We start from the raw sequence: 110,468 nt of genomic DNA on the forward strand, positions 1-110,468 counted from the left end.
CATGCCCTATGTGCTACGCAACCTGGCGCGCGGCCCGGAAACCGAAGCGCCGATCGCCGCCGAATAGGCAGCGGTTCGCCGAGATGAAGAAAGGGCCGGCGGAGCGATCCGCCGGCCCTTTTGCTTTGCCGATAGACGGTGGGTCAGTTGGCGCTGACGACCACCAGCTTGCGGTTGACGAACTCCTTGATGCCGACATCGCCCAGTTCGCGGCCGAAGCCCGAGCGTTTGACGCCGCCGAACGGCAGTTCGGGCATGGAGGTCGTGGTGGTGTTGATGAAGACCATGCCGGTCTCGATCCGTGACGCCAGGTTGCGGGCGCGGGCCGTGTCACCCGAGAAGATCGAACCGCCCAGGCCGAAGCGGGAATCATTGGCCAGGGCCACCACGGCGTCATCGTCCTCGACCACGAAGACCTGAGCCACGGGGCCGAAGAACTCCTGATAGAAGGCCGGGTTGCCGCGAGCGACGTCGGTCAGGACGGTGGGTTCGTAGAAGAAGCCGGTGCGGTCGGCCGGCTTGCCGCCGATGACGGCCTTGGCGCCGTGCTTGACCGCCTCTTCGACCTGTTTTGTCAGGGTCTTCAGCGCGTCTTCGGACGACAGCGGGCCCAGGACCGTGGCCTCGTCCAGCGGGTCGCCCATGACGGCGCTCTTCATGCCTTCGACGAAGCCGGTGGTGAAGGCGTCGGCGACCGACTTCTGGACGATGAAGCGTTTGGAGCCGGTGCAGACCTGTCCTGCGTTGGACAGCCGCCCCTCGACGCCCGCCGCGATGGCCTTTTCGATGTCGGCGTCGTCCAGCACCACGAAGACGTCGCTGCCGCCCAGTTCCAGCGTGGACTTCTTCAGCATTTCCGATGCGCGGGCCGAGACCTTGGCGCCGGCGCCCTCCGACCCGGTCAGGGCCACGCCCTGGATGCGGTCGTCGCCGATCAGTTCGGCGACCTTGTCCGAGGAGATGTAGAGGTTGGCGACGCAGCCTTCCGGCGCGCCGGCTTCACGCACCAGTTCGGCGAAACGGGCGGCGCAGCGCGGCACGATGCCGGCGTGTTTGTAGAGCACCGGATTGCCGACCGCGATGGCGGGGGCGACGACTCGGATCAGCTGATAGATGGGAAAGTTCCACGGCTCGACCGCCAGCAGCACGCCGACGGGATGAAACTCGACCCAGGCCTCGCCCAACTCGCTGTCGATCTTCTGGGGTTTGAGGAAGTCGGCGGCCTTCTCGGCATAGTAGGCGGCGATGCCGGCGCACAGGTCGATCTCGCCCTGCCCCTGGGCCAGGGGCTTGCCCATCTCCTCGGCGATGGTGCGGGCCAGGCTGTCGCGGTTCTCGGTCAGCAGGGCCGACAGGGATTTCAGCACGGCGAGGCGTGACTGGATGTCGCCTTGGGACCAGTCGGAGCGGAAGACGGCGTCGGCCTTGGCCAAGGCCGCCTCGACGGCGTCGTCCGAGTGTTCGGCGTATTCCTCGACCATCTGTTCGGTGAAGGGATTGAGGGTGCGATAGGCCATGCGGCGTCCTGAAGCTTCGGTCGGACGCCCGGGGCGGCGCCGATCCGTTGTCAGAAAGCCAACGCCTGCTGGGCGGGGGCGGTTGCCCTCGCCCCGACGCAAGATCTCTCAGTCCGCGTCGCTGAACGGCGGCGGCAGCTGACCGGACTTGAAGATGATGGTCGGCTCCTCATCGTAATCGCCCATTTCGGTGTCGGCCGAGACGGCGAAGGCGACGACGCCCAGACGCAAGGGCGCCAGGCGTTCGGCCTTGCGGCGCGCCTCTTCGGCGTCCTTGCAGCCGACCTGCGGTTCGGCGCGGAGAGCCTTGCCCCGGCCCTGGACATAGGCCTGGACGATATAGACGGTTTCGGTTGCCATGCGCTTCCCAAGCGGCCTGTTCGGCGTTCACGTCAACAGGGTCGGTCGCGTTTCAGTCTAGTTTCAGGGCCTCGGCCAGCAGCCGGGCCTCGGCGGCGCGGCTGGAGCCTGCGCGCCAGGCGACGACGATCTCGCGGTGGGGCGGGGCGCCGTCGGCCTGGTTCTCGAAGGCGCGGATGGCGACGGAGGGGTTGTCGGCGAGGCCCGCCTGCACCGCCATCTTCGGCAGGAAGGAGACCCCCAGGCCCGACCCGACCATCTGGACCAGGGTGTGCAGGCTGGTGGCGGCGAAGACGTCGTCGCCGCGCGGCGCCTCGATGTCCAGGGCCGCCAGGGCATGGTCGCGCAGGCAATGGCCGTCTTCCAGCAGGATCAGGTCCTCGGCCCGCAGCGAGCCGGGACGGATCGGGCCGGGTGCGGCCAGGGCATGGTCGTGGGGGGCGGCGGCCATGATCTCGTCGTCGCCGATGCGGGCGTGGGCGATGCCGGGCGCGTCATAGGGCAGGGCGATAACGGCGGCGTCGATCTGGCCCGCCTTCAGGGCGGCGATCAGGCGGGGCGTCAGGTCCTCGCGGATGAACAGTTTCAGGCTGGGATAGGCGGCCTTCAGCGACGGCAGCTTGGCCGGCAGCAGGAAGGGGGCGACGGTCGGGATGACGCCCAGCCGGAACCGGCCCGACAACAGGCGGCCGGCGTTCTTGGCCGCCTCGACCAGATCCTCGGTGCGGGCCAAAACGTCCTCGGCCCGGCGCACGGCCTCGACCCCGACGGCGGTCATGATGACGGCGCCGCGCGTCCGTTCGACCACGGGCGCGCCCAGGATGCGCTCCAGCTCCTGCACCCCGGCGCTGAGGGCGGGCTGGCTGACGTGGGCGGCCTCGGCGGCGCGCGAGAAGCTGCCGTGTTCGGCCAAGAGCTTGAGATACTGGAGCTGTCGCAGGGTGGGGAGCATGGGTGTGAGATAGGCTTGTCCTATGCCGACGCCAAGGATAATCGATTGGCCTTATTCGTTTGACCCGTGTCGAATGACCTCGTCATCTACAGGGCTATCGAGACCGGCCCTCAAGTCGCGCGAAATCAGCAGGAAACATCACCATGACCGACGAAGCCAAATGCCCCTTCTCCGGCCGGACGACCGAATCCGTCGCGGGCGGCGGGGTGCAGAACCGCGACTGGTGGCCGGGACAGCTGCGTACCGACCTGCTGAACCAGCATTCGAACCGCTCCGACCCGCTGGGCGAGGGGTTCAGCTATCGCGAGGCCTTTTCCAAGCTGGACTATGAGGCGCTGAAGGCCGACCTGCGCGCTCTGATGACGGACTCGCAGGACTGGTGGCCGGCGGACTTCGGGCATTATGGGCCGCAGTTCGTCCGCATGGCCTGGCACAGCGCCGGCACCTATCGCGTCGGCGACGGTCGTGGCGGCGGCGGGCGGGGCCAGCAGCGGTTCGCGCCGCTGAACTCCTGGCCCGACAACGTCAATATCGATAAGTCGCGCCGCCTGTTGTGGCCGATCAAGCAGAAATACGGCCAGGCCATCTCCTGGGCGGACCTGCTGATCCTGACCGGAAACGTGGCGCTGGAGACGATGGGCTTCCGCACCTTCGGGTTCGCCGGTGGTCGCGAGGATGTCTGGGAGCCGGATCAGGACGTCTATTGGGGTCGCGAGACGACCTGGCTGGGCGGCGACGAACGCTATGCCCACGGCTCGCACGGGGTGGTGAAGCCGGGCGACGAGGCTGTGCTGGTCAGCGATGACGACGCGGACGGCGACGAACATTCGCGCGATCTGGAAAACCCGCTGGCGGCCGTGCAGATGGGTCTGATCTACGTCAACCCGGAAGGGCCGGACGGCAATCCCGATCCGATCGCGGCGGCGCGCGACATCCGCGACACCTTCGCGCGGATGGCGATGGACGACGAGGAGACGGTCGCCCTGATCGCGGGCGGCCACACCTTCGGCAAGACCCACGGCGCCGGCCCGGCCGATCATGTCGGGGCCGAGCCCGAGGCGGACGGCCTGGAGGCGCAAGGCCTGGGCTGGGCCTCCAGCTTTGGCTCCGGCAAGGCCGGGGACGCGATCACCAGCGGACTGGAAGTCACCTGGACCCAGACGCCGGCCCAGTGGAGCAACTTCTTCTTCGAGAACCTGTTCGGCTTCGAATGGGAGCTGGAGAAGTCGCCGGCCGGGGCGCACCAGTGGGTGGCCAAGGATGCGGGCAAGATCATTCCCGACGCCCACGATCCGTCCAAGAAGAAGCGGCCGACCATGCTGACGACCGATCTGTCGCTGCGGTTCGACCCGGCCTACGAGGCGATCTCGCGGCGCTTCCTGCACAATCCGCAGGCCTTCGCCGAGGCCTTCGCGCGGGCCTGGTTCAAGCTGACCCACCGCGACCTGGGGCCGCGCTCGCGCTACGTCGGGCCGGAAGTCCCGCGCGAAGTGCTGATCTGGCAGGATCCCGTGCCGGAGGTGGATCACCCGCTGATCGATGCGACGGATGCGGCGGTCCTGAAAGCCAAGGTGCTGGACGCAGGCCTGAGCGTGTCGGAACTGGTCGGCACGGCCTGGGCTTCGGCCTCGACCTTCCGGGGCGGGGACAAGCGGGGCGGGGCCAATGGGGCGCGCATCCGCCTGGCGCCGCAGAAGGACTGGGCCGCCAACCAGCCCGAGCAGCTGGACCGGGTGCTGAAGACGCTGGAGCGGATCCAGTTCGAGTTCAACCAGGGCCAGACAGGCGGCAAGAAGGTCTCCCTGGCCGACCTGATCGTGCTGGCCGGCAATGCGGGTGTCGAGCAGGCGGCCAAGGCGGCCGGGCATGAGGCCAGCGTGCGGTTCACTCCGGGCCGGACGGACGCCAGCCAGGCGCAGACGGATGTGGAATCCTTCTCCTATCTGGAGCCGGTCGCCGATGGGTTCCGCAACTTCCAGAAGGCCCGCTATGCGGTTCCGGCCGAGGCCCTGCTGATCGATCAGGCGCAGCGGCTGACGTTGACGGCGCCGGAGATGACGGTGCTGATCGGGGGCTTGCGGGCCATCAACATCAATGTCGGCGGGGCGACGCACGGCGTGCTGACCGAGCGGCCGGGCGTGCTGTCCAACGATGTCTTCGTCAACCTGCTGGACATGGACGTGAAGTGGACGGCGACCTCTGACGCCAAGGATGTGTTCGAAGGGCGCGACCGCAAGACGGGCGAGGCCAAGTGGACGGGCACGCGCGTCGATCTGGTGTTCGGCTCCAACGCCGTGCTGCGCGCCCTGGCCGAGGTCTATGCCGGGTCGGACGCGCAAGGAAAGTTCGTGTCGGACTTCGTGGCGGCCTGGACCAAGGTGACCGAGCTGGACCGGTTCGACCTGCACGGTTGAGCCTGAGCCAGAACTGAAAGCAAGGGGCCGGACGCCGCCACGGCGTCCGGCCCTTTCGCTGTTCTAGCGCAGCTTGATCTCGAACAGTTGGGGCCAGCGTTTGCCGGTGACGAACAGGCGCTTGCCGGTCGCGTCCCAGGCGATGCCGTTCAGGACGTCGTCGTTGGGGTCCAGGCCGATGTCCTTGGGGACCAGGGCGGTGAGGTCGATGAAGGCCTTCACCACCCCGGTTTCGGGGTCGATGCGGGCGATGCGGTTGTCCTGCCAGATGTTGGCGAAGACCTCGCTGTCGATCCATTCCAGCTCGTTGATCTGCGTCAGGGGCCGGCCGTTAGCGGTGACGGAGACGCGGCCGGTTTCGGCGAGCGTCTCGGGATCGAGAAAGCGCAACTGGTCGGTGCCGTCGCTCATGATCAGGCGACGGCCGTCGGTGGTCAGGGCCCAGCCCTCGCCCGGATAGGAGAAGCCGCCCAGGGGCGAGAAGTCGTCCAGCTTCCAGATGAAACCGATGTGGTTGCGCCAGGTCAGGCTGTAGAGCTTGCCGTTCAGCGTGGTCATGCCCTCGCCGAAATAGACGGTCGGCAGGTCGCGTTGACGCAGCACCTCCCCGGTCTCCAGGTCCACCTTGCGGATGAAGGACGGATAGAGGCCGGTGCTCTCGTAAAGGGAACCGTCGTGGAAGAAGAGGCCCTCGGTGAAGGCCCCCGTGTCGTGCGGATAGGCCCGCACGACCTCCCAGGACTGGACCGGAACCTCGGCCCGGACGGGCAGTGACACGCCTGTCGCCAGCAGCAGGCCGGCGATCAGACCGGCGAGGCGGGGCGACAGGCGGGTCATGAGCCTCAGCCTCGCTCTGCGGCGGCTTCGGCCTCGGCTTTCTGGGCGCGGACCTCGGCGGCGTTCGCCTCGCTGCGGGCCCGTTCGGCCTGTTCCTTCTTGGTGGCGCCGCGACGACCCATCATGTTCAGGGCCTCCACGCCGGCCGAGAAGGCCATGGCCGCATAGATGTAGCCCTTGGGCACGTAGTAGCCGAAACCGTCGGCGATCAGCACCATGCCGATCATCAAGAGGAAGCCGAGCGCCAGCATGACCACGCTGGGGTTCTTGTTGATGAAGTTGGCCAGCGGGTCGGCGGCCAGCAGCATCACGGTCACGGCGACCAGGACGGCGACGACCATGATCGGCAGGTGTTCGGTCATGCCGACGGCGGTCAGGATCGAGTCGATCGAGAAGACGATGTCCAGCAGTATGATCTGGAAGATCGCGGCGCCCGCGTTCATGATCATGACGTCCTTCTTGTCGAGGACGGCGTCGCTGGGCGTGGGATCGACGGTGTGGTGGATTTCCTTGGTGGCCTTCCAGACCAGGAACAGGCCGCCCGCGATCAGGATCAGATCCTTCCACGAGAATTCATTGCCCATGACGGTGAAGACGGGCTGAACCAGGCCGACCAGCCAGGCGATGATCGACAGCAGGGCCAGGCGCATGATCAGGGCCAGGCCGATGCCGAGGCGACGGACCTTCTGGCGCTGATGCTCGGGCAGCTTGTTCGAAAGGATGGAGATGAAGATCAGGTTGTCGATACCAAGCACGACCTCCATCACGATGAGGGTCACCAATGCGGCCCAGGCGGCCGGATCGGAGAGCAGAGGGGTGATGCTGTCGAGCATTGGGGTTCCTGATGGGAGATAAAGCTTGAGCGGAAAGCGCTAGGGCCGACGCAGGTTCCGATCAAGCGACAGGGTGCGGCGTCATGGTCGCACCCCTCTGTCATTCTGCGACGGAAAAACGGCATGCGGAAGCGTCTTCGCGGCGTTTGGCCTGCGAAGTTGGTGGAGGGCTGGGCGGAGCGCCGGGCCTTCGCCCGGAGTGTGATTAGAGATTACCGTTTCGACGAAGGGTGTGACGCTCCGCGCGGTTGGTTGGCCTGCAAGCTCGGGGCGTCGAGCGGTGGCGGTCTTATCGCCTAACCCCATAAGCCTGCGACGGGTCGGCGGGGTCTGCGAAACCCCGTCCCGAGTGCGATCGAGTATCCCCCTCGACCCTCCGACACCGCTCCATGAGTCGATGTCAGTGCGGGCCGTTCCAGACCCGCTCCCGTTCCATCCGCTCCCGCCGCCGCAAGGTCGCAGGCCAAGCGAGCCCTCCGGGCGACGGGACGGGTGTATTATGGGGCGGTTTGACCCCGTGGGCAGGAGAATGGGGACATAAATCGGCAAGCGGTTGGATTCGTTAGGAATGGACCAGCGGCATTGTGATGGCTGGAGCGTGTTTCTCCCTCCCCTTCATGGGGAGGGGCGGCGAAGCGAAGCGCAGCCGGGGTGGGGGGGCGTTTGAAGCATTGCGCCCGTCCTTACGGCCCCACCCGGATCGCTGCGCGATCGTCCCTCCCCATGAAGGGGAGGGAGAGGCGTCTGTGGGACTTTGAAGAGTCCCTCCACCGCCCCCTGCGGCATCGACGCGCCTTCACGCAATGTTGCGAGCGGCGAAACCCCGTGCTATCAGGCGCCCGGCTTGAAGGGGGCGTATTCACGGATACGGCCTCTGTCGTGCTTTCCGTAAGCATTTCAAGCTTTTGACCGTTGCGAGCCTCGCAGTCGGTCGCGACCCTGACACAACGACCTCGGACCCTAATCAGTGGCTGATGATTTCAGAACGACGGAAGTCGGCGATCGCTACGCACAGGCGCTGTTTGACCTGGCGCTGGAAACCGGCCGCATGGACGCCGTGCGCGCCGATCTGAAGTCGCTGAAGGCGGCCTGGATCGAGAGCGCCGACCTGCGTCGTCTGGCCGCCTCGCCCGTCATCAGCGCCGACGATCAGGCCAAGGGTCTGGTCGCCATCGCCGCCAAGGCCAAGTTCGAACAGACCACGTCCAACTTCCTGGGTCTGCTGGCCCAGAACCATCGCGCCAAGGACCTGCCGGCTGTCATCGCCGGCTTCGAAGCCCGTTACGCCAAACACGCCGGCGTCGTCGCCGCCGAGGTCGTCTCGGCCCAGGCGCTGGACGCCAAACAGGTCGCCGCCATCACCGCCGCCCTGTCCAAGAGCCTGGGCAAGGCGCCGGAACTGACCGCGCGCGTCGATCCGTCGATCCTGGGCGGCCTGAAGATCAAGGTCGGCTCGAAACTGTTCGACGCCTCGCTGAAGACCAAGCTCGACCAGATGAAGTTCGCACTGAAACGAGCGTAGTCTCGTTTCAGAAACAAGAAAGCAGCGCGCGTAAGCCCGCTCCCGCCACCAAGAATGCGCGCCTGAACGGCGCACCCGCAGAAGACTGAAGAACAGAGAGCCCGTCATGGACATCCGCGCCGCTGAAATCTCGGCCATCCTCAAGTCGCAGATCGCCAACTTCGGCGTCGAAGCCGACGTTTCCGACGTCGGCAGCGTGCTGTCGGTCGGCGACGGCATCGCCCGCATCCACGGTCTGGACAATGTCCAGGCCGGCGAAATGGTCGAGTTCACCAAGGCCGGCGTCAAGGGTATGGCCCTGAACCTGGAACGCGACAATGTGGGCGCCGTGATCTTCGGCGCCGACGCCCAGATCGCCGAGGGCGACGACGTGCGCCGCCTGGGCGAGATCGTGGACGTGCCGGTCGGCCGTGGCCTGCTGGGCCGCGTCGTCAACCCGCTGGGCGAGCCGATCGACGGCAAGGGTCCGATCGAGTTCACCGAGCGTCGCCGCGTCGACGTCAAGGCGCCGGGCATCATTCCGCGCAAGTCGGTTCACGAGCCGATGCAGACCGGCCTGAAGGCCATCGACACCCTGATCCCCGTCGGCCGCGGCCAGCGCGAGCTGATCATCGGCGACCGTCAGGTCGGCAAGACCGCCGTCGCCGTCGACGCCATCCTGAACCAGAAGAACGTCAACAAGGCTGGTGACGAGGCGGGCGACGAGAGCGCCAAGCTCTACTGCATCTACGTCGCCATCGGCCAGAAGCGCTCGACCGTCGCCCAAATCGTCAAGACCCTCGAAGAGGCCGGCGCGCTGGAATACACCATCGTCGTCGCCGCCACGGCTTCGGAACCGGCCCCGCTGCAGTTCCTGGCGCCGTTCGCCGGCACCGCCATGGGCGAGTTCTTCCGCGACAACGGCATGCACGCCCTGATCGTCTATGACGATCTGTCGAAACAGGCTGTGGCCTATCGCCAGATGTCCCTGCTGCTGCGCCGCCCGCCGGGCCGTGAAGCCTATCCGGGCGACGTCTTCTACCTGCACAGCCGCCTGCTGGAGCGTTCGGCCAAGCTGAACGAGGATTACGGCTCGGGCTCGCTGACGGCGTTGCCGATCATCGAAACCCAGGCCAACGACGTGTCGGCCTACATCCCCACCAACGTGATCTCGATCACCGATGGCCAGATCTTCCTGGAATCGGACCTGTTCTATCAGGGCATCCGCCCGGCCGTGAACGTCGGCATCTCGGTGTCGCGCGTCGGCTCCTCGGCCCAGACCAAGGCGATGAAGAAGGTCGCCGGCACCATCAAGGGCGAGCTGGCCCAGTATCGCGAGATGGCCGCCTTCGCCAAGTTCGGCTCGGACCTGGACGCCTCGACCCAGAAGCTGCTGGCGCGCGGCGCCCGCCTGACCGAGCTGCTGAAGCAGCCGCAATATTCGCCGCTGGCGATGGAAGAGCAGGTCGTCTCGGTCTATGCCGGCACGCGCGGCTATATCGACGGCATCGCCGTGGGCGATGTGGGCCGTTTCGAGAAGGAACTGCTGGCGCGCATCCACGCGAACCACGCCTCGCTGCTGGACGGAATCCGCACCAAGAAGGACCTGACCTCGGACCTCGAAGCCGAGCTGAAGGACATCCTGGCCGCCTTCGTCAAGACCTTCGCCTGAACCCCGCCGGTAGTTAGAGGAAGAGCAACGCCGGATGGCCAGCCTCAAGGAAATGCGCAATCGGATCGGAAGCGTCAAAGCGACGCAGAAGATCACGAAAGCCATGCAGATGGTCGCCGCGGCCAAGCTGAAACGCGCCCAGGATCAGGCCGAGAGCGCCCGACCCTATGCGCAGAAGATGGCCTCGGTCATCGCCAACCTGGCCGCCGGCGTCTCGGGCGCCGACGCGCCCAGGCTGTTGGCCGGCACGGGTCAGGACCAGCGTCACCTGATCGTGGTGGCGACGGCGGACAAGGGTCTGGCGGGCGGTTTCTCGACCAACGTCATCCGCGCCGCCCGCGAGCGGATCAACAGCCTGATCGCCAACGGCAAGGATGTGAAGATCATCGCCGTCGGCAAGAAGTCGCGCGACCAGCTGACGCGTCTGTACGGCGCCAAGGTGATCCATACCTTCGAACTGAGCGAGCACAAGACCATCGGCCTGCCTTCGGCCCAGCCGGTCGCCGAGATGATCGCCACGGCGTTCGAGGACGGTCAGGCCGACGTGGTCACTCTGTTCTACAGCCAGTTCAAGTCGGTGATCCAACAGGTTCCGACCGGCAAGCAGCTGATCCCCGCCGTGGTCGAGGGCGACGCCCAGCCCATCGACCTGAACGGCGCGGTCTATGAATACGAACCCTCGGAAGAGGAAATCCTTGAGACCCTGCTGCCCCGCAACCTGACGACCCAGATCCTGGCCGCTCTGTACGAGAACCAGGCGGGCTTCTTCGGGTCGCAGATGGCGGCGATGGACAACGCCACGCGCAACGCCGGCGACCTCATCAACGCCCTGACGCTGCAGTACAACCGCAAGCGCCAAGCCCAGATCACCACCGAACTGATCGAGATCATCGCCGGCGCCGAAGCCCTCTGATCCCGACCGAACAGACATTCCGATACGGACCCCAGCCATGACCGACACCGTCGCCAGAAAACCCGCCGCCCCGAAGGCAGTCGCCAAGAAGCCCGCCGTCAAGAAGGCGCCCGCCGCCGCGACCGCGCCCGGCTCCATCGTCGCCACCGGCAAGATCGCCCAGGTCATCGGCGCCGTCGTCGACGTCGAGTTCACCGGCCACCTGCCGGCGATCCTGAACGCCCTGAACACCCAGAACGTCGACCAGAAGACGGGCGAGCCCTTCACCCTGGTGCTGGAAGTCGCCCAGCACCTCGGCGAGAACATGGTCCGCACCATCGCCATGGACACGACCGAAGGCCTGACGCGCGGTCAGCCCGTGATCGACACCGGCTCCTCGATCCAGACACCGGTCGGACCGGGCGTGCTGGGCCGCATCATGAACGTCGTCGGTCAGCCGATCGACGAAGCCGGCCCGATCCAGACCACGCAATACCGTCCGATCCACCGCGAGGCGCCGACCTTCGAAGAGCAGACCAACTCGTCGGAAATCCTGGTCACGGGCATCAAGGTGATCGACCTGATCTGCCCCTACACCAAGGGCGGCAAGACGGGCCTGTTCGGCGGCGCCGGCGTCGGCAAGACCGTCACCATGCAGGAACTGATCAACAACATCGCCAAGGCGTACGGCGGTTATTCGGTTCTGGCCGGTGTGGGTGAGCGTACCCGCGAAGGCAACGACCTGTATCACGAGATGATCGAGTCCAACGTGAACGTGGACCCGGCCAAGAACGGCGGCTCGACCGAAGGCTCCAAATGCGCCCTGGTCTATGGCCAGATGAACGAGCCTCCCGGAGCCCGCGCCCGCGTCGCCCTGACCGGCCTGGCCCAGGCCGAGTATTTCCGCGACGAAGAAGGCAAGGACGTCCTGCTGTTCGTCGACAACATCTTCCGCTTCACCCAGGCCGGTTCGGAAGTGTCGGCTCTGCTGGGCCGCATCCCGTCGGCCGTGGGTTATCAGCCGACGCTGGCCACCGAGATGGGCAACCTGCAAGAGCGCATCACCTCGACCAAGAAGGGCTCGATCACCTCGGTCCAGGCCATCTACGTCCCGGCCGATGACCCCACCGACCCGGCCCCGGCCGCGTCCTTCGCCCACCTGGACGCGACGACCATGCTGTCGCGCGACATCGCCGCCCAGGCCATCTTCCCCGCCGTCGATCCGCTGGACTCGACCTCGCGGATCATGGACCCGCTGGTCATCGGCGAAGAGCACTACCAGGTCGCCCGTTCGGTCCAGGAAGTGCTGCAGCAGTACAAGGGCCTGAAGGACATCATCGCCATCCTGGGCATGGACGAGCTGTCGGAAGAGGACAAGCTGGTCGTCTCGCGCGCCCGCAAGATCCAGCGCTTCCTGTCGCAGCCCTTCTTCGTGGCCGAGCAGTTCACCAATGCGCCGGGCAAGTTCGTCGAACTGGCCGACACGATCCGCTCGTTCAAGGGCATCGTCGCCGGTGACTACGACCACCTGCCGGAAGCCGCCTTCTACATGGTCGGCGCCATCGAAGAGGCCGTCGCCAAGGCCGAGAAGATGGCGTCGGAAGCCTGATGCTGAACAGCTCACCAGTTTTGAGGATCGAGGATTGCGTCAATCAGACGTGCCCCTGGTCCGGCAAGCCGGTGAGCGCCGACTCGCTCACGCTCTATCGTCAAAAGGTCGTGGGCTTCTGCAATCCGGGGTGTCGCGACAAGTTCGCGACCGCCCAGAGCGCTTTTGATGCGGCGCTCGATCAATCCAAAGGCGCCTGATCATGGCCGGCAAGCTGAACTTCTCTCTCGTCTCGCCGGAACGCGAGGTCTTCTCGGGCCTCGTGGACCAGGTCGATGCACCCGGCGTCGAGGGCGACTTCGGCGTTCTGCCGGACCATGCGCCCTTCATGACCGCCCTGCGCGAAGGTTTGGTGACCGTCTATAACAACGGCACCAAGACCCAGTACGACGTCCACGGCGGCTTCGCCGACGTCAACGGCGAAGGCCTGACCATCCTGGCCGAACAGGCGACCGAGGTCGTCGCGGGCTGATACGGTCGAAGGATCGAACGATTTGAGGCCTCCCGTTTCGGCGGGAGGCCTTTTTCGTGGGCGGCGGTCGCGCTAGGACTAGGCCATGACCGATCCCATCGACATCCAAGGCGTCTGCGCACCCGGCTATGAGGCCGTGCGCGAGGCGTTCGCCGCCAACTTCACCGAGGCGCCCGAGGGGCTGAACGAGCAGGCGGCGCGGTTCAGCGTCCTGGTCGAGGGTGAGGCGGTCGTCGATCTGTGGGCGGGCCATGCGGATACGGCCAAGACGACGCCGTTCACCGACACGACCCTGACCTCGGTCTTCTCGACCGGCAAGGCGATGATGGCGATCCTGATGGCGACGGCGGTCGAGGCGGGGCAGATCGATTATGACCAGACGGTCGCGTCGCTGTGGCCTGAGTTCGGCGCGGCGGGCAAGGCGGACGTAACCGTGGCCCAGTTGATGAGCCATCAGGCTGGGCTTCCTGGTTTCTCCGAGGCGGTCGATCCGACGATCTGGTTCGACGTGCCGGCCGTGCTGGCGCGGCTGGCGGCCCAGGCGCCGATGTGGGCGCCGGGGACGGCCTCGGGCTATCACCCCGTCACGGTCGGCTATCTGGCCAATGAGGTGTTCCGCCGTGCGACGGGGCGGACCATGGGCCAGACGTTGCGCCAGGACTTCCCTGATCTCGATCTGTGGATCGGCTTGCCGGAGAGCGAACACAGGCGGGTGGCGCAGATGCGCAAGCCCACGGCGGCGCCCAGCCTGGGCGTGGTCGATCCGATCAAACAGGCGGCCTTCCTGGATCGCGGCTCGGCGCCCGGCGGGCGGGGCTCGGCGGCGTGGCGCGAGATGGAGATCCCGTCGGCCAACCTGCACGGCACGGCCCTGGGGCTGGCGCGGATGCTGGGCGTGGTCGCCAATGGCGGAGCCTTGGACGGCCGGTCGGTGCTGTCGGCAGGGACGCTGGAGCAGTTGACGCGAGAACGCATCCACGGGCCGGACAAGGTGCTGCCGTTCGAGATCAGCTGGGCGGCGGGACTGATGCGCAACGACGGGCTGAAGGTGTTCGGGCCGGACGAAGCCTTCGGCCATTATGGCTGGGGCGGGTCTATGGCCATGGCCGATCCGTCGCGCCGGCTGTCGGCGGCCTATGTGATGACGCGGCAGTCGCCGCACCTGATCGGCGACCCCAGGCCCAAACGCTTGCTGGAGGCGCTGTACGGGGCGCTCTAGACCGTTTCCGACAGAGAGACGGCGCGCTTGGCGGCGCGCGAGCGATTGAGCGCGCCCAGGGCGAAGACGCCGGCGCCGGCCCAGATGAAGACGAACGAGACGATGCGCAGCGGCGTCAGGGCCTCGCCCGTCAGGACGCCGCAGGCGAACTGGAGCGTGGGCGCCAGGAACTGGATGAAGCCGACGGTGGACAGGGGCAGACGCCGCGCCGACCAGGCGAACAGCACCAGAGGGATCACCGTCGCCGGCCCGTTGACCAGGGCCCAGGCCAGGCCCGAGGGCGAGGAAAAGCCTGTCGCCTGGCCCTGGATCGTCAGCCAGGCCAGGAAGACCGCGCCGATGGGCAGAAGGACCAGACATTCGACGAACAGGCCGGTCTGGGCCGAGGCGGGCACGCGCTTTCGGATCACCGCATAGGCGCAGAAGGTGACGGCCAGGGTCAGGCCGATGATCGGCACATGGCCCAGGGCGATGGTCTGGATCACGACCCCGATGGCGGCCAGACCGATGGCGACGGCGCTCCAGCGGTCGATCTTCTCGCGGAACAGCACGGCGCCCGCCGCCATGTTGAGCAGGGGATTGATATAGTAGCCGAGGCTGGCCTCCAGCGTCGCGTGATGCGTGGTGGCGAAGACGTAGAGGCTCCAGTTCGTGCCGATCAGCAGGGCCGAAAGGGCCAGCCAGGCCAGGGTGCGCGGCGTGGCCAAGACCTTGCGCGCCTCGCCCCACTGACCCGCCAGCAGCAGGACGAGGCCGGCGACGAAGACCGACCAGACGGCCCGGTGGGCCAGGATTTCGGGCGCGCCGAAGCCATGCGACGCCATCGCCATGAACAGCAGCGGCAACAGGCCCCACAGGGTGTAACAGGCGATGGCCGTGCCCACCGCGCGGGGGTCGTTGGGGGTGGGGGAGGTCATTGGCGCATGTCCTTTCACCCCCTGCCGTCATCCTCGGGCTTGACCCGAGGATCGGACGCGGCGGGCGCCTATGCGTCGCTCGTTCGCACCAGCGGCTGAACATCCGGTCCTCGGGTCAAGCCCGAGGATGACGGAGCGGAGGATCAGACCGTGATCGAACGATATCCCGACGACGACTTGATCACGCCCGTCTCGTCCAGCAGCTGGGCGATCTGGATGGCGTTCAGGGCGGCGCCCTTGCGCAAATTGTCGGACACGACCCACAGGTTAAGGCCGTTCTCGACGGTCGGATCCTTGCGGATGCGGCTGACGTAAACAGCGTGTTCGCCGGCGGCGTCGACGGGGGTGATGTAGCCGTCGTGCTCCTGCTTATCGATCACCAGCACGCCGGGCGCCTCGCGCAGGATGGCGCGAGCTTCGTCCGGGGCGAGGGCGCGCTCTAACTCGACGTTGACGGCCTCGGAGTGGCCGACGAAGACCGGCACGCGCACGCAGGTGACGGTGACCTTGATGTCCGGGTCCAGCATCTTGTGCGTCTCGTCCGACATCTTCTGCTCTTCGTCGGTCGAGCCGTCCTCAAGGAAGGAACCGATGTAAGGGATGACGTTGAAGGCGATCTGTTTGGGGAACTTCTTGGGACGCGCGTCGCCCAGGCCGTAGATGGCCTTGGTCTGGTTCCACAGCTCGTCCATGCCTTCCTTGCCGGCCCCGGACACCGACTGATAGGTCGAGACCACGACCCGCTTGATCTTGGCCGCATCGTGCAGCGGCTTGAGCGCCGTCACCAGCTGGATTGTCGAGCAGTTGGGGTTGGCGATGATGTTCTTCTTGGTCGCGTCCTTGATAGCGTCAGGGTTGACCTCCGGCACGATCAGCGGCACGTCCGGGTCCTTGCGGAAGGCCGAGGAGTTGTCGATCACGATGGGGCCGGCCTTGCCGATCTTCTCGGACCAAGCGCGCGAGACCTCGCCGCCGGCGGACATCAGGACGATATCGACGGTCGAGAAGTCGAACTGCTCGATGTCCTGGCATTTGATGGTCTTGTCGCCGAAAGAGACCTCGACCCCCTTGGACTTGCGCGAGGCGATAGCGTGGATGGCGTCGACGGGGAATTCGACCTCTTCCAGAATGTTCAGCATTTCGCGGCCCACATTGCCCGTGGCTCCGACGATGGCGACGCGATAACCCATGATGCTTGGTCCTTCGGACGCGCTACGCTCGGCTCAGCGGAGCCTCGCTACTTGAGCGCATTTTGGTGTGGTGGTTGGGGACTGCAATTAGGCGTTCGCAGCCGCGAAGCAATCGCTTTTCGGTTCGGGGAACTTTAAGCAAGGCCGCATGACCTCCCGCATTCGCAACGCCTACGATATCCGAGTGGAAGAGGGGGTGCTGACGCCCGATCCGGCCCAAGCGGGGGTGATCACGGCGCTGGAGCGGCTGGAGGTCGATCTGGCCAGGCGCGGCCTGTTCGGCAAGGCGCCGGAGGTGCGGGGCGTCTACCTCTACGGGCCTCCGGGACGCGGCAAATCAATGTTGATGGACCTGTTCTATTCGGCGACGCCCGAGCCGCGAAAGACGCGCGCCCATTTCCACGCCTTCATGGCCCGCATCCACGACCTGGTGAAACAGTGGCGCGAGGGGGATGCAAAGACCCGGAAAGCCGTGTTCGGAACCCACAAGGGCGACGACCCGATCCCGCCGATCGCCAGGCTGATCGCTTCGGAAGCCCGGCTGCTGTGTTTCGACGAGCTGCAGGTGACGGATATCGCCGACGCCATGATCCTGGGCCGGCTGTTCGAGGCCCTGTTCGAGGACCGGGTGGTGCTGGCCATCACCTCGAACCGCGCGCCCGAGAATCTGTACAAGAACGGCATCAATCGCCAGCTGTTCGTCCCCTTCATCGACATCATCAGCGAGCGTTGCGCGGTGGTGGAAATGGCCGGAGCGCGCGACTGGCGGCTGGACCGGATGACCTCGGCCCAGGTGTGGCACACGCCCGACGACCGCGCGGGGTTCGAGGATTTGTGGCGCGAACTGAAGGGCGGCGAGCCCGAGGAGCCGGCGCACCTGACCGTGCTTGGCCGCGACGTGGTGGTGGAATGCACCGTCGGATCTATGGCGCGGGCGACGTTCGCGGAGCTGTGCAGCAAGCCCTTGGGGCCGCAGGACTATCTGGCCATCGCCCAGCGGTTCCATACCCTGTTCCTGGAAGACGTGCCGATCCTGAGCTCGGCCAACCACCACGAGGCGCGGCGTCTGGTGACGCTGGTGGACGCGCTCTACGAAGCCAAGACCAAGCTGATCGTGCTGGCGGCGGCCAAGCCGGAGGCCCTCTATACCGAGGGTGTGGGGGCGTTCGAGTTCGAGCGCACCGTGTCGCGCTTCAACGAGATGCAGAGCAAGGACTGGCTGGCGCACGTCCGCGACTGACGGCTAGGGTGGGGGCTGACTTTCGGAGTGTCTCCATGCGCCGCCTCGCCCTCGCCGCCGCCCTTGCATTGACCGTATCGCCCACGACGGCGGGGGCGGCCTTGGCCCAAACGGCGCCGGCGACGGCCAGTCGCGGTCTGACGCCCGCCGAGGTCGGGACCTGGATCACCGGGCTGGGCGGCCGCGTCGGGCCGGTGCAGACCGAGAATGGCCTGACCTTCTTCACCGTGACCAATGCGGGCCTGACCTGGGCGGTCTTCTTCTACGGCTGCGAGGCGGGCGTCTGCGGCGAGGTTCAGTTCAGCGCCGTCGTGCCGGGCGCCGGCGCGACGCTGGACAAGGTCAACGCCTGGAACCGCGACAACCGCTATCTGAAGGCCTTCCACACCTCAGCCGAAACTCCGACTGCGACGGTGCAATACGATGTCGTCGTGCTGTCGGGCGGGGGCGTGGCGCAACTGACGGACCCGCTGGCGGTCTGGCTGCAACTGCTGCCGAAGTTCGCCGGCGAGATGGGGTATGTCGCGCCGCAATGACCTCCCTCTCCCGATGGGAGAGGGCTTGAGCACACGGCGGCGATAGCCGTCGTCTTGTGCGAAAGGGTGAGGGGCGGGTCGTGCGATTTGGCCCACCGGCCGACCCTCATCCGGCCCTGCGGGCCACCTTCTCCCAATGAGAGAAGGGAAAACAAAAAAGGCCGCGGATTGCTCCGCGGCCCTTTCCCTACAGATCAAAGCGCTCAAGCAGCGCGGCTCCGCGAGCCGTGCGATAGCGCCCTTCGCTGGCCCTTAGGCCAGCGAGGAATCAATGTCCTTGCAGGCCTGCAGCAGGCCCTGGACCGAGGCGACGGACTTTTCGAACATCGCCTTTTCTTCGTCGTTGGTGGTGAACTCGATCACCTTCTCGACGCCGTTGGCGCCGATCAGGGCGGGGACGCCGACGTAGAGGTCCGACAGGCCGTATTCGCCCGACAGCCAGACGGCGCAGGGCAGGACGCGCTTCTGGTCCAGCAGGTAGGACTTGGCCATGGCGATGGCCGATTCGGCCGGGGCGTAGAAGGCCGACCCGGTCTTCAGCAGGGCCACGATCTCGCCGCCGCCCTTGCGGGTACGGTCGACGATGGCGTCCAGATCGGCTTGCGACAGCAGGCCGGCGGCGACGGCGTCGGGCAGAGGGAGCCCCCCAACCGTGGAATGCCGCACCATCGGCACCATGTCGTCGCCGTGACCGCCGAGGGTCCAGGCGTGGATGTCCTGAACCGAGACGCCGGTCTTCTCGGCCAGGAAGTAGGCGAAGCGCGCCGAGTCGAGCACGCCGGCCATGCCGACGACCTTCTCCTTGGGCAGGCCCGAGAACTTCTGCAGGGCCCAGACCATGGCGTCGAGCGGGTTGGTGATGCAGATGACGAAGGCGTTGGGGGCGTGGGCCTTGATGCCTTCGCCGACGGCCTTCATGACCTTCAGGTTGATGCCGATCAGGTCGTCGCGGCTCATGCCCGGCTTGCGCGGCACGCCGGCGGTGACGATGCAGACGTCGGCGCCCGCGATATCGGCATAGTCGTTGGCGCCCTTCAGGACCACGTCCTGGCCGAAGACGGCCGAGGCCTCGGCGATGTCGAGGGCTTTGCCTTGCGGCGTGCCTTCGGCGATGTCGAACAGGATCACGTCGCCCAGGGCTTCGCGCGCGGCCACGTGGGCCAGGGTTCCGCCGATCATGCCGGCGCCGATAAGGGCGATCTTCGCGCGAGCCATGGATGTCTCCGTTTATTGCGTGTGCGAAATGGGGATTAATCGTGCGGGCGGTCTAGACCCCTCAAGCGGCTGTCGCAAGAACCTCGCTTTACGGCCTTGGTCGGGGCTGCGAAGGTCTGGTCCCAACCGGAGGATTTCGATGCGCCCTTCATTGACCCTGGCCCTGCTGCTGGCCGCCGTTGCGACGCCTGCTCTCGCCCAGACCCCGCCCGCCACCATCGGCGACCGCTATATTCCCGCGCCCTGGTGGATGCGCGATCCGGTGATCGCCTCGGTCGGCCAGGTGCGGGTCGAGATCCAGGCCAACCGCGCCTTCGTCTCCGCCAGCTTCCAGTCGGTGGACCGCAGCGTAACGGAGGCTTCGCGCGCCGCCGCCGACCAGGTGCGGGCGCTGAGCCAGTCTCTGTCGGCCTATGGGGCGGACAAGGTGCGGGTCGAGACCAGCGTCACCACCCGGCCTCTGTATGACCAGTATCGCGACGAGAACGGGGTGATGCGCGACAACACCCGCGCCGACCGTGTGGCCCGGTATCAGGCCGACGCCTCGGTCAGCGTGACGGTGCGCAACGTGGCCCTGATCGAGCGGGTCTATGCAACGATCGTAGCCTCGCGCCCGACGTCGATCGGCCAGGTCAACTTCAACCTGGAGCCGGAGAACAGCTGGAAGGCCAATCTTCAGGCCGAGGCGATGAAGGATGCGCGGCGGCGGGCCGAGGCGGCGGCGACCAATGCGGGCGCGACCCTGGGCCGGGTCAAGATCATCGATCCGTCAGGGCGGGTGTGTCAGACGGACGTGCTGGCGGGCTGGCCCTCCTATGCCGCCGGAGGCCAGGCGACGACGGTGGACGACATCGTGGTGACGGGATCGCGGGTGAGCGCAGAGGCGGCCTTTGCACCGCCCCCGCCGCCGCCCGCACCGATCTCTGGCGGCGGCGGACCCAGCGAAACGGACATAGAGGCGGCGCGGCTGGCGCTGCAACCGCCGTTGCAGATCCTGACCGACAGCGCCTGCGTCATCTACGGGCTGAACTGATGGGGTTTGAGGTGGCGCCGGCCTTCGAGACCGGATCGCTCGCCGCCGCCGAATGGCCGCTGTGCCATGTGCGGCTTCAGGACGACGCGCGGTTTCCCTGGCTGATCCTGATCCCCCGCGTCGAGGGGGTGGTGGAGCTGGAAGACCTGAGCGTCGAGCAGCGTACGATGCTGATGGAGGAGGCGGTGCGGGCCGGGGCGCTGGTGCGACAGCTGGGCGCTGTAGAGAAGCTGAACGTCGGCGCCATCGGCAATGTGACGGCGCAACTGCATGTTCATGTGGTCGGGCGCCGTCGCTACGACGGCCTGTGGCCTGATCCGGTATGGGGGCGAGGGCCGAGTGTTCCGTATGCAGACGATGAGCGGGCGCGACTGCTGGGAGTGATCGCGGACGACGAGGGCGCGGGTCTGTAAAAATCCTGCCTGATCCCAACCCCTTCACCCTCGGGACAAGCCCTAGGGTGACGGATTAAAGCGTTGGAACTCAGATAATATCCAGCGGCACCGCGTGGTTCGGCGCACGGAACGCCTCGTCCAACCGTTCCAGGTCTTCCAGGTCGAACTGGATTTCCAGGGCGTCGGCGTTGGCCTCGACGTGTTCGACCGAACTGGCCTTGGGGATGGCGATGACGCCGTCGTGGCGCAGGACGGCGGCGAGCGCGACTTGGGCCGGGCTGGCCGAATGGCGATTGGCGATGTCGCGGATCAGCGGCTGTTCCAGCAGTTCGCCGCGTCCCAGGGGCGAATAGGCCATCATCGGCATGTCGCGCGCCTGCATCCACGGCAGGAGGTCGAACTCCACTCCGCGCGAGGCCAGATTGTAGAGCAACTGATTGGCGGCGCAGTCCTCACCCCCCTCGATCTCCATCAGCTGTTCCATGGCGCGAAGGTCCAGGTTGGATACGCCCCAGCGGGCGATCATCCCCTCGTCGACCAGGTCGCGGAAAGCCTCGACGGTCTCTTCCAGCGGGACGTTGCCTTCCCAGTGCAGAAGGTAGAGATCCAGCCGTTCGACGCCGAGCCGTTCCAGCGACTTCTCGCAGGCCAGCATCATCTTCATCTCCGAGGCGTTCTCGGGCCGGACCTTGGAGACCAGGAAGACCTCGTCGCGGCGGTCGGCGATGACCTCCCCCACCAGTCGCTCGGACCGGCCGTCGCCATAGAGTTCGGCCGTGTCGATCAGGGTCATGCCCAGGTCGATGCCGCGGGCCAGGGCCTGCTGCTCCTCGTCGCGCCAGGCCGGGTCGTCGCCCAGCTCCCAGGTGCCTTGGCCGAGGGCGGGAACGGTCGTACCGTCCGCAAAGGTGACGAGGCGGGTCATGTCCGTCCTGACGAAGATTAAGCGGCCAAGACCGCGAAAGAGGGTGGAATGCGAACGCGGCTTATCAAGACCGACGGCCTGGTCCAACAGGTTCTGGACGCCGGGTTCGAAGACCAGAACGCGCCGCTGGTCCTGCTGATCCACGGCTTTCCCGAACTGAGCATCAGCTGGAGGGCCCAGGTCGAGGCCTTGTCCCAGGCAGGATACCACGTCGCAGCCCCCGACATGAGGGGTTATGGCGGAACCGAGAAGCCGGTGGGGGTGGAAGCCTATTCCATCCTGCATCTGGTCGGGGACATGGTCGATCTGGTGCGCGCGCTGGGCAAGCCGTCCTGCGTCGTCGTGGGTCACGACTGGGGCGCGCCGGTGGCCTGGCATTGCGCCCTGCTGCGGCCCGATGTCTTCACGGCGGTGGCGGGTCTGTCGGTGCCGTTCCAGCCGCGCCGACCGAAGGGACCGCCAACCGTCGCCATGGCTGCGATCTCGAAACGAGCGGGGCTAGGCGATCTCTACATCAGCCGGTTCCAGGCGCCGGACGCGCATCTGGCGCTGGACGCCGATCCGGCGACGGCCTTGAGGAAACTCTTCTACGCCTATGACGGGGCGACCCCGGCGCCTAGGAAATCGACCGGCTTCATGTCCGAGGGCGTGGACTTGCTCGACACCATCGACGACGCGGCGACCTTGCCGCCGTGGATGAGCGCGGATCATTTCGACGACTATGTGCAGGCCTTCTCGGACGGCGGGTTCGACGCGCCGCTGAACTGGTATCGCGCGATGGATCTGAACTGGTCGCTGACGGCCTTCGTGCAGGACCAGAAGATCACGCCGCCGGCGCTGTTCATCGTCGGTGAGGACGATCCGGTGCGCCATTATGCCGGGGGGCATGAGGCGGGGCTGAAGGACTGGGCGCCGGGGCTGACCCGGTCGGTGGTCGTGCCGGGGGCGGGGCACTGGATCCAGCAGGAGCGGGCGGATGAGGTGAACGCTCTGCTGCTGGAGTTTTTGGCCGGGCTTTAAAAAGGCGTTCCTTCTCCCGTTGGGAGAAGGTGGCCCGAAGGGCCGGATGAGGGGCGGGCGGTGGGCCTAGTCGCACGATCCGACCCTCACCCTTTCGCACGAGAACGACGGCTATCGCCGCCGTGTGCTCAAGCCCTCTCCCAACGGGAGAGGGTGTGTTAGGCCGCCATCGCCATCTGCTCGCGCGCCTCGGCGACGATTTCCAGGCTGTGGATGCGGGCGGCATTGTCGAACATCATGCCGGTGACCATCAGCTCGTCCACGCCGGTCAGGACGATGAAGTCGGCGAGCTGGCGCTTGATGGTCTCTGGCCCGCCGACGGCGGAATAGAGCAGTCGCCCCTTGGCGCCCTCGATCTGTTGCCGCGTCAGGACGGTGGCGATGTCATCGACGGGCGGGGGCAGTTTGCCGGGCTTGCCGGTCGAGAGGCGGGCGAAGCTCTGCTGCATCGAGGTGGACAGGCGCACGCCTTCCTCGTCGGTGTCGGCGGCGAAGACGTTGATCGCGGCCATGGCGTGGGGCTTGGCCAGGCGGTCCGAGGGGGTGAAGCTGCGGCGATAAAGGGCCAGAGCCTCAAGCAGCAGTTCGGGGGCGAAATGGCTGGCGAAGGCGTAGGGCAGGCCTAGCTGGCCGGCCAGCTGGGCGCTGAACAGGCTGGAGCCCAACAGCCAGACCGGCACCCGCAGGCCGGCGCCGGGCACAGCGCGGACCGGCTGGTTCTCGGACGCCGGTTCGAACCACTGGATCAGTTCGACCACGTCGCGCGGGAATTGGTCGGCGCCTTCGAAATAGCGACGCAGCGCACGGGCGGTGGCGCCGTCCGTGCCGGGCGCGCGGCCCAGGCCGACGTCGATCCGGCCGGGGAACAGGGTCTCCAGCGTGCCGAACTGTTCGGCGACGACCAGAGGGGCGTGATTGGGCAGCATGATGCCGCCGGAGCCGACGCGGATACGCTGCGTCCCCGCAGCCACATGGCCGATGACGATGGAGGTTGCGGCGCTGGCGATGCCGGGCATGTTGTGGTGCTCGGCCAGCCAGAACCGCTCGTAGCCGAGACGGTCGGCGGCCTGGGACAGGGCCAGGGTTTCGTCCAGGCCACGGCGGGCGTCGCCGCCTTCGACGATGGGAGAGAGGTCGAGAACTGAGAACGGGATCATGACGCCTAGATCGGGGCTGTGCGCCGGGGTTCAAGGGCGCGGGGTGCGGAACCGCAACCGGGTCGGGCGCTTTAAGACTCAAATCCTCACTAAGGAGACCTGCGCCATGACGGACATTGATGCTGCCAAGCCCGACCGCGAGTGCGACGATGCGCGCGAGGCCGCCGACATGGGCGAGAAGCCCGATCTGGGCCACAAGGCGGACACGCTGATCGACGCCCTGGACGGCAGCGATTCGGGGTCTGACACGCGCGCCGGATCGCTACGTGGCGGATCGGCCTCGGGATCCGACGACGATCCCGATTCGCGCGAGATCAACGAGACCTTGGCGGAAGAGGGACGCGAGTCGGCCGACCCGGATTCGCCGTCAGACGCAGACCCAGACGCCGTCGAGGGATCGGGGCGTCGTTTCGATGGTTCCGGCGGTGATCCGGCGGAAGGCGCGCGCGTCGACTGACGACGGCGCCTTGCTGCCGCCGCACGCATGCGCCACGGTGGCGCTTCGACCAAATAGGTCCAGGGACGATCTTTCGATGACGCTTCGTTGGGCGGCAGCCGCCGCCGTGGTTCTGTTCTGTATCGCCGGATGCGACCGCACGGCCAAGCCGGCCGACGCGAAACAGGCGCCAGATGCGGGCGCGCCTGCGGCGGTCGCGGAGGCGCCGACGCCGGATCGTGTTGCACCCTCAGACGACGCGCCTGTTGCGGCCGCGCCTGCGATGGACGGCGCGCCGGCTTTCGCTGCGATTTATCCAAACTCTCAGATCGATGGACAGCCGCTGCTGGCCGGCGGCGCAGGCGGTCTGGTGACCTTCACCACCGACGCCTCGCCCGATCAGGTCGTGGCCTTCTATCGCGAGCGGGCGGAAGCTGCGGGCCTGCGCTCCGTCACCGGCATGAACCAGGGCGAGGCGCGGGCCTATGGCGCGGCGGGCGATCAGGCGAACGGGCCGTCGCTGCAGGTCGTGGCGGCGCCGACGGATGCGGGCGAGACTTCGGTCCAGTTGGGCTGGAGCGCAGGCCAGTGAGGTCGGTCGCCGCCCTGGGCGCGGCGACGGCGATATTGCTGGTCGTCGGCTGCGCCGGCGCCCCGAAACCAGTCGTGACGACGCCGACAGAAGGTTTTTTGGCGCCGGGCTTAATGTCGCGGCTAGCCGAGGCTGTTCCGCCGCCCCCGACGGTCGGGTCGGCCCAGGATCTGGCGGACAAGGCGGCGTCGGCGCGCTATGTCGCGCTGGAAGACAGTGATCGCTGGCTGCTGGCGACCTCCCATGCGGAACTGCGTCCGCCCCTGGCCCTGCAACATTTCGACTGCGCCCTGGGCGTGCGGCTCGGGTCCGCAGAAACACCGGCGCTGGATCGCCTGATGGCGCGGGTCTTCCATGATGCGAACAGCGTGGCGGAACGGGTCAAGGCGCGAGCGGCGCGGCCTCGGCCCATCGGCGACGATCCCAACCGGCGCGCCTGTCAGGTCGTGAACGAGGTCGCGCGAAACAGCGCCTCCTATCCCTCCGGCAGCGCCGCCGTCGGTGCGGCCTATGGCGAGGCCTTCGCCGCGCTGGAGCCGGATCGGGCCGAGGCTGTTCGGCGGATCGGTCATCAGATCGGCGTCAGCCGGCTGGTCTGCGCCATGCATTATCCGACCGATGTGTCTGTGGGCGAAGAGATCGGCCGGGCCGTCGCGGTCGAGGCCGTGCAGACGCCGGCCTTCCAGGCGGATGTGGCGGCGGCGCGAGCGGAACTGGGGGCCGCGCGTCGCAGCGGCCTGACCAACCCCGGCTGCGCGGCCGAACGCGCGGCCCTGGCGACCGTCCTGCCCTGACATGGCGCTATGGCTCGCCCTGGCCGCCCTGGCTTTTCAGGCGGCGCCCGCCGAACGGCCCTGCACGGCGCAGGAAATCCGCGACCTGACGACGCCGTCGGACCAGCCCTATCGCCTGTTGTGTCGGGCCGAACTGTCGGGCGTCGACGTTCGCCGTCGCGTCCTGATCGAGGGGGGCGAGGCGTCGGGCGCGTCGCTCGACTGTGGCGGGGGCGCCGTCCGCGCGCCGGGCCAGGCGACGACTGCTGCGCCGACTGTCGCCGTCTGGTCCCGGCAGGAGGGAGGCCAGTGGTTGCGGCCGGTCGATGTCACAGTGCGCAACTGCACTGTCGTCGGCAATGTGCGGATCTGGGGCATGGGGGCGGGCGGGTCGATGCGCGACCTTCTGGCCTCGTCGCGCACCGCGGGCCATACGCAGGCGGCCCAGTCGGCGGCGCCGATCCGCGTCATGCTGGACCGGGTGCGGTTCGAGGGCGTGGGGACCATTCCCCTCTATGTCGGGCCGGGCGTGACGCGGACGACAGTGATGCGTTCGACCTTTGTGGGCCGTTCGACTTCCGCCGCCGTCTATCTGGACGCCGAGAGCGCGGGCGCCCTGATCCAGGACAATGATTTCGACATCCGCACCGGGCGCGAGCAGATCGCCGTGGACGGATCGGGCGCCAACCGCATCGTCGGCAACCGGCTGGCGCTGGGCGGCAGGGGCGGGGTGTTTCTGTACCGCAACTGCGGCGAGGACGGGGTGATTCGGCACCAGACGCCGTCCTATAATCAGATTACGGACAATGTCTTCACCGGCGCCGGCTGGCTGCGTCCGCGCGCGGTGGTGATCGGCTCTCGCGAGGGCGGCCGGCGCTATTGCGGCGACGACCGGGGATGGCCGTTTGGATCCAGCATCGACGACGGCGACGGCGCCACGGGCAATGTGACGGCGCGCAACATCGTCCGGCGGTGAGGCCTTTGGGCCGCACTTGCGAAACGAGGCGGTTCGAGGCTGACTGCGGTTCTCACAGGAGGTGATCGTGCGGCTGGCCTTGCTTTTCCTCTCTCTCGCCGCCGCGCTGGGCCTGGCCGTCCTGACCAGCCAGACGCCGTCGCCCGTACCTGCACAGTCGCCGACAACCCAGTTTTCGGCCGTTCGCGCCATGATCGATGTCCGCCGGATCGCGCGTGCGCCCCACCCGGTCGGATCGGCCGAACATGCCCTGGTCCAGACCTATCTGATGGGCCGGATGACGGCGCTTGGCCTGAATCCGACGCGTCAGGTCGGTGCTCTGTCGCCGGCCGCCGTCGCACGCATCGAAGCGGAGGGAAAAAGCGCGGCGGGCCTGTCAGCCGTCAATCTGGTCGGCGTGCTGCCGGGCCGCGATCCCGTCCTGCCCGCCGTTATGGTGATGGCCCATTACGACAGCGTGCCCGGCTCGCCTGGCGCCGCCGATGACGCTTCGGGCGTGGCGGCGATCCTGGAGGCGGTCCAGGCCGTCAAGACGCGGGGACCGGCGGACCGGACCCTGATCGTCCTGCTGACCGATGCGGAGGAGCTGAATCTGGACGGCGCCCGCGCCTTCTTCAGCGAGCATCCGCTGCGCGACCGGGTCGGGTTCGTGATCAATCTGGAGGCGCGGGGCGGCGGCGGCCAGGCCACGATGTTCGAGACCGGCCCCGGCAACGCCCAGACCATCGCCCGGTTCGCCCGCCATGCCGGCGATGCGACCGGCGGGGTGTCCAGCAATGCGCTGGCCATCTTCGTCTATCGGCTGATGCCCAACGGGACCGACTTCACCATCGCCGCCGATCGCGGTCTGCCCGGATTGAACTTCGCCTTCATCGGCCGCCCGGCCCAATATCATTCGCCCAGCTCGACGCCGGACACCCTGGACCAGGGCGCGTTGCAGCACATCGGTTCGCAGGCGCTGGAGGCGGCGGACGGGTTACTTCGCGCCCCGACCCTGCCCGAGGCGACCCAGAACACCGTATACGCCGACATCTTCGGTCTGGTCGTGCTGCGTCATCCGCCCCAGGTTGGATGGGCGCTGCTGGGTCTCGCGGCTCTGTTCACGGGGTTCGCGGCCTGGGGTGCGAGGCATGCCACGGGCCTGACCGGCCTGTCGGTGGTCAAGGGGGCGGGTGGGGGGCTCTGGCTGGTCGCGACCGGACTGGTCGTGGCCCAGACCGCGCGGGTTCTGGCCGGCCCGGTCGGGAGCCGAATAGAGTCGGCCGAGACCTACTACACTCTGCTGCGCCGCCTGCCGTGGATGGAGGTCGGGGTCGGGCTGACCATCCTGGCGGCGAGTCTGATCCTGACGGCGGGGCGGGCGGCGGTCGGGCGGCGCGTCGTGGCGATCGTCATCGCCATGTGCGCCGTTCTGGCCCTGGCGGTCGGTGGTCTGAACCCTGTGGTGATCGGCGCGGCGGTCGTGGCCGTCCTGATGACGCTGTGGCCTGCGGGCGCCGACGAGACGCCTTGGGGAGGCTGGCTGGGCCTGATCGTCCTGGTGCTGATCGTGGGGGCTGTGGTTCAGGCCTTTGCGCCCGAGGCGGCCTTCCTGTTCATCTGGACCGGCCTCGCCGCCGCCCTGGCCGCAGCCTCGGCCGCGCTGATCGGCGCACGGCTGGTGCGCTGGACCGCCCTGGCGCCCGCCGTCGTCGCGACCGTCGTCGTCGGCGGCTGGCTGCTGGTTCAGGCGCACGGCGTCTTCCTGGGCGTGGGCATGGACCTGCCTGGCGCCCTGGGCCTGATCGCCTTGCTTATGGTCATGACGGCCCGGCCGCTGGCGCCGACGTCGGCAGGTGGGATGAAGGTGCTAAGCGTGCTCGTGGCCGTATGTCTGATCGCCGGATGCGGCATGGCATTGGCTGCTGGAGCCATCGCCTGACCGGACCGGCCTACGTCAGAAACGGTCGTTCTTTTTCGATGTTCTCGTTTTGATCAATGAGAACATCTTGTGAACCAGAACAAACCATGCACATAGTCGTCCTCACGAAACGGGGGCGGGTCCAGGCGGGTCTCTCCCAAGCTTAATGACGGGAATCATGGCAAGGGAGACGAAGGCAATGGCTTCACAGGCAGCACTCAAGTTGGTGGGCAAGGACGACGGCGACAAGCAACGCGCCCTGGAGGCGGCGATCGCGCAGATCGATCGCGCCTTCGGCAAGGGTTCGGTGATGAAACTGGGCAAGGGCGGGGTCGCGGATGTGATCCCCTCGGTCTCCACCGGATCGCTGGGTCTGGACATGGCGCTCGGCATCGGCGGTTTGCCGCGCGGTCGGGTGATCGAGGTGTTCGGGCCTGAGTCCTCGGGCAAGACGACCCTGGCCCTGCATACGGTGGCCGAGGTCCAGAAGGCCGGCGGCGTCGCCGCCTTCGTCGATGCCGAACACGCGCTCGATCCCGGATATGCCCAGAAGCTGGGCGTCAATCTGGATGATTTGCTGGTATCGCAGCCGGACACCGGCGAACAGGCGCTTGAGATCGTCGACACCCTAGTGCGTTCGGGCGCGGTGGACATCGTGGTGATCGACTCGGTTGCTGCGCTGACGCCGCGCGCCGAGATCGAGGGCGAGATGGGCGACAGCCTGCCGGGCCTTCAGGCGCGTCTGATGAGCCAGGCGCTGCGCAAGCTGACGGCGTCGATTTCCAAGTCGAACTGCATCGTCCTGTTCATCAACCAGATCCGTCACAAGATCGGCGTCATGTATGGCTCGCCCGAGACGACGACGGGCGGCAATGCGCTGAAGTTCTACGCCTCGGTGCGTCTGGACATCCGCCGCACCGGCGCGATCAAGAACCGCGACGAGGTGGTCGGCAACACCACCCGGGTCAAGGTGGTCAAGAACAAGGTCGCCCCGCCATTCCGTGAGGTCATTTTCGACATCATGTATGGCGAGGGCATCTCCAAGCTGGGCGAAGTCATCGACCTGGGCGTCAAGGCCGGGATCATCGAGAAGTCGGGCAGCTGGTTCAGCTATGACTCGACCCGGATCGGTCAAGGCCGCGAGAATGTGCGCGAGTTCCTGAAGCAAAACCCCGACATCGCCGTCTCGATCGAGAAGGCGGTGCGGGCCTCGACCAACAAGATCGCTGACGAACTGCTGGGCACGCCCGAGCCGGACGAAGGTCAGGATCTCGAAGGCTGACGCCAAGACAAGAGGCTGGGCGGCCGGGGCGGACCTTTCCGGTTCGCTTCGGCGGCGGCGCGGCCTTCTCACCCCCACTCCGTCGCCCCTAGCGACCCGCCACCGACCCCGCGAAGGGCGGCGGAGCGACCCGCTCGACCTCGTGTCGGGCGGGTCTTTTTTGTCTTGGCGTGCAATTGTGTTGGAACACTGCTGCGGGATAACGAGTGACCATGCGAAAGCGTTTTGGGTGTCTGGCGTTGCTCGCTCTCTTTGGTTGCGCGCCTTTCGTGGGTTGGCAGGCCTACCAGTATGTTTGGTCTCAAAGCCTTTTGCCTCATGGCGTCGAGGCAAGATGGATCGAATATCGCAAACAAGCCGCATGGGGCTTTGGACCGGGCGCCGACGAGGTCGGACTGATCATATATCGATTGGACAACGCTTCGCTTTCAAAGATCGAAAACGGAGGATTAGGCTATCTGTCTGACGCTTCTGAAAGCCCGGCGCTGGTGAATATATCCCAGCGGAAGGCGCGTGAGCGTCGAACCTACTGGGATTGGAAGCGGACCCCGATCGTTCCATTGTGGTCTGGACATGGGGAGCATAGCTGCGGCCGTGAGCCCGGCATCGGGGCCTTCCTGGATCGCAGTGATTTCCGTTGCAAACTCGATCCGAAAACCGTGTCCAGGGTCAATGCAATCCTTAGATCTGACAACGCGTTTTACGCCCACGGGCGAGGGGGGAGCGTCGTCCTCGTGGCTCCGGCTGAGAAACGCGTGATCCTGGCTTACAGCGGCTAGAAAGAAGCCTTTCAAACGAAAACGGGCGACCCGAAGGCCGCCCGTTCCGTGACTCGACGATGTCTGCAGCCGATCAGGCGGCGGCCTTCTCCGGGGCGAATTTGCCGTAGAAGGTCTCGTTCTTGGCGGCCATGTCGCGCATTAGTTGCGGCACCTTGAATCGGTCGCCGTACGCAGCGGCCAAGCGGTCTGCGGTCTCGACGAATTTCGCCAAGCCGATGCCGTCGATCATGCTGATCGGGCCGCCGGTCCAGGGCGCGAAGCCCCAGCCCAGGATGGCGCCCAGGTCGGCTTCGCGGGGGTCGTCGATGACGCCTTCTTCCCAGCAGCGGGCGACCTCGACGGCCTGGCGATACAGCAGGCGCGTTTTAAGCTCGTCGATCTGGGCGAAGGCGGTCGCCTCTTCGGGCCTGTCGATGCCCTTGGTGGTCGGCGCGAGCTCGGCGAGACCCGCCCACAGGGTCTTGGGCTTCTGGTCATAGTCGTAGAAGCCCTTGCCGTTCTTGCGGCCGAACCGTCCACCCTCGACCATGGTGGCGACGATCTGCTCGCCCTCGTTGGCGACATACTTGTCGCCCAGGTCGGCCCGTGTCTGTTTGGCGATCTTGTAGGACAGGTCCAGGGCGACGTCGTCGTGCATCTCCAGCGGGCCGCGCGGCATGCCGGTCATGCGACCGACATTGTCGATCAGGGCCGGGCCGTAGCCTTCCTCCAGCATCGCCATGCCTTCCATCAGGAAGGTGGAGAAGCAGCGCGAGGTGTAGAAGCCGCGGCTGTCGTTGACGACGATCGGGGTCTTCTTGATCTTCAGGACGTAATCCAGCGCCTTGGCGATGGCGGCCTGACCCGTCTTCTCGCCCAGGATGATCTCGACCAGCATCATCTTGTCGACGGGCGAGAAGAAGTGGATGCCGATGAAGTCCTCGGGTCGAACCGAGGCTTCGGCCAGGCCGCTGATCGGCAGGGTCGAGGTGTTGGAGCCGAACACGGCGCCCTCGGCCAGTTGCGCTTCGGCGCGTTTGGTCACGTCGGCCTTGATCTCGCGGCTTTCGAACACGGCCTCGACGACCATGTCCGAGCCCTTGATCAGGTCATAATCGGTCGTCGCGGTGACCGAACCCAGCAGGGCGTCATACTTCTCCTGCGTCAGCTGACCACGCGACAGGCGCTTCTTCAGCAGTTCCTCGACATGGGCCTTGCCCTTGTCGGCGGCTTCCTGAGTCTGGTCGATCAGGATGGTCTCGATGCCGGCCAGGGCCTGCACATAGGCGATGCCCGCGCCCATCATGCCGGCGCCGATGACGGTAACCTTGCGCGGGTCCGACTTCGGAATGCCCGCCGGACGCACGGCGCCCTTGTCCAGTTCCTGCTTGGACAGGAACAGCGAACGGATCATGGCCTGGGCCTGCGACGTCATCAGGGTCTTGATGAAGTAGCGGGTCTCGATGCGCAGGGCCGCGTCCATCGGCACCTGGGCGCCTTCGTAGACGGCCTTCATCAGGTTCACCACGGCCGGATAGTTGCCGTAGGACTGTTTGCGCAGCATGGCGTTGCCGACCATGAAGTTCTGGATGCCGGCCGGGTGATAGGGGCCGCCGCCGGGCAGTTTGAAGGACTTTTCGTCCCACGGCTGGACGGCCTTGCCGCCATTCTTGATCCAGGTCTTGGCGGCCTCGACCGATTGGCCCTTCTCGACCACTTCATGAACGATGCCGGCGCCCTTGGCGTCGTTGGGGCGGAAGGACTTGCCTTCGCTCATGGCCATCATGGCGTTCTGGACGCCGACCAGGCGCGTCAGGCGCTGGGTGCCGCCGCCGCCGGGGAACAGTCCGACCTTGATCTCGGGCAGGCCCAACTGGATCTTGTTGTCGTTCTCGACCACGCGATAGTGGGCCGCCAGGGTGAACTCCAGCCCGCCGCCCAGGGCCAGGCCGTTGATCGCGGCCGCGATCGGCTTGCCCGAGGTTTCCAGCGCACGGAAGGCGCCGTTCAGCTTCCAGCCGGCGTCGAAGGCCTTCTGCAAATCACCGCCGCCCGACAGCACGCCGCCGGCCATGTCGCCCAGGTCCGCGCCGGCGCAGAAGCCCGACGCCTTGCCCGAGGTGATGACCGCGCCCTTGATGGCGTCGTCGGTCTTGATGCGTTCGACCAGCTCGGGGATTTCCTTCATCACCGAAGAGGTCAGGGTGTTCATCGAACGGCCCGGCACGTCGAAGGTGATCAGGGCGATGCCGTCGGCGTCGACGTCGATCTTGAAGTTTTCCATGGGTGTGATCCTCAGACGCGTTCGATGACGGTGGCGGTGCCCATGCCGCCGCCGATGCACAGGGTGATCAGGGCGGTCGACTTGTTCGAGCGTTCCAGCTCGTCCAGGGCGATGCCGGTGATCATGGCGCCGGTGGCACCCAGGGGGTGGCCCATCGAGATGCCGCCGCCGTTCACATTCATCTTGGCGTGGTCGATGTTCAGGGCCTGCATGTAGCGCAGGACGACGGCGGCGAAGGCCTCGTTCAGCTCCCACACGTCGATGTCGTCGGGCGTCATGCCCAGCTTGCCCAGCAGTTTGCGGGTCACATATTCCGGGCCGGTCAGCATGATCGACGGCTCCGAGCCGATCGAGGCGCCGCCCAGGATCTTGGCGCGCGGCTTAAGGCCCAGGGCCTGGCCGGCTTCCAGCGAGCCGATCAGCACGCCGGCCGAACCGTCGACGATGCCGGACGAGTTGCCGGGGGTGTGGACGTGATTGACGCGCTCGACCTCGGGGTAGCGTTGGTTGATCACGCTGTCGAAGGCCAGTTCGCCCATCATGGCGAAGGAGGGGTTCAGGCCGCCAAGGGCCTGCATGTCCGTGTTCGGACGAATGGTCTCGTCGTGGTCCAGGATGGTCAGGCCCAGCTGGTCCTTGACCGCCAGGACCGAGTTCTTGAAGCGGCCCTCGGCCCAGGCCTTGGCGGCGCGCTTGTGGCTTTCGACCGAATAGGCGTCCACGTCGTCGCGGCTGAAGCCGTATTTGGTGGCGATCATGTCCGCCGACACGCCCTGCGGCACGAAATAGGTCGGGAAGGCCGACGACGGGTCGGTGGGCCAGGCGCCCATGTCCGAACCCATGGGCACCCGGCTCATGACCTCGACGCCGCCGCCGACGGCGAAATCGGCCTCGCCGGACTTCACCTTGGCTGTGGCCATGTTCACGGCTTCCAGGCCCGAGGCGCAGAAGCGGTTGACCTGAACGCCCGCCGTATATTGCGACCAGCCGGCCGAAAGCACCGCCGTACGGGCGATGTCGGCGCCGAGTTCGCCCACAGGGGTGACGCAGCCCAGGATGACGTCGTCGACCTTGGACGTGTCCAGATCATTGCGGTCGCGCAGAGCCTCCAGAACCTGGGTCGCCAGGCTGAGGCCGGTGATCTCGTGCAGCGAGCCGTCCTTCTTGCCCTTGCCGCGCGGCGTGCGGACGGCGTCGTAGATGTAGGCGTCAGCCATGGGAGTGCGTCTCCAGTTTGGTCCCCTACGCTCGCCGCACGGCGGCTCGCGATTTTAGGGGAAGGACGGATCTAAGCGTGCCCGCCAAGAACCCTACGTTTACGTCAACGTCAAGTAATAAGCCGCGTGATGCCGCGCCATGGGGCCGGTGTTTTTCCGGTTAAGATGAGTGTCGACGCCGCTAGCGAGCGGACCGGCGCGACGCTCGGCCCGCTCATGTTCATTCAGCGCGGCGGAATACGGGTCGCGCCGCCGGTTATCTTGCAGGCGTATTCCGTCTGGGGCCGGCCAGTCTGCAGGCCGGTCGGCGTCAGGATGCCCTGGCTGCGGGTGCATTCAGCCTCCAGCGCGTCCATGTCCTTCTGATAGCTGCTGACGCCGCCCATCGTGCTGCAGGCCGCCAGCAAAGGCAGGCTGATCACGGCGGAGAGAATGAGGATACGCATGGCTCGGTGCTCCCTGGAGCGTCGATGCGCTCCCTCATTAGCCCCCCGGCGTCCGCAGGTTACTGCGTCGTCGCCAGCCTGACCAGCTTGCCGTTCTCCTCGTCGGTGATGGCCCAAACCGCGCCGTCGGCGCCGACCGCCACGTCGCGGATGCGTTCGCCCAGGTCGGTCAGCAGTCGTTCCTCGCCAACCACGCGGTCGTTCTGGATCACCAGACGGGCGATGTGCTTCTCCTTCAGGCCCGCGACCAGCAGGTTTCCGTCCCAGCCGGGGAACATGGCGCCCTGATAGAAGGTCGCGCCGCCCGGCGCGATCACCGGATCCCAGTAATAGACGGGCTGTTCAGTGCCCGGCGCATGGGTCGCGCCGGTGTTGATCTGACCGCCGGCGTATTCGACGCCGTAAGCCGCGTCGGGCCAGCCGTAGTTCAGGGCCGGCTTGTCGATATTGACCTCGTCGCCGCCGCGCGTGCCGTGTTCGATGGTCCAGACCGCGCCCGTGCCGGGCTGGACGGCGATCCCCTGGACGTTGCGATGGCCCAGGCTCCAGATCTCGGGCAGGGCGCCGGCGCGGCCGACGAAGGGGTTATCCTGCGGGACCGTGCCGTCGGCGTTGATGCGGATGGTCTTGCCCATGTGCGAGCCCAGATCCTGGGCCTGGGGCCGCATCGGTTTGTCGGAGCGTTCGCCCAGGGTGATGAACAGCTTGCCGTCGGATGCGAAGGCCAGGGACGAGCCGAAATGCTTGTCGCCGTCATAGATGGGCAGGGCGCGGAAAATGACCTGGACGTTTTCCACCCGCGATCCGTCGTCCGACAGGCGCGCGCGGGCGACGGAGGTGGCGTTGCCGCCCCCGTTTCCTGTGTCTGGGCGAGGCTCGGAATAGCTCCAGTAGATCATGCGATCCTGGGCGAAGCCGGGGCTGACGATCACGTCCAGCAGGCCGCCCTGACCGCGGGCGTCAACGGTGGGCAAACCCGCGACCGGCTCGCTGATCTGGCCCTGGGCGGTGATGATGCGCAGGCGACCGGGCTTTTCCGTAACCAGCCAGCGGCCGTCAGGCAGGGCGGCAAGGCCCCAGGGATGAACCAGGCCGGAGGCGACGACCGTATGGCGCATCGCCTGTTCGGTCTTCACGCTCGGCGCGCGCGTCTGGCCGGCGAAGGCCGGTTGCTGATCGGGGTTGTTGGCCGGCTGGGTCTCCAGCGGCGCGCCGGCCTGGGGCGGGACTTTCGTGCTTTCGCCGTTCGCGCCACAGGCGGCGGCGAGAACGAGCAGGGACGTCGAGGCGGCTGCGACGATCAGGCGCATGGAGACTCCGGTCAGAAGGTTCGTTCTGGAACGACGACGCCAGCGTTACCGTTCCGACCCTGCGTCGTCTTGCGCCCTATCGCCGCACGATCTGCGCAGAGACGACTTGAACCCCGCGCCCGACGGCGATATAGGCACGCCTCTTTCGCGCTGGCCTTCGGCCTCGCCTAGGCCCGGGACTGGGTAGCTCAGATGGTTAGAGCGGTGGATTCATAACCCACAGGTCGGCGGTTCGATCCCGCCTCCAGTCACCACCCCTTGAAAGCGGGCATCGCCAGCGGGGCCTAGAGGGGACCAGCAGGGATGCCGACGATCCCTCGGTCATTCTGAATACGGCTGCCGCCGGCGAGTTCTTCCGCCTGTTTTCGCTTGGCTTCAGCGAGAGCGGCATATTGTTCGGGCGTGTAGCAAATCCTTTGCTCCAGCCTGCGTCCCGTTGGGGCGCGTTGCTCGCAGATACGACGTGCGCGGGACGGCGCCGGCTGCTGTTCCGTTGCGCCGACCTGGGGTGAAGGCGCTGCCGTAGCAGGTGATGTTTGAGCTGACGCCTGCGCTGCAAGTGCGGCTGCTAAAATGAGAGGCGTTGAAAACATGGCTATCTCCCTGATCAGGAAGGCTCTCACGTCTGGGTCTGCTTGGCAATCCACCTCCGAGTGCGGGCGCGATCTCGTGGGCTTGCCGGTTGCAACCTGCACCGTTGTGTTGCGTTGTCTGTCGAGACCTTAACCTTGACTGGAGATCCGCCATGACGATCCGAACCAAAGTCCTGATGGCGGCCGTCGCCGCCTTGACCCTGGGCACCGCCGCCTGCACCCAGGCCGAGCAGAACAAGACCGAGGCCCATGCCGAGGCCGCCGCAGACAAGACCGCCAATGTCGCGTCTCAGGCCGGCGAAGTGATCGAGGGCGGGGCGATGAAGGCGGCCCAGGCCGTCGAGAGCGGCGCCGGCAAGGTCGCTGACAAGCTGGAAGGCGAACAGGCCCATGCCGCCGCCGAGGGCAAGCCAGGCGCGATCAATCCCGCCACGGACGAACGCGTGCCGGCAAAGAACTAAATCCGATCAGGCGGGAGGGGTCACTCCGACTTGGGTTCTTCCGCCAGCACCGCATCGATCAGGGCGCGGGCCTGCTGGCTGGACCAGTCCGCCTCGCCCGCCATCGTGGCGCGGATGCGGCCCTGGCGATCCAGGATGATCGTTTGCGGCATGGCGCCCTTGCCGGGAAACTCGAACGGCAGCTGGAAGCGGATGTCGCTGTAGAAAGGCAGGGGGACGTGGTCGTCGAGGAATCGTCTTGCCTCGGCTGCGGCTTCCGGCGTCGCGTCGACGTTGATCGGCAGGACCACCAGATCCTCGTTCGCCTCATAGGCCTTGGCCAGAGCCTGAAGCGTCGGCATCTCCGCCTTGCACGGCGCGCACCACATGGCCCACAGGTTCACGACCACCACCTTGCCTTCGAAGGCCGAGAAGCGGACGGCCGTGCCGGTTCGGTCGCGGAAGGCGTATTCGGGCGCCGTCTTGGTCTCAATTGGGGTCGAAAGCGCCGCCAGAGGACCGACGGCGAAGCGCGCAAGGTCGCTTTTTGGCGTTGCGGCGGCGGTTGCGGCCTGTTCGACTTGCGCCTTCTGGCGATGATTGGCGTATAGCGACATCGCCATACCGCCGGCGCCGGCGATGGTGCTGACGACCACGACCGCGCCCACGACCGCCCAGACCGCCTTCCTAGAGCCGCTCATGACTGAATCCACCTCTTCCGACGCCAAGCCATCCGGCGGTTCGACTGCGCCGGTGAAGCCCGCGGGTCAAGACATGTGGGGCGGACGCTTTTCGTCGCGCCCGGCCGAAATCATGCAGGCGATCAACGTCTCCATCGGCGTGGATCAGCGTCTGTGGCGCCAGGATCTGGCGGGGTCGCGCGCCCACTGCCGGATGCTGGCCAAGCAGGGCATCATCCAGCAGGCCGACGCCGTGGCCATCCTGGGCGGGCTGGACGCCATCGAATCCGAGATCGAGGCCGGGACCTTCCCGTTCCGCGACCAGTTCGAGGACATCCACATGAATGTGGAGGCGCGCCTCAACGAACTGATCGGCGAGCCGTCCGGCCGTCTGCACACGGCGCGCAGCCGCAACGATCAGGTCGCCGTCGATTTCCGTCTGTGGGTGCGCGACGCCTGCGACCGCTCGGTCGCCCAGTTGAAGGCGTTGCAGGCCGCCCTGCTGGCGCGCGCCGAACAGCATGCGGGCGACCTGATGCCCGGTTTCACCCATCTGCAGACCGCCCAGCCCGTGACCTTGGGTCATCACCTGATGGCCTATGTCGAGATGTTCGGCCGTGACGCCGGTCGTTTCGCCGACGCGCGCGTCAGGATGAACGAAAGCCCGCTGGGCGCCGCCGCGCTCGCTGGTTCGCCCTTCCCCATCGATCGTCAGATGACGGCGGCGGAACTGGGCTTCGACCGGCCGATGGCGAACTCGCTGGACGCCGTGTCTGACCGTGACTTTGCTTTGGAGAGCCTGGCCGCGGCCTCGATCACGGCGGGGCATCTGTCGCGTCTGGCCGAGGAGATCGTGATTTGGATGACGCCGATGTTCGGCTTCGCCTCCTTGCCCGACGACCTGACGACCGGCTCGTCGATCATGCCGCAGAAGCGCAATCCTGACGCCGCCGAACTGGTGCGGGCCAAGACGGGCCGGATCATGGGCTCGCTGGTCGCCCTGTCCACGGTGATGAAGGGCCTGCCGCTGGCCTATTCCAAGGACATGCAGGAGGACAAGCCGCCGGTGTTCGAGGCCTTCGACGCCCTGGACCTGGCCCTTGTCGCCATGACGGCGATGGTCTCGGCGCTGCTGCCCAATACCGAGCGTATGGCCCAGGCAGCGGGCGCGGGCTTCTCGACCGCGACGGACCTGGCCGACTGGCTGGTGCGCGAGCTGAACCTGCCGTTCCGCAAGGCGCACCATGTGACGGGCGCGGCGGTCAAACAGGCGGAAGCGCTAGGCGTGGACCTGTCGCAACTGCCGCTGGAAGAAATGCAGAAATTGGAGCCGGGCATTACCGAAGCGGTTTACAAGGTGCTGACCGCCGAGGCTTCGTGCCAGAGCCGCCAAAGCTACGGGGGAACCGCGCCGGAACAGGTCCGTGCGCGTATCGCCGACTGGAGAAGCCGCCTGTGAAAAAGACACTGATCCTCGCGGGCGCGCTCGCCCTTCTGACCTCGGCTTGCGGCCGCATGGCCGATCTGGAATCGCCGGTGCGCCAGACCGAACGTGCGCCGCGCGACAGCCGCGCCCCTCACCTGCCCGAGCCGGCGACGATCAACCGTCCGTCCAGCAGCGTGCCTATCGATGGCGGTCCTTCCAATCCGATCGGCGCCGGCGCCGCCCAGAACGACCCGCGGTAACCGTTGCACCATTTCGACCTGAAGGACGGCGCCCTGTATGCCGAGGGCGTGCCGCTGGAGCTGATCGCGGACGAGGTCGGCACGCCGGCCTATGTCTATTCGACCGCGACGCTGAAGCGGCACTACGGCCTGTTGCGCGCCGCCGCCGATGCGCATCGCGACGCCCTGGGCGAGGCCCTGATCGCCTTTGCGGTCAAGGCCAACTCCAACCTGTCGGTGCTGGCGACCCTGGCGAAACTGGGGTCCGGCGCCGACACCGTGTCCGAGGGCGAAATCCGCCGCGCGCTGGCGGCGGGCGTGCCGGCCGACCGGATCATCTTCTCCGGCGTCGGCAAGACCGACGTGGAAATGGCCTTCGCCATCAGCGTCGGCGTGCGCCAGATCAATGTCGAATCCGGCGCCGAGCTGGACCGGTTGATCGCCATCGCCGCCATGATGGATACGTCGCCCGCCATCGCCATCCGGGTCAATCCGAACGTGGGCGCCGGCGGCCATGCCAAGATCACCACGGGCGGCAAGGGCGACAAGTTCGGCGTGCCGGTCGTGGAGGCGATGGACCTGTACGCCCGCGCCTCGGCCTCGCCCCACGTCACGCCGGTGGGGCTGGCCTGCCATATCGGCAGCCAGATCACCGACCTGGCCCCGCTGGAGGCCGCCTTCAAGGTGCTGGCGCAGATGACGCGGGACCTGCGGGCCCAGGGTCATGCCGTGACGCGGCTGGATCTGGGCGGCGGGCTGGGCGTGCCCTATTCCGGCGGGACCGAACCGCCGTCGCCGGCCGAATATGTCGCCATGGCGGCGCGGGTTCTGAACGGGCTGGACGTCGAGGCGGCGTTCGAGCCGGGGCGGCTTCTGGCCGCCAACGCCGGGGTGCTGCTCAGCCAGGTGATCCAGGTCAACGAGCGGTCGGACGGGCGGCGCTTCCTGGTGCTGGACGCGGCGATGAACGACCTGATGCGGCCGGCGCTCTACGACGCCTTCCACGACATCCAAGCGGTCAATCCGCGCAGCGGCAAGCGCCTGCCCCACGATGTGGTCGGGCCGGTGTGCGAGACGGGCGACACCTTCGCGCGTGACCGCGAACTACCGCCGCTGGAGGCCGAGGACCTGATCGTCTTCACCGGGGCAGGGGCTTACGGCGCGGTGATGGCCAGCGAATACAACAGCCGGCCCCTGGTCCCCGAGGTGCTGGTGGATGGCGACCAATGGGCCGTGATCCGCCCGCGCCCGACCTATGAGGAAATGCTGGACCGTGAGCCGTTCGCCGACTGGCTGTGACCACGAATTCTTCTCGACCGTTATAAAGTAACACGCTATAGGGCTGGTCATGTCCCCCGGTCCCGAACAGTCCGTCATGCTTTCCCTGCTGGGGGGCGGCTTCGTTGCGGCCTTCCTGCATGCGGCCCTGCCGACCCACTGGCTGCCCTTCACGCTGGTCGGGCGGGCGCAAGGCTGGCGACCGTCGCAGATCCTGATGGCGGTGACGGCGGCGGGCCTGGCCCATATCGCCACGACGGCGGTGGTGGGCGGTCTGATCGTGGCGGCGGGCCTGGTGCTGGATCAGTGGATTGGAGGCGTGCTGCCGCATCTGGCGGCGGTGCTGCTGTTCCTGTTCGGCGCCTTCTACCTGGCGCGCGCGACCTTGAAACGGCCCGCGATGGCGGGCGGTCCGGCCGTCGAGACGCCGGAGCCGGCGGTGTCGGACAAGGCGGCCTTCGTCGGTCTTGTCGTGATGATGGCGGTGTCGCCGGGCGAGGTTCTGCTGCCCATCTATCTGTCCTCGGCCTCGGCGGGTCTCGGCGCCCTGGCGATGCTGACGGTGGTGTTCGCACTCGGGACTGTCGCGGGCATGGCGACCTTCACGGCCCTGGCCAGCGCCGGCGCCTCGATCCTGCGGCTGGAACGGTGGGCGAGATACGAGGGGGCGGTGCTGGGCGTGGCCCTGATCGTGCTGGGCCTCGTCGTCGCCATGCATCAGCACTAAGGCTGACATTACATAATAACATTCAACACGTTATCATATATCGGCTTGGCTGTTTCGCCAAAAGGCGCATAGGCGAACCATGAACGCCGCGCACGATCACGCAGATCACGACCATGACCACGATCACGCCGATCACGGGCATAGTCACGGCCATCACGGACACAGCCACGGGCATGGCGGCCACAACCACGGCCCCGTGGATACCGGCGACTGGCGCTACGCCGTCGGTCTGGTCGTCAATCTGCTCTTTGTAGCGTGCGAGTTCGGCGCGGGCCTGATCGCGGATTCCACGGCGTTGCTGGCCGACGCCGGTCATAATCTGTCGGACGTGCTGGGCCTGGCGATGGCGGGTGGCGCGGCCTGGCTGGCGCGACGCGGGGCGCATGGGGCGGCGGGCGGGCGGCGGACCTATGGGTTCGGCAAGGCGACGGTTCTGGCGGCCTTGGGCAACGCCCTGCTGCTGATCTTCGCCTGCGGGGCCATCGCCTTCGAGGCCGTGCGGCGCTTCAACGAGCCGGCGCCGGTCGGGTCCGGCGTCATCATGGCGGTGGCGGGCATCGGCTTCGTCATCAACCTGGGCACGGCGCTGCTGTTCATGAAGTCACAGCACGACCTGAATGCGCGCGGCGCCTATCTGCACATGATGGCCGACGCCGGGGTATCGCTGGGCGTGGTGCTGGCTGGCGGGTTGATCATGATGACCGGCTGGTCGGTGGTCGATCCGCTGGTCAGCCTGGCGATCGTGGTCGTGATCCTGTGGTCGACCTGGGGCCTGCTGAAGGATTCGGTCAACCTGGCCATGGACGGCGCGCCGACGGGTGTGGACGTGCCGGCGCTGGAAAAGGCGCTGGTCGCCTTGCCGGGCGTGCGGGCGGTGCATGATCTGCACGTCTGGGGCCTGTCCACGACCGAGACGGCCCTGACCGCGCACCTGGTTCACGACCGCGAGGATGCGGCGGCCCTGATCGGCGAGGCCCAGGCCGTGGCGAAACGCTACGCCATCGGCCACACGACCTTGCAGATGGAGAACGAGCCGTTGCCGGATTGTCCGGGCTGCTGACCCTCTACGCCTGGGCGAAGGCCAGGGGCGCGCCCCAGAACTGGGACACCATCTCCGACTGCGGACCGGCCTGGCCGGTGGTCAGGAAGTCGCGGCGGCCGCTGTCGCCCAGATCGTATTCGGGATGCGCCTTGAAATAGCGCTCCAGCGCGTCGGCGACGGCCTTGGGCTGTTCGATCAGCGCCGTTCCCGCCGGCAGGGCCTGGGCGAACAGTTCGGCGACGATCTCATAGTGGGTGCAGCCCAGGATGGCCTTGTCCGGGTGACGGCCGATGCGGCGGCGCAGGGCGTCGACGTGGTCGTCGATGACGACCTTCAACTCCTCCGGCGGCGCGCCCAGCTCGATCAGGCCTGCCAGGCCGGGGCAGGGCTCGGAAAAGACGGCGATGTCCTCGCGCCGCTTGTCGATCTCGATCTCATAGACGCGGCTGATGGCCGTGGCGGCGGTGCAGAAAACGCCTGTGATGTCGATGGAGGCGACCTTCTCGCCCTCCTGCGGCCGCTCGGCCTCGAAGCTCCAGGGCTTTCCGGTCGCGGCCTCGATTGTCGGCACGATGATGCCCAGGATGTTGACCGGGCGGCCCAGCCGTTCGCGCAGACCCGGCAGCCAGGTCTGTTGCAGGCGGCGAAGAGCGATGGCGCTGGCGGTGTTGCAGGCCAGGACCACGACGGAGGCGCCGGCGTCGAACAGGCGCTCGCAGCCCGCCCTGGTCAGTTCGACGATGTCCTCGCCGCCGCGTCCGCCATAGGGGGCGTGGGCCTGGTCGGCCAGATAGACGAAGTCCCGTTGTGGAAACCGCCGGGTCAGTTCGCGGTGGACGGTCAGGCCGCCCACGCCGGAGTCGAAAACGCCAATAGCCATGGGCGCGCTTTAGAGCAGTGCGACGACGTATCCAACCGGCTTGGCGACAAGATTATGCCTGCATCAGGTGACGGGGCCGGTCAGTGCGCCTAAGTGTGTGGGCAATCATGATCTTCTTTCGGAGCATTCCATGCATAGACGCCAGCTTCTCATCGCGGGCGGCAGCCTGATGGCCCTGTCCGCCTGCGCCTCGACCGGCGCCGCCTCGGGCGGTTCCGCCGCCGCGCCGTCGGCCGCCAGCCTGGCCGAAGAGGCGCGCATCGCCCGCGCCGTCCTGCCGACCCAGACGCCGCGCGCCGAGCTGCTGCAGGTCTGGACCGGCCCCTATGACGGCGTGCCGCCGTTCGACAAGGTGACCCCGGCCAAGCTGCGCGCCGCCATGCTGGAGGCGATGGAACTGGCCCGTGCCGACGTCGCCGCCGTGGCGAACAATCCCGAGCCCCCGACGTTCGCCAACACCATGGCCGCCCAGGAATTGTGGGGCCAGCCTCTGGACCGCGCCTACAACATCTACAGCGTCATGACCGGCAACATCGGCGGAGAGGCCTATGACGCTCTGGACACCGAATTATCGCCCCAGCTGTCGGCCTTCTTCGACGAGATCAACTTCAACGACCAGCTGTTCCAGCGGGTCAAGACCGTGGCGGACAATGCAGACGCCATGGGCCTGAGCGCCCAGCAGAAGCGTCTGGCCGAGCGTCGCCGCGACGAGTTCATCCGCTCGGGCGCCAATCTGGACGCTGCCGGCAAGGCCGAGCTGGGCCGGATCAACACCGCCCTGTCCAACGCCTTCACCCGCTTCGGCCAGAAGGTCGTCGCCGACGAGAACGCCTGGACGCTGATCCCCAACGAAGCCGGTCTGGCGGGCCTGCCGGCCTCCAACAAGGCCGCCGCGGCCGGCGCGGCGCGCAGCCGCAACCTGCAGGGCTGGGCCATCCTGAACACGCGTTCGGCGGTCGATCCCTTCCTGACCTTCGCCGACGATCGGGGTCTGCGCGAGCAGGTCTGGAAGAAGTTCGTCAATCGCGGCGACAACGGCGACGCCAACGACACCAACGCGACCATTGCCGAGATCGTCAAGCTGCGCGACCAGCGCGCCAAGCTGCTGGGCTATCGCAACCATGCCGAACTGCGCATGCAGGACACCATGGCCAAGACGCCTGCGGCCGCTCAGGCCCTGATGGACCGCGTCTGGGCGCCGGCCAAGGCCCGCGTCGCCGAAGAGGTCGCCGACATGAAGGCGATCGCCGGCTCTGCCCTTGAAGGGGGGGACATCGAGCCGTGGGACTACCTCTACTTCGCCGAGAAGGTCCGCAAGGCCAAGTACGACCTGGATCAGAACGAGCTGAAGCCCTACTTCGAACTGAACGCCGTTCGCGCCGGCTCCTTCGCCATGGCCGAGCGCCTGTACGGCTTCACCTTCAAGAAGCTGCCCAAGGGAACGGTCCCGACCTTCGAGCCGGACGTCGAGGTCTATGAGGTCCATGACAAGACCAAGGGCCGTCAGATCGGCCTCTACTACACCGACGACTACGCCCGTCCGGGCAAGCGTTCGGGCGCCTGGATGACCACCTATCGGTCGTTCTCGACGCTGGACGGATCCAAGATCATCCTGGGTTCGAACAACAACAACTTCACCAAGCCGGAGCCGGGCGAGCCCGTCCTGATCTCGCTGGACGACGCCGAGACCCTGTTCCACGAGTTCGGCCACACCCTGCACTACTTCTCGTCGAACGTGACCTATCCGTCGTATGGCAACACGCCGCGCGACTTCGTGGAATATCCGTCGCAGGTTCACGAGCACTGGGTGCTGAGCCGTCCCATCCTGGACGGCTATCTGAAGCATTATCAGACGGGTGCGGCCATGCCGCAGGCGCTGGTCAACAAGATCGAGGCCGCCGCCACCTTCAATCAGGGCTATGCGACGGTCAGCTATCTGTCCTCGGCCATCGTCGACATGGACCTGCACACCCAAGCTGTGCCGCCGACCGACATCGATGCGTTCGAAAAGGCCAGCCTGGCGCGGATCGGCATGCCCAAGGAGATCGTGATGCGGCACCGCCTGCCGCAGTTCAATCACCTGTTCACGTCGGACGGTTACTCGGCGGGCTACTACAGCTACCTGTGGTCCGAGACGATGGACGCCGACACCTGGGCCTATTTCGAAGAGTCGGGCGACGTCTTCAACCCGGACATCGCCGGTCGCTTCAAGTCGATCATGCTGGCGCCGGGCAACACCACCGACCGCGCGGAAGCCTACCGCGCCTTCCGCGGTCGCGACCCGGACGTGGCGGCACTGCTGAAGGTCCGGGGCTTCCCTGTATCTTAAGGGCCTACCGCCCTTCGGGCTACTTGAGGCCCGGAAAGCGGCTTTGGCTTTATGAAATGGGACGCCGCCGGACGATCGGTCCGGCGGCGTCCTGCGTTTCAGGCCTCAAAGGCGACGCGACCGCGCGCGTAGTCGGTGCGGGCGCGTTCGGGCAGGAGGGACAGGGCTTCCTCCCGCACGCCGTTACGGCAGGCGGGTCGTTCCACGTTGCGGACGCTGCGGCAGAAGCGGTCGGAGGCTTGGCGGACGCGGGCGTCGAACGCTGTCGCGCCGGCGCGGCTCGACAGGTCGAGGTCGCCGTAGGAGATGCGGGCTTCGATCGGGGCGGCGTAGGCGGCGCCTGCGGCAAGGAAGGCGGCGGTCGTCAGAGAGGCAATCCTGAGCATGATCCTGGTTCCATTTTTCCTGCCCCTTGTCGTCCGGGGCAGGGAACGGTGACGCTGGATCGGATCGAAACGGCGAAGCTTCCGAGGCGGAAAGGCGGCGCTTCTATAATTCGACGTCATGACATTTCGGTCAGGTTCGACGCCAGGATGAACGCACGCGCACGTCAGGTGCTTCAACTGCGGCCATTGAGTCTCTAAGTCAGGGGCGGGCATCGGCCTGCTGGAGATTTCATGAGCGTCGTCGCCTCCTACGTCTATCGCGACGGTCAGCGCGTGCGCGAGGCGCCTCTGACGCCTGAAGGGCTGGCGCTCGAACCGGGCGAGTTCGTCTGGATCGGCCTTTATGATCCGACGGACGCCGAGATCGATATCCTGGTGAAGCGGTTCAAACTGCATCCCCTGGCGGTCGAGGACGCGCTGGTCGCCCACCAGATGCCCAAGGTCGAGGTCTATGGCCATGAGCTGTTCGTCGTGGCGCGAACGGCCACGAAGGTCGATGACCGGATCGCCTATGGCGAAACCCACGTCTTCGTCGGCGACGACCATGTCGTCAGCATCCGCCACGGCTCGGCGCGGGCGCACAATCTCCTGCGGGCGCAGTTGGAGGCGTCGCCGGTACAGCTCAACAAGGGACCGGATTTCGTCCTGCACGGTATTCTGGACTTCATCGTCGACGCCTATTCCCCCATCGTGGACGATGCAGAGGACAGCGTGCTGGAGATGGAGCAGCGGACGCTCGACGCCTTCCTGTCGCGGGTCGAGATCCGGCGCCTGTTCACCCTGCGCCGTGAGTTGCTGAAGTTCCGGCGCATTCTCGGGCCGATGGAGGAAGTTCTGGGGCGTCTTCAGTCGCTGGATCTGCCCTGTATCGACCCTGATGTAAGGCACTATTTCAGGGACGTGAGCGACCATGTGCGGCGGGTGAACAGCCGGCTGGGCGGGCTGAACGACATCCTGTCGTCGGTGTTCGAAGTGGCCAATCTGCTGGAGCAGCAACGCCAGGGGCTGATCACCAGGAAACTGGCCGCCTGGGCCGCCATCCTGGCCGTGCCCACAGCCATCGCCGGCATCTACGGCATGAACTTCGAGAACATGCCCGAACTGCGCTGGGACTACGGATACTATGCGGTTTTGGGCGTCATTACAGCCATCTGCGCGGCCTTGTACGTGACGTTCAAACGCACGAAGTGGCTGTAGGCGGCGAGGGACGCCGGCGCCCCTCGCCGTCATGCTTCAGCTGAGCACGAACAGATCGACGACCTGGGCGATCTGACGGCCGGTGCGCGGCGAACGCGCATAGTCGGTCTGACGCGCGCGCGGCAGTTCGCGCAGGGCTTCCTCGCGGACTATGGTGAGGCAGCGGCGTTGATCGACGGCCAGACGGCCAGTGCGACGCATGTCGCGGCACAAGCGAACGCCGGCCTCGTCGACGCGCGTGTCGAAGGCGGCGGCGCCGGCGGCCGTGGACAGGTCCAGGTCGCCATAACGGATGTGGGCGTCCTGAGCCGTGGCCGGGGCGACGACGGCGGCGGACAGAACGGCGGCGGCGAAGAGGACGGGGGAGAGAACCTTCATCACTTAGCTCCTGAGGCGAAAAATTATCGCTCGAAGTGGCGACGAGGGCGCAATAGTCTTGTCGTGCGACAGGATGATGAGGGTTCAGCCGCCGATCCGCGACAATGGGATTAAATCGTCGTCACGGTCGCGGCGCCGTCACCCGCTGTTCCTCAGCCCCGCCGCCACGCCGTTGATGGCCAGAAGGATGCCCTCGCGGACGCGGGGATCGTCGTCGCCGGCGCGGCGGCGGCGGATCAGCTCGATCTGGACGTGGTTCAGCGGCTCGACATAGGGCATGCGCAGGCGGATCAGCCGGTCCAGCTCGGGCTGGCCGCCCAGCAGCCTGTCGTGGCCGGTGATGGCCAGGATGGCGTCGTGGGTGCGCTGCCACTCCTCGCGGACCTCGCCATAGATGCGGGCCGCCAGAGAGGCGTCGGGGACCAGGGTGGCGTAGCGGCGGGCGATGGTCATGTCGGATTTGGCCATGACCATCTCCATGTTCTGGACCAGGGTCTTGAAGAAGGGCCAGGCCTCGGCCATCGCTTTCAGCTCGTCCATGTCCTGGCCCTGGACGGCCGATCCGAAGCCGAACCAGCCGGGCAGCATGACCCGGCTCTGCGACCAGCTGAACACCCAGGGAATGGCGCGCAGATCCTCGATCCGGGTGGAGGCCGTCCGCGACGACGGACGAGAGCCGATCTTCAGGTCGGCGATCTCGGCGATGGGGGTGGCGGCGCGGTAGTAGTCGACGAAGCCGTCGGTCTCATAGACCAGCTGGCGATAGGCGGCCATGGAGCGAGCCGACAGGTCCGAAAGGGTGGCGCCGTGTTCGGCGGTGAAGGCGTGATCCGTCCCCTTGCCCAGCGAGGCCAGCATGGCGCCGCAGGTCAGGGCGTCGAGATTGCGAAGCGCGATCTCGGGCTCGCCGTATTTGTTGGCGATGACCTCGCCCTGTTCGGTGGTGCGGATGCGGCCCTGAACCGTGCCTTCGGGCTGGGCCAGGACGCCGGCGAAGGACGAGCCGCCGCCGCGCCCGACCGTGCCGCCGCGCCCGTGGAACAGTTGCAGCTTCAGGCCATGCGTCTGCGTCACCTCGACCAGGGCGCGCGAGGCCTCATGCAACTCCCATCCCGAGGTCAGGTAGGAGCCGTCCTTGTTCGAATCTGAATAGCCGATCATCACCTCCTGCACCCCGCGCGCCTTGGCGACGGCGAGGGCGGACGGTTCCTGAAGCAGCCGCTCCAGCGTCGGACGCGCAGCGCGCAGATCCTCGATGGTCTCGAACAGGGGGGCGGCCTGAATCGGGCAGGCGGCGGGGTCTTCGGGGCTATAGAGACCGACCTCCTTGAGCAGCAGATAGACTTCCAGCAGGTCCGAGGCTGCGTCAGTCTTGGACACGATATGGGTGCGGATGGCCTGGGGTCCGAAGGCGGAGAGGGAGGTCGCAGCCGCCTGAAGGATGGCGCGCTCTTTAAGGGTCTCGGGTTCGTATTCGGCGTAGGGGCTGAACAGCAGGCGCGACGAGGCCAATTCCTCGGCCAGGACTTTCAACCGCCCTTCCTCGTCCAGCGCCAGATAGTCGGACTGGACGCCGGCGACCTTGAGCAGGTCCGCGACGACACGTTCATGGACGTCGGCGTTCTGGCGCATGTCCAGGGTCGCCATGTGGAAGCCGAACACCTCGACCGCCGTGATCAGGTCGCTGAGCCGGTCGTCGGCGAAGACGCCGCCGTGGTGCGAGACCAGGCTGTCGTGCAGGGTCTTCAGGTCGGCCTCGAAGGCGTCGGGACCGGGATAGGGCTGGGCCTCGACGGCGGGACGGCGCGGCGCAGGGGCGTCGCCCAGCTTCTGGTGCGTGGCGGCGAGGCGGGCATAGACGCCGGTCAGGGCGCGGCGATACGGCTCGTCCGCGCGGTGGGGCGAGGGGTCGTGGGCGGCGTCGGCCAGGGCCTGAAGCTGGGGAGACACCTGGGCCAGTTCTGCCGCCAGGCTGAGTTCGGCGCCCAGGGCGTGGACCTCGTCCAGATAGAAGGTCAGCACCGCCCTTGCCTGGGTGCGGAAGGCGGCGGTCATGACCGTGGCGTCCACGTTCGGATTGCCGTCGCGATCGCCGCCGACCCAGGTGCCGACCCGCATGAAGGGCTTGAGGTCCGGTGCGTCCAGCAGCCGCCGCCAGGCCGACAGCTGCTTGGGGGCGACGTGCAGGAAGATGCGGTCGAGGAAGGAGACGACGGTGTCGATCTCGTCCTGCACCACCAGGCCCTGGGTGCGGACCAGACGCGTGGCCCACAGGATGACGATCTGGCGGCGCAGCGGCTCGTTCAGGGCGTCGAGCGTGCAGGCGTCGCCGGCCTTGTCGCAGGCGTCCAGCAGGTCGGTGATGGCGGCGATCCGGTCGATCACGCTCTTTCGGCGCACCTCGGACGGGTGGGCGGTCAGGACGGGCGAAATCAGGGACTGGTCCAGCAGGGCGCGCACGGCCTCAAAGTCCACGCCCTGATCGGCTAACCGCTTCAGCGCGCCTTCGGGCGTGTCGGGCCGGGCGCCGGCCTCGGCCTGGCTCTGGGCCCGCCTGCGGGTCGAGCGGTCCTCGGCGATATTGGCCAGCAGCGAGAACAGGGCGAACCCGTGCGCCAGCCCGGCCGCCTGATCCACCGACATGGCGGTCAGCAGCTTCTCCAGACGTTTTGCGGGATGGGAGGCCGGGTCGCGGTGATAGGCGATGGAGGCCTGGCGCACCGCCTCGACGTGATCGAACAGGGCCTGGCCGCCTTCGTCGCGGATGATGTCGCCCAGAAGACCACCCAGCAGTCGGACTTCGTCGCGCAGGGCGTCGTCGGCGGCGGGGCTCATCATGTGGCATATCCTTGGTCGGCACGGGGAGATCGGCATCTGGAAGTGCGAATGCGCCCGCGTCAACGCACGATCCGTGACAGCAGTGCGCAGAGATTTCTTGCAGAGATCATGGTGAACCCGCCGTTAGGGTTTCTTAACCGACAGCGGGCGATGATGGCGGCGTAGGATTCCAGATCGGTTCCGCCTGTGCCCATGTTCGCCAAACGCCAGTCCGCCCTCGCCGCCGCCGCCGGAGCCGCTCCGCGCGCAAAGGATGGCCCGAGCCTGACGCCCGTCATCAACGCGCTGAAGAAGCCGCCGGTCGTGGCGGGCCTGGCCGGGCTGTTCCTGCTGAGCACAAGCGCCCTGTTCCTGACGGTGCTAGGCGATCCCAAGGCCGGCACGCCCTCGGCCCATGTCGCGCTGGAGCGTGAGGCCCCCGCGGCGCAAGCTCCGGCGGCCGCGCCCACCGGGTTCGAGGCCTTCTCCATGGGGGCGATGGGGCTTTATCAGAATCTGGCCGGCGGCGGCGATCCGGCGGCGGGCGGCGATGCGGTCATCACCCTGCCGGATGGCGGTAGCGTGTCGGGTCAGGGCGCGCCCATCAGCGCTCCGGTCCATGCGGCCTCGCCCTTGGCCAAGGCGCCCATCGCGGGCCTGTCGCAGCCCGGATCGAACGGCCCCTTGCCGATGATCGCGCCGGACGGCCGCGTTCCGGCCCAGGCCTATGCCCGGCCCTTCCGTCCGAACGGCAAGCCGCGCGTGTCGCTGATCGTCGGCGGTCTTGGGCTGAATGCGGTGACGACCCGCGCGGCCATCGAACGCCTGCCGCCGGAAGTGACGCTGAGCTTCGTGCCCTATGCGGACAACCTGCAATCCTGGATCGACCAGGCGCGGGCGCAGGGCCATGAGGTCATGCTGGAAATGCCGATGGAGCCGACCGGCTATCCCGACAACGATCCCGGCCCCTATACGCTGCTGGCCGACGGCGGCGCCGACGACGTGGGCGCCAAGATGGACTGGCTGCTTGGTCGGGCCACCGGCTATTTCGGCGTGACCAACTATCTGGGCGACCGCTTCTCAAGCTCGGACACGGGCATGAACGCCTTCCTGGGGATCCTGCGTCAGCGCGGCGTCGCCTTCCTGGACGACGGCTCGTTCCAGCGTCGGCCAGGCGCCTGGGCCCGGGCCAGCGCGGACCGCGTCATTGATCGGACCCAGTCGCCGGCCGCCATCATCGCCGCTCTGAACGGGCTGGAGGCCCAGGCCAAGCTGCGCGGCTCGGCGCTGGGAACCGGCTTCAGCTATCCGGTCACGGTCGAGGCCGCCGCCCGCTGGACCGCCGGTCTGGAACAGCGCGGCCTGCAACTGGCGCCCGCCTCGTCCATGTCGATGCGGCCGGGGCGCTAGTGTCCGATCTCGACGCCTATCGGCCCAATGTCGGGGTCGTGCTGTTCAATCGCGACGGCCTGGTCTGGTACGGCCAGCGCCACGCCACGCCCGGTCCGCACAATTGGCAGTTTCCGCAAGGCGGCGTCGATGCGGGCGAGGATCTGGAAGCGGCGGCCCGGCGCGAACTGCGCGAAGAGACGGGCGTCACCTCCGTCGAACTGCTGGCGCGGACGGACGACTGGATCCTGTACGACTTTCCCCCCGAGGCCATGAACAACGCCAAGGCCTGGCGAGGCTTCAAGGGTCAGAAGCAGCAGTGGTTCGCCTTCCGCTTCACCGGCGACGAGGCCGAGATCGATCTGGCGGCCGACGACGATGTCGAGTTCGACGCCTGGCGCTGGGGCCCGCTGTCGGACGCCTGCGACCTGATCGTGCCGTTCAAGCGGCCGGCCTATGAACAGGTCGTCGCCGCCTTCGCCCATCTGGCGGCATAGAAAAAGGGCGGCGCGAACACCGCCCTTTCATAATCTGGCCTGAGGGCGATTTAGGCCGCTTCAGCCTTGGCTTCGATCAGGGGCTGGCCGGCGCCGATTTCGATGCGGCGGGGCTTCAGCGCCTCGGGCAGTTCGCGCTTCAGCGAAATCGACAGCAGGCCGTTGACCAGGCTCGCGTCGGTGACAACGACATAGTCGGCCAGCTGGAACCGGCGCTCGAAATCGCGCTCGGCCAGGCCGCGATGCAGATAGGTCTTCTGCGTGGCCGCATCATCGTTGGCGGTCTTGCGGCCGGTCACGGTGAGCAGGTTTTCCTTCACCTCGATGTTCAGCTCGTCGGGGCCGAAGCCGGCGACGGCGATCTCGATGCGATAGGCATTCTCGCCCGTGGTCTCGATATTGTAGGGCGGATAGCCCGTGTCCTGGCCGGTCGTGCGCGAGGCGCTTTCCAGCAGATTGGCCAGACGGTCGAAGCCGACGGCCGAACGGTACAGCGGGGTGAAATCATAGGTACGCATCAGCATCCTCCTGAGGATCAGCAAGGTTGAGCCGCCCGGCGGTTTGGCCCGGACGGTAGGGATGCAGTCCGACGACCCGAGATCGGCGTCGTCAGTCTGGAGAACCCGAAATCGGCGCTCTCGCGAAAGAAGATGGTGGCCTCCAAAACGGCGTCAAGGGCGCGGGGTCGATGATTTTGCTTGCGTCAAATTGGCCTGCGTCTCGCGAACGTCATTTGCTCGGGCGGCGGGCCTGCCTATGGAGAAGGACTTGAACCCGGAGCTCCTGATCATGCGCCATGCCGTCTTCGGCCTCGCCGCCGTTCTGCTGTCCGCCGCCCCCGCCGTCGCGCATCAGTCGTTCCAGACCGAAGGGGCCTGGACGCCGACGCGCTCGGCCCTGTCCAGCGCCCTGCCGACCTTCGCCGAGGACACGGCGTTGCAGACCGCCGTCGCCGCGGAGACCCGGCCCGCCGCCGATCGGGCACGCGACGTCTATCGCCACCCTTACGAATCCCTGACCTTCTGGGGCCTGACGCCAGGCATGACGGTGGTGGAGATCGAGCCGGGCGGCGCCAGCTGGTGGCGGCATATCCTGGAACCCTATGCGGCGGCGACCGGCGGTCGCTACGTGCCGGTCAACCGCCCGCTGGAAGACATGGGCGTGCCTGAGGGCAGCGCAGACTTCATCCTGGTGGCGCGCGCCTTTCACAACTGGTCGCGCAATGACCGGACCCAGCCCTATCTCCAGGCCTTCTTCAAGGCGTTGAAGCCGGGCGGCGTGCTGGCCGTCGAACAGCACCGCAGCGCCGAGGGGCTGAGCGTCGCCGATGTGGCCTCGACCGGCTATGTGCCCGAAAGCTATGTGATTCATGAGGCGCGCAACGCTGGTTTCGTGCTGGAGGCGCGCAGCGAGATGAACGCCAATCCCAAGGACGATCACGACCATCCGTTCGGGGTCTGGACCCTGCCGCCCATCCGCCAGTCGGCGGCGCGCAACGATCCGTCGGGCCGAACCCTGACGCCCGAGGAACGCGCCGCCTTCGACGCTATCGGCGAGAGCGACCGCATGACCCTGCGGTTCCGCAAGCCGGAATAGGTGGTCTTGCGTTTTGACCGGGCCGGCGAACCTGATTAAGCCCAATGGGTCAGGGTGCGTCGGACGCGGATCCCGGCGTGCTGCGGGAGTTTTGAATGGCTGATTGTCTGGCGAGCGCGGGCGGGTTTTCGCGTCGGTTCCTGCTGAGCGGCGCGACCGCGCTGGCCCTGACCGGCGTGGCGGCTTGCGGTCGCAAGGACGAAGCCGCCAAGACCCCCGAGGCGCCGCCCAAGCCCGCCGGTCCGGCGGAAGGTTCTCTGGAATGGGCGGTCGAGGGTTCCTGGCGCAACGCCCAGGACAAGGCGCGCGACGCCTTCCGCCATCCAATGGAGACCCTGCGGTTCTTCGGGCTTCAGCCGCGCATGACGGTGGTGGAGTTCTGGCCCGGCAGCGGCTGGTACACTGAAATCCTGGCCCCCTATCTGGCCAAGGGCGCCGGAACCTATGTCGCCGCCCTGTTCCCCGAGGGGCCGACCGCCGATCCGGCCCAGGCCGTTCTGAACGCCGCCTTCCGCACGCGGTTTTCCAGCGACAAGAAACTGTATGGCGAGCCGCAGTTCACGGTGTTCGGATCCGGCTCTGGCCCGGTGACGACGGCGGGGACGGCGGAACTGTGCCTGTTCATGCGCACCCTGCACGGCTGGATGGCGGCGGGCATCGCCGAAAAGGCCTTCGCCGACGCCTTCGCCGCGCTTAGGCCCGGCGGCATCCTGGGCATCGAGCAGCACCGGCTGTCGCCGGCCGAGGACCAGGATCCAGTCGCCGCCAACGGCTATGTCCAGGAGGCCTTCGTGCGCCAGTTGGCGGCCGAGGCGGGCTTCGTCTTCGTCGAGGCGTCCGAGATCAACGCCAACCCCGACGACACCAAGGACCATCCCTTCGGCGTCGATACGCTGGCGCCCACGCGCCTGACGGCCCCGCGCGGCCAGCCGGTCGATCCCGAGTTCGACCGTTCGAAATACGAGGCGATCGGCGAGAGCGATCGCATGACCTTGAAGTTCAGGAAGCCCGAGTGAACCGCGCCCAAGCCTTCGCCGCCAACGCCCCCCTGATGGGGGTGCCCGGCGCCGCCTCACCCCCCGGCGGCAAGGGCGACTGGTTCCGCGGCGCGGGCGGGATGCGCCTGCGCGCCGGTCTATGGAAGCCGTCGCACCTGAGCGCAGACAAGGTGCGCGGCACGGTGGTCCTCAGCCCCGGCCGTACCGAGCCGATCGAGAAATACTACGAGGTCATCGGCAATTTCCTGGCCCGCGGCTGGTGCGTGCTGACCCACGACTGGCGGGGGCAGGGTCTGTCGGCCCGGCTGCTGCCCGACCGGCTGAAGGGCCACGCCCGCGCGGTCGAGGAGTTCCTGGACGACTACAACCGCCTGCTGAACGCCTATGAAGACCAGTGTCCCAAGCCCTGGATCATGGTCGGCCATTCGATGGGCGCCTGCCTGAACCTGCTGACGCTGGAGAGCGGCGAGACCCGGTTCGCGGGCGCGGTTCTGTCCAGCCCCATGCTGCGGATCAAGACCGGCAAGCGGTCGATGTGGTCGGTCAAGCTGGTGGTGCGCTGGAACATCCGCCACGGCCAGGCGGGCGACTATATCCTGGGCGATCCCGACGATCCGTTCGACCACAACTTCGCCGAGGACGCCCTGACCTCGGACGAGAGCCGTTACGAGATGTGGCGTCAGCAGCTTTACGCCTGTCCGCATCTGGCCATCGGCGGCCCGACCTATGGCTGGCTGGCCTTTGCGTTGGACGCCGGCGAGCGCGCGTTGAAGCCCAAGGCGCTGAAATCGGTCAGGACCCCGGTCGTCATCGTCCAGGCCGACGCCGACGACGTGGTGTGGAAACAGACCAACCGCTGGGCCGCCAAACGCATCCCGCGCGGCCGCTATGTCGAGGTTTCCGGCGCCAAGCACGAGGTCATCATGGAGGCCGACGACCTGCGCGCCGTCTTCCTGAACGAGTTCGACGCCATGGCCGACATGGTCGCCCCGACGGCGGATGCGGTTAAGGATCCTTCGGCGAGGACCGTGGACGTGACGGCGGAGACGCCGTCTGTTTCTTGAAGCTGGAGTTGGACTTCGAAAACAGCCCAAGAGTCCGTTCGTCTGATGGCGAGATCTAAGACAGAAAGCGCCGGTTGAGGTCCTTGAGTTTGGCGAGTTGCTGCACGGTCTCGGGAACGCGGTCCAGCGCGACAACGAACCGCCAGACATAGGCGAACACGGCATAGACATCGCCCGCCGCCACAGCGCCGCCTTGAGAGAGTCTCCATAAGGCGGCTGCGACCAGGACGATCACGCTGAGCTCCATCAGCCCGAACGCGCGGGCTTCCGAGTCGGACAATCTGACCCGCCATCTTGAAAGCGCGTCGAAATGGCGTCTCACGGTCGAAACGCGTCCTCGCGTCAGAATCGTCACCTCTTTTTCCAGTCGATCATTCAGTCCTCGGTTCAGAACGAGCGAGCGCCGCGCCAAGGCGAAGTTGACCAGGCCGAGCGGAATGAGAAGCAGAACACAGATTCCGCCTACGATCGGATCGAGCGAAAGCAGGATGACCATAGCTGTGACCAGTCCGACGAGGCCCATCAGCACGCCCGGAATGTCTTTCTCCAGGAAATCGACATACTCGCGCGACAGGATGGCGCGTGATGTGATGATCGTCGGCGTCATCCCCTTGCCATGCGCACGTATGACGAAACCGCCGGCCAGATCCGCATAAACCCGAGTGAAGACGCGCGTGTCGAACATCCTCGCGCCCACCTCCAGACCCGTCATGAGCAGATGCCAGACGGCGAGGACGATTATGGGTTTCCAGTCTCCCTTGAGAACGCCGTTGATCGCAAAGGCGGTCATCAACGGATAAAGCTGTCCCGACAGGAACATCAGGGTCGTAAGACTGTAGGCCGACGTCAGGCTCAGCGCATGTCGGCGAGCGAGAGCATATATCACTGAACCTGCTCCTTATCCCTGCGCCCTCTCAGACGCGTGGGACGTTTTGTTCGCCTTATATCGCCGCGCGTTTCAGCGTCACCAGGGCCTGGTCGATCAGGCGGGCGTCGCCGACGGCGAGGATCTGGCCGTTGTCGTCGGGGGCGGCGCCGCGCCAGTTGACGACCTGGCCGCCGGCGGCCTCGATCACGGGGACCAGGGCGGACCAGTCCCAGGGCTTGAGGCTGGTCTCGGCGACCAGGTCCATCCTGCCGGCCGCCACCATCGCATAGGCATAGGCGTCGCAGCCCAGGCGAGCCAGGCGGGCGGTCGCGCGGACCTGAGTCCAGGCGCCCAGTTCGGCGCCGTTGAAGATGTCGGGGTCGGTGGTCGAGATGACGGCGTCGGTCAGTTTCTCGCACGCCCGCACGGCCAGCGGCGTCTCGGCCTCGCCGCGCAGCAGCCGCGCGCCGGACGGGCCGCCGATGAAGATCTCGTCCAGATAGGGCTGGGCGATGACGCCGACCGTGGGCTTTCCGGACTGGCGCAGGGCGATCAGGGTGGTCCAGAGCGGCAGGCCCGAGATGAAGGCGCGGGTGCCGTCGATGGGGTCCAGCACCCAGACGTGCTCGGCCTCGGGCCGGTCCTGGCCATATTCCTCGCCGATGACGCCGTGGTCGGGATAGCGGGCGGCGATCAGGCGGCGGATAGCGGCCTCGGCCTGTTTGTCGGCCTCGGTGACCGGGTCGAAACCGGCGGCGCCGCCCTTGTCCTCATGCCCGATGTCCGAGCGGAAGAAGGGCAGGGTCACGCGCGCTGCTTCGCGCGCCAGTTCGATGGCGAAGGCTTCGTATTCGGTCATGAGGCTCCCTTACCGCGCTTTCGCCGGCTTGGGCGCCCCTCAGCGTCTCAGGCGGGGGCCACATCCGTGTGCAGCGACTTGGCCAGGTCCAGCAGGCGGCGGCGGGGCCGTTCGTCCAGCTGATAATAGGCCTGGATCAGGTCCAGGGTCTCCTTGCGCGAGAAGACCTCGCCGCCCTTGGTCGGGGCCGCGTCGTTCTCCATCGCCTCGGCGAGACCGTCGTAGAAATAGGCGACGGGCGTTTCCAGCGCCTCGGAGAGTTGCCACAGGCGGGCGGCGGAGATGCGGTTGGCGCCGCACTCGTATTTCTGGATCTGCTGAAAGCGGATGCCGACCTGGACGGCCAGCTGTTGCTGGGTCAGGCCCAGCAGACGCCGGCGCCGACGCAGGCGGCGGCCCAGGTGCAGGTCGATGTCGGCGGCCATGGCCGTGATCCTCGTCTCAACGTCTGTCCCGATGCGGGACGACATACGTCGATGGGGGCAATCACCGTGCCGGATCGCGTCCGAGGGGAATTTGACCTTATTGCGGCGACTGTGAAGGAAGGACGCAACCGTATGGCCCGAGTTGCATTTACTGCAACAGCTTGGCTTTACAGGAAGGAATCTCAGCAATGAACATCATCTTTTGGATCGTCGTCGGTATCATCGCCGGCTGGCTCGCAGAAAAAATCATGGGTCGTAGCCACGGCCTCATTACCAATCTGATCGTTGGTATTATCGGCGCAGTAATCGGTGGATTTATCGCTGGAGCACTTGGCATTACCTGGGGTGGTTGGATCGGCTCCACGATCATTGCAACCATCGGCGCGATCATCCTTCTGTTCCTTTTGGGACTGGTCAAGCGTCGCGCTTGATCCGGCAATAGGTTGAAGACGAAGAGGGCGGCTCGAAAGAGCCGCCCTCTTTGCTGCGCGCTGTTTCGCAGGGGCGCAATCGGACAAACGAAAGGGCGGCCGGGAAATCCGGCCGCCCTCGTCATTCAGCCGGTGAGGCCTGTCTTAGTTCGGCTCGGTCGGAGCCGGGGTCGCCGCGTCCGGCGCCGGGGCGGCCGGCTCGGTCGTGGCGGGATCCGTCGGCTCAGCCGTCGGAGCCGGCTCTGCGCCGGGAGCGGGAGCGGGAGCGGGAGCAGGAGCGGCGGCCGGAGCGGGCGGTGCGCCCGCGATGGGGGCGGCGGCGTCGAACTCGGCCTTGGTGTAGGCTACGACCACGCCGGCGCCTTCCTGGCGGATGCCGCTCAGCGGCACGGCGCGAAGCTGGCCGTCGGCGCCGCGAACGGTGAGTTCCTGCTTGCCTTCGGCATTGGACTGAACGCCTTCCAGCTTGCCCAGTTCGCCGTCAGGACCCGCGACGCTCGATCCAGGGTTGAGCGAAAGCGATTGCTGCGAGGACGCAGCGGCGGCAGGCGCAGCAGCCGGAGCGGGCGTGGCTTCTTGCGCCATAGCGGGCGCGGCGGTCATGAAGGCGGCGGCAGCGCCGGCCAGAAGAACAGTCTTGATGGTCATGGGAGAACGTCCCCGGTTACGCGAGCCCGACGCCCGCACCAGACCAAACTCGCCATGTTACGATATGTTTCACGCGCCTAGAAATGACCTCAGGAGCGCCCCGGTTGGACGATTCTTGGTCTATGTTCGGGCAATCCACGATTCGAGAGGCCAAGCTTGTCCAGCCGACCCAGGCGCACTTCCGGTCTGTACCGTCGTCTTCTGGGCCTGGCCTATGAGCTGACGCCGCAGATATTCGCCATCGTGGCGTTCGTGGCCGGGGCCCTGATGCTGGTCTCGGCGGTGACGCCCGAGTTCGACGACCGGCTGCGTCGGTTGACGGGGGTGGTGTCGCCGCTTCTGATCGACCTGTCCCATTTCGTCGGCAGCATCGCCGGCTTCCTGCTGCTGTTGCTGTCGGCGGGGCTGTGGCGGCGGCGGCGCGGCGCCTATTGGGCGGCGCTGCTGGTGCTGGCGACAGGGGCGGTGTTTTCGATCCTCAAGGGACTGGACTGGCAACAGGCGACCAATCTGGTGATCGTCGCGGCCCTGCTGGCGCCCTGCCGGTCGGCCTTCAATCGCCGGTCGCGGCTGAGCGAGCCGCTGCGGCCCAGCTGGCTGCTGCTGCTGACGGCGGTGGTGGCGTCCATGCTGTGGCTGGGCTTCTTCGCCTATCGCGACGTGGCCTATAATGACGAGCTGTGGTGGCGTTTCCTGAGCGATCGCCAGGAGTCAGGCTTCCTGCGCGCCGGTCTGGTGCTGGCGATCCTGACCCTGGTGGTGGCGGGACGGTCGCTATTGAGCTCGCCCGGCGCCGACAGTCATGGCCCGGCCGGCCCTGTGGACATCGAACGGGCGACGACGGCGCTTAAGACGGCGGATACGGCGACGCCCGAAGCCTGGCTGGCCATGCTGGGCGACAAGGCGCTGATGTTCAGCCCGTCGGGGTCCAGCTTCCTGGCGTATCGTGTGCGAGGCCGGCGCTGGATCGCGATGGGCGAACCGGCGGGCCTGAAAAGCGAGCGGCTTGAGCTGCTGTGGAACTTCGCCGAGATGGCCGACAGCCACGGCGGGGCGGCCGTCTTCTATTCGGTCGGCGAGGGCGTGCTGGGCGATCTGGCGACCATGGGGCTGGCCGTGCGCAAGGTCGGCGAGACGGCGGTGATCGAGGCCGACAAATTTTCCATCGAGGGCAAGGGCAAGCAGAACCTGCGGACGGCGGTGAACCGCGCCGAGCGGGAGGGCTCGTCGTTCGAGGTGTTGCCGGCCGGTTCGGCCGGGCCGATCGCGGACGAGCTGCGCGAGATCTCGGACGCCTGGCTGGCCATGCATGACGGGTCTGAGAAGTCCTTTTCGCTGGGGCGGTTCGACGCCGCCTATCTGGACCTGACGCCGTTGGCCGTCGTACGCGAGGGCGGGCGGATCGTGGCCTTCGCCAATCTGCTGACCGCGCCGGATGAGGCGGCGGTCGATCTGATGCGCCACCGTCCCGACGCCCCGCATGGGGTGATGGACTATCTGTTCATCCGCTGCGCCCAATGGGCAAAGGCCGAAGGTTTGGCCAGTTTCGACCTGGGCATGGCGCCGCTGGCGGGGCTGGAGGATCGCCGGATCGCCCCGGTCTTCGCGAGGGTCGGCGCCCTGGTGTTCGAGGAGGGCGGGGCGCTTTACGGTTTTCAGGGCTTGCGCAGCTATAAGGCCAAGTTCGGGCCGGACTGGCGTTCGCGCTTCATCGCCGCGCCGGTGTCGACGCCCTTGCCGATGGCGCTGCTGGACGTGGCCCTGCTGACCAGCGGCGGCTGGCTGGGGATGATCGGCCTGAAGAAGGGCTGAGGCTCAGGTCAGAAGCGCCTTCAGCACGCCATCCAGCACCGGGCGGCCGCGAGCGGTTGCGATCAACCGATCATTCTGAAGGATCAGAAATCCGTCGGCGATCAGGCCGGCGACCGGCGCGCGATCCGGCGACAGGCCCAGGGGCGAAAGCAGGGCGGTCGGCGCGCCCTCGGTGGTGCGAAGTGCCAGCAGGAACCGCTCCTCGGCCGCATCGGCCGAGGTCTGGGCGTCGCGGTCGGACCAGGGCGCAGCGGCCGAAACTCCCGCTACATAGTCGGCGATGCGGCGATGGGCGACGGTCGCGGTCCTGACGCCATCCAGCGTCAGCCGGCCGTGGGCGCCGGGGCCGAGGCCCAGATAGTCGCCGCCGCGCCAGACATGCAGATTATGCGACGACCGGGCGACCGTGCCTCGCGCGTGGTTGGACACCTCATAGGCGTCGAAGCCGGCGACCGAGAGCACGGCCTGGGTGGTTTCATAAAGAGACGCGGCGCGGTCTTCGTCCGGCGGCGTCAGTGCGCCGCGCGCAAAGGCCCGACCGAAGGCGGTCGTGGGCTCGATGGTTAGCTGATAGGGCGAGACGTGTTCGAACCCCAGGGCGAGCGCAGTCGTCAGTTCGGCGGCCCAGTCGTCGGGCGTTTGGTCCGGTCGGGCGTAGATCAGGTCGATGGACAGGCGGTCGAAGGCGCGGCGGGCCAGATCGACTGCGCGCAGGGCTTCGGCCGCCGAATGGTCGCGACCGAGAAAACGCAGGGCGTCGTCGTCCAGCGCCTGCACCCCCATCGACAGGCGGTTGATCCCGGCGTCGGCAAGGGCGGCGAACCGGCCGGCCTCGGCGTCGGTGGGGTTGGCCTCCAGCGTGATCTCGATCTCGCCAATGGGCGGGAACAGGTCGCGCGCCGCCGCCACGATGCGGGCGACGGCCTCGGGCGCCATCAGCGACGGCGTGCCCCCGCCGAAGAAGATCGAGGCCAGCCGTCGCGGGCCGGTCAGAACCCTCTGCGCGCGCAGATCGGCGAGGATCGCCTCGACCAGCCCGGCCTGCTCATCGCTTCGCCCCCGGTCGCGCACGACGTTGAAGTCGCAATAGGGGCAGATACGCGCGCAATAGGGCCAGTGGACGTAGAGGCCGATGTCGGTCCCGGGGTCGCGGGGATCAGTCAATCAGGGCGGCTTTCAGCTTGGCGAAGGCGCGGGTGCGATGGCTGATCGCGTCCTTGGCCGCCGGCTCCATCTCGCCGAAGGTCTGGTCGCCGCCGTCGGGAATGAACAAGGGGTCGTAGCCGAAGCCCCAGTCGCCGCGCGGCGGGAAGGTCAGTTGGCCGTGGACCTCGCCCTCGACCACCACGCAGGGGCCGTTGGGCCAGGCGACGGCCAGGGCCGAAGTGAACCAGGCGGCGCGGTCGGTCGCGCCGATCTCTTTCAGTCGCTCCTCGACCTTCTGCATGGCGACGGCGAAATCCTTGCCCGGTCCGGCCCAGCGCGCTGAGAAGATGCCCGGCGCCCCGTCAAGCGCCGCGACCGACAGGCCGGAATCGTCGGCCAGCGACACCTCGCCCGACAGTTGGGCCGCATGGCGGGCCTTCAGCATGGCGTTGCCGACGAAAGTGGTCTCGGTCTCGTCCGGCTCGGGCAGATTCAACTCACCTGCGGTGACGATCTCGTAATTTCCGCCCAGCAGCGCGGAGATTTCCGGGACCTTGCCGGGGTTATGTGTCGCGACGACGAGCCGCATCCCCTTGATAAGCTTTAGATTCATCGACGATCACGCCCCTGAAACAGTCTATTGCAAAAGTTTAATATCGTTAAACGATATGTAACGTGCCTTTTCCGTTCGCACGGCCTATCTATTGATCGTCAGGAACGAGGTCGCAGCGTTCATGACTTCCGCGAAAACGGAAACGATCATGCGATTAACAAATGCAAAGGGCGATAATCGCCCAAACAGGAAAGACGGAGAAATACCATGCACACGATGAACGCCTCGATGTGGCTCGACAAGGTCGGCGCTGCTTTTGTCGCCACCGTTCTGATCGCCGCCCTGCCGACCGCCCTGGTCGTCATTCTGTTCCAAGGCTTCTGATCTAGCCTTTTTCGATCAAGAGAGCTTTGACGACCAGCATGAAGACCGCGATGTATAGAGCCGCGCGCGGGTTCGCCGGACCCCGCGTGGCCATCGCCCCGCCTTCCCCGGCCTGAGATCAGAAAGACCATGCGCCTGCCGACGCCGCCAAATCCGCTGAAGCGAGGCGAGGCAAGCGCCCTGAAGGGGCTGAGCGCCCTGCGTGTTCCTTTCAAGGCCCCGTTCAAGGCGATGGGGCCCGGCTCGGTCTCCAGCATGTTGAAGGTGGTGCTGGACGTCGCCTATATCCTGCTCTGGCTGATCACCTGCGTGCTTCTGCTGCTGGTGATCGCCGCGATCTTCATTCCTCTGGATAATGTGAACATCACCGTCAGCGGGGATTCCGGCGGCAAGCAACTGCCGCTGACACGCACCCTGCTGCTGTTCGGCCTAGGCGCCGCGACGGCCTATTTCGGCGGCTTCATGCTGATCCTGCGCAGCCTGCGCCGCATCATTCGCACCCTGACCATGGGTGACCCCTTCCAGCCCGACAATGTGCGCCGTCTGCGCCAGATCGGCGTGACCCTGGCGGTCGTGACCGGCGGCGTCTGGGTGGCGCAAGGGTTTGTCGCCAAGCGGCTGGCCCCCGGCGTCATGGACCCGCAGGGGGTGGGCGAACTGCTGACCCCGATCTTTTCCGTGCTGATCGTCTTCGTGCTGGCGGAGGTGTTCCGCGAGGGCGCGCGCCTGCGTCGCGAATCCGAACTGACGATCTGAGCCGTTTCGAATAGGGTTTTCTGCATGGCCATCCGCGTCCAGCTCGACCGCGTCCTCGTCGAACGCCGCATGTCGTTGACCGAACTCGCCGACCGGGTCGGGGTGACGGTGGCGAACCTGTCGATCCTGAAGACCGGCAAGGCGCGCGCGGTGCGGTTCTCGACGCTGGACGCCCTGTGCCGCGAACTGGACTGTCAGCCCGGCGACCTGCTGGCCCATGAACCCGGTCCGGGCGACACGATCGAGGACGACGGCGAGGCATGAGGCGAAAGGGGCCGAGCCGCGACGAAAACGGACTGACGCCCGAGGACCGCCGGATCTGGACCCGTGTCGCCGGATCTGTTGCCGCGCCCAAAACCCGCAAGGCCGCCCGCGTCACTCCCGGCGCCGAGACCCCGCCCGAGATCGTCGTCACACCGTTGGAGCGACCGCGTCCTCTGGCCAAGTCGTCGCCCAAGCGCGTCGCCGCCGCGCCGCCGGTCGAGAAACGCCCTTCGCCCCCACGTGCCAAGCCTGCGCCCGAGGATCTGGAGCCGCGTCGCAAGCAGCGGCTGTCGCGTGAACGCGACCCCATCGAGGCGCGCATCGACCTGCACGGCTTCGGTCGGTTCGAGGCCGAGGATCAGCTGCGCGGCTTCCTTACCGCTTGCCAGGCGCGCCGGATGCGGGCGGTGTTGGTCATCACGGGGCAGGGGCGGATGGGCGGCGGCGTCATCCGCTCGGCCTTTGCGGAATGGATGCAATCGCCTGCGCTGCGCGGCGTGGTGTCGGGCTTCACTGTCGCCCACCAGCGGCACGGCGGAAACGGCGCCTTCTACGTCACCCTGAAACGTCGGACCTGATAGCCAAAGAAAAAGGCCGGACCCGCGCTGGCGGACCCGACCTTTTCGAGAACGGCTTGTCGCGGCCTATTTGGTGGCGATGGCGCCGGCCAGGATCACGTCGATCTGCTTGCCCATATGGTCCGACAGGGCCTGCGCGTCCCATTCGTCATAGGCGGCGCGGCGATAGTTGGACAGATAGGCGTCCCAGATCAGCTCGACCAGCAGGCGGCTGTCGGCGTCCTTGGATAGTTCGCCCTTGGCCACGGCGTCCTGAAGGATGCCGCCGATGGCGAGCAGCAGGTTCTTGGTCGCGGCGCGGGCGCGCATCTCGGCGGCCAGGGGCTGGAACCACGAGCGGGCGACGATGGCCTGGAACAGGGGCAACTGGTCCAGCGACGAATGGTAGCCGGCGCTGAGGGCGGTGACGAGACGCTGGCGGACGGGTTCGCCCTTCGGCGCGGCGGCCTCGACGACCTCTGCCAGGCGCGTCATGTCCTCGGTCAGGACGGCCTCGAACAGTTCGGCCTTGTCCTGGAAGTTGGCGAAGACGGCGCCGGTGGACATGCCCGCGCCCTTGGCGATGTCGCGGATGGTGGCGGGCTCATAGCCGCGCTCGGCAAAGAGCGAGCGGGCGGCGTCCAGAACCTTTTGTCGCGTGCGGATCTTGGCGGCCTGGCGCCGGTTCAGGCGGGGTTCGACGGCGAGGGTTGCGACAATATCAGTCATAAATCAGGCTTTTACTCTACTTTAAGTCGCGGATGAGGGGGAGCATCCGCAATCGACTTCAGGTGAATATCTCGGCCCGAGAGCGGGTCGGACGGGCGCTGCTGCTCCGAAGATGCAGGAATACGGAAGCTGTGCTTGCATCACGGAACCATGACGAAAATGGGTCCGTGATGCGACCGTAGGTATCAGCCCCTAGTCTTGGCTGGGGGCGGTTTTGGCCGGGCGGACCGTTCGACGCAGGGCGCGGCTGGGGCGATTGCGACGCTCGATCGGGGTTGCGGCCTGGAAGGCCTTTCGGAACTGGTCCCGCCGCTCATGGATGGAGGCCAGCACCAGGCCCATGGGCACGCCCAGATCGACAAGGGTGTTTTCGGCCAACTGAAGACTGGCTTCCGTCGTCTCCGGCACGGCGTCGGTGACGCCCAGGCCATAGAGTCGCATGGCGTGCTGGTCGTCACGGGCGCGGGCGATCAGGATCAGGTCCTCGCGCATGGAACGGGCGGCGGTCACCACCTCGTCCACCTTGGTCGGGGCGTCCATCGTTACGATCAGGGCGCGGGTGGATTGCACGCCGCAGTGCTGGAGCATTTCGCGGCGGCCGGCGTCGCCATAGAAGACGTCGAAGCCGTCGCGCCTGCCGGCGGCGACGATGCCGGGATCGGTGTCCAGGGCGATGAAGGCCTGGTCGTGCTCCTTCAGCATCTCGCCGATCAGCCGCCCGACGCGGCCGAAGCCGACGATGATGACGGCGCCGTCCGCGGCTTCTAGCGCTGGAAGATCGAGCTGTTGGCCGGCGGGCGCCGACTTGCGCGCCAATCGCTGACCCAGCAGGGCGAGAAGCGGAATGGAGAAGATGCTGACCGTCGCCGACAGGGCCACGGTATTGGTCAGTTGCGGCGGCGCCAGACCCTCGACCAGGCCTGTGGCGAAGACGACGAAGGCGAACTCGCCCGCCGGGGCCAGGACCAGGGCCGTCTCCAGCGCCGGCCGCGCGCCCAGGCCCCAAAACCGAGCCAGGCCGAAGATGACGCCCGTCTTCACGACCGTCAGCGCCAGGGCCAGTCCGAAGACGCCGACGGGATCGGCGGCGATGGCGTCCAGGTCCAGGCCCAGGCCGACGCCGACGAAGAAGACGCCCAGCAACAGGCCCTTGAAGGGTTCGATAGAGACCTCGACCTCGCGCCGGAACTCGGTCTCGGCCAGCAGCACGCCGGCCAGCAGGGCGCCGATGCTCATCGACAGGCCGCTGGCCTGGGCGGCGAGGCCGGCGCCGACCACCACCAGCAGGGAGGCTGCGACGAACAGTTCGCCGCCCTGATCGACCTTGCGGGCCTTGGCCACCGACCGGAACATCGGCCGCAGCACGACACGGCCCAACAGCACCATCAGCCCCAGGCCTAGCGCCGCCGGCACCAGGGTGAACAGGGCGCGTCCCAGGACGGCGGTATCCAGCGCGCCGCCCTGCTGCGCCAGGGCCGCCAGGACGGTGACGGTGATCAGGATCGGGGCGACGGACAGATCCTGAGCCAGCAGGATGGCGAAGGTGGAGCGGCCGACCGTCCCCTTCAGCCGGCCGCGCTCGGCCAGGACCGGCATGACCACGGCGGTCGATGACAGGGCCAGGCCCATGCCCAGCACCACGGCGCTGGCGAGGGTCTGACCCATCAGCAGGAAGCCGCAGGCCAGAACCGCCGTGCAGACGACGATCTGCATCATGCCCAGGCCGAACACCAGTCGGCGCATGGCGCGCAGCCGTTCCCACGACAGCTCCAGTCCGATCATGAACAGGAGAAAGGCGACGCCCAGTTCCGACAGCTGGGCCAACTGGCCCGGATCGCCGATGGTCAGCCACGAAACCCAGGGCAGGGCGTGCGCGAACCGGCCCAGTCCATCCGGTCCCAGCAGCACCCCCGCCGCCAGGAAACCCAGGACTGGGCTGATCTTCAGCCGGTTGACCAGGGGCACGATGACGCCGGCGGCCGCCAGGAACACCACCAGATCCTTGTAGTCCCCGCCCTGACCGTGCATCCGCCCTCCTCGTCTTCGCGTATGTGACCTTTATCCGCCGGCCGTGGCGAGAGGTCGCACGGCTTTCATGAACTTTTTTTAAGGTGCCAGCCCATCACGCGGGTCTAGGGTCCGCCCCGACCTGCCCGTTTCAGGGGCGGCATCCAGGAATCCGTGATGAAAAGACTGCTTATCGGGGCTGCTGTCGGCGCCCTTCTTCTGCCCGCCAGCGCCGTCCTGGCGCAGGACGTCGGCCACGACCACGCCTGCATCGACGAGACCTGCTCGATCGTTTCGCTGTTCTCGGGCGAAGAGACGGCGGCAGGCTGGCAAGGCACCGAGGCGCCTCGCTACGGCACCTGGGGCTTCGACATGGCCGGCCGCGACACGGCGGTGAAGCCGGGCGACGACTTCTTCCAGTACGCCAACGGCAAGGCGCTGGAAAAACTGGTCATCCCGTCGGACCGCACCAGCTACGGCTCGTTCGCCCTGCTGCGTGAACTGTCGGACAACCGCATGAAGGAACTGGTGTTGGGCCTGGCCAACCGCACCGACCTGGCGCCCGGGTCGGATGAGGCCAAGGTCGCCGACGCCTATCGCTCCTACATCGACGAAGCGCGCATCGAGCAACTGGACGCCCAGCCGCTGCAACCCTATCTGACCGCGATCCGCGCCGCCGACACCCATGACAAGATGGCCGTCTATATGGGCCAGACGGTCGGCCGCTTCGGCTCGTCCTTCTTCGGCACCGGCATCACCATCGATTCCAAACAACCGACCCGCTACGTCGTCTCGACGGGCCAGTCGGGCATCGGCCTGCCGAACCGCGACTACTATCTGGACGCCCGTTTCGCCGACAAGAAGGTCCTGTACGAGGCCTATGTCGCGCGCATGCTAGGCATGATCGGCTGGGCCAACCCGACCGAGACCGCCGCCCAGATCGTGGCCCTGGAAGGCAAGATCGCCGAGGCCCACTGGTCGCCGGCCGAGAACCGCAACCGCGACAAGACCTACAACGAGTTCACCATCGCCAAGCTGGCCGAGGATGCGCCCGGCTTCGCCTGGCAGGCCTATTACGACGCCGCCGAACTGGGTGGCGTACCGCGCGTGATCGTGCGTCAGGACACGGCCATGCCCAAGATCGCGGCCATCTACGCCGAGACGCCGGTCGAACTGCTGCAAGCGTGGGAAGCCTTCCACACCGCCGACGACATGGCGCCCATGATGTCCAAGCGTTTCTCGGACGCCCAGTGGGAGTTCCGCTCGCGCGACCTGTCGGGCCAGCCCGAGCAGCGCACTCGCGAAAAGCGCGCCATCTCCTTCGCCGAAGGCTCGCTGGGCGAGGCTACGGGCCGGCTCTACGTCGCCCAGTATTTCCCGGCTGAATCCAAGGCCAAGATGGAAGAGCTGGTCGCTAATCTGCGCACGGCTCTGTCGCACCGGATCGAGAACCTGACCTGGATGGGGACCGAGACCAAGGCGGCGGCGCAGGAGAAGCTGCGCAAGTTCACGGTCAAGATCGGCTATCCCGAGAAATGGCGCGACTACTCCGGCCTGGACATCCGCGCGAACGACCTAGTCGGCAACGCCGAGCGCAAGGGGCTGTTCGAGTGGAACTACGACCTGGCCCGTCTGAACGCGCCGGTCGACAAGTCGGAGTGGGGCATGACCCCGCAGACGGTGAATGCCTATTACAACTCGGCCAACAACGAGATCGTCTTCCCGGCGGCGATCCTGCAGCCGCCCTTCTTCGATCCGAACGGCGATGCGGCGGTCAACTACGGCGGCATCGGCGGTGTAATCGGCCACGAGATCGGCCACGGCTTCGACGACCAGGGCTCCAAGTCCGATGGCGACGGCGTGCTGCGCAACTGGTGGACGCCCGAGGACAAGGCCAACTTCGAGGCCCTGACCGCGCGTCTGGGCGCGCAATATGCGACCTATGAGCCGATCGCCGGCTATCACATCAACCCCGGCCTGACGATGGGCGAGAACATCGGCGACGCCTCGGGCGTGGCGGTGGGGCTGGAGGCCTATCATCTGTCTCTGAACGGCCAGCCAGCGCCGGTTCTGGATGGGGCGACCGGTGACCAGCGCTTCTTCTACGGCTGGGCCCAGGTCTGGCAGTCGAAGTATCGCGACGAAGCCCTGAAGCAGCAGGTCGCCACCGACCCGCACTCGGCCGCCCAGTTCCGGGTCATCGGCCCGCTGCGCAACGTGGACGCCTGGTACGACGCCTTCGACGTCCAGCCGGGCACGAAATACTATCTGACGCCTGAGGAACGCGTTCGCCTCTGGTAAGGCGACGCTTGTTCGAGAATGGAAAGGCCGGGGTTTGTCCCGGCCTTTTTCATATCGACAATCGCCTGTCGAAACCTCGACATCGCATCGACAATTAGTCGAGGTTTTTCAGAGGTTGCGCCGGGCTCAAGGCGCGAAAAAGCCCGCTGCGGGGGATACATCGCAGCGGGCTTTCGCGCTCTTTGCAGAGCGGACGTTTCCTCCCCGAAACGCCTTCAAGTGCTGCGCGCTTGAGCAACGCTTGCCCTTGAGTGAGTTCATTTGACGCATCGGCCCCGTCCGCGTCAACGACGGGTTTCGCCCGAGTCGAACTTTCTTCGACTTATCGCTGATAACTCATCTATGAGGCCTCTTATTATCGAAGCTTATTCGATAATGGATTTGATGGCGGCGACCAGGCCTTCGCGGGGGATCTTCATCTGGCCAGGACGTTCGGCCTTCCAGGCGTCGTTGTCGGTGATGGCGGCGGCGGCGGCGCGGCCGGCGTCCAGATCCTTGATGGTGACCTCGCCGGCGGCGATCTCGTCCCCGCCCAGGATGACGACGGCGGGGGCGCCGCGCCGGTCGGCGTATTTCATCTGGGCCTTCATGCCCGCGCGACCCAGATAGAGCTCGGCGGAGACCCCCGCGGCGCGCAGTTCGGCTACGGCGGTCAGATAATGGGCCATGTCGTCCTCGGAGAAGACGATGACCACGACCGGGCCGCGCACGGCGTCCTCGGCGCCCCGTCCCGCCGCGCGCAGAGCCGAGGCCAGGCGCGAGACCCCGAAGGAGAAGCCGGTGGCCGGCGTGCTCTGGCCGGTGAAGCGGGCGACCAGGTCGTCATAGCGGCCGCCGCCGCCGATGGAGCCGAAGCGGACCGGGCGCCCCTTGTCGTCGACGGTGTCCAGCAGCAGTTCAGCCTCGAACACGGCGCCGGTGTAGTATTCCAGACCGCGCACGATGGTGGGGTCGAACTTGACGGCCTCCTGGCCGACCGACATGGCGGCCAGCGCCCGGTCGATGGCGGCCAGTTCGTTCAGCGCCGCCTCGCCCGCTGCGCCCAGGTCGCCGGAACGCGCGACGGCGTCCAGGGTCTGCGCCCGCGTCAGGCCGGGGGTGTTGGCCGAGTCCAGGAAGCCCTCGATGGCGGCCGTGACCTTGGTCGGCAGGCTTGCACCCTTGGTATAGTCGCCGGACTCGTCCAGTCGGCCTTCGCCCAGCAACTGGACGACGCCTTCCCAGCCCAGGCGGTCGAACTTGTCGATGGCGCGCAGGGCCGTCAGGCGCTGACCGGCCTCGGTCACGCCACCGGCGTCGAACAGGCCGTCGAACAGCTTGCGGTTCGAGACGCGGATCTGGGCTTGGCCGGCATCCAGACCCGCGCTGGCCAGGCCTTCGCAGGCCATGGCGATGATCTCGGCGTCGGCCTCGGGTCGGTCGGAGCCGACCGTGTCGGCGTCGCACTGCCAGAACTCCCGGAATCGGCCGGGGCCGGGCTTCTCATTGCGCCAGACCGGACCATAGGCATAGCGCCGGAAGGGCTTGGGCAGGGTCTCCCACGTCTGGGCCGCGAACCGGGCCAGCGGCGCAGTGTGATCGTAGCGGAGGGCCATCCACTCGCCCGGCTCATCCGACCCGGCGTCGTCCTGAAGCGCGAAGACGCCTTCGTTGGGACGGTCGGCGTCGGGCAGAAACTTGCCCAGAGCGTCGGCATATTCGAAGGCCGGTGTCTCTAGCGGCTCGAAGCCCCAGCGCTCATAGACTTCGGACACGCGGGCGACGATGCGCCGCTCTGCGGTCAGGTCGCGGCCGCGCTTGTCGGCGAAACCGCGCGGATTGCGGGCGAGAGGTCCTCGGGTCTCGCCCGAGGATGACGAGGTTTTGTCGGCGATGCTCATGGCGCGCGCTTAAGCCAAGGGGCGGATCACCGCAAATTCCATGAGGCGACGGCCGGTGACTTCCAGACCGTCGAATGTCGGTTGCCGGACACAGGCGCTTGTTTACACGACGAGAAATCGCATTGGGGCGGAACCTGGGCACAGGCTTTCCGTTGTTGAGCGCCATGACGCCACACGCCCTTCTCGTATCCCGCACCTGCAACACGTCGGACCGGCGCACCATCCGCTGGTGGGAGTGCGAACTGGTCGATACCGACGGGTCTCGACGCATCCGCGATCAGGCCTTCTTCTCCATCGGCGAGGCGAAATCCTGGGCCTCGGCGCAGGGCTATCCGGTCAGCGACGACGCCGCGTCGTCCTCGGAGGCGTGATGTCCGACAACCCGCCGAGTGGCATATTGACTGCCGAAGCGTTCGACACGCCGCGTATTCTGCTGGCCGGCGCCGTCGACTATGAAATGTACGATCGGTTCCGAGAGCAGTTGGCTGCTGCACCTAAGAGCGGACTGACGGTCATCGAGCTGTCTACGCTGGGCGGCGATCCCGAAGTGGCGCGGATGATGGGCGAGGATGTCCGGTTTCAGAGCGACATCAACCCATCGCGACGACTGGTCTTCCTGGGCAAGGCGGCGATCTACTCCGCCGGCGCGACGTTCATGAGCTTTTTCGCCACGCCCAACCGTTATCTGACGCGCGGCGCGCGGGTCATGATCCATGAGCGCAAGATGGATAAGGCGCTGCACATCACCGGCCCGCTGACCACCTGCATCGCCTCGGTCCGGGCGATGTTGAACGAGTTGGAACACTCAATCGCCATCCAGAACGAAGGGTTCGAGAATCTGGTGCGTGGGTCGTCGGTGACGATGGAGGAAGTGCTGCAACGCGCCCCCGCCAATTGGTATATCGAGGCACAGGAAGCCAAGGCGCTGGGCCTCATCGCCGACGTGATCTGACCCGGCGGCCGGGTCAGGCCTGAAGCGTTTCCACCGTCAGATTGCCGTTGGTGTAGACGCAGATCTCTGCGGCGATCTTCATGGCCTTGCGGGCGACCTGTTCGGCGTCCAGCTCGGTCTCCTCGATCAGGGCGCGGGCGGCCGACAGGGCGTAGTTGCCACCAGAACCCACGGCGGCCACGCCATATTCCGGCTCCAGCACATCGCCGACGCCGGTCACGGTGAAGATGGACGACTTGTCCGCCACCAGCAGCATCGCCTCCAGCCGACGCAGATAGCGGTCGGTGCGCCAGTCCTTGGCCAGGTCCACGCAGGCGCGGGCCAGCTGGTCGGGATATTGCTCCAGCTTGGCCTCAAGCCGTTCGATCAGGGTGAAGGCGTCGGCCGTGGCGCCGGCGAAGCCTGCCAGCACCTTGCCGCCGGCCAGAACCCGCACCTTGCGCGCCGCGCCCTTGACGATGGTCGGCCCCATCGAGACCTGGCCGTCGCCGGCGATGACGGTGCGGCCGTTCTTGCGCACCGCCAGGATGGTGGTGCCGTGCCAGTCGGGAAAGTTCGAAGCGCTCTGTGTCATCCCCGTCAAATGGCGCGCCGGGCGGCGTGCATCAAGCCCGTGCCGGATTGGGATGGCCATGTCTTATTTTGACCCCAATAATGGCTAGAACGCACACTCCGTATCCATTATCACGCTAAATGAGGGCATTATCTTGCTTTATCGCGTCGTTTTCGTAAGCGAAATGATCGGCGCGACGGGCAGAGATGTTCAGTCGGTCGCCGAAATCCTGGGTGTGTCCGAGCGCAACAATCGCCGCGACGAGATCAGCAGCGCCATGATGTTCCACGAAGGCGAGGCGGCCCAGATCGCGGAAGGCGCGCGCGGAGATCTGGACCGACTGCTGGCGCGACTGTCTGACGACTCGCGTCATCGCAACATCCGAATCCTCGAAGACCGACCGGTGATGCAACGCCGGATGCAGGATGCGGCCCGGCTTTGCGCGCTCACCGACATCCAGGCGCGGGACATCCTGTACGGGCGGCGGTTGAGCGATCTGTCCTGTGCGGGACTGGAAAAACTGCTGTCGTGCGAACACGTCAAGATGGCCGCCTGACCCGCCCCTGATCCGCCCCTGGGGCGGCGCCTTCTGTTAACCCCGATCGCCTAGCTGTCACACGTCGGGCCCTGGCCCTGAGTTGCGTATAGAGTGGTTATGGCGTTGTTCCGTATTGTCTATGTCAGCGAGGCGACCGGGTCGGTCGGCTCAGGCCTTATGCCCCTGATCGACATCATCGGCGTGTCCGAACAGAACAATCGCCGCGACCATCTGACCGGCGTGCTGATGCGCCACGACGGGCGATTCCTTCAGATTCTCGAAGGGGCGCGCGCCGATCTGAACCGCGTCATGGCGCGGGTGAGCAAAGACCGCCGCCACGACAATCTGTGCATTCTTTCGGACCAACCGATCTCGGAACGACTGTTTCCCGCCTGGGCCATGGGGCGGCTGGAAGCGACACCTGAGGTCGAGGCCTTTCTGGCGACCGATATGACGCAGGCGGACGTCCCCGCCGAGGTAGACCGCCTGTTGGCGGGGCTGGTTCAGACGACGGCCGACGCCGTTTAGCGCGGCGCCCCTCGCGCACGGCCGTCTGGATGGCTAGATGGGGCGGTGATCTTTTCCGAAGACGAAGTCGAACGCTATGCGCGCCACCTCGTCCTGTCCGAAGTGGGCGGGCCGGGGCAGCAGGCGCTGAAACGCGCGCGGGTGCTGATCGTCGGCGCGGGCGGCGTGGGATCTCCGGCGGCCCTCTATCTGGCTGCGGCGGGTGTCGGGACGCTGGGCCTGATCGACGACGATGTCGTCGGCCTGTCCAATCTTCAGCGTCAGATCGCCTTTTCCACGGCGGAGGTCGGCCGGCCCAAGGTCGAGGCGGCGCAGCAGAGGCTGGAGGGGCTGAATCCCCATGTCTCCATCGAGACCTTTGCCGAGCGGCTGACGGCCGAGAATGCGCAGGTGCGGGTCGGGGCCTTCGACATCGTCCTGGACGGGACAGACGATTTCCAGACCCGGCTGTGGGTCAATGCGGCCTGCGTGGCGGTGGGCAAGCCGTTGGTGTCGGGGGCGCTGGGACGCTGGAACGGTCAGGTCGGGGTGTTTGCGGGCCGGCCCTGCTATCAATGCCTGGTGTCGGAGGTTCCGCCGGATGCGGAGACCTGTTCACGGGTCGGCGTCGTGGGGGCCCTGGCGGGTGTGATCGGGTCGATGGCCGCGCTGGAGGTCATCAAGCTGATCACAGGCGCGGGCGAGGTCCTGACCGGACGGCTGCTGCTCTATGACGGTCTGGCGGGAACGGCGAGGACCGTGCGGGTCGCGGCGGATCCCCATTGCCCGACCTGCGGCGGCTGAGCCTCAGGCGGCCGTGGCGAAGCGGACGTCGGCCAGATCCAGCCCCGGCAGGGGGGCGGCGAAGCCCAGGGCGGGGTTGCTTAGCACCGTCACCAGCCGCTCGCCGCAATAGAGATACAGGGTCTCGAACCCGACCCAGTTGCGGGCCAAGCCTTCCAGCGCGTGATTGGCCGCCGTGTCGTGAACCGCGTCGAGGACGCAGATGTCCCGCACCGGAACGCCGGGCAGGTTGACGATGCAATAGTAGGAGTCCAACGCAACACTTCCTCGAATACGCCGCCGGAAACGAAGCCCGCTCGCGGCGGTTCCTCCCCTGCCCGTGGTTTTCGACAGCCGTGTGAGTCCGGTCCGACAGACTTGTGAAGAAGGAGGCCCGATGGCCCGACGTCCCGCCTCGCCCAAACGCCTGAACGCCGCCAATCTGAGCGGGTTGGGGGCGGATCGCCTGGGCGAACTGCTGATGCAGGCGGCCGACGCGGACGCCATCCTGAAGCGCCGTCTCAGGCTTGTGCTGGCGGCCGAGGCCGGGCCGGACCTGCTGGCGCTGGAACTGGACAAGCGTCTGGCGACAATCGCCGCCAGCCGGGCGCGGGTGTCGTGGCGAAAACGGCCCGACCTGCTGCGCGATCTGGAGATTCTGCGCGAAGCCGTCATCGACGATCTGGCCGTGGCGGCGCCGGGAGCGGGGCTGGAGCGGTTGATCGCCTGGTTCGACCTGTTTCGCGGGCTGGCGACGCGGGTCAAGGATCAGAAGGGTGAGGTGGCGGCAACGTTCGAAACTGCGGCGCCCAATCTGTGGCGCATCGCCGAGGTGGCGGTTCAGGCAGATGAGAAGGCCATCGCGCCTCTGGCCCAGGCGGTGGAGCGTCAGCCGCTGGAATACGCCCGCTGGATCGGGGCGGGCGGCGATGACCTGACGGCGGATTTGGCCAGGCGGCTGCTGGACCATCTGGACAAGGCGTCGAGCGCGCGCGGGATGCGCACGGTCATCCGGCGGCTGGCCGACCGGGCGAGCGACCTGGACCTGTGGCTGTCGCTGACGACGCCGGAGGAGCGGGGCTCGCCGGACTTCGCGGCGGTGATGGCCAAGCGGCTGCTGGTCGCGGATCGTGTCCCCGAGGCGCGTCAGGCGCTGGAGGCGGCGCTCAAGCCCTCGGCGGGCAATCGGCGATGGACCTTCGGCCGGTCGCCCCAGGCTGGGCCGCCCGTCCTGACGCCGGCCTGGGAGGCGACCTGGATCGACCTGCTGGAGGCCGAGGGCCGAAAGGACGAGGCGCAGGAGCTGCGCTGGGCCATGTTCGAACGCGACCTGTCGGCGCCGGTGCTGAGGGCCTATCTGGCGCGCCTGCCGGACTTCGACGACGTGGAGGCGCTGGACCGCGCCCTGGCGCACGCCGCAGCCTATGCCGATTTCGAGACGGCGCTGGGCTTCCTGATGGACTGGCCCGCCCACCGCGAGGCGGCGGCCCTGGTCGAACGCCGCATCCGCGAGGTTCGCACGCCGTTGCCGCTAAAGTCGGATTGGGCGGCGCGGCTGGCACAGAAATATCCGGACGCGGCCGAGCGGTTGTTGGCGTCGGCCTAAAGCATCGCAGGGATGACACGGTCGGGCGGACGGTGGCCGTTCTGGTAGGTCATGACGTTGGCGATGACGCGGTCGCCCATGTCCTGGCGCGCTTCCAGGGTGGCTGAGCCCAGGTGGGGCAGAAGGACGACGTTCGGCTGGCCCAGCAGGCCGGGGTGGATGTCCGGCTCGTTCTCGAACACGTCCAGGCCGACGCCGGACAGGGCGCGCATGGCGACGGCCTGGGCCAGGGCCGCCTCGTCGATCAGTTCGCCTCGCGCGGTGTTGATCAGGATGGCGTGAGGTTGAAGCCGGGCCAGACGCTCGGCCGACAGCAGATGGTGGGTGTCTTTCGTCGCCGGACAGTTTAGCGAGACGATATCCATCCGCGCCAGCATCTGGTCCAGGTCGTCCCAATAGGTTGCGCCCAGCTCTTCCTCGATCAGGGCGGGGACGGGCTTTCGGTTATGGTAGTGGACCTGAAGCCCAAAGGCCTTGGCGCGGCGGGCCAGGGCCTGGCCGATCCGGCCCATGCCGACGATGCCCAGCCGCTTGCCCCACAGCTTGCGCCCGCACATCCAGGTCGGGGTCCAGCCCTCGAACCGGCCCTCGGCGACCACCTGGGCGCCTTCGACGATGCGGCGGCTGACGGCCAGGATCAGGCTCATGGCCAGGTCGGCGGTGTCCTCGGTCAGGACGCCGGGGGTGTTGGTGACGATGATGCCGCGCGCCACGGCCGCGTCGATGTCGATATGGTCCACGCCGGCGCCGAAGTTGGCGATCATCTTCAACTGCTCGCCCGCGCCATTGATCAGGTCGGCGTCGATGACGTCGGTGATGGTGGGGACCAGAACCTCGGCGCGCTGGACGGCGGCCTGGAGCGCGGCGCGGTCCATCGGCTGGTCCTTGAGGTTCAGTTCGGCGTCGAACAGCTCGCGCATCCGCGTTTCCACCGCGTCGGGCAGGCGTCTGGTTAATACGACCTTAAGCTTGCGGGCGGACATTGCGGGCCTTGGTTTGCGGGCGGCGATTCAGACGGATCGAAAGCCCGCGCGACGGGTCGTTCCATTCAGTGTCTAGCAAAGCAGCCGCCATCTTCCAAAGCCTGCGACGCCGCATCGCCATCGTTCTCGCCGTCACTTCGGCTTTTGGGGGCCTGGGCGTGATGGCCAGCGCGGGCGCCACCATGCCTGACGGGCGGCCCACGCCCACGGGGCTTGAGGTGCCGCGCTGGATTTCGCTGAAGTCCTCGCATGTCCGCGCCCGTCAGGGGCCGGGGCTGGATTATCCGATCCTGTGGGAATATCGCGCCGCCGGCCTGCCGGTTCAGGTGATCGCCGAGACGACCGAATGGCGCAAGATCTGCGATCCCGACGGCGCCGTGGCCTGGATCCACCGCACGGTGTCGTCGGGCCGGCGCTATGTCTTCAACACCACCGCACAGGAAGTGCCGATCCGGTCGGGCCGATCCGAAACGGCCTCGGTGCGGGCGCGTCTGTTGCCGCGCGCCCTGGTGTCGCTGGACGAATGCGAAGAGGGTTGGTGTAAGGTCCGGGCGCGGCGACTGGGAGGCTGGGTGGCGCAGCGGGCGGTGTTCGGAACCCAGGAACGGGCGCTGTGCAACGCCAATCGGCCGGCCGGCACGGGCCGCAACTGAAGCCCTGCTGTTGAGCGAAGCGGCGCGGTCGTGTAACCCGCGCGCAACGCCTTAAGAAACGGAAGCGCCTTGACCCAGTCCCAATATCCTTCGTCCTTCGATCATGAGGCCCTGCTGGCCTCGGGCCGCGGCGAACTGTTCGGTCCCGGCAACGCTCAGCTGCCCGCCCCGCCGATGCTGATGTTCGACCGCATCACGACGATCAACGCGGACGGCGGCGAGCACGGCAAGGGCTATGTCGAGGCGGAACTCGACATCAATCCCGAGCTCTGGTTCTTCCAGTGCCATTTCATCGGCGACCCCGTCATGCCCGGTTGCCTGGGCCTGGACGCCATGTGGCAGCTGGTCGGCTTCTACCTGGGCTGGATCGGCGGACCCGGCAAAGGCCGCGCCCTGGGCGTCGGCGAGGTCAAGTTCACCGGCCAGGTCACGCCGGACATCAAGAAGGTGGTCTACAAGATCAACCTGAAGCGCGTTATCAACCGCAAACTGGTCATGGGCATCGCCGACGGCGTGCTGGAGGCCGACGGCCAGGTCATCTACACCTGCAACGACATGCGGGTCGGCCTGTTCGGCGCCAAGGATGAGGCGGCGGGCGCTTAAGCCCCTATATAACCGCGAACAAGGCGGACGGTCTTCGGACCAGGAAGCATTCGAGAAGGAAACACCATGCGTCGTGTCGTCGTCACCGGCCTGGGCATCGTCTCCTCCATCGGCCACGGCGCCGAAGAGGTCACCCAGTCCCTGCGCGAAGCCCGTTCGGGCGTCGTCCATGCCCCCGATCACGCCAAATACGGCTTCCGCAGCCAGGTGTGGGCCCCGCCCAAGATCGGTCCGTGGGAGGAGCTGGTGGACCGTCGCGCCGCCCGCTTCCTGGCCAACGGCACGGCCTGGGCGCACATCGCTTTCGAAGAGGCGCTGAAATCGTCGGGCATGACGGCCGACGAGATCAAGGACGACCGCATCGGCCTGATCGTCGGCGAAGGCGGTCCCTCGACCCAGGTCATCCTGCAGGCCGCCGCCACGACGGTGGAGCGCGGCTCGCCCAAGCGCATCGGCCCGTTCGCGGTGCCCAAGGCCATGGCGTCCGGCCCCTCGGCGGTGCTGTCGACCTGGTTCCAGATGCGCGGCATCAACTATTCGATCAGCTCGGCCTGTGCGACGTCGGCCCACTGCATCGGCGCCGGGGTCGAACAGATCCAGTGGGGCAAGCAGGACGTGGTCTTCGCCGGCGGCTGCGAGGACATCGACTGGTCCATGTCGAACATGTTCGACGCCATGGGCGCCATGTCGTCCGACTTCAACGACAACCCGTCGGTCGCCTCGCGCGCCTATGACGTCGCCCGCGACGGCTTCGTCATCGCCGGCGGCGCCGGCATCGTGGTGCTGGAAGAATACGAGCGGGCCAAGGCGCGCGGCGCGACCATCTATGCCGAAGTCACCGGATACGGCGCCAACGCCGACGGTCACGACATGGTCGCCCCGTCGGGCGAGGGCGCCCAGCGCTGCATGAAGATCGCGCTGGAACAGGCCGGCAATCCCCGGATCGATTACCTCAACCCGCACGGCACCTCGACCCCGGTCGGCGATTCAAAGGAGATGGAGGCCGTGCGCGCCGTCTTCGGTGACCAGATGCCGATGATCTCCTCGACCAAGTCGCTGACGGGCCACTCGCTCGGCGCCGCGGGCGCGCAGGAAGCCATCTACTGCCTGCTGATGATGCAGAACGGCTTCGCCGCCGAGAGCGCCCATATCGAAAATCTCGATCCGGCGTTCGAGGGCATGCCGATCCTGCGTCAGCGCCACGAAGGCGAACTGACCCACGTCATGTCCAACAGCTTCGGCTTCGGCGGAACGAACGGCACGCTGATCCTGTCGAAGGTCTGAGGCCCGCTTACCCTCGCCCCCGTCATCCTCGGGCTTGACCCGAGGACCGTGTGGTGATCGGGCTGTGCGCTGGGATCAGGCGCAGCGCGGCGGAACCTCCGATCCTCGGGTCAAGCCCGAGGATGACGACGGGGTTGGATTGGCGACTTATTGCGCGATTGAGGCGTTGAAGCTTCCAGTCATAACGATTCTTTCGCCAACGCCAGTTTACACGACCGATTCTCGTCCTTAGAGAGCGTCGCCGTGTCCATGCTCATGACCAAAACGATTACCACGAAAACCACCGGCTTCGGCGGGGCGGTTTCGGGTGTTCGCAAGGTCTGAAGCGCCGAACCCCGATCCCAAGCCCCGCCGATGCGCGGGGCGGTCGATCCGGCTGAACCCCGCGCCTCCATCCTTCCAGGAGACGCCTTCCATGTCCTTTTCCCCGTCCAATCCGCCCCACGTCGGCATCGTCGGCGCCACCGGCCTCGTCGGCGAGATGATGCGCGGCCTGCTGGCCGAGCGGAACTTCCCGCTGGCCTCGCTGCGCCTGTTCGCATCGGCCCGGTCAGCGGGCAAGACTGTCCGCTTCGGCGAGACCGATGTCGTGGTCGAGGATGCGGCGACGGCCGATTACGCCGGTCTGGACATCGTCTTCTTCTCGGCCGGCGGCGACACGTCCAAGGCCCTGGCGCCCAGGGTGGCGGCGGCCGGCGCGGTGGTGATCGACAATTCCTCGGCCTGGCGCAACGACCCCGAGGTGCCGCTGGTGGTCGCCGAGGTGAACCCCCACGCCCTGGCCAACCTGCCCAAGGGGATCATCGCCAACCCCAACTGCACCACCATGGCGGCCATGCCGGTGCTGAAGCCTCTGCACGACGCGGCGGGCCTGAAGCGTCTGACCGTCTCGACCTATCAGGCTGTGTCGGGCGGCGGGATCGAGGGCATTCGCGTGCTGGAGGATCAGTCGCGCGCCGCCGTCGGCAAGGGGGCGGATCTGGCCCGTGACGGATCAGCCGCCGACTTCGGCACGCCCGAGAAGTGGGTGGTGCCGATCGCCGCCAATGTGGTGGCCTTGAACTACACCCTGAGTGAGGACGGCTATACCGACGAGGAGCTGAAGCTGCGCGACGAGAGCCGCAAGATTCTGGAGATCCCCGGCCTGCCTGTGTCCGGCACCTGCGTGCGTGTGCCAGTCTTCACCGGCCATTCGCTATCCATCAATGTCGAGTTCGAGCGTCCGCTGTCGGCGGCCCAGGCGCTGGAGCTGTTGGGCCAGGCGCCGGGCGTGGTGGTGACGGCTGTGCCCAATCCGCTGGACGCGACAGGCAAGGATCCGGTCTTCGTCGGTCGCGTCCGCCCCGATCCGACCGTCGAACACGGCCTGGCCCTGTTCGTCTCCAACGACAATCTGCGCAAGGGCGCGGCCCTGAACGCGGTCCAGATCGCCGAGGTTCTGGTGCAGCAGCGCGGCTGATGGATCGCCAGGCGGGGTTCAGTCGTAGCGCACGCCGCTGAGATAGAGCCCCGCCGAGGGGGCGACGGGGCCGCATTTTGCGCGGTCCTTCGCCTCCAGCGCCGACTTCACATCATGGGCGGTCCAGCGGCCCAGGCCGACCTCAACCAGGGTGCCAGCCATCGACCGGACCTGGCGGTGCAGGAAGCTGCGCGCCTGGAAGACCAGATGTACCTCCTCGCCGAAACGCGAGACGCGGGCCACGTCCAGCGTCCGAACCGGCGACCTGGACTGACAGCCCACGTCGCGGAAGGTGGTGAAGTCGTGATGGCCGACCAGCACCTGGGCCGCGTGGTGCATGGCCTCGGCGTCCAGGCTCTTCTTGACGTGCCAGACCCGGTCGCGCTCCAAAACGGGTTGAGGCCGGCGGTTCAGGATGCGGTAGAGATAGCCCCGGCCGGTGGCCGAGAACCGGGCGTGCCAGTCGGGATCGGGCGCATAGTCCGCCGACAGGACGCAGACATCCTGTTTGATCAGATGGGCGTTCATCGCGTTCAGCACCGTATCGACGGGCCAGTCGCGCTCCAGATCGGCGTGGATGACCTGGGCCGTTGCATGGACGCCGGTGTCGGTGCGGCCGGCGGCGGCGATGCGGATCCGCTCGCCCGAGAAGGCGTGGATGGCGGCCTCCAGCGCGCCCTGCACCGTCGGCTGGCCGTCCTGGGCCTGGAAGCCGTTGTAGGCCGTGCCGTCGTATTCGATCGTCAGCTTGTAGCGCGGCATCAGCCGAGCACGGTCCCGGCCGGCAGGGCGAAGCCGCGCAGCATCTCGTCGGCCGATTGCGCCGCCTTGCCCTCGCGCTGGACGCGGATCAGGCGCACGGCGCCGGTCCCGCAGGCCACGGTCAGGGCGTCGTCCAAGGTTTCGCCCGCCGCGCCCGATCCGTCCGCCAGGGCCGACAGTAGGGCTTTCACGCGCACAGGCCCCGTCTCTGACGGCGCTTCGAACCAGGCGCCGGGGAAGGGCGACAGGCCGCGGATATGGGCGTCCACCTCGGCGGCGGGACGGGTCCAGTCGATCCGGGCCTCGGCCGGGGTGATCTTTTTGGCGTAGGTTGGCTCGCCGACCTGCTCCGACGGCGTGACGCTGCCGCGCTCGATGGCGGCCAGCGCGCGGGGCCACAGGCCGGCGCCGACATGGGACATGCGCTCTGACAGGGTCGCGGCCGTGTCGTCGGCGCGGATATCCATCAGTTCGGTCAACAGGATGGGGCCTTCGTCCAGGCCGACGCCCATCTGCATGATCTGGACGCCGGTCTGGGCGTCGCCGGCCATGATGGCGCGCTGGATCGGCGCCGCGCCGCGCCAGCGAGGCAGCAGCGATCCATGCAGGTTGAAACAGCCCAGGCGGGGCGCATCCAGCACCTCGGCCTTGAGGATCTGGCCATAGGCGACAACGCAGGCGGCGTCGAGGTCCAGGCTCTGGAAGGCGGCGATGGCGTCCTGGGCCTTCATGCTGTCGGGCGTGAAGACGGGCAGGCCCATGGTCTCGGCGAAGGCGTGAACCGGCGACGGCGTCAGCTTCTGGCCCCGGCCCTTGGGGCGTGGAGGCTGCGAATAGACGGCGACGATCTCGTGGCCCGAAGCGATAAGCTCGGCCAGAGACGCAACGGCGAAATCGGGGGTTCCCATAAAGGCAAGGCGCATGGGCAGGCCTTTAGAGCATGATCGTTTCGGACGGAACCGCAATGCGGTTCAGGCCGGAGCGTGAATCATGCTCTTCAAGAAGGCGGTTTAGGCCGCCTACTGCCAGCGGGTGAAGACGCCGCCGCCCTCGTCCCATTCGCCGCCAGCGTCCAGGGCGTCGTCGAAATCTAGCAGCTTGTCCAGCAGAAGGCCCGCCACCACGCCCAGCAGGGCCACGCCGGCCAGGGTCGCGACACCGGCGACGCCGATCTTCTGGCTGCGGGTCAGACGACGGCGGCCCGAGGAATCGATGATCAGCGATCGGCCGCGCGGAATGGACGGTGCGATGCGGCGTGCGGCGCGTTCGATACGTTCGGGGCGGACGATCTTGGTCATCAGGCGGCGATCCTGTCGCGGGCGGCCTTCTTGACCTTGGTCACGGCGCGATCCCGCTTGAGACGCGACAGATGGTCGATGAAGAGCACGCCGTTAAGGTGGTCCATCTCGTGCTGGATGCAGACAGCGTAGAGGCCTTCGGCCTCTTCCTCCACCGACTGACCGTCACGGTTCAGATAGCGAATGCGGACGCGGGCCGGGCGTTCCACCTTGTCGAAATACTCGGGGATCGACAGGCAGCCCTCCTCGTAGGTGTAGAGTTCGTCTGAGGTCCACAGGATTTCGGGGTTGGCGAAAAAGCGCGGGTTCTTGCGGGCTTCGAACGCCTCGGGGGTGTCCTCTTCCTCGGTTTCGGGGATCGTGCCGTCGCGATCGCCAAGGTCCATGACGATGACCCGGTCCAGGGCGCCAATCTGCACGGCGGCCAGGCCGATGCCGGGTGCGTCGTACATGGTCTCCAGCATGTCATCCATCAGGGCGCGAACGGCGTCGTCCACCGTCGTGACGGGCGTTGAAACCTGCTTCAGGATCGCCAGGTCGGCGGGGATGTCGATGGTGAGGATACGTCGGATGGCCATGGCCGGGACGTAGGCCCGACCCGGCCCAAGGTCAAGATTTGCGCCTATTCCTTGCCGGCCCTATTCCTTGCCGGGAAGGGCGCGGGGTTTGCGGTGTTCGTCGATGGCGACATAGGTGAAGACGCCCTGGGTCACCCGCACCGAAGCGGCCTGGGGTTGGCCCCGTGCGCGCTTCCAGGCCTCCACGTGGACGCGGATCGAGGTGCGGCCCGAGCCGATGACGTGGGCGTAGATGCTGACCTCGTCGCCGACGGAGACCGGTTGATGGAAGACCATGCCGTCCAGCGCCACGGTCGCGCAGCGTCCGCAGGCCAGTTCGAACGCCGGGGTCGCGCCCGCCAGATCCATCTGGGCCAGCAACCAGCCGCCGAAGATGTCGCCCTCGGGGTTGGTGTCGGCAGGCATGGCGATGATGCGGCCGACGGGCTGATATTCGGGCGGGTGTTCGGGGGTGTCGGACATGGAAGAGGGCCTGCTGTTCGGGGAAGCGGGGTCTCTAGCGCGGCTTTGGCGGCTTGTCGCCTTTGAGCGATCTTGTCCGGGCCGGCACAGACAGCGTCAGACGGCAGTTTCGCACGGCCTGAGCATCGCGCAATGCGCGCCAGGCGGCGCCCAGCTCCATCGCCGTCAGCAGATGATCCTGGGTCAGGATTTCGCGCCGGGAGTTTCGCAATGCGGCCACATCGCCCAACAGACGGGCGGCGGCCCGGAGATCTTCGCGCTCTGACTGTGCGCCCAGATCCTGAAGTCGGGCGAACCGCCAACCCTGTTCCGGCGGATATTCCAAAGTCAGGGCGAACCGCTGTTCCGGCGCAAGGTCGTCGGACAGAAAGGTCCAGTCCGCACTGTCGGGGGCGCGGCGATAGTGACCACGCTGCGTCGGCAGGCCGGCGCTGGCGTAGATGTCGAGCGCGCCGGCCTCGACCTCGTCGAGCGCCAGGCTGAGGGCGTCGGGCGCGGCGGGTTCGAGGTCGGCGGGGCGTTCGAACGGATCGTTGTGATCGTCGGCAGGCGCAGTCTTGGTCCTGCGTGAAAACAGACCCGAAAGCAGCGCCCGCCGTTTGTCCATGACGTCAGTTGGTGTTGAGCGCGCTGGTCACCGACACGTCATAGACGACGCGGGTCAGGCTCTGAACGACCTCGAAGAATTTCCGCATTTCGGCGGCGCCGGCCAGGGGCACATAGATCACGTCTTCCGGCATGACCTGCATGTTGGTGGCGGCGAAGACATTGGCGGCGTCGCTGAAGTCCAGTTGATAGACGACAGGCACGCCCCGTGGAGTGGCGGGCTGGCTGATGCCCAGGGCCTGGGCCACCTCGGGCCGTTCGAAGCGGAAGATCAGCACCCGGCGGGCGTTGGCGGTGTTGGTGTTCAGACCGCCGACCTTGGACATGGCGCCGGTCAGGGTCATGGGGCCGGCCGGCATCTCGACCTGGGCCACGGCGTTCAGGCCGCCGAAGGTCGAGAAGCGGCGGGGCTTGTACTGGACGTTGACCACGTCGCCGCGTTGCAGGCGGACGTTCTCGCCGAACTCGGTCGTCACGGCCGACAGGGGGGCGGTGTAGGTCCGGCCTTCGCGCTGGATCGAGATGGTCAGGTCGTCGGTGGTGCGGGCCGAGCCGCCCGCCGCCGCGATGACGTCCAGAATGCGGTTGCTGTTGACGCCCAGGGGCGCGCGACCCGGTTGGCGCACGTCGCCCAGGACATTGACGGTGTTGGAGGCGTTGCCGGCGATCGACACCAGCACCTGCGGATTGCCGACCTTGCCGACCAACGAGCGCCGGATCGCCGACGCCGCCTGGGTCGAGGTCAGGCCCTGGACGCGAACCTGTCCGCCGAACGGAATCATCACCGAGCCGCTGCGATCGACGGTGGCGCCAGGCAGGGCCTGGTTGCCGCCGGACAGGGTCGTATTCGTGCGGCTGGACGACGACCCAGACACCAGGGATCCGCCGAACAGTGAACCCGACGGATCGAAGATCGAGATGGCCAGCGTATCGCCTTCACCGATCACATCGGCCGGTTGATCGCTGGACCCCGCGGCCAGGGTGCCGAAGAATTGCGGCGGCACCTGTTTCATCCGCTCGGTGACCTCATAGGTCAGCGGGACAAGGGCGTAGCTGCCCAGGGCCGAGGCGGTCGTAGCGCCGGCATTGACCGAGGCGCCCGACGGCCCGTCGCGCGGCAGAGTGGAGCAGCCGCCCAGAATGGCGACGATGGCAAGCGGCAGGATGGTGCGCGTCATGAAGCTGGTTAGCCCTTGTTCGCGGATTGATTACAAGCCTTTGAGCGCGCTCGCCAGAGGCTAGGCGTGTTCAAGGCCGATGGCGTCGGCGACGATGCGGAAATGCCCCGGCCAGTCGGGCGCGACATAGGTTGGCGGCGGGGGCGGCGCTGCCTGCGTCGCGCGCTCGATGGCGGCCAGCCAGCCCAGGCCGTCCAATGGGTCAATCAACTCGGCGCTCGGTGTCAGCTCGCGATGCGGCGCGATGTCGGAGGCGATCAGGGACAGGCCCATGGCGCAGGCCTCGACCGCCGGCAGGTCGAACCCCTCGACGGATGACGGCGCCAGCACCGCACGCGCGCCTCGCATCAGCCGAGCCAGAACGGCGTCGGACAGGTTGGAGGCCTGATGCACCACGCCCTGAAGATTGGGCGAGCGTTGCAGGTGGTCCAGCACGGCCTCGTTTTCCCAGCCGTAGCGACCGACCAGCACAAGCGAGGGGGTCTTGTCGCCGAGCCGCTCTTCCAGTCGGCGCCACAAGGTCAGCAGCAGGGCCAGGTTCTTGCGCGCCTCAATGGTGCCGACGTGGACGAAATAGGGGCGGGGCGCCGTGACGGCGTCGCCCGCGACGAAGGCCGGCTCCAGCCCCAGGTGGGCGACGTGGACAGGCGGCAGGGGCAGGCCCTCGCGCCCCGCGAAGGCGTGCAGTTCCTCGCCCGTATAGGCCGAGTTGACGATGATCCGGCTGGCGTGACGCAGGGTGTTGGCGACGCGGGCGTGGTGTTTCTCGCCGTCGCCAGGGCGGCAGAACTCGGGATGGGTCACGGGGATCAGGTCATGGATCAGAACGACCCGCTCGATTCCGGCCGCCTCAAGATCCTGAAGCGCAGCCGGATCGTGCAGGGTGGTGTGGCCTACGGTCAAATAGAGGTCGGCGTCCGGCAGGGGCGCCACGTGGCGCGAGCGGAAGAACTGCTTCAGCACGCGAGCCTTGTCGGCGGGCTTCTCTTGAACGAGCGCCGGGGGCGCGCCCAGAACCGATTCAGTCGGACGCGTCTCTGCGGTCAAAGCCGCAAGCAGTCGCTGTTCGTGCGCCAGGTCCGCGGGCGCGCTGGCGGCGCCATTCCACTTGGCGCGGAGATCGGTGACGAAACGCCGAAACCAACCGATCTCGACGGTGACCAGTCGGTTCTTGCGCCCGCGCACCGGAATGGTCGTCACGTTCGGCGAGGCCAGCAGCCATTCGGCATAGGCCAGACAGACCCGGTCCACGCCGGTCGGGGCGGAGCGGTCGGCCCGGCTCATCAGCCGGCTGGCGTCGTAGAGGATACGCATTTCAGGCGACGTAACCGGCCTGCATCAGTTCGGCGATGTGGACGATGGCGGTGGGGCGTCCGTCCTCGACCACGAACAGGTTGGCGATCTTGTTGGCGCTCAGCAGATCGACGACATCGCTCATGCGGGCGTCAGGATCGACCGTAATCGGGTTGGCGCCCATGATGTCTGCCGCCGTCAGATTGGTGGTGTCGCGCTGGAAGGCGCGGCGCAGGTCGCCGTCGGTGACGATGCCCGCCAGGGCTCCGTCGTGGGTCAGCACGGCCACGGCGCCCTTTCGACCCTCGGTGATGGCCGAGACGACCTCGCCGAACCCGGCGTTCAGCGGGACGCTGGCCGGGACGGCGGCGTTGTCGCCCATCCATTCGCGCACGCTCTGCAGGCTCATGCCCAGGGCGCCGCCGGGGTGGTGCAGGCCGAAGTCCATCGCCGTGAACTCGCGACGGTCCATCAGCACCATGGCCAGCGCATCGCCCAGGGCCAGGGCCATCAGGGTCGAGGTCGTCGGCGCCAGGCCGTTGGGGCAGGCCTCGGCGACGCTGGGCATGGTCAGGCAGACGGCGGCGTTGCGGCCCAGGAAGCTGGCGGGACGCTGGGTGATGGCGATGACGGGGATGCCGTTGCGCTGGCAATAGATCAGCGGATCGCGCAGTTCGCGACTCTCACCAGAGTTGGACAGCGCCAGTAGGGTCACGTCGGGGCGCAGCATGCCCAGGTCGCCATGGCTCATTTCGGCAGGGTGGACGAAGAAGGCGTTGGTGCCGGTCGAGGCCAGGGTCGCGGCGATCTTGTTGCCGATATGGCCCGACTTGCCCATGCCGGTGACGACCACATAGCCCGGTCGGCTCATGATCACATCGACCGCGCGAGCCATCGAGACGTCGATCGAACGCTCCAGCGCCTCCAGCGCCTCTATGTTCAACCGGACGACCTCGCGTGCGCGATCGGTCATGACGGCGATGTCTTCGGGGGTCGAGTGAACGATCTCGGTCATGCTGTGACGGCCCGCAACCGGGCTCTCCTTCTTTAGACGTGCGCGATCCGCCGTGACTGCTTTGCGCGCGCCGCCTCCCTTTCAGACGACTTTGTCGGTTTCGGGTCAACCTTTGCCGCATTGGCGCGTTACGGTGACGGGGAAGCCAACAAGAGAACCGATCGTCAATGCCGTCTCACGCCGGAGCCGCCGCGCTATTGCTCCCATCACCGCCCGTCGTCGCCGACGGGATCGCCCTGTTCCTGGACATGGACGGCGTCTTGGCGCCGATGGCGCCGACGCCGGGCGCCGTCGTGCCGACCCCTCGCCGCACTGCGGCGCTGAAGGCGGTCGAGGCGCGGCTGTCGGGCCGCGTCGCCATTGTCAGCGGCCGCACCATCGCCGAGATCGACCGTATCTCGGACCACGCGCTGGTGTCTGGCTCGGGCGTGCATGGGCTGGAGCGGCGGCTGAAGGACGGCTCGATCGAGCGCAAGGCCGCCGACGCGGGCGTCGCCCAGGCGATGGAGGCCTTCGAGGAATTCGCCGCCGACCGGCCGGGCGTGATCGTCGAGGACAAGGGCGTCTCGGTCGGCCTGCACTATCGTCAGGCGCCGGACGAGGCTGGCGCCGCCAAGGGCCTGGCCGCCGAGCTTCAGGCCGAGACGGGGCTGACCCTTCAGCCCGGCCATATGGTGTTGGAACTGAAGACACCGGGCGCCGACAAGGGCACGGCCGTCACCGCCTTCATGCAGGAGACGCCGTTCAAGGGCGCGGTCCCGGTCATGCTGGGCGACGACCTGACCGACGAATACGGGTTCGAGGCGGCGGCGGCGCTTGGCGGCTATGGCGTGCTGGTTGGACCAGAGCGCGAGACGGCGGCGCGTTACCGCCTGGACGATGTCGACGCCGTACTGACCTGGCTTGAAGCCGTAGCGAAGGCCTGAACCGATGAAGCCCAATCTGGACCTCTTTCCCATCGGCAACTGCGGCGTCAGCGCCCTGATCGACCGTCAGGGCCGCTTCGTCTGGGCCTGCGCGCCGCGCGTGGACGGCGACCCTGTCTTTTCCGCCCTGATGGATGGCGAGACGCCCGAGCACGGCTTCTGGGCCATCGAGATGGAGGGGATGAAATCGATCGAGCAGGCCTATGTTCGCAACACGCCGGTGCTGCGCACGGTGATGACGGCCGAGGACGGTTCGAGCGCAGAGATCATCGACTTCGCCCCGCGCCATCCCAAACATGCCCGCACCTATCGCCCGCTGGCTTTCGCGAGGATCGTGCGGCCGCTGTCGGGCACGCCGCGCATTCGCGTGCGGTTGCGACCCTCGACGGACTGGGGCGCGCGACCGGCGCCCTATACCTCCGGCTCCAACCACATCCGCTATATGTGCGCCGACGTCACCTTCCGCCTGACGACCGATTGTCCGGTGTCGCATGTGCTGGAGGAAAGGGTGTTCCGGCTTGAGCGGCCCCACGCCTTCTTCCTGGGGCCGGACGAGGGCTATGACCAGGATGTCGGTCACGGGGTGCAGGGCGCGCTGGACCGGACGGTGGCCTATTGGCAGGACTGGGTGCGCAAACTCTATCTGCCGCTGGACTATCAGGAGGCGGTGATCCGCGCGGCGATCACACTGAAGCTGTGCGCCTATGAAGAGACCGGCGCCATCGTCGCCGCCATGACGACCTCGGTGCCCGAGTTCAAGGAGAGCGGGCGCAACTGGGACTATCGCTACTGCTGGATCCGCGACGCCTATTACACGGTGCGGGCGCTGAATCGCCTGGGCGCGGTGGACATCCTTGAGAACTACCTGGTCTATCTGAGGAACCTGGTCGACGATTCCGCCGGAGGTCACGTCCAGCCGGTCTATGGCGTGGGTCTTGAGCCTGGCATCGGCGAGAGCATCGTCGATACGGTCGCGGGCTATCGCGGCATGAAGCCGGTGCGGATCGGCAATCAGGCGCACGAGCATCTGCAACATGACGTGTACGGACAGATCGTCCTTCCGCTGGTTCAGGCCTTCTATGACGCGCGCCTGCTGCGTCCTGGCACGCTCGAAGATTTCCATGCGCTGGAGACCATCGGCGAGCGGGCCTTCGCCATGCACGATCAGACCGACGCCGGCCTGTGGGAGTTCCGCACCATTGCGAGGGTCCACACCTATTCCTCCGTCATGTGCTGGGCCGCCTGCGACCGTCTGGCCAAGGCGGCGGACCATCTGGGCCTGCCGGATCGGGGCGAGTTCTGGCGCGAGCGGGCAGGGATCATTCGCGAGAGGATCGAGGCCGAAGCCTATCTGCCGGACGAGGGGCGGTTCGCCGCCAGCTTCGGCGGGCGTGAACTGGACGCCTCCCTGTTGCAGATGACCGATCTGGGCTTCCTGGAGGCGCACGATCCGCGTCAGGTCGCCACCTTCGACGCCATCGAACGCGATCTGAAGAAGGGTCCGTTCCTGTTCCGCTATGTCGAGCCGGACGACTTCGGCGAGCCGGAGACCGCCTTCAACTTCTGCACCTTCTGGTTCATCGAGGCCCTGCATCAGAACGGCCGGATCGAGGAGGCGCGCACCATTTTCGAGGAGATGTTGAGCCGTCGCACGGCCGCAGGTCTGTTGAGCGAGGACATCTCGATCGACGACGGCGAGCTGTGGGGCAACTATCCGCAGACCTATTCCCTGGTCGGCATCATCAATTGCGCCGTGCTGTTGAGCCGTTCGTGGACCGATGTGCGTTAATGTTCGGGCCCCGGGGCTGGGGTCGCCGTCTGAAGTGAAGTCATGAGCCGCCTTATCGTCGTTTCCAACCGGGTCTCCGCCCCGACCGACCCTGCCGCAGGGTCCGCCGGCGGCCTGGCCATGGCCCTGTCCGCCGCCTTGCGAAAATACGACGGTCTGTGGTTCGGCTGGTCCGGCGAGACGATCGAACACTATACCGGCGAGGTGAAGATCGAGGACCGGGCCGGCGTCACCGTCGGCCTGGTCGATTTGGAAGCGCAGGATGTCGACGAATACTACAATGGCTATGCCAACAAGACGCTGTGGCCGCTGTTCCACCACCGCATCGACCTGGCCCAGTACGAGCGGTCCTATGGCGAAGGTTACGAGCGGGTGAACCGCCGCTTCGCCGAGGTGCTGGCGCCGTTGATCCAGCCCGACGACATGATCTGGATCCACGACTATCACATGATCCCGATGGCGCGGGACCTGCGTCGCCTGGGGATCAGGAACCGGATCGGCTTTTTCCTGCATACGCCGTGGCCGGCGCGGCAGTTGCTGGTGACCCTGCCGCATCACCGGCGGCTGGTGGAATCCATGTTCGACTTCGACCTGATCGGTTTCCACACCCAGGAATGGAGCGACCTGTTCACCGACTATGTGGTCTCGGAGGCCCAGGGCGAACTGGACGGGACCGGCGGGCTGGAGTGTTTCGGACGCAAGGTCCAGACGGGCGTCTTCCCCATCGGCATCGATGTGGACGGCTTCCTGGCGGCGCGGAACTCGACCCTGGGCGCGCGGACCTATGACCGGATGGCGGCGTCCTCGGCCTTCCGGTCGATGATGGTGGGTGTGGACCGACTGGACTATTCCAAGGGGCTGGAGGAGCGGCTGCTCGGCTATGAGCAGTTCCTCCAGGACAACGCTTCGATGCGGGGCGAGGTCTTCCTGTTGCAGGTCACGCCGATCTCGCGCGACGATGTCGACAGCTACCAGGATATTCGCGCGCGGCTTGACGCCCTGGCGGGGCGGATCAACGGCGCGTTCGGCGACATGGACTGGCAGCCGATCCGCTATCTGAACCGCACCTATCGCCGGGATCAGCTGGCCGGCATCTATCGCGCGGCGCGGGTCGGTCTGGTGACGCCCTTGCGCGACGGCATGAACCTGGTGGCCAAGGAATATGTCTGCGCCCAGAACCCCGACGATCCGGGCGTGCTGATTCTGTCGCGCTTCGCCGGCGCGGCCGAGCAGATGGGCGAGGCCTTGCTTGTCAATCCTTACAGCCGCGAGGAGCTGTCGGACGCCATCCAGAAGGCGCTGACCATGCCCTTGTCCGAGCGTATTCGGAAATGGGAGGCCCTGATGGAGGTGGTGCGCGCCACCGACGTGGGCATCTGGCGCGACGACTTCGTGCGCGCGCTACGCGCCGACGACACGACGGCCCAATCGACCCAGTGGGCCGGGGCCGCCTGAAGATCAGTCCAGGTCGAAGGCCAGCATCAGGGTGCGCTGGGCCGGATTGAAATTGTCGTCGGACAGGATGTACAGGCGCGTCTTGCCATGGCGCGTCTCGGCGGCGATGCCTTCGAAATTGTCGGTTGTGCCGGGCAGTTTCAGCTCGATCAGGATCGGACCCAGGGTTCCATCCGGGGCCATGCGGCGAACACGTGCCCGCATGTCGATGGGCGCACGGTACAGGCGCTGAACCACGAACCATCCGTCGCCGGACGGATCACGATCCAGACCGGTTGTGCGATATTCGCTGTCGGGAACGGGCGTCTCGGGCGGAGCGGTCACGACGGTGCATCGGGCCGCTGAACAGTTCCACACGCCGCCGGCCTCGCCAGAGACACGCCAGCCGTTGGGCGCGACGGCCAAGCCCTCCATCCCGTCGTTTTCGGTGAAGGCGAAGTCGGGCGCCCGCATCGGCGTCGGCCGGGTCTTGAGAGCCGATAGCGGGCCGTAGTTCCAGATCCGGTGCCGCCGTTCGAAACTGACCAGCAGATCGCCGGAGGGTGTGACAACCAGGCCCTCGGCGTCGCCGTCCTGCTTGTCGGAAATCGCGCGCCCGTCTTCCAGCGTCAGGCGGCGTGAACGGAAATGATCCAGGCCGATCAGCCGCCCGCCGGCGTCCAGGCGAATGTCGCCGCGCACCAGATCGCCGGCATCCGACACGGTGACGAAGCTGCCGTCGCCGGTCAGTTTCAGGTCCGAAAGGCTGTGCAGCGGCGAGGTCGGTGCGGCGAGGAGCTGCAGACCCCCAGCGAAATCCACGCCGTCCGCCAACTGCGCCCCGCCAGGCAGGCCCAGGCTGACGCTTCTCAGTTCCGCGACCTCCGGCGTCCAGCCGTCCGACGACAAGGGATAGGGCCGGGGCGCGCCGAGCGAGGCGGCGCAGGCCGTCAGCGACAGGGCGATCCAGATCGAGGCCAGACGGCCGAAACGGCTCATGCCGCCAGCTTTCGTCTGACCCGCCGCGTGGGACCGGCCGCGCCTTCATTCTCGAACAGTTCGGCCAGCTTCTCGGTCATGGCGCCCGCCAGCTGTTCAACGTCCACGATGGTCAGGGCCTTGCGATACCAGCGGGTCACGTCGTGGCCGATGCCGATGGCCAGCAGTTCGACGGGCGAGCGATCCTCGATCTCGGCGATGACCTGGCGCAGGTGCTTGTCCAGATACAGCGCCGCATTGGCCGACTGGGTCGAGTCGTCCACCGGCGAGCCGTCGGAAATGACCATCAGGATGCGGCGCTGCTCGGTGCGGGCCAGCAGGCGACTGTGCGCCCATTGCAGGGCCTCGCCGTCGATGTTTTCCTTCAGCAGACCCTCGCGCATCATCAGGCCGAGGTTCTTCTTGGCCCGGCGCCAGGGCGCGTCAGCGGCCTTGTAGATGATGTGGCGCAGGTCGTTCAGACGGCCCGGATTGGCGGGCTTGCCGGCGGTGATCCAGGCCTCGCGGCTCTGGCCGCCCTTCCAGGCGCGGGTGGTGAAGCCCAGGATCTCGACCTTGACGCCACAGCGCTCCAGGGTGCGCGCCAGGATGTCGGCGCAGACTGCCGCCACCATGATCGGCCGCCCGCGCATCGAGCCGGAGTTGTCCAGCAACAGGGTCACGACCGTATCGCGGAACGGGCTCTCGCTCTCGGCCTTGAACGATAAAGGAGCCGTCGGATCGGTGACGATCCGGGTCAGGCGGGCGGTGTCCAGCATCCCCTCTTCCAGATCGAAGACCCAGGAGCGGTTTTGCTGGGCCAGCAGGCGGCGTTGCAGCTTGTTGGCCAGGCGTGACACGACGCTGGACAGGATGGCCAGCTGGCCGTCCAGCAGGGCGCGCAGCCGGTCCAGCTCGACCGGGTCGCACAGGTCGGCGGCGTCCACCACCTCGTCGAAGGCGGTGGTGAAGACGCGGTAGAAATCGACCGCGCGGCCGTCGTCGGCCGTCTGCTGGCGGTTGGGCTGCTGGCCTTCCTGTAGCTCGGGGCCTTCGTCGGAGCCTTCGCCGTCGGGATCGGCGGGTGCGCCCTCGGGACGACTCTCGCGCTCTTCGTCCGACGACTGATCGTCGGCGTCGCCCTCCATCGACTGGGAGCCTTCGCCGCCGTCCTCTTCTTCCTCCTCGTCCTGATCGTCGTCGGCGGCCGGATCCTGGGGGTCGGGTTCCTCGTCGCCGGGATCTTCGGAAGTATCTTCGCCGCGACCGTCGCCGGGATCCAGATCCAGAGCGCGCAGCACCTCGCGCATCTTCAGCGCAAAGCCTTCCTGATCGCCCGCCGTGCCCGCCAGGGCGTCCAGCTTGGCGCCCGCCTTGGCCTCGATATTGGCGCGGACCAGATCCAGCATGGCCCTGGCGCCGTCGGGGGCGGGCCGTCCGGTCAGCCGCTCGCGCACCAGAAGCGCCACGGCCTCGGACACCGGCACGCGGTCGGCGTCATTGATCCGCAGGGCGCCGGTCTTTTCCAGCCGGGTGATCAGGGCGGCGCCCAAGTTGTCGCGCACCCCCACCAGATGTTCCGAGCCAAACGCCTCGACCCGCGCCTGCTCGACCGCGTCGAACACCTCGGCCGCCTTCGTATCCGCCGGCCGCATCCTGGCGTTCACCGCCCCATCGTGATTGGCCAGTCGCAGCGCCAGCCGGTCGGCCTGGCCGCGCAGAGAGGCGCTCTCGGGACCGGACGGATCGCGCGGCGGATGGGGCAGGGTCAGGACGCCGTTCGACAGCTTGGGCCCGTCGGATCCGAACATCACCTCCAGCTCGGGCTGTTCGGCCAACGCCCGCGCGGCATGACCCAGCGCGCGTTTGAAGGTTTCGGCGGGAGTATCCGGGGCGGCCATGGCCCTCAGTTAATCCCTTCGCGCCTGCGATAAAAGCGCCGTCAGCCGGGTTTCTGGATCGGCACCCGACGACCATAGGTCAGACAGCGCCAAACCCACTCCAGCGGCCCCATGCTGAACCGCGACAGCCACAGCGGCGACCAGACCAGTTGCAGCGCCCAGACGCCCAGCACCAGGCCCCACATCTGCACATAGTCCACCTGTCCGAACAGGCGCGGCCCCCACGGCATATAGAAGATCGAGGTCATGATCAGGGTCTGGGTCAGATAGTTGGTGAAGGCCATCTGCCCCACCGGCCGCAGCGCCGCCGTGATCCAGCCTAGGCCGCGCGTCGTCGCCAGGACGATCAGGCTGACATAGGCCAGGGTGACGAAGATCGGGAAGGAGGCGACGGCCTCCGCCAGGCCGCGCGTCGGGTGGGTTCCGGCCGGCGCCATGGCCTCGGCCCATTCTAGCACGCCCAGCAGGGCCAGCATCGCCCCGCCCACGCCGATCAGCGTCGCATAGACCCAGGTCGGCGCCCGGCCGCTGAACACGCCCGCCTTGAACAGGCCCATGCCCAGCATCATCAGAGCCACCGTCGAGAAGACGAACATCGTCAGGCTGGCCCCCTGCAGGAACAGCCAGCTCTGAAGGTTCTGGCCCATGGCCCCGGCCCAGCCGCTGCGATAGGCGGCGATGGCCTCGGCGACCATGGCGGCGGTGTATTGCGGCTCGCCTTGGCCCATGGCCTCGGTAACCACGGGCGGGCCGGCGACCATCATCCAGGTGGCAAGGGCCTGCATCGCGCCCAGCGCCAGGGTCACGCCCAGGCCGACGCCGATCAGCGTCCTGGCTCGCATCGACCGCATCAGCATCACGAACAAAGCCGACCAGGCGTAGAGCAGGAGAACATCGCCGTACCAGAAGGCCAGGCCGTGGATCAGGGCGATGATCGCCAGCCAGAACAGGCGTCGCCGCAACAGCCGCCCGCGCGCCGGGTCGCCGCGCTCGCCCCCCACCAGAAAGATCGAGGCGCCGAACAGCATGGAGAACAGGGTGATGAACTTCTGATGGAAGAAGACGTCCATCGTCCAGCGCGCCACGGCGTTGGCGCCCGTCACCGCGAACGGGCTCAGGCTCGCGTCGTCATAGACCATGAAGGGCAGGGCGAAGGAGACGACATTGACCGCCAGGATGCCCAGCACCGCCAGGCCCCGCATCACGTCCAGGCTGGCGATACGCGATGTCGGCTCGACGGGCGACAGGACGGGCGGGTCGATGGTCATGTGCGGATCCCCCAATCCCGCGAAGCGGCTTACGACGCCGTGCTCAGCCTTTCGGCATCAGCCCCAGTCGGTCCTTGACCACCGGTCGGGCTTCGAAGGCGATGAAGGCGGCGCACAGCCCGGCCCACAGGGCGTAGCTGACGCCCACGATCATGGCGATGGGCAGGCCGCCGACGCCGAAGATCAGCAGGGTCGTCTCGGTGGCGCCCAGGGCCTGCATGAAGTCGCCGGCCTCGATCCAGCCCATGACGCTCATGCCCAGAGCGACGACGATCTGCACCAGGGCCGCCGCCAGGCCGCCGTACATCATGAAGCGCCAGACCACGCCCAGCCGCGTGCCGGGGCGACCGTCGCGCTTGCGCTCGGTCAGGATGCGATACAGGGCCAGCGGCACGGTGATCAGGCCGATCAGCATCACAACCAGCCGCCAGTCCATGTCGCGTCCCGGCATGAAGGCATGGGGCCGCCAGAACGGCAGGGTCAGCCACAGTGGAGGCCAGGCCGCGCCCGCCAGACAGGCCAGGACCGGATACAGAGGCGCGGGCCGTGCGGCGATGGTCGCCTGACCCGGCAGGTCGGAATAGCTCTCGAACCGGCTCATCGTGTCGGCGCCGGCGTGTCGCCGGAATAGTCGTAGAAGCCGCGTTCGCTCTTGCGGCCCAGCCAGCCGGCCTCGACATATTTCACCAGCAGCGGGCAGGGGCGGTATTTGCTATCGGCCAGGCCGTCATACAGCACGTTCATGATGGCCAGGACGACATCCAGCCCCATGAAGTCCGCCAGTTCCAGCGGCCCCATCGGATGGTTGGCCCCCAGGCGCAGCGCCTTGTCGATCGAGGCGACGTCGCCCACCCCCTCGTACAGGGTGAAGATCGCCTCGTTCATCATCGGCACCAGGATGCGGTTGACGATGAAGGCGGGGAAGTCCTCGGCGTCCGTGGTCGTCTTGCCCAGGCTCTCGGCGAAGGCGACGGCGGCGGAATGGGTCTCGGCCGAGGTGGCGATGCCGCGCACGATCTCGACCAGTTTCATGATCGGCGCCGGCTTCATGAAGTGCAGGCCGACGAACCGATCCGGCCGGTCTGTCGAGGACGCCAGACGGGTGATCGAGATCGAGGAGGTGTTGGAGGCCAGCAGGGTCTGCGGCCCAAGGTGCGGCAGGACCTGCGCATAGATGGCCTTCTTGACCGCCTCGTCCTCCAGCGCAGCCTCGATGACCAGATCGGCGCCGACGACGGCGTCGGCCATCACGTCGCTGACGGCGATGCGGGCAAGGGCCGCGTCCGCGGCGGCCTGATCGATCAGGCCGCGCGCCACATGGCGAGACAGGCTGGCCGCGATCTCGCCCTGCGCCAGCGGCAGCCGGTCGGCGACGACGTCATAGAGCCGGACCGAATAGCCCCCGAGCGCCACCGCCTGGGCGATGCCTGCGCCCATCTGTCCGGCGCCCAGAATGGCGACTGTGGTGATCGTGGTCATGAACCGTGGTCGAAAGTGGTCGGGCGGGCACCTTTAGAAAGGAAGGCGCGCGGCGCAAGAGCGGATCGTCGCCCATGCGTCAGATTTCCGCCCGCCGTGTCGCCTCAGCCCAGCAGTTGGACCAGGGCCGGCGCCGCCGTGCGGTTGAACAGCACGCTGATGAACTGCAGCAGCAGGATCACCACGATGGGCGAGATGTCGATGCCGCCCAGGTTCGGGATGATGCGACGGAACGGCTCCAGCAGGGGCGCGGTGACCCGGTCAAGGAAGGTGCCCACCGAATAGACGAAGCGGTTGCGATAGTTGACGACATCGAACGCCACCAGCCAGCTCAATATGGCCTGGGCGATGATGAACCAGATCATCAGACTGATAATGGCGTTGATCAACCAGACGATCGCGTAGCCCATGAACCGTAACTCCTGCTTGGATCGGCGCTTCTAGCGTGTTCGCACCCCGTCCGACAACGGCCGTCTCCGACCTGCGCCGATTGCGCGCACAAGCCCGTTGACACCACGCCCGCCCGCCTTCTATGTCCGCCTCGCCTGTGAACCCGATCCCACGCTGGAAACGGGGCCGTAGCTCAGTTGGTAGAGCGCGTCGTTCGCAATGACGAGGTCAGGGGTTCGACTCCCCTCGGCTCCACCAGGCCCTCCAGATACATCATATAAAATCAATGTTTGCGGAAGGTGCGGGTCGTGTCATCCGCTCTGTCCCGAGTTTCGGGTCGTCCTGGGCGTTTCCAAGGCTGGCGTTTGCTTCAATGCACATTTATGTAGGTGCCTACATAAATGTTGGGGCGGTTTCGGTGGGTATTCGGATGACACGGCGAGGGGTGATGGGCGCGACAGCAGGGCTGGGCGTCTTGAGCTGGAGCGGCCTTGGTCGAGCAGGGGACGAAGGAGGCTCCATCGCCGCCCGTCTGGACGCCGCCGTGGAACAGGCGATCATAGATGCAGATTTCTCGGGCGTCCTGATGTTGAGGCGCGGCGACCAGGTCGTCTATCAGCGTGCGGTGGGCCAGGCGGAGCGCGTGTTCGGCGCGGCGAACCGTATTGACACCCGGTTCAACGTCGCCTCCATCGGCAAGATGTTCACCGCCACGGCGGTGCTGCGTCTTGTGGAGAAGGGTCGGATCGACCTGGACGCCCCGGTCATTCGCTATCTGCCCGACTATCCGAACCGCGCCGTCGCCGAACAGATCACCGCCCGCCAGCTGCTGTCGCACAGCTCAGGCGTGGGCAACTACTGGGAGTCGATCGCGAACAAGCCGTCCAAGGCCTTCGTAGAGACCCGCGACTTTCTGCCCCTGATCGCCGACCTGCCGCTGGAGTTCACGCCCGGCGAGCGGCTCGGCTATTCCAATGGCGGCTATGTGATCCTGGGCCTGATCGTCGAGGCCATGACCGGCGAGACCTACGCCGACCACATCGGGCGAACCATATTCGAGCCCCTTGGCATGAGCGGCAGCGGCGACTGGCCGCTCGATCTCGTCGTGCCGAACCGGGCCGACGGCTATGCCCGCGACGAAGCTGTTCCCGGCGCCTGGCGCAGCAATCTGTTCGTCAACCAGTTTCGGGGCAACTCGGCGGGTGGCGGCTATTCGACCGTAGAGGACCTGTCGATCTTCATCACCGCCCTGGGCGACGGCCGGCTCCTGTCGCCGCAGATGTACACAACGGCGACCAAAGGTCTGTTCGATCTGGGCCGCGCGCGTTACGGTCTGGGCTTCATGGAAGAGACCATCAACGGTCATCGCATGGTGGGCAACACCGGCGGCCATGTCGGCATCGCCGGCGAGGTCTGGCGTTACGAGGATCTGGGCTATACCTTCGCGATGCTCACCAATGGCGAGGTCGATGGCTACTGGGGCCTGAACGTTGCGGTGAAGGACATCCTGTGTGGACCCGGTCCTGCGACCGACGGTTATCATCTGGGCATGGCGATGACGGCGGCGGCGAGGGACGATAGCGTGGGGGCCGCCCGCGCCCTGTTCGACGCGAGGCCGCAGGGCCTGAAACCGCGCTCGGTCTTCGAGGTCGAGGCGGCGAAGGCTCGCCACCGCGGAAATGCGGCCGGCGCCGAGCGGATCATGCAGATCGCCGTCATCGTGGAGCCGCCCGAGTGACCGATCTGAAGGGCGGCCATGGCGCGACCATCGGCGCCCAACTGCGCCGCCTGTCGGAGCGGATCGACCGCGACGTCGGCCGTATCTATGCGCACCTGGGCATCACCTTCGAGCAGCGATGGTTCGGCGTCCTGAACCAGGTTGTCCAGAACGGTCCGATGACGGTCGGCGAACTCGCCGCCGCGCTACGCATCACCCACGTTTCGGTCAGCCAGTCACTGCGATCGCTGGAAGCGGCCGGTTATGTGCGGGCTCTGCCGGATCCACAGGACGCGCGGCGGCGTCGTCAGTCCCTGACCTCGGCAGGCGAGGCTCTGGTCGTCCGCCTGACCCCGCTGTGGCTCGCCATGAATCGCGAAGCCGAGGCCCTGAATCGCGAGGCTGACGACGTCGCCGAACATCTCGACCGCTTGGAACGAACCCTGGATGGCCGTTCACTGTTCGACCGGCTGACCGCTTCGGTCGAGGCCGATGACGCGCCTCAGGCATAGTCGAAACTGATCCACGTCACCGCAGCGCGATATACCCGCGCTCGATGATGCGGCGCAGGGCCTCGTAGGCTTCGGCGAGTTCATCATAGGCGGTGCGGGCGGCGGTCAGGCGGGCGACCTGATCAGGCGTCACGGCCGAGCCGGAGTGGGCCAGGCGCAGCGATTCCGCCACCCATTTGGCGCGGGCCGTGGCGGTCATGACCGCCAGCTTTTGTAGAGAGCCGGCGTCGACGCCGGTCAGGGCCTGGCCGATCACCTCCTTGTTGGCGATGTAGGCGGCGTAGTCGATCTGTTCTAGCTGGCCGCGCAGGCGGCGCTGTTCCTGGGGATCCGTGTCCTGCGGCTCGAAATGATCGCTGTGTCGGCGGATGCTCGACGTCATTTTGGTCGACATGGGCGAGCCCTCCCCGGCCTGTCCTGGCGGCTGATGGCGACCGCTTGGAGACGAAGGTGCGCCGCATCGGTTAACGCCGCGTTGCGTCAGGCGGGCAGGCGTCCGATATGCGGGGCTGGAAATCGAAGCCGGAGATCGACCATGGACCTGAAACTGGACCGCAAGCGCGCCCTGATCTGTGGCGGATCATCCGGCCTGGGCCGGGCCGTGGCGACGGCCCTGGTCGCCGAGGGCGCGCATGTCGCCCTGTTGTCGCGCGATGCGAAAAAGCTTCAGGCCGTGGCGGATGGGCTGAACGCGGCCGGGCCGGGCAAGGCGGTCGTGGTCACGGCGGACCTGGCCGATCACGCGGCGCTGCTGAAGGCGGCGGACCTGGCCGAAGAGCTGCTGGGCGGCCATATCGAGATACTGCTGAACAACACGGGCGGGCCGCCGCCGTCGGGGGTGTCGGGGCTGGAGCCGGCGGTGTGGCGCGATCATTTCGAATCGATGGTGCTGTCGATCTTCCGCCTGACGGACCGGGTGTTGCCGCGCATGCGGGCCGCCGGCTGGGGGCGAATCCTGAACGTCGCCTCGATCACGGTGGTGGAGCCGTCGGCGGCGCTGGGCGTGTCCAACACCCTGCGGGCCTCGGTCGCGGCCTGGGCCAAGACGCTGGCGAACGAGGTCGGACCGGACGGGGTGACGGTCAACACCCTGTTGCCGGGGCGGATCGACACGCCGCGCATCGAACGGCTGGACCAGGCGGCTGCCGAACGCACCGGCGTCACGCCGCAGGAGGCGCGGGCCGACTCCGTCAAGTCCATCCCCGTCGGCCGCATCGGCACGACCGAGGAGTTCGGCGCCACCGCCGCCTTCCTGGCCAGCCCGCTGGCGGCCTATGTCACCGGGTCGCTGATCCGGCTGGACGGTGGGGCGATCAAGGCGATCTGACCGCGCCGGCGGCTGAGGGACGCCTGCGCAGCACGCCGCCGAAGGCCACGCGGCTGCGACCGTAATCCAGGGTGATCCGGCTGAACCGGCTCAGGATGTCGGCGCCCAGCAACAGGGCCGGCTGGTCGATCAGGCCCATGACCTGAAACACATGCAGATCGGCGAACAGCAGCGGGGTCGGTCCCAGCGACCGCCCCGCCACCCCCATGGCCGGCGCCGTACCCGACAGGACCGTCGTTGCGCCGCCGACGATGCCGACCATGCGAACGGGCTGCGACGGATCGGTGGTCCGGCCGATCCCGGCCGCGCGCATCAGAGCCAGATTGCCGATGGAATATTGGGCGCCGCTGTCGATGAAGGCGGCGACCTCCACCCCCGCCACGTCGATCCGGGTCAGGATCAACTGGCCGAACCGACCGCGATGACCGGCGACGACGATGTCCTGCCGCCGGAGCCGCGTGCCGTCGGCGCTGGTGGTCATGGCGATGCTGGTCGAGCCCGAGGGCGACAGGGTGGCCTGCCGCGCGTTGACGTCCAGCGTCAGGCGAAAGCGCGACAGAAGATCGAGACCCAGCAGGCCGTCGGCGCTCAATGCATCGCGCGGAAAGACCGGCAGGATCAGGTCGGTGAAGCGTCGTCGCCCGATCTCGATCTGTGCGATCTCGACGGTGGGCGTGACCTCGGCTGCGGTGATGCCGTGCACGACGACCGGGCGGCCGGGCGGCAGGGCCAGAGCCTGCGCCAACTCGGCCGAGAGCGCGCTGCGTTCGGCGCCGGTGTCGATGACGAACACCTGCTGGGCGCCGTCGTTCAGACGCACCCCAACGCCCATCCGCGTCAGCAGGTTCTGCAAAAGCCGGACCTGATCGGGCGGCGGCTCCGACGGGGGAGCGGTCTGGGCGGAAAGAAACGGGACAGCCGCCAGCAGGCTCAGCGCCTCGCGCCGCGACGAAGTGCAGGAAGTCTGGTCGCCGAATGCAAGGCGCAACCGCCTGTCCTCCTCACGCCATGGCCGGGGCGATCAGGTTAGGCGCTTTCCGCCAAGGCGGTGCGACATATTCTTGTCGGTCCTGTGGTTCGGCGCCGATCTGGTCAATCCGAGGTTGCTGGCTTAGGATCAGCATCGAACCCGGAGGATGCGATGCTGACCTTGCTCATGCTGGTCCTGTCCAACAGCGCGGCGATCGTCCATCCGGCGCCTGTCGTCGATCAGCCCATGGTGCGGATCGCGCCTGTCGTCGATCAGGCGATGGTGTGCGACGATCCTCTGATGCAGGCCCAGCAAGGCGGCGGCGACCGCGCCATGACGCTAGACCGTTCGCTCGATGACGGCCAGGCGCGGCGTTATATGCTGCTGGATCGGCGCGATCGGAACAACTGTCCCCTGCCGATCAGCTATGCGATCCCCGATCAGCCGCGCGCCCTGGGCCGCGAGTTCGGCCCGACCGTGTCGGTGACGCCGCATCGTCCCTCACGGCCGGGTCAGTAGGTTAGTCCGGGACCGGGGTGACCGGCGGCTTGTCCGCCAGGACGGCCTCAAGGTTCGCCATCATCAGTTCGGCCATGGCGTTGCGGGTCTCGACGGTGGCCGAGGCGACGTGGGGCGTCAGAACGCAGCGGTCGCTGTCGATCAGGGCCTGGGGCACGTTCGGTTCGTCCGCGAACACATCGAGGCCCGCGCCGCCCAGCCTGCCCGAGGTCAGGGCGGCGACCAGGGCGTCCTGATCCACCACCTCGCCGCGCGCGACATTGATCAGCACGCCGGTCGAACCCAGGGCCTCCAGCACCTCGGCCGAGACCAGGCCACGCGTCGAAGCGCCGCCCGGCACGATCACGATCAGCACATCGACCTCGGCCGCCAGATCGACCAAGTTCGGCACGTGCCGCCAGGGTGCATCCTTGACCGGATTGCGGGTGTGGTAGGCGATCTCGCCGGCGAAGGGCTCCAGTCGCCGCGCGATGGCCTGGCCGATCCGGCCCAGGCCCAGCAGGCCGTATCGCAGGCCTGTGGCGCTGCGCGACAGCGGCGGCGGCCCATCCGAGACCCAGCGCCCGGCGCGGACCCAGGCGTCCATGGCCGGCAGGCGACGCAAGGTCCCCAGGGCCAGCAGCAGGGCCAGGTCGGCGACATCCTCGTTCAGGACATCGGGCGTATGAGTGACGATCACGCGGCGCGACCGGGCGTGGGCGACATCGGTCAGGTCATAGCCGACGGCGTGGACGGAGACGATCTTCAGCGCGGGCAGGGCGTCGATCAGTCGGGCGTCCACGGACGCGGCGCCCGAGGCGGCGACGCCGACGATACGGTCGGCGACCTCGGGCGAAGGCAGGCCGTCGGGGCCGGGACGATGCAGGGTCCAGCCCAGACCGGGCGCGCGCTGGGTCAGCATTTGGTCCGCGAGGGCGGGCAGGCCTATGGCCAGGATGTCGATACTCATCCGGCCTTTTTAGGCGCGGGGATGGGCGGCCGCATAGGCATTCAAAAGTCTATCGGCGTCGACGCCGGTGTATTTCTGGGTCGTCGACAGGCTGGCGTGGCCCAGCAGTTCCTGGATCGAACGCAGGTCGGCGCCGGCGCCCAGCAGATGGGTCGCAAAACTGTGGCGCAGGGCGTGGGGCGTCGTGCGTTCGGGCAGACCCAGCCGGCCGCGCAACCGCTGGACCGAGGCCTGGACGTGACGCGGGCTGAGCGGTCCGCCGCGCCGGGCGCGGAACAGGGCGTCGCTCGGCTGGAGCGGGAAGGGCAGCAGTGCCAGATAGGCGTCCACCGCCGCGCGCACGGCGGGCAGGATGGGGGCGATGCGGGTCTTGGACCCCTTGCCGACGATGCGCAGGGTCTCGCCCAAGGGCGCCTCGGCGCGGGTCAGGGACATGGCCTCGGAGATCCGCAGGCCGCAGCCGTAGAGCAGGGTCAGCACCGCCCGGTCGCGCGCGGCCTCCCACGGTTCGGCGTCTGGATCGGCGTCCGGTTCGGCCAGCAGGCCGCGCGCCTGGTCCTCCGTCACCGGCCTGGGCAGGGACGGCTTGACCTTGGGGCCGCGCACCAGGGCCAGTTGCGGGGCGGGCGTGTCCAGCCGTCGGTCGAGAAAGGCGTGAAAGCCGCGAATCGCCGACAGGCTCTGACTCAATGACCGCGCCGCCAGCGGGTGATCGCCAGAGCGCCGCTCGGCCATATGGGCGCGGACCTCGGCGGCGGTGATCGTGCCCAGGTCGGCCAGCGACAGCGCCTCGCCGCGATGGCGTTCGAGGAAGGCGATATACAGCCGGCCGATATGGCCATAGGCCTCCAGCGTGCGCGGCGACAGCCTACGCTCATGCGCCAGATGGTCGAGCCAGGCGCGCAAGGCGTCGGGGGCGGTCAGTTGAGAGCTTTTCAGTTCAGGACGGGCCATCGCTCGGCCATCCGCTCCGTCACCCGCGCCAGGAAGGCGGCCAGTTCGCAGCCCATGTTCGGGGTGAAGCCTTCCGGCTCGGGCGAACCGAAGGCGCAGATGCAGGGGCGCGGCGGGGCGCCGGGCGTCAGGTGCGGGGCCATGCGGACCAGGGCGATGGACTTCACCTGATCCTCGGTCGCGCCAAAGAAATTCAGCCCCGGGATCATCGGACCCAGCCAGGTCAGACCGTGCTCGCCCAGCAGATTGTCGACGTCGCCCTCTTCCAGCGCGCGCCAGCCGAAGGGCACGCCGCCGGGCTTTTCCAGGGCGATGGCGGCGCCGGCCAGGCCGAACCGCCCCTGCGCCGCCGCATCCAGTCGTCGGGCCAGGTCGGAATGGTTCCTGGCCTCCATCAGGTCCAGGGTCGCGACGTGCGTCTGGGTCTGGGCCGCGAAGTTGGCCCGCGCGATCAGTTCGATCTCGCGCCGGGCGCCGGTCTCGCGCTCGACCACGGCCTCAAGCCGCGTCAGGGCGGCGGCGCCGAACTCGACCACGTTGCGGCCGTGCGGACGCAGGCCGATCTCCTCCAGCAGGGACCGGTCGTCCAGCAGGGTCTGGGGATGGGTCTGCAGCCAGCCGCGCACGTCAGGCCAATGCAGGCCGTCGCCGATGTGCGGCGTTACGTCCGATTCCGACGTTTCGAAAAGGTCCAATGAGCCGCTCAAACAGACCTCTCCGGGACGTGAATGCTACAGAATAGACTGACCGGTCTTGGCCCAGTCCGCCACGAAGGCATCAAGACCCTTGTCGGTTAACGGGTGGTTCACCAGCGCCTTGAAGGTGTCGGCGCCGAAGGTGGCGGCGTCCGATCCGGCGACGGCGGCGGCGGCGACATGGCCCACATTGCGCAGGGACGCGGCCAGGATCTGGGTGTCGAAGCCGTGGACGTCATACAGGACGCGGATTTCTTCCAGCAGGCCGATGCCGTCGGCGCCGTTGTCTTCCAGGCGACCGACGAAGGGAGAGACGAAGGTGGCGCCGGCCTTGGCGGCCAGAAGGGCCTGGGCGGCCGAGAAGCACAGGGTGACGTTGGTCTTGACGCCCTTGTCGGTGAAGACGCGGCAGGCGCGCAGGCCGTCCCAGGTCAGGGGCAGTTTCACGACCACGTTCGGGGCGATGGCGGCGAGCTTGTCGCCCTCCTTGACCATGGTCTCGAAATCGAGCGAGACGGCCTCGGCGGAAATCGGCCCCTCGACCAGGGCGCAGATTTCGGCGATGACCTCGGCGATGTTCCGGCCCGACTTGGCGATCAGCGACGGATTGGTGGTGACGCCGTCCACCATCCCGGTGGGGACCATGTCCTTGATGACGGCGACGTCGGCGGTATCGAGAAAGAGTTTCATGGGCGGCTTCATAGCCGAGGGCGAAGTTCGGTGAAAGTCGCCTCGGTCCTCATTCCCCTGCCGGTGCCGGAAGCCTTCGATTACGAGGTTCCCGAAGGCATGACGCTGGCGCGCGGCGATCAGGTCGCGGCGCCGCTGGGTCCGCGCCTGATGCGGGGCGTGGTGTCGGAGGTGTTCGAGACGACGGGATCGAACCGGCGGCTAAAGGCGGTGGACAGTCGGCTGGACGATCCGGCCCTGCCGGCGGGCGTCATGGATTTCGTGGAATGGGCCGGGCGCTGGACCCTGTCGCCGCCGGGCGAGATGGCGGCGACGGCGTTGAAGGGCCTTCGCGCGCCGCGTCCCCGGCCAGAACGGCGGGTGCGGCGGGTAGGCGAGCGGGCGCCGTCGCGGGCCACCCCGGCGCGAACGGGCGTGCTGGAGGCCCTGGGCGAGCGATCCATGAAGGGCGCCGATCTGGCGCGAGCGGCGGGGGTGTCGTCCGCCGTGGTCAAGGGACTGATCGACGAAGGCGTGCTGGAGATCATCGAGATCGCGGCCGAGGCGGCGTTCGACCGACCCGATCCTGATCATGCGCCCGCATCACTGAACGGGGATCAGGCGGCAGCCGCGGCGGCCCTGTCGGCGGGTGTGACCGGCGGCGGTTTCCGACCCTTCCTGCTGGACGGGGTGACGGGGTCGGGCAAGACCGAGGCCTATCTGGAAGCCGTCGCGCGGGTTCTGCGGGCCGACCCGACCGCGCAGATCCTGATCCTGCTGCCCGAGATCGCCCTGACGCAGGCCCTGATCGAGCGGATCACGGCCCGGTTCGGCGCGGCTCCGGCGGAATGGCATTCCGGCGTCGCCCCGCCGCGCCGTCGCCAGGTGTGGGAGGCGGTGGTCGCCGGCCGCTGCAACATCGTGGTCGGGGCGCGGTCGGCCCTGTTCCTGCCCTTCGTCAACCTGCGGCTGATCGTGGTGGACGAGGAGCACGACGGCTCGTTCAAGCAGGAGGAGGGGTTGGTCTATCACGGCCGCGACCTGGCGGTGGCGCGGGCGCGGATCGAGGGGGCGGCGGTGGTCCTGGCCTCGGCGACGCCGTCGCTGGAGACGTTGTGGAACGCCCAGAGCGGGCGTTACGACTGGCTGAAGCTGGGCGCGCGGCACGGGACGGCGGTCCTGCCGGACATCGCCCTGCTGGACTTGCGCCAGAATACGCCCGATCCCCAGACCTGGCTGTCGCAACCGCTGCGGCTGGCCATCGGCGAGACCTTGCTGCGGGGCGAGCAGACGCTGCTGTTCCTGAACCGGCGCGGATACGCCCCTGTCGTCCTGTGCCGCGCCTGCGGACATCGGCTGACGGCGCCCGACACCGACAGCTGGCTGGTCGAGCATCGCTATACCGGGCGGCTGGTCTGTCACCTGACCGGCTTTTCCATGGCGCGTCCGAAGCTGTGTCCGTCGTGCGGGGCCGAGGATTCGCTGGTCTCGGTCGGACCGGGCGTGGAGCGGGTCGAGGAGGAGGTGCGCCAACTGTTCCCCGAGGCGCGGACGGCGGTGTTCAGTTCGGACACCGCGCCGGACGCCAAGTCGGCGCGCGCGCTGATCCAGCGGATGACCGACGGCGAGATCGACATTCTGGTCGCTACCCAGGCCGCGGCCAAAGGGCACAACTTCCCGCGCCTGACCCTGGTCGGGGTGGTGGATGCAGACCTGGGCCTGCGTGGCGGCGACCTGCGGGCGGCCGAGCGGACCTATCAACTGCTGGCTCAGGCGACGGGCCGGGCGGGGCGGGCGGATCGGCCGGGGCGGGCCATTTTGCAGACCTGGACGCCCGAGCATCCGGTGCTGATGGCGTTGGCGGCGGGCGACCGCGACGCCTTCGTCGAGGCGGAGATGGCCGAGCGCGAGGCGGCGTCGCTTCCGCCCTATGGCCGGCTGGCGGCGATCATCCTGTCCAGCGAGAATGCGGCTGCGGTGGAGAAGACAGCCAACGACCTGGCCCAGGCCATTCCCAACGCCGAACGGCTGGAGGTCTATGGTCCCGCCGACGCACCCCTGGCCCTGGTGCGGGGACGCAGGCGCAAGCGGCTGCTGGTGCGGGCCGACCGCGACGTGAACATCCAGGCCTTTCTGCGGGCCTGGCTGGCGCGGGTGAAGGTGCCGGGCTCGGTCCGCCTGACGGTGGACGTGGACCCCTATTCGTTCCTTTAGGCGCTCAGGCCGCCATGACGGTGCCGAGCAGCACGCGGGCGCCGGCCCTGCCCAGGGTGGCGTTGGTCGCCGCCTGAAGCTCGGCCGACAACTGGTCGATATTGGGCACGGCGCCGGGACGCAGGCCGTTGGCGAACCGCTGGGCGGCCGTGTTGTAGGCGGCGCGCAGGCGCGGCGCGGACTGCTGGGCGCGGGTGCGCAAGGCGGCGTCCGGGACATCGACCCCCGTCTCGATGGTCAGAACCCCGCGACGGCCGCTGGCCTGGATGATCGAGGCGGTGATAACCGGAAGGCGGAAATAGGTGTCGGCGGACGCAGCGCCCCCGCCGCTCGACGAGGCGCGAGCGGTGGTCGAGGCGGCGGCAGTCGCGACGACGGCGAGACCGAGAAGTGCGCGGCGTTCCATGCCGACAGCCCTAATCCCAATCCCTTAATTCGCCGTTGCTCCGACGGGCATGGGTTGCAGGTCCAGCAGGGCGAACAGGCGGGCGTCCTCGTCCTGTTCGGGATTGGGGGTGGTCAGTAGTTTGCCGCCGACGAAGATGGAGTTGGCGCCGGCGAGGAAGCACAGCGCTTGCATCTCCGGGCTCATGGTCTCGCGACCCGCCGACAGGCGCACCATCGCCTTGGGGCAGACCAGGCGGGCGACGGAGACGGTGCGGACGAACTCGATCGGATCGATCTCGCCGGTCTTCAGCACGCGCTCTCCCAGCGGTGTTCCCGTGACGGGGACCAGGGCGTTGACCGGCAGGCTGTCGGGATGGGCGGGCAGGGTCGCCAGGGCGTGCAGCAGGCCGGCCCGGTCTCGCCGCGCCTCGCCCATGCCGACGATGCCGCCGCAGCAGGTGCTCATGCCCGCGTCGCGGACGTGCTCCAGCGTGTCCAGCCGGTCCTGATAGGTGCGGGTGGTGACGACCTCGGCGTAGTAGTCGGGGCCGGTGTCGAGGTTGTGGTTGTAGTAGTCGAGCCCGGCGTCCTTGAGCTGGCGCGCCTGATCGGCGGTCAGCATGCCCAGGGTGGCGCAGGTTTCCAGCCCCAGGGCCTTCACGCCAGAGATCATCGCCGCCAGCTTGGGCGTGTCGCGATCCTTCAACTCGCGCCAGGCCGCGCCCATGCAGAAGCGGCTGGCGCCCCCGGCCTTTGCGGCCATGGCCTCGGCGATGACGGTGGTCGGCTCCATCAGTTTCTCGGCTTTCAGCCCGGTC

113 protein-coding genes and 2 tRNA genes (2 of these 115 cut by a window edge) are annotated in these 110,468 nt (G+C 67.3%); 60 read left to right on the top strand and 55 right to left on the bottom strand.

Features of this window, described 5'->3' with window-relative positions:
* Window positions 1–67: the end of an aconitate hydratase AcnA gene (gene acnA / locus WC597_RS10480; RefSeq protein ID WP_372693255.1), read on the top strand. 2,660 nt of this gene lie to the left of the window's left edge; 67 of the gene's 2,727 nt are visible here — the last part of the coding sequence; its start codon lies off the left edge, out of view; the stop codon is at window positions 65–67.
* A gap of 76 nt (window positions 68–143) precedes the next feature.
* Here acnA and WC597_RS10485 read toward each other — a convergent pair whose 3' ends face one another.
* The 3 genes from WC597_RS10485 to WC597_RS10495 form a co-directional block, all read right to left on the bottom strand.
* Window positions 144–1,517, bottom strand: coding sequence for an NAD-dependent succinate-semialdehyde dehydrogenase (locus WC597_RS10485; protein WP_372693256.1), 1,374 nt, complete (start codon window positions 1,515–1,517; stop codon window positions 144–146).
* Between the two features lie 108 nt (window positions 1,518–1,625).
* The gene (locus WC597_RS10490; RefSeq protein ID WP_372693257.1) at window positions 1,626–1,877 is read right to left on the bottom strand and encodes a hypothetical protein; all 252 of its coding nucleotides are present in this window, start codon (window positions 1,875–1,877) and stop codon (window positions 1,626–1,628) included.
* Window positions 1,878–1,929: 52 nt separating this feature from the next.
* Window positions 1,930–2,829 (bottom strand): hydrogen peroxide-inducible genes activator, encoded by a 900-nt coding sequence (locus WC597_RS10495; RefSeq protein WP_372693258.1) that lies wholly within the window; start codon window positions 2,827–2,829, stop codon window positions 1,930–1,932.
* A 143-nt stretch (window positions 2,830–2,972) separates the two neighbouring features.
* Here WC597_RS10495 and katG point away from each other — a divergent pair, with 143 nt between their 5' ends.
* Window positions 2,973–5,243, top strand: a complete 2,271-nt coding sequence (gene katG, locus WC597_RS10500) for a catalase/peroxidase HPI (RefSeq protein ID WP_372693259.1) — start codon at window positions 2,973–2,975, stop codon at window positions 5,241–5,243.
* Between the two features lie 63 nt (window positions 5,244–5,306).
* Here katG and WC597_RS10505 read toward each other — a convergent pair whose 3' ends face one another.
* Together WC597_RS10505 and WC597_RS10510 are read right to left on the bottom strand one after the other, a co-directional pair.
* Window positions 5,307–6,080, bottom strand: coding sequence for a glutaminyl-peptide cyclotransferase (locus WC597_RS10505; RefSeq protein WP_372693260.1), 774 nt, complete (start codon window positions 6,078–6,080; stop codon window positions 5,307–5,309).
* A gap of 5 nt (window positions 6,081–6,085) precedes the next feature.
* Entirely contained in the window at window positions 6,086–6,913 is an 828-nt protein-coding gene (locus tag WC597_RS10510; RefSeq protein ID WP_372693261.1) for a TerC family protein, read from the bottom strand.
* A 967-nt stretch (window positions 6,914–7,880) separates the two neighbouring features.
* Between WC597_RS10510 and WC597_RS10515 the strand changes: the two genes are divergently transcribed.
* From WC597_RS10515 to WC597_RS10545, 7 genes are all read left to right on the top strand, one after another.
* Window positions 7,881–8,435 carry a F0F1 ATP synthase subunit delta gene (locus WC597_RS10515; protein ID WP_372693262.1) on the top strand — a complete coding sequence of 185 codons (555 nt, stop codon included), beginning with the start codon at window positions 7,881–7,883 and terminating at the stop codon, window positions 8,433–8,435.
* A gap of 106 nt (window positions 8,436–8,541) precedes the next feature.
* Window positions 8,542–10,086 (top strand): F0F1 ATP synthase subunit alpha, encoded by a 1,545-nt coding sequence (atpA, locus tag WC597_RS10520; RefSeq protein WP_372693263.1) that lies wholly within the window; start codon window positions 8,542–8,544, stop codon window positions 10,084–10,086.
* Window positions 10,087–10,120: 34 nt separating this feature from the next.
* The gene (locus WC597_RS10525; protein WP_372693264.1) at window positions 10,121–10,999 is read left to right on the top strand and encodes a F0F1 ATP synthase subunit gamma; all 879 of its coding nucleotides are present in this window, start codon (window positions 10,121–10,123) and stop codon (window positions 10,997–10,999) included.
* Between the two features lie 37 nt (window positions 11,000–11,036).
* Window positions 11,037–12,587 (top strand): F0F1 ATP synthase subunit beta, encoded by a 1,551-nt coding sequence (gene atpD, locus WC597_RS10530; RefSeq protein WP_372693265.1) that lies wholly within the window; start codon window positions 11,037–11,039, stop codon window positions 12,585–12,587.
* Entirely contained in the window at window positions 12,587–12,787 is a 201-nt protein-coding gene (locus tag WC597_RS10535; protein WP_372693266.1) for a glutathione S-transferase, read from the top strand. The genes atpD and WC597_RS10535 overlap by 1 nt, the downstream gene beginning before the upstream one ends.
* A 2-nt stretch (window positions 12,788–12,789) precedes the next feature.
* A complete protein-coding gene (locus WC597_RS10540) occupies window positions 12,790–13,059 on the top strand; it encodes an ATP synthase F1 subunit epsilon (protein ID WP_372693267.1) in 270 nt (89 codons plus the stop codon).
* 85 nt (window positions 13,060–13,144) lie between these two features.
* The gene (locus WC597_RS10545; protein ID WP_372693268.1) at window positions 13,145–14,278 is read left to right on the top strand and encodes a serine hydrolase domain-containing protein; all 1,134 of its coding nucleotides are present in this window, start codon (window positions 13,145–13,147) and stop codon (window positions 14,276–14,278) included.
* On the opposite strand, the gene rarD is transcribed toward WC597_RS10545, so the two are convergent.
* Together rarD and WC597_RS10555 are read right to left on the bottom strand one after the other, a co-directional pair.
* A complete protein-coding gene (gene rarD, locus WC597_RS10550) occupies window positions 14,275–15,195 on the bottom strand; it encodes an EamA family transporter RarD (RefSeq protein WP_372693269.1) in 921 nt (306 codons plus the stop codon). The two genes, WC597_RS10545 and rarD, sit on opposite strands and share 4 nt — an antisense overlap.
* 143 nt (window positions 15,196–15,338) lie before the next feature.
* Window positions 15,339–16,385 (bottom strand): aspartate-semialdehyde dehydrogenase, encoded by a 1,047-nt coding sequence (locus tag WC597_RS10555; protein ID WP_372693270.1) that lies wholly within the window; start codon window positions 16,383–16,385, stop codon window positions 15,339–15,341.
* A gap of 148 nt (window positions 16,386–16,533) precedes the next feature.
* On the opposite strand from WC597_RS10555, the gene zapE reads away from it, so the two are divergent.
* Window positions 16,534–17,625, top strand: coding sequence for a cell division protein ZapE (gene zapE, locus WC597_RS10560; protein ID WP_372693271.1), 1,092 nt, complete (start codon window positions 16,534–16,536; stop codon window positions 17,623–17,625).
* Window positions 17,626–17,660: 35 nt separating this feature from the next.
* Entirely contained in the window at window positions 17,661–18,161 is a 501-nt protein-coding gene (locus tag WC597_RS10565; RefSeq protein ID WP_372693272.1) for a YbjN domain-containing protein, read from the top strand.
* A 252-nt stretch (window positions 18,162–18,413) separates the two neighbouring features.
* Here WC597_RS10565 and mdh read toward each other — a convergent pair whose 3' ends face one another.
* Window positions 18,414–19,376 carry a malate dehydrogenase gene (gene mdh / locus WC597_RS10570; RefSeq protein ID WP_372693273.1) on the bottom strand — a complete coding sequence of 321 codons (963 nt, stop codon included), beginning with the start codon at window positions 19,374–19,376 and terminating at the stop codon, window positions 18,414–18,416.
* Window positions 19,377–19,515: 139 nt separating this feature from the next.
* Between mdh and WC597_RS10575 the strand changes: the two genes are divergently transcribed.
* Both WC597_RS10575 and WC597_RS10580 read left to right on the top strand, forming a co-directional pair.
* Window positions 19,516–20,409 carry an SIMPL domain-containing protein gene (locus WC597_RS10575; RefSeq protein WP_372693274.1) on the top strand — a complete coding sequence of 298 codons (894 nt, stop codon included), beginning with the start codon at window positions 19,516–19,518 and terminating at the stop codon, window positions 20,407–20,409.
* Window positions 20,409–20,822, top strand: a complete 414-nt coding sequence (locus tag WC597_RS10580; protein WP_372693275.1) for an HIT domain-containing protein — start codon at window positions 20,409–20,411, stop codon at window positions 20,820–20,822. The genes WC597_RS10575 and WC597_RS10580 overlap by 1 nt, the downstream gene beginning before the upstream one ends.
* Window positions 20,823–20,892: 70 nt before the next feature.
* Here the strand turns inward: WC597_RS10580 and WC597_RS10585 are convergent, their stop codons facing one another.
* Window positions 20,893–21,729, bottom strand: a complete 837-nt coding sequence (locus tag WC597_RS10585) for an aldo/keto reductase (protein WP_372693276.1) — start codon at window positions 21,727–21,729, stop codon at window positions 20,893–20,895.
* Window positions 21,730–21,777: 48 nt separating this feature from the next.
* Between WC597_RS10585 and WC597_RS10590 the strand changes: the two genes are divergently transcribed.
* On the top strand, window positions 21,778–22,749 hold the full coding sequence (locus tag WC597_RS10590) for an alpha/beta fold hydrolase (protein WP_372693277.1): 972 nt from the start codon (window positions 21,778–21,780) through the stop codon (window positions 22,747–22,749).
* A gap of 158 nt (window positions 22,750–22,907) precedes the next feature.
* Here WC597_RS10590 and WC597_RS10595 read toward each other — a convergent pair whose 3' ends face one another.
* On the bottom strand, window positions 22,908–23,906 hold the full coding sequence (locus WC597_RS10595; protein ID WP_372693278.1) for an LLM class flavin-dependent oxidoreductase: 999 nt from the start codon (window positions 23,904–23,906) through the stop codon (window positions 22,908–22,910).
* A 106-nt stretch (window positions 23,907–24,012) separates the two neighbouring features.
* Between WC597_RS10595 and WC597_RS10600 the strand changes: the two genes are divergently transcribed.
* The 7 genes from WC597_RS10600 (at window position 24,013) to WC597_RS10630 (ending at window position 30,644) form a co-directional block, all read left to right on the top strand.
* Entirely contained in the window at window positions 24,013–24,363 is a 351-nt protein-coding gene (locus tag WC597_RS10600) for a ribonuclease (protein ID WP_372693279.1), read from the top strand.
* 76 nt (window positions 24,364–24,439) lie between these two features.
* Entirely contained in the window at window positions 24,440–24,934 is a 495-nt protein-coding gene (locus tag WC597_RS10605) for a hypothetical protein (RefSeq protein WP_372693280.1), read from the top strand.
* Window positions 24,931–25,728: a PA-phosphatase gene (locus WC597_RS10610; RefSeq protein WP_372693281.1), complete on the top strand. Its 798-nt coding sequence runs from the start codon at window positions 24,931–24,933 to the stop codon at window positions 25,726–25,728. Before WC597_RS10605 ends, WC597_RS10610 begins: the two co-directional genes overlap by 4 nt.
* A gap of 1 nt (window position 25,729) precedes the next feature.
* A complete protein-coding gene (locus tag WC597_RS10615; RefSeq protein WP_372693282.1) occupies window positions 25,730–26,683 on the top strand; it encodes a right-handed parallel beta-helix repeat-containing protein in 954 nt (317 codons plus the stop codon).
* Between the two features lie 67 nt (window positions 26,684–26,750).
* A complete protein-coding gene (locus WC597_RS10620) occupies window positions 26,751–28,604 on the top strand; it encodes a M20/M25/M40 family metallo-hydrolase (RefSeq protein WP_372693283.1) in 1,854 nt (617 codons plus the stop codon).
* Between the two features lie 178 nt (window positions 28,605–28,782).
* Window positions 28,783–29,865, top strand: a complete 1,083-nt coding sequence (recA, locus tag WC597_RS10625; RefSeq protein WP_372693284.1) for a recombinase RecA — start codon at window positions 28,783–28,785, stop codon at window positions 29,863–29,865.
* Window positions 29,866–30,071: 206 nt separating this feature from the next.
* Window positions 30,072–30,644: a hypothetical protein gene (locus WC597_RS10630; protein ID WP_372693285.1), complete on the top strand. Its 573-nt coding sequence runs from the start codon at window positions 30,072–30,074 to the stop codon at window positions 30,642–30,644.
* Between the two features lie 73 nt (window positions 30,645–30,717).
* On the opposite strand, the gene WC597_RS10635 is transcribed toward WC597_RS10630, so the two are convergent.
* From WC597_RS10635 to WC597_RS10650, 4 genes are all read right to left on the bottom strand, one after another.
* Complete coding sequence (locus WC597_RS10635) at window positions 30,718–32,910, bottom strand: 3-hydroxyacyl-CoA dehydrogenase NAD-binding domain-containing protein (RefSeq protein WP_372693286.1); 2,193 nt, start codon at window positions 32,908–32,910, stop codon at window positions 30,718–30,720.
* Window positions 32,911–32,921: 11 nt separating this feature from the next.
* Entirely contained in the window at window positions 32,922–34,127 is a 1,206-nt protein-coding gene (locus WC597_RS10640; RefSeq protein ID WP_372693287.1) for an acetyl-CoA C-acetyltransferase, read from the bottom strand.
* Between the two features lie 224 nt (window positions 34,128–34,351).
* On the bottom strand, window positions 34,352–34,573 hold the full coding sequence (locus WC597_RS10645) for a hypothetical protein (protein WP_372693288.1): 222 nt from the start codon (window positions 34,571–34,573) through the stop codon (window positions 34,352–34,354).
* Window positions 34,574–34,632: 59 nt separating this feature from the next.
* On the bottom strand, window positions 34,633–35,883 hold the full coding sequence (locus tag WC597_RS10650; protein ID WP_372693289.1) for a PQQ-dependent sugar dehydrogenase: 1,251 nt from the start codon (window positions 35,881–35,883) through the stop codon (window positions 34,633–34,635).
* Window positions 35,884–36,060: 177 nt separating this feature from the next.
* Here WC597_RS10650 and WC597_RS10655 point away from each other — a divergent pair.
* Window positions 36,061–36,137 (top strand) — tRNA-Met (locus WC597_RS10655).
* A gap of 491 nt (window positions 36,138–36,628) precedes the next feature.
* Window positions 36,629–36,937, top strand: coding sequence for a hypothetical protein (locus WC597_RS10660; protein WP_372693290.1), 309 nt, complete (start codon window positions 36,629–36,631; stop codon window positions 36,935–36,937).
* Window positions 36,938–36,957: 20 nt separating this feature from the next.
* Here WC597_RS10660 and WC597_RS10665 read toward each other — a convergent pair whose 3' ends face one another.
* Complete coding sequence (locus WC597_RS10665) at window positions 36,958–37,617, bottom strand: TlpA family protein disulfide reductase (protein ID WP_372693291.1); 660 nt, start codon at window positions 37,615–37,617, stop codon at window positions 36,958–36,960.
* Between WC597_RS10665 and argH the strand changes: the two genes are divergently transcribed.
* The 5 genes from argH (at window position 37,616) to WC597_RS10690 (ending at window position 42,326) form a co-directional block, all read left to right on the top strand.
* Window positions 37,616–39,055: an argininosuccinate lyase gene (argH, locus tag WC597_RS10670; protein WP_372693292.1), complete on the top strand. Its 1,440-nt coding sequence runs from the start codon at window positions 37,616–37,618 to the stop codon at window positions 39,053–39,055. The genes WC597_RS10665 and argH overlap by 2 nt on opposite strands.
* Window positions 39,052–39,282, top strand: a complete 231-nt coding sequence (locus WC597_RS10675) for a hypothetical protein (protein WP_159848353.1) — start codon at window positions 39,052–39,054, stop codon at window positions 39,280–39,282. Before argH ends, WC597_RS10675 begins: the two co-directional genes overlap by 4 nt.
* A gap of 3 nt (window positions 39,283–39,285) precedes the next feature.
* Entirely contained in the window at window positions 39,286–40,560 is a 1,275-nt protein-coding gene (lysA, locus tag WC597_RS10680) for a diaminopimelate decarboxylase (protein ID WP_372693293.1), read from the top strand.
* 49 nt (window positions 40,561–40,609) lie between these two features.
* Window positions 40,610–41,266, top strand: coding sequence for a hypothetical protein (locus WC597_RS10685; protein ID WP_372693294.1), 657 nt, complete (start codon window positions 40,610–40,612; stop codon window positions 41,264–41,266).
* 79 nt (window positions 41,267–41,345) lie between these two features.
* Window positions 41,346–42,326 carry a cation diffusion facilitator family transporter gene (locus tag WC597_RS10690; protein WP_372693295.1) on the top strand — a complete coding sequence of 327 codons (981 nt, stop codon included), beginning with the start codon at window positions 41,346–41,348 and terminating at the stop codon, window positions 42,324–42,326.
* Between the two features lie 4 nt (window positions 42,327–42,330).
* Here WC597_RS10690 and WC597_RS10695 read toward each other — a convergent pair whose 3' ends face one another.
* Window positions 42,331–43,188, bottom strand: a complete 858-nt coding sequence (locus WC597_RS10695) for a glutamate racemase (protein WP_372693296.1) — start codon at window positions 43,186–43,188, stop codon at window positions 42,331–42,333.
* 130 nt (window positions 43,189–43,318) lie between these two features.
* On the opposite strand from WC597_RS10695, the gene WC597_RS10700 reads away from it, so the two are divergent.
* Window positions 43,319–45,517, top strand: coding sequence for a M3 family metallopeptidase (locus tag WC597_RS10700; RefSeq protein ID WP_372693297.1), 2,199 nt, complete (start codon window positions 43,319–43,321; stop codon window positions 45,515–45,517).
* A 98-nt stretch (window positions 45,518–45,615) separates the two neighbouring features.
* On the opposite strand, the gene WC597_RS10705 is transcribed toward WC597_RS10700, so the two are convergent.
* Window positions 45,616–45,903, bottom strand: coding sequence for a UrcA family protein (locus WC597_RS10705; protein WP_372693298.1), 288 nt, complete (start codon window positions 45,901–45,903; stop codon window positions 45,616–45,618).
* 231 nt (window positions 45,904–46,134) lie between these two features.
* On the opposite strand from WC597_RS10705, the gene WC597_RS10710 reads away from it, so the two are divergent.
* Window positions 46,135–47,100, top strand: a complete 966-nt coding sequence (locus WC597_RS10710) for a magnesium and cobalt transport protein CorA (RefSeq protein WP_372693299.1) — start codon at window positions 46,135–46,137, stop codon at window positions 47,098–47,100.
* A gap of 36 nt (window positions 47,101–47,136) precedes the next feature.
* Here WC597_RS10710 and WC597_RS10715 read toward each other — a convergent pair whose 3' ends face one another.
* Both WC597_RS10715 and ppc read right to left on the bottom strand, forming a co-directional pair.
* Window positions 47,137–47,478, bottom strand: coding sequence for a UrcA family protein (locus WC597_RS10715; RefSeq protein ID WP_372693300.1), 342 nt, complete (start codon window positions 47,476–47,478; stop codon window positions 47,137–47,139).
* 138 nt (window positions 47,479–47,616) lie between these two features.
* Window positions 47,617–50,316 (bottom strand): phosphoenolpyruvate carboxylase, encoded by a 2,700-nt coding sequence (ppc, locus tag WC597_RS10720; protein WP_372693301.1) that lies wholly within the window; start codon window positions 50,314–50,316, stop codon window positions 47,617–47,619.
* A gap of 192 nt (window positions 50,317–50,508) precedes the next feature.
* Between ppc and WC597_RS10725 the strand changes: the two genes are divergently transcribed.
* Complete coding sequence (locus WC597_RS10725; RefSeq protein WP_372693367.1) at window positions 50,509–51,705, top strand: divergent polysaccharide deacetylase family protein; 1,197 nt, start codon at window positions 50,509–50,511, stop codon at window positions 51,703–51,705.
* Window positions 51,705–52,181, top strand: a complete 477-nt coding sequence (locus WC597_RS10730) for an RNA pyrophosphohydrolase (protein ID WP_372693302.1) — start codon at window positions 51,705–51,707, stop codon at window positions 52,179–52,181. The genes WC597_RS10725 and WC597_RS10730 overlap by 1 nt, the downstream gene beginning before the upstream one ends.
* Window positions 52,182–52,231: 50 nt before the next feature.
* Here the strand turns inward: WC597_RS10730 and WC597_RS10735 are convergent, their stop codons facing one another.
* Window positions 52,232–52,699 (bottom strand): Hsp20 family protein, encoded by a 468-nt coding sequence (locus tag WC597_RS10735; RefSeq protein WP_372693303.1) that lies wholly within the window; start codon window positions 52,697–52,699, stop codon window positions 52,232–52,234.
* Window positions 52,700–52,970: 271 nt separating this feature from the next.
* On the opposite strand from WC597_RS10735, the gene WC597_RS10740 reads away from it, so the two are divergent.
* From WC597_RS10740 to WC597_RS10750, 3 genes are all read left to right on the top strand, one after another.
* Window positions 52,971–53,777, top strand: coding sequence for a class I SAM-dependent methyltransferase (locus WC597_RS10740; RefSeq protein WP_372693368.1), 807 nt, complete (start codon window positions 52,971–52,973; stop codon window positions 53,775–53,777).
* A gap of 95 nt (window positions 53,778–53,872) precedes the next feature.
* Window positions 53,873–54,793, top strand: coding sequence for a class I SAM-dependent methyltransferase (locus WC597_RS10745; RefSeq protein WP_372693304.1), 921 nt, complete (start codon window positions 53,873–53,875; stop codon window positions 54,791–54,793).
* The gene (locus WC597_RS10750) at window positions 54,790–55,839 is read left to right on the top strand and encodes an alpha/beta fold hydrolase (RefSeq protein WP_372693305.1); all 1,050 of its coding nucleotides are present in this window, start codon (window positions 54,790–54,792) and stop codon (window positions 55,837–55,839) included. The genes WC597_RS10745 and WC597_RS10750 overlap by 4 nt, the downstream gene beginning before the upstream one ends.
* A 55-nt stretch (window positions 55,840–55,894) precedes the next feature.
* On the opposite strand, the gene WC597_RS10755 is transcribed toward WC597_RS10750, so the two are convergent.
* Genes WC597_RS10755 through WC597_RS10765 form a run of 3 tightly spaced genes read right to left on the bottom strand, consistent with a single transcriptional unit; the run spans window position 55,895 to window position 58,000 of the window.
* A complete protein-coding gene (locus WC597_RS10755; protein WP_372693306.1) occupies window positions 55,895–56,725 on the bottom strand; it encodes an ABC transporter six-transmembrane domain-containing protein in 831 nt (276 codons plus the stop codon).
* Window positions 56,726–56,780: 55 nt separating this feature from the next.
* The gene (gene hisN, locus WC597_RS10760; protein ID WP_372693307.1) at window positions 56,781–57,566 is read right to left on the bottom strand and encodes a histidinol-phosphatase; all 786 of its coding nucleotides are present in this window, start codon (window positions 57,564–57,566) and stop codon (window positions 56,781–56,783) included.
* Window positions 57,567–57,613: 47 nt separating this feature from the next.
* Window positions 57,614–58,000, bottom strand: a complete 387-nt coding sequence (locus tag WC597_RS10765; RefSeq protein WP_372693369.1) for a helix-turn-helix domain-containing protein — start codon at window positions 57,998–58,000, stop codon at window positions 57,614–57,616.
* A 179-nt stretch (window positions 58,001–58,179) separates the two neighbouring features.
* On the opposite strand from WC597_RS10765, the gene WC597_RS10770 reads away from it, so the two are divergent.
* Entirely contained in the window at window positions 58,180–58,422 is a 243-nt protein-coding gene (locus WC597_RS10770) for a GlsB/YeaQ/YmgE family stress response membrane protein (RefSeq protein WP_372693308.1), read from the top strand.
* Between the two features lie 144 nt (window positions 58,423–58,566).
* Here WC597_RS10770 and WC597_RS10775 read toward each other — a convergent pair whose 3' ends face one another.
* The gene (locus WC597_RS10775; protein WP_372693309.1) at window positions 58,567–59,070 is read right to left on the bottom strand and encodes a hypothetical protein; all 504 of its coding nucleotides are present in this window, start codon (window positions 59,068–59,070) and stop codon (window positions 58,567–58,569) included.
* 156 nt (window positions 59,071–59,226) lie between these two features.
* Here WC597_RS10775 and WC597_RS10780 point away from each other — a divergent pair, with 156 nt between their 5' ends.
* A complete protein-coding gene (locus WC597_RS10780) occupies window positions 59,227–60,882 on the top strand; it encodes a GNAT family N-acetyltransferase (RefSeq protein WP_372693310.1) in 1,656 nt (551 codons plus the stop codon).
* Between the two features lie 3 nt (window positions 60,883–60,885).
* Here the strand turns inward: WC597_RS10780 and hemW are convergent, their stop codons facing one another.
* Entirely contained in the window at window positions 60,886–62,046 is a 1,161-nt protein-coding gene (gene hemW, locus WC597_RS10785) for a radical SAM family heme chaperone HemW (RefSeq protein ID WP_372693311.1), read from the bottom strand.
* Window positions 62,039–62,641 (bottom strand): RdgB/HAM1 family non-canonical purine NTP pyrophosphatase, encoded by a 603-nt coding sequence (gene rdgB, locus WC597_RS10790; protein WP_372693312.1) that lies wholly within the window; start codon window positions 62,639–62,641, stop codon window positions 62,039–62,041. Before rdgB ends, hemW begins: the two co-directional genes overlap by 8 nt.
* Window positions 62,642–63,094: 453 nt before the next feature.
* On the opposite strand from rdgB, the gene WC597_RS10795 reads away from it, so the two are divergent.
* From WC597_RS10795 to WC597_RS10805, 3 genes are read left to right on the top strand one after another with little or no spacing between them, the layout of a single operon-like run.
* A complete protein-coding gene (locus WC597_RS10795; RefSeq protein ID WP_372693313.1) occupies window positions 63,095–63,721 on the top strand; it encodes a DUF2975 domain-containing protein in 627 nt (208 codons plus the stop codon).
* Window positions 63,722–63,745: 24 nt separating this feature from the next.
* Window positions 63,746–63,985 carry a helix-turn-helix transcriptional regulator gene (locus WC597_RS10800; RefSeq protein WP_017504942.1) on the top strand — a complete coding sequence of 80 codons (240 nt, stop codon included), beginning with the start codon at window positions 63,746–63,748 and terminating at the stop codon, window positions 63,983–63,985.
* Window positions 63,982–64,563, top strand: coding sequence for a Smr/MutS family protein (locus WC597_RS10805; RefSeq protein ID WP_372693314.1), 582 nt, complete (start codon window positions 63,982–63,984; stop codon window positions 64,561–64,563). The genes WC597_RS10800 and WC597_RS10805 overlap by 4 nt, the downstream gene beginning before the upstream one ends.
* A gap of 66 nt (window positions 64,564–64,629) precedes the next feature.
* Here WC597_RS10805 and WC597_RS10810 read toward each other — a convergent pair whose 3' ends face one another.
* Both WC597_RS10810 and WC597_RS10815 read right to left on the bottom strand, forming a co-directional pair.
* Complete coding sequence (locus tag WC597_RS10810) at window positions 64,630–65,271, bottom strand: TetR family transcriptional regulator (protein ID WP_372693315.1); 642 nt, start codon at window positions 65,269–65,271, stop codon at window positions 64,630–64,632.
* Between the two features lie 192 nt (window positions 65,272–65,463).
* Window positions 65,464–67,299, bottom strand: a complete 1,836-nt coding sequence (locus tag WC597_RS10815; protein WP_372693316.1) for a cation:proton antiporter — start codon at window positions 67,297–67,299, stop codon at window positions 65,464–65,466.
* 156 nt (window positions 67,300–67,455) lie between these two features.
* On the opposite strand from WC597_RS10815, the gene WC597_RS10820 reads away from it, so the two are divergent.
* A complete protein-coding gene (locus WC597_RS10820; protein WP_372693317.1) occupies window positions 67,456–69,579 on the top strand; it encodes a M13 family metallopeptidase in 2,124 nt (707 codons plus the stop codon).
* A gap of 365 nt (window positions 69,580–69,944) precedes the next feature.
* On the opposite strand, the gene hisS is transcribed toward WC597_RS10820, so the two are convergent.
* The gene (gene hisS / locus WC597_RS10825; RefSeq protein ID WP_372693318.1) at window positions 69,945–71,459 is read right to left on the bottom strand and encodes a histidine--tRNA ligase; all 1,515 of its coding nucleotides are present in this window, start codon (window positions 71,457–71,459) and stop codon (window positions 69,945–69,947) included.
* A 164-nt stretch (window positions 71,460–71,623) separates the two neighbouring features.
* Here hisS and WC597_RS10830 point away from each other — a divergent pair, with 164 nt between their 5' ends.
* Window positions 71,624–71,830 (top strand): hypothetical protein, encoded by a 207-nt coding sequence (locus WC597_RS10830; protein WP_372693319.1) that lies wholly within the window; start codon window positions 71,624–71,626, stop codon window positions 71,828–71,830.
* Window positions 71,830–72,411, top strand: a complete 582-nt coding sequence (locus WC597_RS10835) for a ClpP family protease (RefSeq protein WP_372693320.1) — start codon at window positions 71,830–71,832, stop codon at window positions 72,409–72,411. Before WC597_RS10830 ends, WC597_RS10835 begins: the two co-directional genes overlap by 1 nt.
* Window positions 72,412–72,424: 13 nt before the next feature.
* Here the strand turns inward: WC597_RS10835 and hslV are convergent, their stop codons facing one another.
* On the bottom strand, window positions 72,425–72,985 hold the full coding sequence (gene hslV, locus WC597_RS10840) for an ATP-dependent protease subunit HslV (RefSeq protein ID WP_135193991.1): 561 nt from the start codon (window positions 72,983–72,985) through the stop codon (window positions 72,425–72,427).
* A 133-nt stretch (window positions 72,986–73,118) separates the two neighbouring features.
* Between hslV and WC597_RS10845 the strand changes: the two genes are divergently transcribed.
* The 3 genes from WC597_RS10845 to WC597_RS10855 all read left to right on the top strand — a co-directional run bounded on the left by WC597_RS10845 (window position 73,119) and on the right by WC597_RS10855 (window position 74,813).
* Window positions 73,119–73,520, top strand: a complete 402-nt coding sequence (locus tag WC597_RS10845; protein WP_372693321.1) for a BLUF domain-containing protein — start codon at window positions 73,119–73,121, stop codon at window positions 73,518–73,520.
* Between the two features lie 99 nt (window positions 73,521–73,619).
* Complete coding sequence (locus tag WC597_RS10850) at window positions 73,620–74,030, top strand: BLUF domain-containing protein (protein ID WP_159848450.1); 411 nt, start codon at window positions 73,620–73,622, stop codon at window positions 74,028–74,030.
* A gap of 45 nt (window positions 74,031–74,075) precedes the next feature.
* Window positions 74,076–74,813 (top strand): ThiF family adenylyltransferase, encoded by a 738-nt coding sequence (locus WC597_RS10855; RefSeq protein WP_372693322.1) that lies wholly within the window; start codon window positions 74,076–74,078, stop codon window positions 74,811–74,813.
* 3 nt (window positions 74,814–74,816) lie between these two features.
* Here the strand turns inward: WC597_RS10855 and WC597_RS10860 are convergent, their stop codons facing one another.
* Complete coding sequence (locus WC597_RS10860) at window positions 74,817–75,068, bottom strand: hypothetical protein (RefSeq protein ID WP_372693323.1); 252 nt, start codon at window positions 75,066–75,068, stop codon at window positions 74,817–74,819.
* A gap of 121 nt (window positions 75,069–75,189) precedes the next feature.
* Here WC597_RS10860 and WC597_RS10865 point away from each other — a divergent pair, with 121 nt between their 5' ends.
* On the top strand, window positions 75,190–76,398 hold the full coding sequence (locus tag WC597_RS10865; protein ID WP_372693324.1) for a DUF6880 family protein: 1,209 nt from the start codon (window positions 75,190–75,192) through the stop codon (window positions 76,396–76,398).
* Here WC597_RS10865 and WC597_RS10870 read toward each other — a convergent pair.
* On the bottom strand, window positions 76,395–77,381 hold the full coding sequence (locus WC597_RS10870; protein WP_372693325.1) for a 2-hydroxyacid dehydrogenase: 987 nt from the start codon (window positions 77,379–77,381) through the stop codon (window positions 76,395–76,397). The two genes, WC597_RS10865 and WC597_RS10870, sit on opposite strands and share 4 nt — an antisense overlap.
* A 68-nt stretch (window positions 77,382–77,449) precedes the next feature.
* Here WC597_RS10870 and WC597_RS10875 point away from each other — a divergent pair, with 68 nt between their 5' ends.
* From WC597_RS10875 to WC597_RS10890, 4 genes are all read left to right on the top strand, one after another.
* A complete protein-coding gene (locus tag WC597_RS10875; protein WP_372693326.1) occupies window positions 77,450–78,034 on the top strand; it encodes an SH3 domain-containing protein in 585 nt (194 codons plus the stop codon).
* A gap of 69 nt (window positions 78,035–78,103) precedes the next feature.
* Window positions 78,104–78,637, top strand: coding sequence for a 3-hydroxyacyl-[acyl-carrier-protein] dehydratase FabA (gene fabA / locus WC597_RS10880; protein WP_372693327.1), 534 nt, complete (start codon window positions 78,104–78,106; stop codon window positions 78,635–78,637).
* A 66-nt stretch (window positions 78,638–78,703) separates the two neighbouring features.
* Entirely contained in the window at window positions 78,704–79,921 is a 1,218-nt protein-coding gene (fabB, locus tag WC597_RS10885; RefSeq protein WP_372693328.1) for a beta-ketoacyl-ACP synthase I, read from the top strand.
* Between the two features lie 415 nt (window positions 79,922–80,336).
* A complete protein-coding gene (locus WC597_RS10890; protein ID WP_372693329.1) occupies window positions 80,337–81,380 on the top strand; it encodes an aspartate-semialdehyde dehydrogenase in 1,044 nt (347 codons plus the stop codon).
* A gap of 18 nt (window positions 81,381–81,398) precedes the next feature.
* On the opposite strand, the gene truA is transcribed toward WC597_RS10890, so the two are convergent.
* The 9 genes from truA to WC597_RS10935 all read right to left on the bottom strand — a co-directional run bounded on the left by truA (window position 81,399) and on the right by WC597_RS10935 (window position 88,572).
* The gene (truA, locus tag WC597_RS10895; RefSeq protein ID WP_372693330.1) at window positions 81,399–82,142 is read right to left on the bottom strand and encodes a tRNA pseudouridine(38-40) synthase TruA; all 744 of its coding nucleotides are present in this window, start codon (window positions 82,140–82,142) and stop codon (window positions 81,399–81,401) included.
* Entirely contained in the window at window positions 82,142–83,065 is a 924-nt protein-coding gene (fmt, locus tag WC597_RS10900; RefSeq protein WP_372693331.1) for a methionyl-tRNA formyltransferase, read from the bottom strand. The genes truA and fmt overlap by 1 nt, the downstream gene beginning before the upstream one ends.
* A gap of 96 nt (window positions 83,066–83,161) precedes the next feature.
* The gene (locus tag WC597_RS10905) at window positions 83,162–83,440 is read right to left on the bottom strand and encodes a hypothetical protein (RefSeq protein WP_236547456.1); all 279 of its coding nucleotides are present in this window, start codon (window positions 83,438–83,440) and stop codon (window positions 83,162–83,164) included.
* On the bottom strand, window positions 83,440–84,018 hold the full coding sequence (gene def, locus WC597_RS10910; protein ID WP_372693332.1) for a peptide deformylase: 579 nt from the start codon (window positions 84,016–84,018) through the stop codon (window positions 83,440–83,442). The genes WC597_RS10905 and def overlap by 1 nt, the downstream gene beginning before the upstream one ends.
* A 60-nt stretch (window positions 84,019–84,078) precedes the next feature.
* A complete protein-coding gene (locus WC597_RS10915; protein WP_372693333.1) occupies window positions 84,079–84,480 on the bottom strand; it encodes an acyl-CoA thioesterase in 402 nt (133 codons plus the stop codon).
* A 34-nt stretch (window positions 84,481–84,514) separates the two neighbouring features.
* The gene (locus WC597_RS10920) at window positions 84,515–85,087 is read right to left on the bottom strand and encodes a hypothetical protein (RefSeq protein ID WP_372693334.1); all 573 of its coding nucleotides are present in this window, start codon (window positions 85,085–85,087) and stop codon (window positions 84,515–84,517) included.
* Window positions 85,088–85,091: 4 nt separating this feature from the next.
* Window positions 85,092–86,264 carry a polysaccharide biosynthesis/export family protein gene (locus WC597_RS10925; RefSeq protein WP_372693335.1) on the bottom strand — a complete coding sequence of 391 codons (1,173 nt, stop codon included), beginning with the start codon at window positions 86,262–86,264 and terminating at the stop codon, window positions 85,092–85,094.
* A 60-nt stretch (window positions 86,265–86,324) separates the two neighbouring features.
* Window positions 86,325–87,578 (bottom strand): glycosyltransferase family 4 protein, encoded by a 1,254-nt coding sequence (locus tag WC597_RS10930; protein WP_372693336.1) that lies wholly within the window; start codon window positions 87,576–87,578, stop codon window positions 86,325–86,327.
* Window position 87,579: 1 nt separating this feature from the next.
* Window positions 87,580–88,572 (bottom strand): SIS domain-containing protein, encoded by a 993-nt coding sequence (locus WC597_RS10935; protein WP_372693337.1) that lies wholly within the window; start codon window positions 88,570–88,572, stop codon window positions 87,580–87,582.
* Window positions 88,573–88,739: 167 nt separating this feature from the next.
* Here WC597_RS10935 and otsB point away from each other — a divergent pair, with 167 nt between their 5' ends.
* Genes otsB through WC597_RS10950 form a run of 3 tightly spaced genes read left to right on the top strand, consistent with a single transcriptional unit; the run spans window position 88,740 to window position 92,742 of the window.
* Window positions 88,740–89,498, top strand: coding sequence for a trehalose-phosphatase (gene otsB / locus WC597_RS10940; RefSeq protein ID WP_372693338.1), 759 nt, complete (start codon window positions 88,740–88,742; stop codon window positions 89,496–89,498).
* A gap of 4 nt (window positions 89,499–89,502) precedes the next feature.
* On the top strand, window positions 89,503–91,287 hold the full coding sequence (locus tag WC597_RS10945; protein WP_372693339.1) for a glycoside hydrolase family 15 protein: 1,785 nt from the start codon (window positions 89,503–89,505) through the stop codon (window positions 91,285–91,287).
* A 42-nt stretch (window positions 91,288–91,329) separates the two neighbouring features.
* A complete protein-coding gene (locus tag WC597_RS10950; protein ID WP_372693340.1) occupies window positions 91,330–92,742 on the top strand; it encodes a trehalose-6-phosphate synthase in 1,413 nt (470 codons plus the stop codon).
* A gap of 3 nt (window positions 92,743–92,745) precedes the next feature.
* Here WC597_RS10950 and WC597_RS10955 read toward each other — a convergent pair whose 3' ends face one another.
* The 6 genes from WC597_RS10955 to WC597_RS10980 all read right to left on the bottom strand — a co-directional run bounded on the left by WC597_RS10955 (window position 92,746) and on the right by WC597_RS10980 (window position 98,757).
* Window positions 92,746–93,720, bottom strand: a complete 975-nt coding sequence (locus WC597_RS10955) for an esterase-like activity of phytase family protein (RefSeq protein ID WP_372693341.1) — start codon at window positions 93,718–93,720, stop codon at window positions 92,746–92,748.
* Entirely contained in the window at window positions 93,717–95,600 is a 1,884-nt protein-coding gene (gene cobT / locus WC597_RS10960; RefSeq protein ID WP_372693342.1) for a cobaltochelatase subunit CobT, read from the bottom strand. The genes WC597_RS10955 and cobT overlap by 4 nt, the downstream gene beginning before the upstream one ends.
* A 41-nt stretch (window positions 95,601–95,641) precedes the next feature.
* The gene (locus tag WC597_RS10965; RefSeq protein ID WP_372693343.1) at window positions 95,642–96,868 is read right to left on the bottom strand and encodes a DUF418 domain-containing protein; all 1,227 of its coding nucleotides are present in this window, start codon (window positions 96,866–96,868) and stop codon (window positions 95,642–95,644) included.
* A gap of 43 nt (window positions 96,869–96,911) precedes the next feature.
* Window positions 96,912–97,469 carry a phthalate transporter gene (locus WC597_RS10970; protein WP_372693344.1) on the bottom strand — a complete coding sequence of 186 codons (558 nt, stop codon included), beginning with the start codon at window positions 97,467–97,469 and terminating at the stop codon, window positions 96,912–96,914.
* Window positions 97,466–98,347: a 3-hydroxybutyryl-CoA dehydrogenase gene (locus WC597_RS10975; protein WP_372693345.1), complete on the bottom strand. Its 882-nt coding sequence runs from the start codon at window positions 98,345–98,347 to the stop codon at window positions 97,466–97,468. The genes WC597_RS10970 and WC597_RS10975 overlap by 4 nt, the downstream gene beginning before the upstream one ends.
* Window positions 98,348–98,451: 104 nt before the next feature.
* Window positions 98,452–98,757, bottom strand: a complete 306-nt coding sequence (locus WC597_RS10980) for a YggT family protein (protein ID WP_159848518.1) — start codon at window positions 98,755–98,757, stop codon at window positions 98,452–98,454.
* A 162-nt stretch (window positions 98,758–98,919) separates the two neighbouring features.
* Between WC597_RS10980 and WC597_RS10985 the strand changes: the two genes are divergently transcribed.
* The 3 genes from WC597_RS10985 (at window position 98,920) to WC597_RS10995 (ending at window position 100,966) form a co-directional block, all read left to right on the top strand.
* Window positions 98,920–98,995, top strand: a tRNA-Ala gene (locus WC597_RS10985).
* Window positions 98,996–99,185: 190 nt separating this feature from the next.
* Window positions 99,186–100,475, top strand: coding sequence for a serine hydrolase domain-containing protein (locus WC597_RS10990; protein ID WP_372693346.1), 1,290 nt, complete (start codon window positions 99,186–99,188; stop codon window positions 100,473–100,475).
* The gene (locus tag WC597_RS10995) at window positions 100,472–100,966 is read left to right on the top strand and encodes a MarR family winged helix-turn-helix transcriptional regulator (protein WP_372693347.1); all 495 of its coding nucleotides are present in this window, start codon (window positions 100,472–100,474) and stop codon (window positions 100,964–100,966) included. Before WC597_RS10990 ends, WC597_RS10995 begins: the two co-directional genes overlap by 4 nt.
* A 16-nt stretch (window positions 100,967–100,982) precedes the next feature.
* Here the strand turns inward: WC597_RS10995 and WC597_RS11000 are convergent, their stop codons facing one another.
* Window positions 100,983–101,360: a hypothetical protein gene (locus tag WC597_RS11000; protein WP_372693348.1), complete on the bottom strand. Its 378-nt coding sequence runs from the start codon at window positions 101,358–101,360 to the stop codon at window positions 100,983–100,985.
* A gap of 141 nt (window positions 101,361–101,501) precedes the next feature.
* On the opposite strand from WC597_RS11000, the gene WC597_RS11005 reads away from it, so the two are divergent.
* On the top strand, window positions 101,502–102,293 hold the full coding sequence (locus WC597_RS11005) for an SDR family oxidoreductase (protein ID WP_372693349.1): 792 nt from the start codon (window positions 101,502–101,504) through the stop codon (window positions 102,291–102,293).
* Here WC597_RS11005 and WC597_RS11010 read toward each other — a convergent pair.
* The gene (locus WC597_RS11010; protein WP_372693350.1) at window positions 102,280–103,281 is read right to left on the bottom strand and encodes a retroviral-like aspartic protease family protein; all 1,002 of its coding nucleotides are present in this window, start codon (window positions 103,279–103,281) and stop codon (window positions 102,280–102,282) included. The genes WC597_RS11005 and WC597_RS11010 overlap by 14 nt on opposite strands.
* 153 nt (window positions 103,282–103,434) lie before the next feature.
* Here WC597_RS11010 and WC597_RS11015 point away from each other — a divergent pair, with 153 nt between their 5' ends.
* Window positions 103,435–103,782 carry a hypothetical protein gene (locus tag WC597_RS11015; protein ID WP_372693351.1) on the top strand — a complete coding sequence of 116 codons (348 nt, stop codon included), beginning with the start codon at window positions 103,435–103,437 and terminating at the stop codon, window positions 103,780–103,782.
* 1 nt (window position 103,783) lies between these two features.
* On the opposite strand, the gene WC597_RS11020 is transcribed toward WC597_RS11015, so the two are convergent.
* The 4 genes from WC597_RS11020 to fsa are packed head-to-tail and all read right to left on the bottom strand — an operon-like array spanning window position 103,784 to window position 107,070.
* On the bottom strand, window positions 103,784–104,731 hold the full coding sequence (locus WC597_RS11020) for an NAD(P)-dependent oxidoreductase (protein WP_372693352.1): 948 nt from the start codon (window positions 104,729–104,731) through the stop codon (window positions 103,784–103,786).
* Between the two features lie 9 nt (window positions 104,732–104,740).
* Window positions 104,741–105,685, bottom strand: a complete 945-nt coding sequence (locus tag WC597_RS11025) for a tyrosine recombinase XerC (RefSeq protein WP_372693353.1) — start codon at window positions 105,683–105,685, stop codon at window positions 104,741–104,743.
* Complete coding sequence (locus WC597_RS11030; RefSeq protein WP_372693354.1) at window positions 105,667–106,380, bottom strand: DUF484 family protein; 714 nt, start codon at window positions 106,378–106,380, stop codon at window positions 105,667–105,669. The genes WC597_RS11025 and WC597_RS11030 overlap by 19 nt, the downstream gene beginning before the upstream one ends.
* A gap of 36 nt (window positions 106,381–106,416) precedes the next feature.
* Window positions 106,417–107,070, bottom strand: coding sequence for a fructose-6-phosphate aldolase (fsa, locus tag WC597_RS11035; RefSeq protein ID WP_372693355.1), 654 nt, complete (start codon window positions 107,068–107,070; stop codon window positions 106,417–106,419).
* 30 nt (window positions 107,071–107,100) lie between these two features.
* Between fsa and WC597_RS11040 the strand changes: the two genes are divergently transcribed.
* Entirely contained in the window at window positions 107,101–109,263 is a 2,163-nt protein-coding gene (locus tag WC597_RS11040; protein WP_372693356.1) for a primosomal protein N', read from the top strand.
* A 4-nt stretch (window positions 109,264–109,267) separates the two neighbouring features.
* Here WC597_RS11040 and WC597_RS11045 read toward each other — a convergent pair whose 3' ends face one another.
* Both WC597_RS11045 and bioB read right to left on the bottom strand, forming a co-directional pair.
* Window positions 109,268–109,669, bottom strand: a complete 402-nt coding sequence (locus WC597_RS11045; RefSeq protein ID WP_372693357.1) for a Tat pathway signal protein — start codon at window positions 109,667–109,669, stop codon at window positions 109,268–109,270.
* Between the two features lie 24 nt (window positions 109,670–109,693).
* Window positions 109,694–110,468 carry the 3' portion of a biotin synthase BioB gene (gene bioB / locus WC597_RS11050; RefSeq protein WP_372693358.1) on the bottom strand. 257 nt of this gene lie beyond the right edge of the window, so the window shows 775 of its 1,032 coding nt (coding positions 258–1,032); its start codon lies off the right edge, out of view; its stop codon occupies window positions 109,694–109,696.

The sequence above is a fragment of the Brevundimonas sp. genome, from assembly GCF_041648115.1.
In the GTDB taxonomy this organism is placed as follows: domain Bacteria; phylum Pseudomonadota; class Alphaproteobacteria; order Caulobacterales; family Caulobacteraceae; genus Brevundimonas.

What these genes read in the sequence shown, in the direction of transcription:
- WC597_RS10510 (WP_372693261.1), bottom strand. Translation starts at nt 6,913, where the DNA reads ATGCTCGACAGCATCACCCCTCTGCTCTCCGATCCGGCCGCCTGGGCC.
- WC597_RS10870 (WP_372693325.1), bottom strand. Translation starts at nt 77,381, where the DNA reads ATGTCCGCCCGCAAGCTTAAGGTCGTATTAACCAGACGCCTGCCCGAC.
- WC597_RS10820 (WP_372693317.1), top strand. Translation starts at nt 67,456, where the DNA reads ATGAAAAGACTGCTTATCGGGGCTGCTGTCGGCGCCCTTCTTCTGCCC.
- WC597_RS10600 (WP_372693279.1), top strand. Translation starts at nt 24,013, where the DNA reads ATGACGGACATTGATGCTGCCAAGCCCGACCGCGAGTGCGACGATGCG.
- WC597_RS10980 (WP_159848518.1), bottom strand. Translation starts at nt 98,757, where the DNA reads ATGGGCTACGCGATCGTCTGGTTGATCAACGCCATTATCAGTCTGATG.
- mdh (WP_372693273.1), bottom strand. Translation starts at nt 19,376, where the DNA reads ATGGCTCGCGCGAAGATCGCCCTTATCGGCGCCGGCATGATCGGCGGA.
- WC597_RS10650 (WP_372693289.1), bottom strand. Translation starts at nt 35,883, where the DNA reads ATGCGCCTGATCGTCGCAGCCGCCTCGACGTCCCTGCTCGTTCTCGCC.
- hisN (WP_372693307.1), bottom strand. Translation starts at nt 57,566, where the DNA reads ATGACCGAATACGAAGCCTTCGCCATCGAACTGGCGCGCGAAGCAGCG.
- WC597_RS10605 (WP_372693280.1), top strand. Translation starts at nt 24,440, where the DNA reads ATGACGCTTCGTTGGGCGGCAGCCGCCGCCGTGGTTCTGTTCTGTATC.
- WC597_RS10915 (WP_372693333.1), bottom strand. Translation starts at nt 84,480, where the DNA reads ATGTCCGACACCCCCGAACACCCGCCCGAATATCAGCCCGTCGGCCGC.
- WC597_RS10810 (WP_372693315.1), bottom strand. Translation starts at nt 65,271, where the DNA reads ATGACTGATATTGTCGCAACCCTCGCCGTCGAACCCCGCCTGAACCGG.
- cobT (WP_372693342.1), bottom strand. Translation starts at nt 95,600, where the DNA reads ATGGCCGCCCCGGATACTCCCGCCGAAACCTTCAAACGCGCGCTGGGT.
- WC597_RS10775 (WP_372693309.1), bottom strand. Translation starts at nt 59,070, where the DNA reads ATGACCATCAAGACTGTTCTTCTGGCCGGCGCTGCCGCCGCCTTCATG.
- WC597_RS11015 (WP_372693351.1), top strand. Translation starts at nt 103,435, where the DNA reads ATGCTGACCTTGCTCATGCTGGTCCTGTCCAACAGCGCGGCGATCGTC.
- WC597_RS10975 (WP_372693345.1), bottom strand. Translation starts at nt 98,347, where the DNA reads ATGACCACGATCACCACAGTCGCCATTCTGGGCGCCGGACAGATGGGC.
- WC597_RS10865 (WP_372693324.1), top strand. Translation starts at nt 75,190, where the DNA reads ATGGCCCGACGTCCCGCCTCGCCCAAACGCCTGAACGCCGCCAATCTG.
- WC597_RS11045 (WP_372693357.1), bottom strand. Translation starts at nt 109,669, where the DNA reads ATGGAACGCCGCGCACTTCTCGGTCTCGCCGTCGTCGCGACTGCCGCC.
- WC597_RS10485 (WP_372693256.1), bottom strand. Translation starts at nt 1,517, where the DNA reads ATGGCCTATCGCACCCTCAATCCCTTCACCGAACAGATGGTCGAGGAA.
- WC597_RS11000 (WP_372693348.1), bottom strand. Translation starts at nt 101,360, where the DNA reads ATGTCGACCAAAATGACGTCGAGCATCCGCCGACACAGCGATCATTTC.
- WC597_RS10640 (WP_372693287.1), bottom strand. Translation starts at nt 34,127, where the DNA reads ATGGCTGACGCCTACATCTACGACGCCGTCCGCACGCCGCGCGGCAAG.
- WC597_RS10920 (WP_372693334.1), bottom strand. Translation starts at nt 85,087, where the DNA reads ATGGACAAACGGCGGGCGCTGCTTTCGGGTCTGTTTTCACGCAGGACC.
- fmt (WP_372693331.1), bottom strand. Translation starts at nt 83,065, where the DNA reads ATGCGCCTTGCCTTTATGGGAACCCCCGATTTCGCCGTTGCGTCTCTG.
- argH (WP_372693292.1), top strand. Translation starts at nt 37,616, where the DNA reads ATGACTGAATCCACCTCTTCCGACGCCAAGCCATCCGGCGGTTCGACT.
- WC597_RS10700 (WP_372693297.1), top strand. Translation starts at nt 43,319, where the DNA reads ATGCATAGACGCCAGCTTCTCATCGCGGGCGGCAGCCTGATGGCCCTG.
- WC597_RS10595 (WP_372693278.1), bottom strand. Translation starts at nt 23,906, where the DNA reads ATGATCCCGTTCTCAGTTCTCGACCTCTCTCCCATCGTCGAAGGCGGC.
- otsB (WP_372693338.1), top strand. Translation starts at nt 88,740, where the DNA reads ATGCCGTCTCACGCCGGAGCCGCCGCGCTATTGCTCCCATCACCGCCC.
- fabB (WP_372693328.1), top strand. Translation starts at nt 78,704, where the DNA reads ATGCGTCGTGTCGTCGTCACCGGCCTGGGCATCGTCTCCTCCATCGGC.
- WC597_RS10505 (WP_372693260.1), bottom strand. Translation starts at nt 6,080, where the DNA reads ATGACCCGCCTGTCGCCCCGCCTCGCCGGTCTGATCGCCGGCCTGCTG.
- WC597_RS10990 (WP_372693346.1), top strand. Translation starts at nt 99,186, where the DNA reads ATGGGCGCGACAGCAGGGCTGGGCGTCTTGAGCTGGAGCGGCCTTGGT.
- WC597_RS10955 (WP_372693341.1), bottom strand. Translation starts at nt 93,720, where the DNA reads ATGAGCCGTTTCGGCCGTCTGGCCTCGATCTGGATCGCCCTGTCGCTG.
- WC597_RS10890 (WP_372693329.1), top strand. Translation starts at nt 80,337, where the DNA reads ATGTCCTTTTCCCCGTCCAATCCGCCCCACGTCGGCATCGTCGGCGCC.
- rarD (WP_372693269.1), bottom strand. Translation starts at nt 15,195, where the DNA reads ATGACCTCCCCCACCCCCAACGACCCCCGCGCGGTGGGCACGGCCATC.
- WC597_RS10555 (WP_372693270.1), bottom strand. Translation starts at nt 16,385, where the DNA reads ATGGGTTATCGCGTCGCCATCGTCGGAGCCACGGGCAATGTGGGCCGC.
- atpD (WP_372693265.1), top strand. Translation starts at nt 11,037, where the DNA reads ATGACCGACACCGTCGCCAGAAAACCCGCCGCCCCGAAGGCAGTCGCC.
- WC597_RS10725 (WP_372693367.1), top strand. Translation starts at nt 50,509, where the DNA reads ATGTTCGCCAAACGCCAGTCCGCCCTCGCCGCCGCCGCCGGAGCCGCT.
- fsa (WP_372693355.1), bottom strand. Translation starts at nt 107,070, where the DNA reads ATGAAACTCTTTCTCGATACCGCCGACGTCGCCGTCATCAAGGACATG.
- zapE (WP_372693271.1), top strand. Translation starts at nt 16,534, where the DNA reads ATGACCTCCCGCATTCGCAACGCCTACGATATCCGAGTGGAAGAGGGG.
- WC597_RS10815 (WP_372693316.1), bottom strand. Translation starts at nt 67,299, where the DNA reads ATGCACGGTCAGGGCGGGGACTACAAGGATCTGGTGGTGTTCCTGGCG.
- WC597_RS10665 (WP_372693291.1), bottom strand. Translation starts at nt 37,617, where the DNA reads ATGAGCGGCTCTAGGAAGGCGGTCTGGGCGGTCGTGGGCGCGGTCGTG.
- WC597_RS10925 (WP_372693335.1), bottom strand. Translation starts at nt 86,264, where the DNA reads ATGACGCGCACCATCCTGCCGCTTGCCATCGTCGCCATTCTGGGCGGC.
- truA (WP_372693330.1), bottom strand. Translation starts at nt 82,142, where the DNA reads ATGCCGCGCTACAAGCTGACGATCGAATACGACGGCACGGCCTACAAC.
- WC597_RS10695 (WP_372693296.1), bottom strand. Translation starts at nt 43,188, where the DNA reads ATGGCTATTGGCGTTTTCGACTCCGGCGTGGGCGGCCTGACCGTCCAC.
- WC597_RS10580 (WP_372693275.1), top strand. Translation starts at nt 20,409, where the DNA reads ATGGGGTTTGAGGTGGCGCCGGCCTTCGAGACCGGATCGCTCGCCGCC.
- ppc (WP_372693301.1), bottom strand. Translation starts at nt 50,316, where the DNA reads ATGATGAGCCCCGCCGCCGACGACGCCCTGCGCGACGAAGTCCGACTG.
- WC597_RS10740 (WP_372693368.1), top strand. Translation starts at nt 52,971, where the DNA reads ATGCGCCATGCCGTCTTCGGCCTCGCCGCCGTTCTGCTGTCCGCCGCC.
- WC597_RS10495 (WP_372693258.1), bottom strand. Translation starts at nt 2,829, where the DNA reads ATGCTCCCCACCCTGCGACAGCTCCAGTATCTCAAGCTCTTGGCCGAA.
- WC597_RS10615 (WP_372693282.1), top strand. Translation starts at nt 25,730, where the DNA reads ATGGCGCTATGGCTCGCCCTGGCCGCCCTGGCTTTTCAGGCGGCGCCC.
- rdgB (WP_372693312.1), bottom strand. Translation starts at nt 62,641, where the DNA reads ATGAATCTAAAGCTTATCAAGGGGATGCGGCTCGTCGTCGCGACACAT.
- WC597_RS10490 (WP_372693257.1), bottom strand. Translation starts at nt 1,877, where the DNA reads ATGGCAACCGAAACCGTCTATATCGTCCAGGCCTATGTCCAGGGCCGG.
- WC597_RS10835 (WP_372693320.1), top strand. Translation starts at nt 71,830, where the DNA reads ATGTCCGACAACCCGCCGAGTGGCATATTGACTGCCGAAGCGTTCGAC.
- WC597_RS11005 (WP_372693349.1), top strand. Translation starts at nt 101,502, where the DNA reads ATGGACCTGAAACTGGACCGCAAGCGCGCCCTGATCTGTGGCGGATCA.
- WC597_RS10715 (WP_372693300.1), bottom strand. Translation starts at nt 47,478, where the DNA reads ATGAAGGTTCTCTCCCCCGTCCTCTTCGCCGCCGCCGTTCTGTCCGCC.
- WC597_RS10705 (WP_372693298.1), bottom strand. Translation starts at nt 45,903, where the DNA reads ATGCTCAGGATTGCCTCTCTGACGACCGCCGCCTTCCTTGCCGCAGGC.
- WC597_RS10970 (WP_372693344.1), bottom strand. Translation starts at nt 97,469, where the DNA reads ATGAGCCGGTTCGAGAGCTATTCCGACCTGCCGGGTCAGGCGACCATC.
- WC597_RS10965 (WP_372693343.1), bottom strand. Translation starts at nt 96,868, where the DNA reads ATGACCATCGACCCGCCCGTCCTGTCGCCCGTCGAGCCGACATCGCGT.
- WC597_RS10585 (WP_372693276.1), bottom strand. Translation starts at nt 21,729, where the DNA reads ATGACCCGCCTCGTCACCTTTGCGGACGGTACGACCGTTCCCGCCCTC.
- WC597_RS10945 (WP_372693339.1), top strand. Translation starts at nt 89,503, where the DNA reads ATGAAGCCCAATCTGGACCTCTTTCCCATCGGCAACTGCGGCGTCAGC.
- WC597_RS10905 (WP_236547456.1), bottom strand. Translation starts at nt 83,440, where the DNA reads ATGACCAAGATCGTCCGCCCCGAACGTATCGAACGCGCCGCACGCCGC.
- WC597_RS10535 (WP_372693266.1), top strand. Translation starts at nt 12,587, where the DNA reads ATGCTGAACAGCTCACCAGTTTTGAGGATCGAGGATTGCGTCAATCAG.
- hslV (WP_135193991.1), bottom strand. Translation starts at nt 72,985, where the DNA reads ATGACACAGAGCGCTTCGAACTTTCCCGACTGGCACGGCACCACCATC.
- WC597_RS10950 (WP_372693340.1), top strand. Translation starts at nt 91,330, where the DNA reads ATGAGCCGCCTTATCGTCGTTTCCAACCGGGTCTCCGCCCCGACCGAC.
- WC597_RS10745 (WP_372693304.1), top strand. Translation starts at nt 53,873, where the DNA reads ATGGCTGATTGTCTGGCGAGCGCGGGCGGGTTTTCGCGTCGGTTCCTG.
- hisS (WP_372693318.1), bottom strand. Translation starts at nt 71,459, where the DNA reads ATGAGCATCGCCGACAAAACCTCGTCATCCTCGGGCGAGACCCGAGGA.
- WC597_RS10935 (WP_372693337.1), bottom strand. Translation starts at nt 88,572, where the DNA reads ATGACCGAGATCGTTCACTCGACCCCCGAAGACATCGCCGTCATGACC.
- WC597_RS10805 (WP_372693314.1), top strand. Translation starts at nt 63,982, where the DNA reads ATGAGGCGAAAGGGGCCGAGCCGCGACGAAAACGGACTGACGCCCGAG.
- WC597_RS11020 (WP_372693352.1), bottom strand. Translation starts at nt 104,731, where the DNA reads ATGAGTATCGACATCCTGGCCATAGGCCTGCCCGCCCTCGCGGACCAA.
- atpA (WP_372693263.1), top strand. Translation starts at nt 8,542, where the DNA reads ATGGACATCCGCGCCGCTGAAATCTCGGCCATCCTCAAGTCGCAGATC.
- WC597_RS10545 (WP_372693268.1), top strand. Translation starts at nt 13,145, where the DNA reads ATGACCGATCCCATCGACATCCAAGGCGTCTGCGCACCCGGCTATGAG.
- WC597_RS10660 (WP_372693290.1), top strand. Translation starts at nt 36,629, where the DNA reads ATGACGATCCGAACCAAAGTCCTGATGGCGGCCGTCGCCGCCTTGACC.
- WC597_RS10830 (WP_372693319.1), top strand. Translation starts at nt 71,624, where the DNA reads ATGACGCCACACGCCCTTCTCGTATCCCGCACCTGCAACACGTCGGAC.
- WC597_RS10850 (WP_159848450.1), top strand. Translation starts at nt 73,620, where the DNA reads ATGGCGTTGTTCCGTATTGTCTATGTCAGCGAGGCGACCGGGTCGGTC.
- WC597_RS10690 (WP_372693295.1), top strand. Translation starts at nt 41,346, where the DNA reads ATGAACGCCGCGCACGATCACGCAGATCACGACCATGACCACGATCAC.
- WC597_RS10575 (WP_372693274.1), top strand. Translation starts at nt 19,516, where the DNA reads ATGCGCCCTTCATTGACCCTGGCCCTGCTGCTGGCCGCCGTTGCGACG.
- WC597_RS10770 (WP_372693308.1), top strand. Translation starts at nt 58,180, where the DNA reads ATGAACATCATCTTTTGGATCGTCGTCGGTATCATCGCCGGCTGGCTC.
- WC597_RS10800 (WP_017504942.1), top strand. Translation starts at nt 63,746, where the DNA reads ATGGCCATCCGCGTCCAGCTCGACCGCGTCCTCGTCGAACGCCGCATG.
- WC597_RS10710 (WP_372693299.1), top strand. Translation starts at nt 46,135, where the DNA reads ATGAGCGTCGTCGCCTCCTACGTCTATCGCGACGGTCAGCGCGTGCGC.
- WC597_RS10645 (WP_372693288.1), bottom strand. Translation starts at nt 34,573, where the DNA reads ATGCGTATCCTCATTCTCTCCGCCGTGATCAGCCTGCCTTTGCTGGCG.
- WC597_RS10525 (WP_372693264.1), top strand. Translation starts at nt 10,121, where the DNA reads ATGGCCAGCCTCAAGGAAATGCGCAATCGGATCGGAAGCGTCAAAGCG.
- def (WP_372693332.1), bottom strand. Translation starts at nt 84,018, where the DNA reads ATGGCCATCCGACGTATCCTCACCATCGACATCCCCGCCGACCTGGCG.
- WC597_RS10635 (WP_372693286.1), bottom strand. Translation starts at nt 32,910, where the DNA reads ATGGAAAACTTCAAGATCGACGTCGACGCCGACGGCATCGCCCTGATC.
- katG (WP_372693259.1), top strand. Translation starts at nt 2,973, where the DNA reads ATGACCGACGAAGCCAAATGCCCCTTCTCCGGCCGGACGACCGAATCC.
- WC597_RS11025 (WP_372693353.1), bottom strand. Translation starts at nt 105,685, where the DNA reads ATGGCCCGTCCTGAACTGAAAAGCTCTCAACTGACCGCCCCCGACGCC.
- recA (WP_372693284.1), top strand. Translation starts at nt 28,783, where the DNA reads ATGGCTTCACAGGCAGCACTCAAGTTGGTGGGCAAGGACGACGGCGAC.
- WC597_RS10735 (WP_372693303.1), bottom strand. Translation starts at nt 52,699, where the DNA reads ATGCGTACCTATGATTTCACCCCGCTGTACCGTTCGGCCGTCGGCTTC.
- WC597_RS10930 (WP_372693336.1), bottom strand. Translation starts at nt 87,578, where the DNA reads ATGCGTATCCTCTACGACGCCAGCCGGCTGATGAGCCGGGCCGACCGC.
- WC597_RS10565 (WP_372693272.1), top strand. Translation starts at nt 17,661, where the DNA reads ATGCGCCGCCTCGCCCTCGCCGCCGCCCTTGCATTGACCGTATCGCCC.
- WC597_RS10590 (WP_372693277.1), top strand. Translation starts at nt 21,778, where the DNA reads ATGCGAACGCGGCTTATCAAGACCGACGGCCTGGTCCAACAGGTTCTG.
- WC597_RS10685 (WP_372693294.1), top strand. Translation starts at nt 40,610, where the DNA reads ATGTCCCCCGGTCCCGAACAGTCCGTCATGCTTTCCCTGCTGGGGGGC.
- WC597_RS10540 (WP_372693267.1), top strand. Translation starts at nt 12,790, where the DNA reads ATGGCCGGCAAGCTGAACTTCTCTCTCGTCTCGCCGGAACGCGAGGTC.
- WC597_RS10795 (WP_372693313.1), top strand. Translation starts at nt 63,095, where the DNA reads ATGCGCCTGCCGACGCCGCCAAATCCGCTGAAGCGAGGCGAGGCAAGC.